General features: G+C 71.1%; 105 protein-coding genes, 3 tRNA genes, 2 pseudogenes and 1 riboswitch (1 of these 111 running past the window's edge). Of the genes and pseudogenes, 62 read left to right on the forward strand and 48 right to left on the reverse strand.

Translation table 11 applies throughout. The annotated features are described in order from the left end of the window. Both xylB and ACMCNO_RS08680 read left to right on the forward strand, forming a co-directional pair. Nucleotides 1-587, forward strand: the end of a protein-coding gene (gene xylB / locus ACMCNO_RS08675) for a xylulokinase (protein WP_412748888.1). 829 nt of this gene lie to the left of the window's left edge; 587 of the gene's 1,416 nt are visible here — the last part of the coding sequence; its start codon lies off the left edge, out of view; its stop codon occupies nt 585-587. Between the two features lie 9 nt (nt 588-596). After that, the gene (locus tag ACMCNO_RS08680) at nt 597-2,003 is read left to right on the forward strand and encodes an MFS transporter (protein WP_412748889.1); all 1,407 of its coding nucleotides are present in this window, start codon (nt 597-599) and stop codon (nt 2,001-2,003) included. 140 nt (nt 2,004-2,143) lie between these two features. Here ACMCNO_RS08680 and ACMCNO_RS08685 read toward each other — a convergent pair whose 3' ends face one another. From ACMCNO_RS08685 to ACMCNO_RS08695, 3 genes are all read right to left on the reverse strand, one after another. Then, nucleotides 2,144-3,781, reverse strand: a complete 1,638-nt coding sequence (locus tag ACMCNO_RS08685; RefSeq protein WP_412748890.1) for a glycoside hydrolase family 13 protein — start codon at nt 3,779-3,781, stop codon at nt 2,144-2,146. A 52-nt stretch (nt 3,782-3,833) separates the two neighbouring features. Beyond that, nucleotides 3,834-4,763: an MHYT domain-containing protein gene (locus ACMCNO_RS08690; RefSeq protein ID WP_412748891.1), complete on the reverse strand. Its 930-nt coding sequence runs from the start codon at nt 4,761-4,763 to the stop codon at nt 3,834-3,836. 191 nt (nt 4,764-4,954) lie between these two features. Next, on the reverse strand, nt 4,955-5,098 hold the full coding sequence (locus ACMCNO_RS08695) for a GPGG-motif small membrane protein (RefSeq protein ID WP_412742707.1): 144 nt from the start codon (nt 5,096-5,098) through the stop codon (nt 4,955-4,957). Between the two features lie 97 nt (nt 5,099-5,195). Here ACMCNO_RS08695 and ACMCNO_RS08700 point away from each other — a divergent pair, with 97 nt between their 5' ends. Beyond that, a complete protein-coding gene (locus tag ACMCNO_RS08700; protein WP_412748892.1) occupies nt 5,196-5,954 on the forward strand; it encodes a dTMP kinase in 759 nt (252 codons plus the stop codon). Between the two features lie 75 nt (nt 5,955-6,029). On the opposite strand, the gene ACMCNO_RS08705 is transcribed toward ACMCNO_RS08700, so the two are convergent. Further along, nucleotides 6,030-6,755, reverse strand: a complete 726-nt coding sequence (locus tag ACMCNO_RS08705; RefSeq protein ID WP_412748893.1) for an SDR family NAD(P)-dependent oxidoreductase — start codon at nt 6,753-6,755, stop codon at nt 6,030-6,032. Between the two features lie 556 nt (nt 6,756-7,311). On the opposite strand from ACMCNO_RS08705, the gene ACMCNO_RS08710 reads away from it, so the two are divergent. Continuing rightward, on the forward strand, nt 7,312-8,313 hold the full coding sequence (locus tag ACMCNO_RS08710; protein WP_130511056.1) for an RNA polymerase sigma factor RpoD/SigA: 1,002 nt from the start codon (nt 7,312-7,314) through the stop codon (nt 8,311-8,313). Nucleotides 8,314-8,409: 96 nt separating this feature from the next. Here the strand turns inward: ACMCNO_RS08710 and ACMCNO_RS08715 are convergent, their stop codons facing one another. The 3 genes from ACMCNO_RS08715 to ACMCNO_RS08725 form a co-directional block, all read right to left on the reverse strand. After that, nucleotides 8,410-9,399, reverse strand: coding sequence for an NlpC/P60 family protein (locus ACMCNO_RS08715; RefSeq protein ID WP_412748894.1), 990 nt, complete (start codon nt 9,397-9,399; stop codon nt 8,410-8,412). Beyond that, a riboswitch (cyclic di-AMP (ydaO/yuaA leader) is annotated at nt 9,388-9,533 on the reverse strand. (Overlaps the previous gene by 12 nt.) 241 nt (nt 9,534-9,774) lie before the next feature. Beyond that, entirely contained in the window at nt 9,775-10,083 is a 309-nt protein-coding gene (locus ACMCNO_RS08720; RefSeq protein ID WP_412748895.1) for a DUF3817 domain-containing protein, read from the reverse strand. Nucleotides 10,084-10,108: 25 nt separating this feature from the next. After that, the gene (locus tag ACMCNO_RS08725; RefSeq protein ID WP_412748896.1) at nt 10,109-10,552 is read right to left on the reverse strand and encodes a hypothetical protein; all 444 of its coding nucleotides are present in this window, start codon (nt 10,550-10,552) and stop codon (nt 10,109-10,111) included. 86 nt (nt 10,553-10,638) lie between these two features. On the opposite strand from ACMCNO_RS08725, the gene ACMCNO_RS08730 reads away from it, so the two are divergent. Both ACMCNO_RS08730 and ACMCNO_RS08735 read left to right on the forward strand, forming a co-directional pair. After that, on the forward strand, nt 10,639-10,890 hold the full coding sequence (locus ACMCNO_RS08730) for a DUF6158 family protein (protein WP_412748897.1): 252 nt from the start codon (nt 10,639-10,641) through the stop codon (nt 10,888-10,890). A 12-nt stretch (nt 10,891-10,902) separates the two neighbouring features. Continuing rightward, entirely contained in the window at nt 10,903-11,472 is a 570-nt protein-coding gene (locus ACMCNO_RS08735) for a DUF1360 domain-containing protein (RefSeq protein ID WP_412748898.1), read from the forward strand. An 83-nt stretch (nt 11,473-11,555) separates the two neighbouring features. Here the strand turns inward: ACMCNO_RS08735 and ACMCNO_RS08740 are convergent, their stop codons facing one another. Next, nucleotides 11,556-11,738: a hypothetical protein gene (locus ACMCNO_RS08740; protein WP_412748899.1), complete on the reverse strand. Its 183-nt coding sequence runs from the start codon at nt 11,736-11,738 to the stop codon at nt 11,556-11,558. Between the two features lie 489 nt (nt 11,739-12,227). Between ACMCNO_RS08740 and ACMCNO_RS08745 the strand changes: the two genes are divergently transcribed. Beyond that, a complete protein-coding gene (locus ACMCNO_RS08745) occupies nt 12,228-13,043 on the forward strand; it encodes an ANTAR domain-containing protein (RefSeq protein WP_412748900.1) in 816 nt (271 codons plus the stop codon). 76 nt (nt 13,044-13,119) lie between these two features. Here the strand turns inward: ACMCNO_RS08745 and ACMCNO_RS08750 are convergent, their stop codons facing one another. The 4 genes from ACMCNO_RS08750 to ACMCNO_RS08765 all read right to left on the reverse strand — a co-directional run bounded on the left by ACMCNO_RS08750 (nt 13,120) and on the right by ACMCNO_RS08765 (nt 16,745). Beyond that, nucleotides 13,120-13,419, reverse strand: coding sequence for an antibiotic biosynthesis monooxygenase family protein (locus ACMCNO_RS08750; RefSeq protein ID WP_412748901.1), 300 nt, complete (start codon nt 13,417-13,419; stop codon nt 13,120-13,122). 78 nt (nt 13,420-13,497) lie between these two features. Next, on the reverse strand, nt 13,498-15,231 hold the full coding sequence (locus ACMCNO_RS08755; protein ID WP_412748902.1) for an MDR family MFS transporter: 1,734 nt from the start codon (nt 15,229-15,231) through the stop codon (nt 13,498-13,500). After that, nucleotides 15,228-15,713, reverse strand: coding sequence for a MarR family winged helix-turn-helix transcriptional regulator (locus tag ACMCNO_RS08760; RefSeq protein ID WP_412748903.1), 486 nt, complete (start codon nt 15,711-15,713; stop codon nt 15,228-15,230). The genes ACMCNO_RS08755 and ACMCNO_RS08760 overlap by 4 nt, the downstream gene beginning before the upstream one ends. 288 nt (nt 15,714-16,001) lie before the next feature. Then, on the reverse strand, nt 16,002-16,745 hold the full coding sequence (locus tag ACMCNO_RS08765; RefSeq protein WP_412748904.1) for a class I SAM-dependent methyltransferase: 744 nt from the start codon (nt 16,743-16,745) through the stop codon (nt 16,002-16,004). A gap of 448 nt (nt 16,746-17,193) precedes the next feature. Between ACMCNO_RS08765 and ACMCNO_RS08770 the strand changes: the two genes are divergently transcribed. Both ACMCNO_RS08770 and ACMCNO_RS08775 read left to right on the forward strand, forming a co-directional pair. After that, nucleotides 17,194-17,856, forward strand: coding sequence for a response regulator (locus tag ACMCNO_RS08770; protein WP_412748905.1), 663 nt, complete (start codon nt 17,194-17,196; stop codon nt 17,854-17,856). A gap of 1,274 nt (nt 17,857-19,130) precedes the next feature. Continuing rightward, entirely contained in the window at nt 19,131-20,153 is a 1,023-nt protein-coding gene (locus ACMCNO_RS08775; protein ID WP_412748906.1) for a hypothetical protein, read from the forward strand. On the opposite strand, the gene ACMCNO_RS08780 is transcribed toward ACMCNO_RS08775, so the two are convergent. From ACMCNO_RS08780 to ACMCNO_RS08795, 4 genes are all read right to left on the reverse strand, one after another. Further along, complete coding sequence (locus ACMCNO_RS08780) at nt 20,150-21,508, reverse strand: FAD-binding oxidoreductase (RefSeq protein ID WP_412748907.1); 1,359 nt, start codon at nt 21,506-21,508, stop codon at nt 20,150-20,152. The genes ACMCNO_RS08775 and ACMCNO_RS08780 overlap by 4 nt on opposite strands. Continuing rightward, a complete protein-coding gene (gene serA / locus ACMCNO_RS08785) occupies nt 21,505-22,719 on the reverse strand; it encodes a phosphoglycerate dehydrogenase (RefSeq protein WP_412748908.1) in 1,215 nt (404 codons plus the stop codon). Before serA ends, ACMCNO_RS08780 begins: the two co-directional genes overlap by 4 nt. A 123-nt stretch (nt 22,720-22,842) precedes the next feature. Further along, nucleotides 22,843-23,760, reverse strand: coding sequence for an aminoglycoside phosphotransferase family protein (locus tag ACMCNO_RS08790; RefSeq protein ID WP_412748909.1), 918 nt, complete (start codon nt 23,758-23,760; stop codon nt 22,843-22,845). 93 nt (nt 23,761-23,853) lie between these two features. Next, nucleotides 23,854-24,300 (reverse strand): MarR family winged helix-turn-helix transcriptional regulator, encoded by a 447-nt coding sequence (locus tag ACMCNO_RS08795; protein ID WP_412748910.1) that lies wholly within the window; start codon nt 24,298-24,300, stop codon nt 23,854-23,856. An 80-nt stretch (nt 24,301-24,380) separates the two neighbouring features. Between ACMCNO_RS08795 and ACMCNO_RS08800 the strand changes: the two genes are divergently transcribed. Beyond that, nucleotides 24,381-25,649 (forward strand): FAD-dependent oxidoreductase, encoded by a 1,269-nt coding sequence (locus tag ACMCNO_RS08800; RefSeq protein ID WP_412748911.1) that lies wholly within the window; start codon nt 24,381-24,383, stop codon nt 25,647-25,649. Here the strand turns inward: ACMCNO_RS08800 and ACMCNO_RS08805 are convergent. The 8 genes from ACMCNO_RS08805 to ACMCNO_RS08840 all read right to left on the reverse strand — a co-directional run bounded on the left by ACMCNO_RS08805 (nt 25,619) and on the right by ACMCNO_RS08840 (nt 32,825). Further along, nucleotides 25,619-26,266, reverse strand: a complete 648-nt coding sequence (locus ACMCNO_RS08805; RefSeq protein ID WP_412748912.1) for a dihydrofolate reductase family protein — start codon at nt 26,264-26,266, stop codon at nt 25,619-25,621. The two genes, ACMCNO_RS08800 and ACMCNO_RS08805, sit on opposite strands and share 31 nt — an antisense overlap. A 76-nt stretch (nt 26,267-26,342) precedes the next feature. Next, complete coding sequence (locus ACMCNO_RS08810) at nt 26,343-26,567, reverse strand: helix-turn-helix transcriptional regulator (protein WP_412748913.1); 225 nt, start codon at nt 26,565-26,567, stop codon at nt 26,343-26,345. Between the two features lie 20 nt (nt 26,568-26,587). Then, a complete protein-coding gene (locus ACMCNO_RS08815) occupies nt 26,588-27,106 on the reverse strand; it encodes a hypothetical protein (protein WP_412748914.1) in 519 nt (172 codons plus the stop codon). Between the two features lie 76 nt (nt 27,107-27,182). Then, on the reverse strand, nt 27,183-28,775 hold the full coding sequence (gene mdlC / locus ACMCNO_RS08820; protein ID WP_412748915.1) for a benzoylformate decarboxylase: 1,593 nt from the start codon (nt 28,773-28,775) through the stop codon (nt 27,183-27,185). A gap of 204 nt (nt 28,776-28,979) precedes the next feature. After that, complete coding sequence (locus ACMCNO_RS08825) at nt 28,980-29,684, reverse strand: HAD family hydrolase (RefSeq protein ID WP_412748916.1); 705 nt, start codon at nt 29,682-29,684, stop codon at nt 28,980-28,982. A 95-nt stretch (nt 29,685-29,779) separates the two neighbouring features. After that, nucleotides 29,780-30,352 carry a hypothetical protein gene (locus ACMCNO_RS08830; RefSeq protein ID WP_412748917.1) on the reverse strand — a complete coding sequence of 191 codons (573 nt, stop codon included), beginning with the start codon at nt 30,350-30,352 and terminating at the stop codon, nt 29,780-29,782. 336 nt (nt 30,353-30,688) lie between these two features. Next, a complete protein-coding gene (locus ACMCNO_RS08835) occupies nt 30,689-31,615 on the reverse strand; it encodes an inositol monophosphatase family protein (protein ID WP_412748918.1) in 927 nt (308 codons plus the stop codon). Between the two features lie 19 nt (nt 31,616-31,634). Then, nucleotides 31,635-32,825 (reverse strand): hypothetical protein, encoded by a 1,191-nt coding sequence (locus ACMCNO_RS08840; protein WP_412748919.1) that lies wholly within the window; start codon nt 32,823-32,825, stop codon nt 31,635-31,637. 239 nt (nt 32,826-33,064) lie between these two features. Between ACMCNO_RS08840 and ACMCNO_RS08845 the strand changes: the two genes are divergently transcribed. The 3 genes from ACMCNO_RS08845 (at nt 33,065) to ACMCNO_RS08855 (ending at nt 35,189) form a co-directional block, all read left to right on the forward strand. Further along, complete coding sequence (locus ACMCNO_RS08845; protein ID WP_412748920.1) at nt 33,065-33,331, forward strand: hypothetical protein; 267 nt, start codon at nt 33,065-33,067, stop codon at nt 33,329-33,331. After that, the gene (locus tag ACMCNO_RS08850; protein ID WP_412748921.1) at nt 33,328-33,651 is read left to right on the forward strand and encodes a hypothetical protein; all 324 of its coding nucleotides are present in this window, start codon (nt 33,328-33,330) and stop codon (nt 33,649-33,651) included. The genes ACMCNO_RS08845 and ACMCNO_RS08850 overlap by 4 nt, the downstream gene beginning before the upstream one ends. A gap of 272 nt (nt 33,652-33,923) precedes the next feature. Beyond that, the gene (locus ACMCNO_RS08855; protein ID WP_412748922.1) at nt 33,924-35,189 is read left to right on the forward strand and encodes a hypothetical protein; all 1,266 of its coding nucleotides are present in this window, start codon (nt 33,924-33,926) and stop codon (nt 35,187-35,189) included. An 87-nt stretch (nt 35,190-35,276) separates the two neighbouring features. Here the strand turns inward: ACMCNO_RS08855 and ACMCNO_RS08860 are convergent. Next, nucleotides 35,277-36,103: pseudogene (locus ACMCNO_RS08860) on the reverse strand (IS5 family transposase); the annotation flags it as partial. 29 nt (nt 36,104-36,132) lie between these two features. Next, on the reverse strand, nt 36,133-36,681 hold the full coding sequence (locus tag ACMCNO_RS08865; protein WP_412748923.1) for a flavoprotein: 549 nt from the start codon (nt 36,679-36,681) through the stop codon (nt 36,133-36,135). A gap of 626 nt (nt 36,682-37,307) precedes the next feature. Between ACMCNO_RS08865 and ACMCNO_RS08870 the strand changes: the two genes are divergently transcribed. The 5 genes from ACMCNO_RS08870 (at nt 37,308) to ACMCNO_RS08890 (ending at nt 39,070) form a co-directional block, all read left to right on the forward strand. Beyond that, entirely contained in the window at nt 37,308-37,625 is a 318-nt protein-coding gene (locus ACMCNO_RS08870) for a hypothetical protein (protein ID WP_412748924.1), read from the forward strand. 64 nt (nt 37,626-37,689) lie between these two features. Continuing rightward, nucleotides 37,690-37,839, forward strand: a complete 150-nt coding sequence (locus ACMCNO_RS08875) for a hypothetical protein (RefSeq protein WP_412748925.1) — start codon at nt 37,690-37,692, stop codon at nt 37,837-37,839. Nucleotides 37,840-37,977: 138 nt separating this feature from the next. Further along, the gene (locus tag ACMCNO_RS08880) at nt 37,978-38,340 is read left to right on the forward strand and encodes an antibiotic biosynthesis monooxygenase (protein WP_412748926.1); all 363 of its coding nucleotides are present in this window, start codon (nt 37,978-37,980) and stop codon (nt 38,338-38,340) included. Between the two features lie 57 nt (nt 38,341-38,397). Further along, nucleotides 38,398-38,631, forward strand: a complete 234-nt coding sequence (locus ACMCNO_RS08885) for a DsbA family protein (protein WP_412748927.1) — start codon at nt 38,398-38,400, stop codon at nt 38,629-38,631. A 40-nt stretch (nt 38,632-38,671) separates the two neighbouring features. Then, a complete protein-coding gene (locus ACMCNO_RS08890; RefSeq protein ID WP_412748928.1) occupies nt 38,672-39,070 on the forward strand; it encodes a DsbA family protein in 399 nt (132 codons plus the stop codon). Here ACMCNO_RS08890 and ACMCNO_RS08895 read toward each other — a convergent pair. Both ACMCNO_RS08895 and ACMCNO_RS08900 read right to left on the reverse strand, forming a co-directional pair. Further along, on the reverse strand, nt 38,997-39,671 hold the full coding sequence (locus ACMCNO_RS08895; protein ID WP_412748929.1) for a hypothetical protein: 675 nt from the start codon (nt 39,669-39,671) through the stop codon (nt 38,997-38,999). The two genes, ACMCNO_RS08890 and ACMCNO_RS08895, sit on opposite strands and share 74 nt — an antisense overlap. 275 nt (nt 39,672-39,946) lie before the next feature. Next, nucleotides 39,947-40,084 (reverse strand): hypothetical protein, encoded by a 138-nt coding sequence (locus tag ACMCNO_RS08900; RefSeq protein WP_412748930.1) that lies wholly within the window; start codon nt 40,082-40,084, stop codon nt 39,947-39,949. A gap of 237 nt (nt 40,085-40,321) precedes the next feature. Here ACMCNO_RS08900 and ACMCNO_RS08905 point away from each other — a divergent pair, with 237 nt between their 5' ends. Beyond that, nucleotides 40,322-40,702: a hypothetical protein gene (locus ACMCNO_RS08905; protein WP_412748931.1), complete on the forward strand. Its 381-nt coding sequence runs from the start codon at nt 40,322-40,324 to the stop codon at nt 40,700-40,702. Between the two features lie 532 nt (nt 40,703-41,234). Here ACMCNO_RS08905 and ACMCNO_RS08910 read toward each other — a convergent pair. The 3 genes from ACMCNO_RS08910 to ACMCNO_RS08920 form a co-directional block, all read right to left on the reverse strand. After that, the gene (locus ACMCNO_RS08910) at nt 41,235-41,780 is read right to left on the reverse strand and encodes a class I SAM-dependent methyltransferase (protein WP_412748932.1); all 546 of its coding nucleotides are present in this window, start codon (nt 41,778-41,780) and stop codon (nt 41,235-41,237) included. A gap of 82 nt (nt 41,781-41,862) precedes the next feature. Beyond that, nucleotides 41,863-41,935 (reverse strand) — tRNA-Arg (locus tag ACMCNO_RS08915). A 47-nt stretch (nt 41,936-41,982) separates the two neighbouring features. After that, nucleotides 41,983-43,005, reverse strand: a complete 1,023-nt coding sequence (locus ACMCNO_RS08920; protein ID WP_412748933.1) for an alpha/beta hydrolase — start codon at nt 43,003-43,005, stop codon at nt 41,983-41,985. Between the two features lie 179 nt (nt 43,006-43,184). Here ACMCNO_RS08920 and ssb point away from each other — a divergent pair, with 179 nt between their 5' ends. The 9 genes from ssb to ACMCNO_RS08965 all read left to right on the forward strand — a co-directional run bounded on the left by ssb (nt 43,185) and on the right by ACMCNO_RS08965 (nt 53,364). Then, nucleotides 43,185-43,916, forward strand: coding sequence for a single-stranded DNA-binding protein (ssb, locus tag ACMCNO_RS08925; protein WP_412748934.1), 732 nt, complete (start codon nt 43,185-43,187; stop codon nt 43,914-43,916). 164 nt (nt 43,917-44,080) lie between these two features. After that, complete coding sequence (locus ACMCNO_RS08930) at nt 44,081-45,085, forward strand: cobalamin biosynthesis protein (RefSeq protein ID WP_412753653.1); 1,005 nt, start codon at nt 44,081-44,083, stop codon at nt 45,083-45,085. Continuing rightward, complete coding sequence (locus ACMCNO_RS08935; protein ID WP_412748935.1) at nt 45,082-46,620, forward strand: cobyric acid synthase; 1,539 nt, start codon at nt 45,082-45,084, stop codon at nt 46,618-46,620. The genes ACMCNO_RS08930 and ACMCNO_RS08935 overlap by 4 nt, the downstream gene beginning before the upstream one ends. Before the next feature lie 118 nt (nt 46,621-46,738). Next, nucleotides 46,739-47,308: a uridine kinase gene (locus ACMCNO_RS08940; RefSeq protein WP_412753654.1), complete on the forward strand. Its 570-nt coding sequence runs from the start codon at nt 46,739-46,741 to the stop codon at nt 47,306-47,308. Between the two features lie 57 nt (nt 47,309-47,365). Then, nucleotides 47,366-48,442 (forward strand): M48 family metallopeptidase, encoded by a 1,077-nt coding sequence (locus ACMCNO_RS08945; RefSeq protein ID WP_412748936.1) that lies wholly within the window; start codon nt 47,366-47,368, stop codon nt 48,440-48,442. Between the two features lie 120 nt (nt 48,443-48,562). Further along, the gene (locus tag ACMCNO_RS08950; protein WP_412748937.1) at nt 48,563-49,912 is read left to right on the forward strand and encodes a dipeptidase; all 1,350 of its coding nucleotides are present in this window, start codon (nt 48,563-48,565) and stop codon (nt 49,910-49,912) included. Nucleotide 49,913: 1 nt separating this feature from the next. Then, nucleotides 49,914-51,431: an FAD-dependent monooxygenase gene (locus ACMCNO_RS08955; RefSeq protein WP_412748938.1), complete on the forward strand. Its 1,518-nt coding sequence runs from the start codon at nt 49,914-49,916 to the stop codon at nt 51,429-51,431. A 12-nt stretch (nt 51,432-51,443) separates the two neighbouring features. Further along, nucleotides 51,444-51,650: a hypothetical protein gene (locus ACMCNO_RS08960; RefSeq protein WP_412748939.1), complete on the forward strand. Its 207-nt coding sequence runs from the start codon at nt 51,444-51,446 to the stop codon at nt 51,648-51,650. 160 nt (nt 51,651-51,810) lie between these two features. Further along, entirely contained in the window at nt 51,811-53,364 is a 1,554-nt protein-coding gene (locus tag ACMCNO_RS08965; protein ID WP_412748940.1) for an ATP-dependent DNA ligase, read from the forward strand. Here ACMCNO_RS08965 and ACMCNO_RS08970 read toward each other — a convergent pair. Then, nucleotides 53,337-53,795: a hypothetical protein gene (locus ACMCNO_RS08970; protein WP_412748941.1), complete on the reverse strand. Its 459-nt coding sequence runs from the start codon at nt 53,793-53,795 to the stop codon at nt 53,337-53,339. The two genes, ACMCNO_RS08965 and ACMCNO_RS08970, sit on opposite strands and share 28 nt — an antisense overlap. Before the next feature lie 19 nt (nt 53,796-53,814). Beyond that, entirely contained in the window at nt 53,815-54,714 is a 900-nt protein-coding gene (locus ACMCNO_RS08975; RefSeq protein ID WP_412748942.1) for an SURF1 family protein, read from the reverse strand. 209 nt (nt 54,715-54,923) lie between these two features. Between ACMCNO_RS08975 and ACMCNO_RS08980 the strand changes: the two genes are divergently transcribed. Further along, on the forward strand, nt 54,924-56,537 hold the full coding sequence (locus tag ACMCNO_RS08980; protein WP_412748943.1) for a cobyrinate a,c-diamide synthase: 1,614 nt from the start codon (nt 54,924-54,926) through the stop codon (nt 56,535-56,537). Between the two features lie 75 nt (nt 56,538-56,612). After that, entirely contained in the window at nt 56,613-57,221 is a 609-nt protein-coding gene (locus tag ACMCNO_RS08985) for a TIGR03086 family metal-binding protein (RefSeq protein ID WP_412748944.1), read from the forward strand. A 53-nt stretch (nt 57,222-57,274) separates the two neighbouring features. Here the strand turns inward: ACMCNO_RS08985 and ACMCNO_RS08990 are convergent, their stop codons facing one another. Next, nucleotides 57,275-59,455, reverse strand: coding sequence for a transglycosylase domain-containing protein (locus tag ACMCNO_RS08990; RefSeq protein ID WP_412748945.1), 2,181 nt, complete (start codon nt 59,453-59,455; stop codon nt 57,275-57,277). 84 nt (nt 59,456-59,539) lie between these two features. Between ACMCNO_RS08990 and cobC the strand changes: the two genes are divergently transcribed. From cobC to cobA, 3 genes are read left to right on the forward strand one after another with little or no spacing between them, the layout of a single operon-like run. Continuing rightward, the gene (cobC, locus tag ACMCNO_RS08995) at nt 59,540-60,604 is read left to right on the forward strand and encodes an Rv2231c family pyridoxal phosphate-dependent protein CobC (RefSeq protein WP_412748946.1); all 1,065 of its coding nucleotides are present in this window, start codon (nt 59,540-59,542) and stop codon (nt 60,602-60,604) included. Then, a complete protein-coding gene (cobT, locus tag ACMCNO_RS09000) occupies nt 60,601-61,656 on the forward strand; it encodes a nicotinate-nucleotide--dimethylbenzimidazole phosphoribosyltransferase (RefSeq protein WP_412748947.1) in 1,056 nt (351 codons plus the stop codon). Before cobC ends, cobT begins: the two co-directional genes overlap by 4 nt. Further along, complete coding sequence (cobA, locus tag ACMCNO_RS09005; RefSeq protein WP_412748948.1) at nt 61,653-62,891, forward strand: uroporphyrinogen-III C-methyltransferase; 1,239 nt, start codon at nt 61,653-61,655, stop codon at nt 62,889-62,891. The genes cobT and cobA overlap by 4 nt, the downstream gene beginning before the upstream one ends. 6 nt (nt 62,892-62,897) lie before the next feature. Here the strand turns inward: cobA and ACMCNO_RS09010 are convergent, their stop codons facing one another. Next, nucleotides 62,898-64,307, reverse strand: a complete 1,410-nt coding sequence (locus tag ACMCNO_RS09010; RefSeq protein WP_412748949.1) for an alpha,alpha-trehalose-phosphate synthase (UDP-forming) — start codon at nt 64,305-64,307, stop codon at nt 62,898-62,900. A 102-nt stretch (nt 64,308-64,409) separates the two neighbouring features. On the opposite strand from ACMCNO_RS09010, the gene ACMCNO_RS09015 reads away from it, so the two are divergent. From ACMCNO_RS09015 to ACMCNO_RS09035, 5 genes are all read left to right on the forward strand, one after another. Continuing rightward, complete coding sequence (locus tag ACMCNO_RS09015; RefSeq protein WP_412748950.1) at nt 64,410-64,922, forward strand: hypothetical protein; 513 nt, start codon at nt 64,410-64,412, stop codon at nt 64,920-64,922. A 163-nt stretch (nt 64,923-65,085) separates the two neighbouring features. Then, nucleotides 65,086-66,762 (forward strand): energy-dependent translational throttle protein EttA, encoded by a 1,677-nt coding sequence (gene ettA, locus ACMCNO_RS09020; protein WP_412748951.1) that lies wholly within the window; start codon nt 65,086-65,088, stop codon nt 66,760-66,762. Beyond that, nucleotides 66,755-67,168: an acyl-CoA thioesterase gene (locus ACMCNO_RS09025; RefSeq protein WP_412748952.1), complete on the forward strand. Its 414-nt coding sequence runs from the start codon at nt 66,755-66,757 to the stop codon at nt 67,166-67,168. The genes ettA and ACMCNO_RS09025 overlap by 8 nt, the downstream gene beginning before the upstream one ends. Beyond that, complete coding sequence (locus ACMCNO_RS09030; RefSeq protein ID WP_412748953.1) at nt 67,165-67,806, forward strand: hypothetical protein; 642 nt, start codon at nt 67,165-67,167, stop codon at nt 67,804-67,806. Before ACMCNO_RS09025 ends, ACMCNO_RS09030 begins: the two co-directional genes overlap by 4 nt. A 146-nt stretch (nt 67,807-67,952) precedes the next feature. Next, on the forward strand, nt 67,953-68,534 hold the full coding sequence (locus ACMCNO_RS09035) for a YbjN domain-containing protein (RefSeq protein ID WP_412748954.1): 582 nt from the start codon (nt 67,953-67,955) through the stop codon (nt 68,532-68,534). Nucleotides 68,535-68,621: 87 nt separating this feature from the next. Here ACMCNO_RS09035 and ACMCNO_RS09040 read toward each other — a convergent pair whose 3' ends face one another. From ACMCNO_RS09040 to ACMCNO_RS09055, 4 genes are all read right to left on the reverse strand, one after another. After that, a complete protein-coding gene (locus ACMCNO_RS09040) occupies nt 68,622-69,896 on the reverse strand; it encodes a delta-60 repeat domain-containing protein (protein WP_412748955.1) in 1,275 nt (424 codons plus the stop codon). A 93-nt stretch (nt 69,897-69,989) separates the two neighbouring features. Next, nucleotides 69,990-70,427, reverse strand: a complete 438-nt coding sequence (locus ACMCNO_RS09045) for a globin (RefSeq protein WP_412753655.1) — start codon at nt 70,425-70,427, stop codon at nt 69,990-69,992. Between the two features lie 32 nt (nt 70,428-70,459). Then, complete coding sequence (locus tag ACMCNO_RS09050) at nt 70,460-71,908, reverse strand: MFS transporter (protein ID WP_412748956.1); 1,449 nt, start codon at nt 71,906-71,908, stop codon at nt 70,460-70,462. Between the two features lie 225 nt (nt 71,909-72,133). Beyond that, complete coding sequence (locus ACMCNO_RS09055; RefSeq protein WP_412753656.1) at nt 72,134-73,189, reverse strand: mechanosensitive ion channel family protein; 1,056 nt, start codon at nt 73,187-73,189, stop codon at nt 72,134-72,136. 244 nt (nt 73,190-73,433) lie between these two features. On the opposite strand from ACMCNO_RS09055, the gene ACMCNO_RS09060 reads away from it, so the two are divergent. Continuing rightward, complete coding sequence (locus tag ACMCNO_RS09060; RefSeq protein ID WP_412748957.1) at nt 73,434-73,979, forward strand: HNH endonuclease; 546 nt, start codon at nt 73,434-73,436, stop codon at nt 73,977-73,979. Nucleotides 73,980-74,053: 74 nt separating this feature from the next. Here ACMCNO_RS09060 and ACMCNO_RS09065 read toward each other — a convergent pair whose 3' ends face one another. Together ACMCNO_RS09065 and ACMCNO_RS09070 are read right to left on the reverse strand one after the other, a co-directional pair. Then, nucleotides 74,054-74,860: a class F sortase gene (locus tag ACMCNO_RS09065; protein WP_412748958.1), complete on the reverse strand. Its 807-nt coding sequence runs from the start codon at nt 74,858-74,860 to the stop codon at nt 74,054-74,056. An 8-nt stretch (nt 74,861-74,868) separates the two neighbouring features. Further along, nucleotides 74,869-75,360, reverse strand: a complete 492-nt coding sequence (locus tag ACMCNO_RS09070) for a hypothetical protein (protein ID WP_412748959.1) — start codon at nt 75,358-75,360, stop codon at nt 74,869-74,871. A gap of 190 nt (nt 75,361-75,550) precedes the next feature. Here ACMCNO_RS09070 and ACMCNO_RS09075 point away from each other — a divergent pair, with 190 nt between their 5' ends. Then, nucleotides 75,551-75,841, forward strand: coding sequence for a hypothetical protein (locus tag ACMCNO_RS09075; RefSeq protein ID WP_412748960.1), 291 nt, complete (start codon nt 75,551-75,553; stop codon nt 75,839-75,841). Next, a complete protein-coding gene (locus ACMCNO_RS09080) occupies nt 75,828-76,274 on the forward strand; it encodes a DUF5130 family protein (RefSeq protein ID WP_412748961.1) in 447 nt (148 codons plus the stop codon). The genes ACMCNO_RS09075 and ACMCNO_RS09080 overlap by 14 nt, the downstream gene beginning before the upstream one ends. Before the next feature lie 10 nt (nt 76,275-76,284). Here ACMCNO_RS09080 and ACMCNO_RS09085 read toward each other — a convergent pair whose 3' ends face one another. Next, the gene (locus ACMCNO_RS09085; RefSeq protein ID WP_412748962.1) at nt 76,285-76,866 is read right to left on the reverse strand and encodes a Uma2 family endonuclease; all 582 of its coding nucleotides are present in this window, start codon (nt 76,864-76,866) and stop codon (nt 76,285-76,287) included. 92 nt (nt 76,867-76,958) lie between these two features. After that, nucleotides 76,959-79,517: an aminopeptidase N gene (gene pepN / locus ACMCNO_RS09090; protein WP_412748963.1), complete on the reverse strand. Its 2,559-nt coding sequence runs from the start codon at nt 79,515-79,517 to the stop codon at nt 76,959-76,961. 186 nt (nt 79,518-79,703) lie between these two features. On the opposite strand from pepN, the gene ACMCNO_RS09095 reads away from it, so the two are divergent. The 5 genes from ACMCNO_RS09095 to ACMCNO_RS09115 all read left to right on the forward strand — a co-directional run bounded on the left by ACMCNO_RS09095 (nt 79,704) and on the right by ACMCNO_RS09115 (nt 83,320). Beyond that, nucleotides 79,704-80,330 (forward strand): disulfide bond formation protein DsbA, encoded by a 627-nt coding sequence (locus ACMCNO_RS09095; RefSeq protein ID WP_412748964.1) that lies wholly within the window; start codon nt 79,704-79,706, stop codon nt 80,328-80,330. Nucleotides 80,331-80,393: 63 nt separating this feature from the next. Then, on the forward strand, nt 80,394-80,660 hold the full coding sequence (locus ACMCNO_RS09100) for a hypothetical protein (RefSeq protein ID WP_412748965.1): 267 nt from the start codon (nt 80,394-80,396) through the stop codon (nt 80,658-80,660). A 29-nt stretch (nt 80,661-80,689) separates the two neighbouring features. After that, on the forward strand, nt 80,690-81,880 hold the full coding sequence (locus ACMCNO_RS09105; RefSeq protein ID WP_412748966.1) for a DUF1015 family protein: 1,191 nt from the start codon (nt 80,690-80,692) through the stop codon (nt 81,878-81,880). Nucleotides 81,881-81,895: 15 nt separating this feature from the next. Next, entirely contained in the window at nt 81,896-82,816 is a 921-nt protein-coding gene (locus ACMCNO_RS09110) for an alpha/beta hydrolase (protein WP_412748967.1), read from the forward strand. A gap of 24 nt (nt 82,817-82,840) precedes the next feature. Next, nucleotides 82,841-83,320, forward strand: a complete 480-nt coding sequence (locus ACMCNO_RS09115; protein ID WP_412748968.1) for a ribose-5-phosphate isomerase — start codon at nt 82,841-82,843, stop codon at nt 83,318-83,320. Between the two features lie 41 nt (nt 83,321-83,361). Here the strand turns inward: ACMCNO_RS09115 and ACMCNO_RS09120 are convergent, their stop codons facing one another. Both ACMCNO_RS09120 and ACMCNO_RS09125 read right to left on the reverse strand, forming a co-directional pair. After that, nucleotides 83,362-83,934 (reverse strand): hypothetical protein, encoded by a 573-nt coding sequence (locus ACMCNO_RS09120; RefSeq protein ID WP_412748969.1) that lies wholly within the window; start codon nt 83,932-83,934, stop codon nt 83,362-83,364. 29 nt (nt 83,935-83,963) lie between these two features. Further along, nucleotides 83,964-85,195: pseudogene (locus ACMCNO_RS09125) on the reverse strand (GNAT family N-acetyltransferase). A 103-nt stretch (nt 85,196-85,298) separates the two neighbouring features. On the opposite strand from ACMCNO_RS09125, the gene ACMCNO_RS09130 reads away from it, so the two are divergent. The 7 genes from ACMCNO_RS09130 to ACMCNO_RS09160 all read left to right on the forward strand — a co-directional run bounded on the left by ACMCNO_RS09130 (nt 85,299) and on the right by ACMCNO_RS09160 (nt 90,876). Further along, nucleotides 85,299-85,937 (forward strand): DNA-directed RNA polymerase II, encoded by a 639-nt coding sequence (locus ACMCNO_RS09130; protein WP_412748970.1) that lies wholly within the window; start codon nt 85,299-85,301, stop codon nt 85,935-85,937. A 93-nt stretch (nt 85,938-86,030) separates the two neighbouring features. After that, a complete protein-coding gene (locus tag ACMCNO_RS09135; RefSeq protein ID WP_412748971.1) occupies nt 86,031-86,351 on the forward strand; it encodes an ArsR/SmtB family transcription factor in 321 nt (106 codons plus the stop codon). After that, nucleotides 86,348-86,866: an SRPBCC domain-containing protein gene (locus ACMCNO_RS09140; RefSeq protein ID WP_412748972.1), complete on the forward strand. Its 519-nt coding sequence runs from the start codon at nt 86,348-86,350 to the stop codon at nt 86,864-86,866. Before ACMCNO_RS09135 ends, ACMCNO_RS09140 begins: the two co-directional genes overlap by 4 nt. 343 nt (nt 86,867-87,209) lie before the next feature. After that, nucleotides 87,210-88,982 carry an adenylyl cyclase gene (locus ACMCNO_RS09145; RefSeq protein ID WP_412753657.1) on the forward strand — a complete coding sequence of 591 codons (1,773 nt, stop codon included), beginning with the start codon at nt 87,210-87,212 and terminating at the stop codon, nt 88,980-88,982. A 104-nt stretch (nt 88,983-89,086) separates the two neighbouring features. Then, on the forward strand, nt 89,087-89,479 hold the full coding sequence (locus ACMCNO_RS09150) for an ArsR/SmtB family transcription factor (RefSeq protein ID WP_412748973.1): 393 nt from the start codon (nt 89,087-89,089) through the stop codon (nt 89,477-89,479). Then, complete coding sequence (locus tag ACMCNO_RS09155) at nt 89,476-89,970, forward strand: SRPBCC family protein (RefSeq protein ID WP_412748974.1); 495 nt, start codon at nt 89,476-89,478, stop codon at nt 89,968-89,970. Before ACMCNO_RS09150 ends, ACMCNO_RS09155 begins: the two co-directional genes overlap by 4 nt. A gap of 33 nt (nt 89,971-90,003) precedes the next feature. Continuing rightward, nucleotides 90,004-90,876 (forward strand): alpha/beta fold hydrolase, encoded by an 873-nt coding sequence (locus ACMCNO_RS09160; RefSeq protein ID WP_412748975.1) that lies wholly within the window; start codon nt 90,004-90,006, stop codon nt 90,874-90,876. A gap of 135 nt (nt 90,877-91,011) precedes the next feature. On the opposite strand, the gene ACMCNO_RS09165 is transcribed toward ACMCNO_RS09160, so the two are convergent. After that, entirely contained in the window at nt 91,012-91,770 is a 759-nt protein-coding gene (locus tag ACMCNO_RS09165; protein ID WP_412748976.1) for an MBL fold metallo-hydrolase, read from the reverse strand. A gap of 89 nt (nt 91,771-91,859) precedes the next feature. On the opposite strand from ACMCNO_RS09165, the gene ACMCNO_RS09170 reads away from it, so the two are divergent. Both ACMCNO_RS09170 and ACMCNO_RS09175 read left to right on the forward strand, forming a co-directional pair. Then, nucleotides 91,860-92,525, forward strand: a complete 666-nt coding sequence (locus tag ACMCNO_RS09170) for a YdcF family protein (RefSeq protein ID WP_412748977.1) — start codon at nt 91,860-91,862, stop codon at nt 92,523-92,525. 761 nt (nt 92,526-93,286) lie between these two features. Then, nucleotides 93,287-93,856 carry a hypothetical protein gene (locus tag ACMCNO_RS09175; RefSeq protein WP_412748978.1) on the forward strand — a complete coding sequence of 190 codons (570 nt, stop codon included), beginning with the start codon at nt 93,287-93,289 and terminating at the stop codon, nt 93,854-93,856. Nucleotides 93,857-94,390: 534 nt separating this feature from the next. On the opposite strand, the gene ACMCNO_RS09180 is transcribed toward ACMCNO_RS09175, so the two are convergent. Next, nucleotides 94,391-94,464 (reverse strand) — tRNA-Gly (locus ACMCNO_RS09180). A 128-nt stretch (nt 94,465-94,592) separates the two neighbouring features. On the opposite strand from ACMCNO_RS09180, the gene ACMCNO_RS09185 reads away from it, so the two are divergent. The 7 genes from ACMCNO_RS09185 to ACMCNO_RS09215 all read left to right on the forward strand — a co-directional run bounded on the left by ACMCNO_RS09185 (nt 94,593) and on the right by ACMCNO_RS09215 (nt 100,671). Further along, a tRNA-Pro gene (locus tag ACMCNO_RS09185) sits at nt 94,593-94,666 on the forward strand. 36 nt (nt 94,667-94,702) lie between these two features. Beyond that, complete coding sequence (tig, locus tag ACMCNO_RS09190; protein ID WP_412748979.1) at nt 94,703-96,052, forward strand: trigger factor; 1,350 nt, start codon at nt 94,703-94,705, stop codon at nt 96,050-96,052. 189 nt (nt 96,053-96,241) lie between these two features. Then, entirely contained in the window at nt 96,242-96,874 is a 633-nt protein-coding gene (locus tag ACMCNO_RS09195) for an ATP-dependent Clp protease proteolytic subunit (protein WP_130511138.1), read from the forward strand. Between the two features lie 11 nt (nt 96,875-96,885). After that, on the forward strand, nt 96,886-97,548 hold the full coding sequence (locus ACMCNO_RS09200) for an ATP-dependent Clp protease proteolytic subunit (protein WP_412748980.1): 663 nt from the start codon (nt 96,886-96,888) through the stop codon (nt 97,546-97,548). Nucleotides 97,549-97,758: 210 nt separating this feature from the next. Beyond that, nucleotides 97,759-99,048, forward strand: coding sequence for an ATP-dependent Clp protease ATP-binding subunit ClpX (clpX, locus tag ACMCNO_RS09205; protein ID WP_130511140.1), 1,290 nt, complete (start codon nt 97,759-97,761; stop codon nt 99,046-99,048). Between the two features lie 8 nt (nt 99,049-99,056). Then, nucleotides 99,057-99,698, forward strand: a complete 642-nt coding sequence (locus tag ACMCNO_RS09210) for a GNAT family N-acetyltransferase (protein WP_412748981.1) — start codon at nt 99,057-99,059, stop codon at nt 99,696-99,698. A gap of 175 nt (nt 99,699-99,873) precedes the next feature. Then, on the forward strand, nt 99,874-100,671 hold the full coding sequence (locus ACMCNO_RS09215) for a carbon-nitrogen hydrolase family protein (protein ID WP_412748982.1): 798 nt from the start codon (nt 99,874-99,876) through the stop codon (nt 100,669-100,671). Nucleotides 100,672-100,947: 276 nt separating this feature from the next. Here the strand turns inward: ACMCNO_RS09215 and ACMCNO_RS09220 are convergent, their stop codons facing one another. Continuing rightward, nucleotides 100,948-101,163, reverse strand: coding sequence for a hypothetical protein (locus ACMCNO_RS09220; RefSeq protein WP_412748983.1), 216 nt, complete (start codon nt 101,161-101,163; stop codon nt 100,948-100,950). Between the last annotated feature and the right edge of the window lie 133 nt (nt 101,164-101,296).

Here is a 101,296-nt window from a genome sequence, read left to right on the forward strand (position 1 = left end):
CCGGCCGGTTCCTGCCGCTCGTGGCCACCCTGAACGCCGCCCGGGTCCTCGACGCGGCCGCGAAGCTGCTCGGCGTCGACCACGAGCAGCTGTCCCGGCTCGCGCTGAGCGCACCCGCGGGTGCCGGCGGGCTGGTCCTCGTCCCGTACCTGGAGGGAGAGCGCACCCCGGACCGCCCCCATGCCACCGGCGCGGTGCACGGCCTCACGCTGCGCACCTCGACCCCGGCTCACCTGGCCCGGGCCGCGGTCGAGGGCCTGCTGTGCGCCCTCGCCGAGGGCCTGGACGCGCTGGTGGGACAGGGCGCGCGGGCCAACCGGGTCGTGCTGGTCGGCGGTGGAGCGCGCAGCGAGGCCGTACGCACGATCGCCCCCTCGGTGTTCGGCCTGCCCGTCCTGGTGCCCCCGCCCGGCGAGTACGTCGCCGATGGCGCCGCCCGCCAGGCCGCCTGGGTGCTGACTGGCGGGGACGAGCCACCGTCCTGGTCGGGCGCAACCCCGCAGGTGTACGAGGCCGACCCCGTGCCGCAGATCAGGGACCGGTACGCGGGCGCCCGCGACGCCGTGATGGACCGCGAATCCCGGTAACCTGCCACGGTGACGATCTGGGGCGGTGCGGCGCATCGCGGCTACAGCGTGGTCGTCTTCGTCATCCTCGCCTCCCTGGACAACGTCGCGATCGGCCTGGTCCCCCCGCTGTACGGCAGCATCGCCGCCGACTTCGGCGTCGGTGAGGCCAAGGTCGCCCTGGCCACCACGGCGATGTTCCTGATCAGTGCGGTCGCCTCGGTCGGCTGGGCGTACGCGGGCGACCGCACCAACCGCAAACCTGTGCTGCTGGCCGGCACCGCCATCTGGGTCATCGGCACCGCCTGGTCCGGCCTGGCCGGTGGATACCCGGTGTTCCTGCTGGCCCAGGTCGTCGCCGCGATCGGGCTCGGCGGCGTGGCCTCGGTCAGCTTCTCCGTGGTCAGCGACCTGATCACGCCGCGCCGCCGGGGCCTGGCCATGAGCTTCTGGGGACTCTCGCAGGGGGTCGGCACCCTGGCCGGGACGATGCTCGGCGGTCTGCTCGGCCACGACGACTGGCGGCGCCCGTTCCTGGCGGTCTCGGCCGCGGGCGTGGTCGCCGCCGCGGCGTACCTGCTGACGTACGACGTGCCGCGCGGCGACAGCCAGCCCGAGCTGGCCGGAATCGAGTACGACGAGCGGATCCACCGTGACGACCTGCCCAGGATTCTGGGCCGCCGGACCAATGTGTGGCTGATCCTGCAGGGCTTCCCGGCGCAGATCGCGCTCGGCTCCCTGGTCTGGCTGCCGGTGCTGTTCCGCTCCCGGGCCGAGGCGCAGGGCTATTCCGCCGGTACGGCGGTGCTCGTCGGCAGCGTGTTCGCCACGTTGTTCCAGGTGGGCGGGGCACTGTCCATTCTGGGTGGTCTGGTCGGTGACCGCCTGCAACGGCGTACCCCGCGGGGCCGTGCCCTGGTCGCAGCCGTCGGGGTGCTGGCGGCCGTGCCGTTCTATGTCGTGCTGTTCTTCGTGCCGATGCGCATCGCCGTGCCCGACGGCGCCGGGGCGGGCACGGTGCTGCGGGCCGTGCTGACCGAGGTGGTCACCGAGCCGACCGTGGGCGCGTGCCTGGCCACCGCGGTGTTCGCGCTCGCCCTGACCTCGGCCAACTCGCCGAACTGGTTCGCGATGATCGCGGACGTCAACCCGCCCGAGCACCGCGGCACGGTGTACAGCCTCGGCAACCTGGTCAACGGCGTCGGCCGGGCCGGCGGCAACGCGCTCGTCGGTGCGGCGTTCCGGGGCCTGGCGGGCGGGTTCCCCCCGCCGCTGAACTACGCGATCGGGCTCGCCGGGTTCCAGCTGTTCTTCATCCCCACCGGGATCATGTACTGGCTGGCGTCGCGCACCGTGGCGTCGGACATGGCCGACACTCACGCCGCCCTGCTGGCCGCCCGCGCGTCGGCCGTGGAGGCCACCCCACGCAAACCGTGAGCCTCTGCGTACGCGGTAATGCCAGCGCACCGGGACGACGGATCCTCCCGGCGCGCCCCGAGCTCGGCGTGCCCGCACTCATGCTTGCCGGACCGCCCCGAGTTCAGCGTGCCCGCACCACGCTCCCGGGCGGCCGAGGTTCAGCGGGCCCAGACCGTGACGTCCTGCGGGACCCGGCCGTCGGCGGTGAGCGGCTCGCTGCTCAACAGCACGCGCGCACCGGCGGGCAGCTCGGCCGGGGCCGGACCGAAGTTGGTCACCACCAGCACCTCTGCGTTGCGGAACGCCAGCACGTCGGCCGGCGAGTCGACCCAGGTCAGCGTCCCGGTGCCCAGCCCGAGGTCGCGGCGCAGCCGCAGCGCCGACCGGTACAGCTCGTACGTCGAGCCGGGCACGTCACGCTGGCGGTCCAACGCGAACTCCGCCCACACTCCCGGCTGCGGCAGCCAGCTGGCGTCCGAGGGCCCGAACCCGTACGACGGGGCGTCGGCCTCCCACGGGATCGGCACCCGGCAGCCGTCGCGGCCCTTCTCGGTGTGCCCCGACCGGGCCCAGGCCGGATCCTGCCGGACGTCGTCGGGCATCCGGGTGTCCTCGGGCAGACCCAGCTCCTCGCCCTGGTACAGGTACGCCGAGCCGGGCAGCGCCAGCATCTGCAGCGTCGCGGCCCGCCCCCGGCGCAGCCCCAGTCCCGCGTCGGGTTGCGGGTCCTCCGCGCCGATCCCGTGTCGCCGGGGCTCGCCCACGGGATAGCCCAGCCGGGTCACGTGCCGCACCACGTCGTGGTTGGACAGCACCCACGTCGTGGGGGCGCCGACCGCGCCGTTGGCGGCGAGGCTGCCCGCGATGACCGTACGCAGCGCTTCCGCCGCCCAGGGCGCCTCCAGATACTCGAAGTTGAACGCCTGGTGCATCTCGTCCGGGCGCACGTAGCGGGCGAGCCGTCCGGGGGGCTGCACCCACGCCTCGGCCACCAGGATCCGGTCGCCGGGGTATTCGTCGAGCACGGCGCGCCACTCGCGGTAGATCTCGTGCACCCCCTCCTGATCCCACATGGGCGGTGGCGGGCCCTCGTGACTGAGCCCGCCGAGGATGGCGTTCGGGTAGTGCCAGTCCGCGAGGTCGGCCTGCTTGATGAGCCCGTGCGCCACGTCCACCCGGAACCCGTCGACCCCGCGGTCGAGCCAGAACCGCAGCACGTCGACGAACTCGTCCCGGACGGCCGGTTCCGCCCAGTTGAGGTCCGGCTGGCTCACGTCGAACAGGTGCAGATACCACTGTTCGGGCTTGCCGTCCGGGTCGGTGATCCGTTCCCACGCGGGCCCGCCGAAGACGCTGGGCCACGAGTTCGGTGGCTCGTCGCCGCCCGGGCCCCGGCCGTCGCGGAACAGGTAGCGCTGGCGCGCCGGACTGCCCGGCGCTGCGGCGAGCGCCTCCCGGAACCAGGCGTGGGCGCTGGACGTGTGGTTCGGCACCAGGTCGACGAGCACCCGCAGGCCGAGCCCGTGTGCCGCGGCGATCAGTTTGTCCGCGTCGGCCAGGCTGCCGAACAGCGGGTCGACGCCGCGGTAGTCCGCGACGTCGTACCCGGCGTCAGCCTGGGGTGACGGGTAGAACGGCGACAGCCACACCGCGTCGACCCCGAGGTCGCGCAGGCTGCCCAGCCGGGCCGTGATGCCCGGCAGGTCGCCCATGCCGTCGCCGTCACTGTCGGCGAACGAGCGCGGATAGATCTGGTAGATGACGGCACTGCGCCACCAGTCGTCCGAGGGCTGCATACGGCCAGGCTATCGGCCGTGGACCGGGTGCCGCGTCGGCTCTCCGGGCCGGTCAGGAACTTGCGGTAGATGCTTCCTCCATGACCGGCTCCGTGACCGTTTCCTGGGTGGGAAAGCGCGGCGCGACCGGACGGGGCGACGGCCGGGTGCCCGGTGCCCGGCGCATGGCCGACAGCGACGCCTGCTTGAGTGACCAGCCGGCGCTGTCCGCATGGACGCCGCGTCGCGGGGTGCCGGCCCCGTCGGTGAACTCCTCCTCGGTGAGGGCCTGCAGTGCGCTCAAGGCGAGGCCGAGGATCGTTGCCGCGCTGAGCAGCGTGATCGGTACGATCATCAGCATCGGCCGGAGCCCCGTGACCTGGGTGCCCACCGCCTCGCTCAGCTCGACGCGCATAGCCGCCATGCCGGTGTAGTGCATGCCGCACACCGCGATTCCCATGATCGCCGCGGCCGCGGTGACCCGCCCCCAGCCCTGGACCGAGACCGTGAACCACAGCGCGACGGTGGCGGCCACGACCGCGATCACGGCGGACGCCGCGGCCAGGCTGGGCTTGTAGTGGATGGCCCCGGACACATGCATGGCCGCCATCCCGGTGTAGTGCATGGCCAGCACCCCGACGCCGGTGAGGATGCCCGCCACCACGGTCTTCGGGAAGCTGCGCCGCCCGTGCCCCACCACCATCAGTCCGAAGCCGACCGTGAGCACGGACAGGCCGAGGCTCACCACGGTCAGGCGGGGGTCGTACCGGACCGGGCTGGCCGGGACCTCGAAGCCGAGCATGGCCACGAAGTGCATGAGCCAGATGGCGCCGCCACCGATCGCGAACGCGGCGATGATGAGCCAGCGGTTACGCCGCCCCCGGGTCCTGGCGCTGCGCGCCCGGCCTGTGCTGAGCAGGCCGAGGAACGATCCGAGAAACGCCAACAGGTACGCGGCGACCGGATTGAAGGCGCCGTAGGTGAAGTGATGGACGTGGGCCACTGCGCCGTACCTCGCGTACGTATCGGATCCGTTTTTCGGATCGTGCGCACGGATTCAGTCACATGTCCGAAGTGCCGGGTCGCACGGCGTGTGCGCCTCTTGACGCTTCGCAACCATCGGGTGACCGTCCACAGCGGAGCCGGGGCCGCCATGCGGCGACCCCGGCTCCGTCGACTTACCGGGGGTGGGGGTTAGGTGAAGAGGCTGACGCCGCCGGGGCCGACGAGCAGGCCCACGATGATCAGCACGATGCCCCAGAGGAGCTGCCGCCGGAACAGCGCGAGAATGCCGGCGACCACAAGGATGACTGCGATAATCCAGAGCACTAGGTCCATGTCTGCGCGATACCCGATCGACGTGGCTCGAAAACCCGTGTGACCTGGCGCTCGGGCTGCGATGACCTCGTGACTGGTCCGGGTACCGTTGATGGGCATGGTCACCGACCTCGTCCTCACCCGCCGCCGACGGCTGCGCACCGTCGCGCTCGTCGGCATCGACGGTTCCGGCAAGACCACTCAGGCCCGTCTGCTGGCGCAGGCCCTGCGTGCGCAGGGTCTGCCCGCCACGTACCGGCGCAACGCCGGCGGCCGGCGCTGGTTCGGCCGGCTGGCCGCGGCGTTCGGCAGGCGCGATGCCGAGGCGCTGCTGGGGCGCCGGCTGATGCTCGCCGTCGAATCGCTGCTGCGCTGGCTCGCGATCCTCGACACCCGGCTGCGCCGCCGGGTCACCGGCGACATCTCGGTCATGGACCGGTACGCGGTCTGCCAGTACGCCAGCCTGCGGGCCCGGGGCGCCTCCCCCCGCGCGGAACGCCGCGCCCGCCTGGCGTACCGGGTCTTCCCGAGGCCGGATGTCACCTTCCTGCTGACCGTGGATCCGGCGGTCGCGTACGAGCGCATCGAGGCACGTGGATACGACCACGAGGAGATGGCGTTCCTGCGGGCGGCGGCGGACGCCTACCGGTCGCTGCCGGAGCACGACGACTTCGTGGTGATCGACGCGAACCGCAGCCCTGATGAGGTGGCGGCGGCGTTGTCGGCCGCGCTCGACGCATGGCAGAACCGCCCCGGCCCCGCCCCGGCCCCGCGGCTGCCCGCGGTGGTGGCCGGCACCCGGGCGGTGGTCCTGGCCGCGGGGCCGTTGGCCGCGGGCGCCGCGGCGGTGGGCCACCAGCTGACGGACGTCCTTTGAGCGCGGGTCGTGCGGCGATGCGGGTGAGCCCGGCCCGGCTCAGCGGATGGCGGAGTCGCCCGGGCGCAAAGGGCCTTAGGCCCGGCCGTAGACCGGGATGCTCGCGCCGCTGGTGGGGGCCGAGGCATCGTCCGCCAGGAACAGGATCACGCGGGCGATCTCGGCCGGGGTGACCCAGCGGGAGGCATCCGCCCCGGGCATCGCGGCCCGGTTGGCGGCGGTGTCGATGACACTGGGCAGGACGGTGTTGCACCGCACACCCCGCCCCTTGTATTCGGCCGCCACGGCGTTGGCGAACGCCAGCACGGCGGCCTTGGCGGTCACATACCCGGCCGCGCCGGGGAACGGCGCCAACGCCGCCCGCGACGAGACGCACACCACCGAGCCTGCGCCGGCGGCCACGAGATGCGGCAGGGCCGCGGCGGTCACGAGGTACGTCGGCCGCAGGTTGACCCGCAGCATCGCCTCGAAGTCCTCGATCGGGGTCTCGTGCACCAGCCCGGCGGCCGCATATCCGCCGACGAGGTTGATCACCGCCCGCAGCGGGGCATCCGCGACGGCGGATGCCGTGGCGACCACGGCGGCGACCTCGTCCGCCGCGGCGAGGTCCGCCTCCACCGCCTCGACGGCGCCCGGTGCAGGGTCCGTGGGTGTCGCGTCGCCGGGTGGCGGGGCGGGCAGCCGGGCGGCGGTGCCCGGGCGCACCGGCGCGACCACCCGCCAGCCCGCGCCCGCGAAGGCGGTCACGACGGCGGCGCCGAGCCCGCCCGTGCCACCGGTGATCAGCACGGTGCGATCCATGTGGACACCGTAGACCGCGCCGATGCCGGTGTGCTTTTCATCACGTCCGGGCCGGGGAAATCGGCCCAGCTGGGGGGAAATCTGAGGTCACCCGAGCGTGGGTCACCCGGTCGGTCGACTGAATAGCGGCGTGGCGTGCCGCATTGTGGCAGGTGGTCCCGTTTCCGCTGTGCGGCGGGATCTTTCTCGTGTGTTTTTTGGTTCAAGACGATCAGCACCCGGTCGATGCTGCGTGTGAACCCATTCGGCTACCGGGCCGTACTGGGTAGTGACGAGTGTCGCACCGCCGGTCGTGATGCCCGTCGCTGTGACGGATGGGGAGTCGATGGTGTCATGAGGTGAGCATCGGGTATGCGTGTGTCCACGCATCGACCCGCCGGGTGCAAGCTCCGAATGTCTGGTGCAGGCGTTCCTCAGCAAGTATGCACGCGGCTCTCAGCTATCGCTCAGACATTCGTGACACTTTCGACCCACCAGCCGGAATCACTGCAGGGTGAGATCTGTTGTGTTGTTGCAGCACCGCAATGCACGAACTGCGGACGTTACGGGAGGGCTGATGGACGCAGGTATTGCCCGTAACAGGCTTAGTGAAGGCAATGAGGGGACCGTGGGCAACGTGGAGAAGAACACCGTGATGCGGACCGACGAGGTCGCCGAGGAGCGCGACCTGGTTGGCGTCTACCTGCACGAGATCTCCAGGACGCCACTGCTGGATGCCGCCAGAGAGGTCGACCTCTCCAAGGCCATCGAGGCCGGCCTGTACGCCGAGCATCTGCTGGAGACCGGTGACGTCCGCCGAGGCGTGAGCCGGGAGGAACTGGAGCGGCTGGTCGTCGAGGGTGCGCGGGCCAAGGACCTGTTCATCCGCGCGAACCTGCGCCTGGTCGTGTCGATCGCCCGCCGGTACGTGCGGTCCGGCATGCCGATGCTGGATCTCATCCAGGAGGGCAACACGGGCCTCGTGCGCGCCGTCGAGAAGTTCGACTACGAGCGCGGTTACAAGTTCTCCACGTACGCCACCTGGTGGATCCGCCAGGCCATCAGCCGGGCCATCGCCCAGCAGGAGCGCACCGTGCGGCTGCCGGTGCACCTGGTCGAGGACGTCAACCGGATGCGCAACGTCACCCGCCAGCTCGTTCGCGAGCTCGGTGCCGACCCGGAGCCGGAGCAGGTCGCGGCGGCGCTGGGCGTGACCGTGGAGCGCGTCCACGAGCTGACCCGCTGGGCCCAGGACACCGTGTCGCTGGACACCCCGGTCGGCGACGACGGCGACACCAACCTCGGCGACCTGGTCGCGGACAGCGACGCACCCTCGCCCGAGGAGATCGTGCTGACCGCGCTCGAGCGGCAGCGCATCGAGGGACTGCTCAACCACCTCGACGACCGTTCGGCGGGCATCATGCGCGCCCGGTACGGCCTGGAGGACGGCCGGGAGCACTCGCTCACCGAGGTGGCGTCCCGCTTCTCGCTGTCCCGCGAGCGCATCCGCCAGCTGGAGATCCAGGCGCTGGGCCGGCTGCGTGAGCTGGCCCGGGCCGAGGGCCTGCAGGCCGCCTGACCGAGTACACCTGAGAAAGGCCGGTGTCCCCGCTCGGGGGACACCGGCCTTTTCTTGTGGCTCTGGCGGTGAGCCGGTCGCCCGGCTCACCGGACGCTAGCGAACCCGGCCGTAGCCGTACGGGGTCATGATGTCGATCGAGCGCTTCCGGACCGGCTCGCCGGCGTGCGAGGCGTCGATGATCTGGTTGTTGCCGACGTAGATGCCGACGTGACCGAGGCTGCGGTAGAAGACGAGGTCGCCGGCCTTGAGTTCGCCGCGGCTGATCCGGGCGGTGGCGCTGTACTGTGCCGCGGCGTTGTGCGGCAATGACTTGCCCGCCGAGCGCCAGGCCGCGGACGTGAGCCCGGAGCAGTCGTAGCCGACGTCGTACGGGCCGTCCTCGCCGTAGTGGTACATCGCGCCGATGGCGTTGAAGGCGTACTTCACCGCCGTGCCGGCCGAGCCGGGCAGGTCCGGGATGGCGCCGGTGTACTTGCTGCCGCTGGAGGTGTCGCTGCCGAAGGCGGAGCGCCGCATCGCGTACAGATTCTTGAGATCGCCTTCGATCTTGCTCTTGCGGGCGGCGAGCTCCTTGACCTCGGCGTTCTGCTTGTCCTGGGTGCTCTTGAGCGCGGCCTGCCGCTGGGCGTAGTTCTGGGTGGTCGCGGTGAAGGTCGCGATGTCGCGCTGGCGGCTGCGGGAGAGCTGGTCGAGGATGTTCATCCGGTCCATCAGGCCGTCCGGGTCCTCGAGCAGCACGTTCACCGTGCCGACCGTGCCGGCCATGTACGCCGACGACGCGATGGTCTGCACCTGGGCACTGGCGCTCTTGAGCGCCGCCCGGGCGGGCCCGAGCGAGGCGGCGAGGTTCTTCTCGTCCGACACCGTCTTCGCCAGGCTGATCTTCATCTTGTTGTACGACTCGACGACGTCCTCGAGCTGGTTGGACGCCGCTTCGATCTTCTTGTTGATGTCACTCGTGGAGGGTGCCGCATGGGCGGTCGTCGCGCCGGAGCCGGTGAGGGCGACGGCGAGGACGGCGACCACCAGGGCCCGAAGCCTCGTGCGGGCGTGTGACAACGGAACGTGGCCTTTCTTCCGCATGGCCGCCTACCGGGTTAGCTGACGCCTGGGGTTCCGGCGGATCTGGGGCGGGAAGAAGGCCCTACCGCTGGCGCGGATTCACCCCAGGTGCTGCTCGGCGGTTCCCCGGCTCGGTGCGACGGCCGACGGAGCCTCCCGGGGGTGGTGGGCGCGCCTGGCTGCCGCTGCGATTCGGCGGCGTCGACCCAGCGCCACCGGAGGGATGTGGCTGCGGACCGGATCAACCGCACCAACTTATCGATGCGCCGAGCAAAATCAAGGTGCGGTGGAATGATTCACGCCAATAGTCGCGGATTTACCGATGATCCCGATAACCCATTGCCATCAGGTCGAATCGCTGCGTGACAATGGCCCGGCAATTGGCGCGAAACGGTCCTATGCGGCGGCCAGCTCCGGCTCGATCCAATCGCGGCTCACCTTGCGCTCGGCCCAGAACGACAGGAACGGGATCGTGCCCGCCAGCATCACCAGTGCCATCCGCCCCAGCGGCCACCGGGCCCGGCGGCCGAGGTCGAAGGTGAACACGAGGTACACCATGAACAGGAAGCCGTGCACCGGGCCCACCGTGGCCACCACGATGTCGTTGTCACCCAGGTACTTCAACGGCATGCCCAGCACGAGCACGATCAGGACCACGCCGACGATCCAGGCGATGATCCGGTAGCGGGTGAGGGCTCCCTGCACGTTGCACGTCCTTCGTCGTTCGTTGTCAGTTGCGGTGTGCCGGACCGGGGTAGTCCGTCGGGCGGGCCCCCGGATGCGCCGCCAGCCAGGCCAGATAGTCGTTGTAGGCGGCCAGGTCGGCGTCACCGCCGTCGTCGGGTGCGACCGATGTCACCGGCACCCGGACCGGACGCCGGACGCTCACCGCGCCCGCCGGGGAGGACTCGGGGCCGGGCTCGGGGGTGTCCACCCGCGTGGTCGCGCCGTCCCGCGCCGACGCCCCCCGCCGGCGTTCATGCTGCACCTCGCGGACCCAGAGGAACGCGACGAAGCCGGCGAAGACCGGCCACTCGAACGTGTAGCCCCAGCTCAGGGCGTTCCCCCCGGCTGCGCGGGTGAACTGCCACCAGCCCAGCCCGCAGAATCCGGCGACCAGGACGACCGCGACCACGTGGCGCACGATCCACGCCGGCGTCCACAGCCCCTTCATGCTCCGAGCGTACCGGCGGGGTTTCGGAGGTCGGCCGGACGGGCAAGCGGGAGGCACGCGAAGGGATCTGCGAAGGGGGAAGGCTCATGGCCGACGCGACGCGCCCCGGCGCGGCGGGAGGCGTAGCCGAGATCGGCATCGACCCGGCCGCGCTGGCGGACAACGATCTGCTGCGCGAACTCACCAGCCTCTACCGCACCCGGCTGGACGCCCTGCGGCACGGCCCCGACGCCGCGCTCAGCAACCACCTGCGCCGGACCGCCGAGCTCGAGACCGAGTACCTGACCCGGCACCCCGGACGCGAAATCGATCCGGCCCGACTCACCCAAGACTTCTGAGGGGCGGTACCGATGACGGTGCGCGACCGGCTCGCCCGACTCCGCGAGGCGTATGCGCCGCAGGAGCGGCGGCCCCTGGACGGTTACGTGGCCGCGCTGAGCGCGTTCGGCGCGCTCGCCGCGAGTCTTGCCGCCGCCGCCAAGGTGACCGGGTGTCCCGTTCCGGAACGTCCGGCGGCCGCCGACGTGGTGCTGATCTCCATCGCCACCCACAAGCTGAGCCGTCTGCTGGCCAAGGACGCCGTGACCAGCCCGTTGCGCGCCCCGTTCACCCGGTACACCGAGCCTGGCGGGAGTGCCGAGGTCAACGAAGAGGTCCGCGGCGAGGTCGGCACCGTTCGGCATGCCATCGGTGAGCTGGTGAGCTGCCCGTTCTGCCTGGCGATGTGGGCGGCGACGGCCCTCACCGGAGGGCTGGTGCTGGCACCACGGCTGACGCGGTTCGCCGCGGCCGCGCTCACCGCCACGGCCGTCTCGGACTTCCTGCAGATGGGGTACTCGATCGCCAAGGAAGCCGCGGAGGGTGGGCCGCGGCGCTCCCCGGAGCGTGCGGGCACGGAACGTCCCGACCGCGCCCCGTGAGCGCCGCCTCCGCCGTTGGTTGATCCTCCGTTGCCGTGCGGGGCTCGGATGCCGTGCGGGTCCGGGTTGCCGGGCGGGGCCGGTCAGGGCGGTCCCTCGGATTCCAACCCGGCCCAGCCGCGCGGGCTCTCCGTCTCGCCCGGCTGGTCGCCGGTGGCGATGTCCCGGTCCACCACGGTGTCCGTGTGCTCCTCGGCGAAGTCGTCGTCCGGGATCTCCACGTCCGGGTCTCCGATCGCGGCTGAACGCTCGTCGTGGGTGGTCATGTCGCCCCCTGTGGTCTCCGGAGCCTGGTGGTCACCTGCCGTCTACCCGGGCCCACGAGCACGAAACGTCCTGGGTGTGGTCTGGGTCACAACGGCTGCCGGAATCGGGCGCCTCCGCCGACGGTTGGGGACAGATGTCGGTGTGTTCAGTGTCCCCGGGCCTCAACCCACCTGCCTTCGCGGAATACCGTTCGGCTGGAGCCGCGTTGCGCCTTTCGCCGCGAGGCGACCAGCACACCGGCATCTGTGACGCCCCCGGGTCTCCCGGGGGCGTCACACTGTCTCCCGGGGCGTCACACTTTGCACCGGGCTGGTTGACGGGCACCGGATCCGGGTACTCGGTCGCCGTGACTGAAGATCGCTGTGACCTGCACCCCGCGAACCCGCGCGCTGCGGAGGCAGGGACGCCCGCCGTGCCCGGATCCGGAGATGCCACCCGTTAGGGGTACGGCTACCGTGTCCGTCGATTCGCATGGCAATATCGGGCAAATGTCTGCCCCGCATCGGAGTTCCGGGGGACTGGTGACGCGCCGGTCCGCGACCATGGCCGGCGCACCGGCCCAGGGACGCCTCAGCACCCGTGCCCGGACACTGGCCGCGGCAGCGCTGCCGCAGATCGCGTCCACGGGTCCGCACCCGGTCGAACTGGCCGGGCTCCTGCAGGAGCTGTCCGTACGGCTGCTGGACGCCGCCGACGTGCCCCAGGCGCTGGAGCGGCTGGCGGATTTCACGGTGCAGGCCGTACCCGGCGTGCTGCGCTGCTCGGCGGCGCTGATCGGCGACGGCACCCCGCTGACCCGGGCCACCGCGGGGCCGCGGGCGCAGGCCCTCGACGACCTCCAGTACGCGGTCGGGGACGGGCCGGGCCTGGACGCCACCCGCACCCGCACGCTCGTGACCGCCCAGGACCTGCCCGCCGACCCGCGGTGGCCGCAGCTGGCCGACTGCGCCCGGGCCGAGGGGGTGCACGCGGTCGTGGCCATCCCGCTCGACGTGCAGCGCACGTCGGTCGGCGCGCTGAGTCTGTTCGTGGCGCATCCGCAGGGTGTCCAGCCGGAGCTGCTGCTGACCGCGATGGCGATCGTCGGTCAGGCCGAGGTGCTGATCGGGGAGGTGCAGCGGCGCAGCGGACTGCACGAGGGCGCGACGGTCGACCGTGCGGTCGGGGTGATCATCGCCCAGCGCGGATGCAGCGTCCGCGAGGCGTACGACGTGCTGCACGACACCGCGCGGCGGCTCGGCCTGGACCGCCGAACGGTCGCCGAGCGGCTCATCGCGGCCGCGGCCCGCAACGCGGAGCCGTGACGCCTCGGTTGATCCGTGGCATCGCGGGCGTCGGTCGGTGCGTCACGCCGGCGGTGACCGGCCGATCCGGGAGCGGTCAGCCCACCCGCTGAACGACCTCGAACTCCAGCAGGCTGGCGCCCGAGGCGACCGGCTTGGACCGTTCGCCCGCGTGCGCCTGCCGACCGGATCCGGTCGACCACGCCTGGAAGTCCTCCTCGGTCTCCCAGCGCGTGTAGACGAAGTACCGGCTCTCCCCGGCCACCGGTCGCAGCAGCTCGAAGCCGAGGAAGCCCGGGGCGTTCTCGACGGCTCCCAGCCGCGCCGCGAAGCGCTTCTCGAGTTCCGGTCCGGCGCCTTCCGGCACCTCGATCGCGTTGATCTTCACGACTGCCATGGGCTCCAGGCTAATGCGCACAGACGTCGGGGGCACGGGCGGCCGTGGCCACCCGTACCCCCGATGTGGTGCTGTTCGTCAGCCGCGGCCCGTGGACGGGCTGTCCGGGTCGTCCGCGTCGGCCGGCGCGGCGTTCTGCTCGGCGGCCTCCGCGTCGGCGGCGCGCTGGGCCTGTGCCGAGCGCTGCGCCAGCGGGATCTCGGGCAGGAAGAACACCACGATGAGACCGATGATCATCACGCCGAGGGCCATCAGGTACACGATGTGGATGCTGTCCGAGAAGCCCACCTTGAACGGGTGCGCGATCGCGTCCGCCAGCCGGCCGAGGAACGACGTGTCGCTGAGCGCCCCGCCGCTCTGGGTCTGCTGCAGCAGCTCACCCTGTTTCGGGTTCGCTGCGATCGCCTGCTGGAAGCCCGGGGTCGAGGCGGCCGTGTGGTAGGCGTCCCGGATCTTGTCCGGCAGGACGTTGAACAGCACCGACAGGAAGATCGCCGTGCCCAGCGTGCCGCCCATCGACCGGAAGAACGTCACCGAGCTGGTCGCCACGCCGATCTCGCGCGGTGACACCGCATTCTGCACCGCCGTGATCATTGGCTGCATGTTGCCGCCCAGGCCGAGACCCATCAGCACCATGACCAGCATCGTCTTCCACAGCGGGGTGTCCGCTCCCACCAGCGCGAACAGACCGAGAGACGCGGCCATGAGCACACTGCCGATGATCGGGAAGATGCGGTACCGGCCGGTGCGGGAGATGAGCTGACCCGCGGTGATCGAGCCCGCCATGATGCCGACGACGAACGGGATCATCTGCAGGCCCGCGATCGTGGGGGAGGAGCCCTTCACGATCTGCAGGTACAGCGGGACGGTCATCAGGCCACCGAACATCGCCATGCCGATGATCGTGCTGGAGGTCGCGCCGACCGCGACTGTCCGGTTGCGGAACAGGCGCAGCGGCAGCAGTGCCTCGTCCCCGTACGCCCGCTCGGCGAAGATGAAGGCGACCAGGCCGAGCGCGCCGATGACGAAGCAGGCGATGGCGCGCGGCGAGTCCCAGCCCCAGTCGCGGCCCTGCTCGGCGACCGTGAGCAGCGGCACCAGGCCGACGATCAGGGCCAGCGCGCCGGGCCAGTCGATGCGGTGGTCGGTGCGGTGATGCGGCAGGTGCAGGACCTTCGCCACGACGGCCATGGCCGCGATGCCGATCGGCACGTTCAGGTAGAACACCCAGCGCCAGCCGTCGACCCCCAGGATCGTTTCCTGTCCGGCGAAGAAGCCGCCCAGGATCGGGCCGATGACGCTGGCGGTGCCGAAGACCGCGAGGAAGAAGCCCTGGTAGCGGGCGCGCTCGCGCGGCGGCACGATGTCGCCGATGATCGCCAGCGCGAGCGACATGAGACCGCCCGCGCCGATGCCCTGGATGGCACGGAACGCGGCCAGCTCGTACATGTTCTGGGCGAGGCCGCAGAGGACCGAGCCGACGATGAACACACCGATCGCGAACAGGAAGAAGCCGCGGCGGCCGTAGATGTCGGACAGCTTGCCGTACAGCGGGGTGGAGATCGTCGAGGTGATCAAGAAGGCGGTGGTCGCCCACGCCTGCATGTCGAAGCCGTGGAGGTCGTCGGCGATGGTCCGGGTCGCCGTGGCCATGATCGTCTGGTCCAGGGCGGCCAGGAACATGCCCATCATCAGGCCCGCGAGGATCGTGAGGATCTGGCGGTGGGTGAAGTCCGCGGACATTCCCGCCTTTGCGGGCGCGCCGCCGGGTGGACCGGCCGGCGCCGTCGCGGTGGTACTCGCGTTACTCACGAAATCTCCCGTGGGGTTGGTGCTGAGTCGCGGCGCATCAGTGCCTCGACGGAGCTGTTGAATTCCTCGAAAAGGGCGGTGAACGCCGCGACCCGCTCCGCAGGCCAGGCACCCAGCGCCTCACTGAGCAGCGCGTGACGCGCCTCGTGCATCCGCTGGCATGCGGCCTGGCCGGCTTCCGTGGCGGCCAGCCGTGACGACCTGCCGTCGGTCGGGTCGGCCTCGCGCCTGGCCAGGCCCGCCTTCACCAACTGGGCGGCCTGCCGGCTGATCGTCGAGGGGTCCGCCTGCTTGACCTCGGCGAGGTCGGTGACGCGCAGCGGGCCCTGGTGGCACAGCGGGAAGAGCAGCATGAGCGCCGAGAATTCGGCTCCGAAATCCCCAACGTTGAGCATGCTCTTGGCGCGGGCGCCCAGTCGGGCGAACCGCACAATCTCGCCGGCGAGCCGGCTCACGCCGTCCTCGGCGTCCCGTTCCACCACGTCATGCCGTCCCATCGCACTCGGCGCGCGGCCACGCCTTGCAGGGGGTGGCCACGCTGTGATCACTGCGTTGTCGAACCGGTTCCGGCGGTCATCCGCCGCGCGGTGCCGGGCACCCTGCGGATTCGGGCAGCCCGGTCATCGTGCTTCCGGTGCCGTTCGCGGAACGCGATCCCGGCCCGGTCTCGGGTCGCACACTGCGCCCGTACGTTTGCCTGCGCCCGGCAGCTCATCCTGACCCCGGCGCTGATCTGTGTAGCGTACAACTTGTTGTTTGGGGAAAGCACCTCATGTGGTGCGGATCTCCCATATGCCCGTGACCAGCAGTTCTGTCTCCTCTAGTGATTCTGGAACGGGCACGGCATACTCCGCGATCCGAGTGAAGAGATGTTTCGGGAGGAATCCTCGGCCCGGATCACCCACCAGCACCCGGACCCCGGAGCGGGCCGCCCGATGCAGGGCCCGGGCCATCGGCGGGCCCACCGCCGGGCTGTAGAACGCGTCGCCCGCCAGAACCACCTCGGGACCGCCGGCGTCTGCCGGTCCCGCGCCCGCTCCGCTGCCACGGTGGCCCGCTCCGCTGCCACGGTGGGACGTGCCCGCGCCCGGGTCGGCCGCGTCGTGGGTGCTGTCTCCGTGCACCCCTGAGCCGAGGGACTCGGCGGCATCACCGAGGATCGCCCGGACGTGGACGCCGTTCGCGGCGGCGTTGCGGGCCACCGCCGCCCGGGCCGCCGGGTCGACGTCCACCGCGCGGACCTCGGCGGCGCCCGCCCGGGCCGCCGCGATGGCCACCAGGCCCGATCCGGACGCGAGGTCCAGCACCCGGCGGCCACGCACGATCTCGGGATGATCCAGTACGTGGCGCGCGAGCGCCTGGCCGCCCGCCCAGGCGAACGCCCAGAACGGGGGCGGTTCCTCGCTGCGGAACTCTCCGCCGGTCAGGTCGAAGAGCCCGACGTCGGCGGCCACCAGGAACAGCGAGATCTCCGGTACGAAGGGCAACGGCTGTAGGACAGGCTCGATCGGCACCGGATGATTGTCCGGGCCGCCCGGCCGGCCGTCGGGGAGCACCGGCCCGAAATGATCGGGATGGTCACGGTGAGCCCCACCCGCCGTCGCGGGTCGTGACGGGGACGTCGCCCGCCGTACCGCCCCGGATCCGTACGGTGCGGCGGTGAGCCGTACCCTCCATCGTGGTCACCGGGTGGCTGTCATCCTCCGGCAGTCGGCACGGTCCGACGTGGCCAACCGGCCGTGGATGCGCCAGACTCCTCGCGGGTGGCGTCCGGGCGACAACACCACATCGAGGGGGTGCCTCGGCCGAAAGACCTGTTATCGCAGCCGGTCGGACTCATCCGGGCGGCGGCAGTACCGGGCGGTAGGCTCCGGCGCGCTCGTGCGGTCCGGCTGTTAATACGGCGAGCCCGCGGGCGCCGCGATTTTAGACTTCGACGACGGTTATCGACGGGAGGCTGGCATGGGCGACGAGGTGATCTCCGTGCTCGTCGTCGACGGCCACCAGACCTTCGCCGAGCGACTGGGTGTGGCGCTGCGGGGCCAGCCCGACCTGCGCTACGTGGGCCACGCCCGCAGCGGGGAGCAGGCGATCCGCCTCGCCGCGGAGCTGAAGCCCGACGTGATCCTGCTCGATCCCGAGCTGCCCGACGCGGACGGCATCGCGATCGCGGAAATGTTGCGGCACCGTCAGCCGGAGACCCGGGTGGTCATCCTGACGGCCAGCAGCGAGGCGACCCTGGTGGGCCGGGCGACGGAGGCGGGTGCCGCGGGATTCCTCAATAAGAACGGTGCCATCGGCGACGTGCTCAACGCGGTGCACACCGCGCACGGTGGCGGCATGACGGTCTCCACCGACATCCTTGCCCGGCTGCTGCGCAGCACCACTCCGGTGGTCGGCCCGCGGGCCGGCGGTCTCACCGCGCGGGAGCACGAGGTGCTGGCGCTCATGGGTGCCGGTCTCGACCCACGCGCGATCGCCCGCCGGCTCGGCATCAGCGTGCACACCTGCCGCGGGTACGTGAAGGCGGTGCTGGCGAAGCTCGACGCGCACAGCCAGCTGGAGGCGGTCGCGGTGGCCACCCGGCGCGGGCTGATTCAGCCGGATCGCCAGTACGGACGGTAATTCCCGCGGTGACTCAACCGCGACCGGCCGAAATCCGTACCACTGGGCAGAGCGCCACCGGTGATCGACGGCGCCAGCGCGGGTGGAGGAATCGCGTGGAACGTACAGTTTCCGGCGATGTGACGGGCAGCGGCGGCGTGTCCGATGCGTCCGTTGCGGTCGCAGACCTGCCGTCGGCCTCCGGCGCGCACTGGGCCAACAGGGACTCCGAGGGAGACCGTCGTCGTCCTGGCGGCGCCGACGAGTCGTTCGGCCGCACGCCCTCGTCGAGCTCCCTGCCGGGCGAGTCGCCGGCACCCCGCGGCCCGCGCACGGGCTCCCCATCCACCGAGGACAGTTCCTCCTGGGCGTTCAGCGTGTCCCGGCCCGACGCGGAGCGTGACGGTGACCGCACGACCGGCGGATCCGGGCCGAACCGTGGCCCGCAGCCGGGCGGGGCCCGTGCCGGTCGCGGGTCGGATTCGGGCGAGTCCGCCCGGGGGCGCGGTCCGCAGGCCGATGGTGACCCTTCCCGGCGCGCGGCGGGACCGGGCGCACTGCCCCGCCGGGTGGCGGGGGCCACGACCGGTGAGTTGCCCCGGCGGGTGCCTGGATCAGCGACTGGCGACACCCTGCCGGGCGCCCCCGGTGCGCGCGAGGGCCAACCGCCGCGGGCCGACCGTCCCGCCGGATCCGCCGCGGACCGCCGTGGCGGGAACGGGCCCGCCGACAAGCTTCCCCGCCGGACCGCCGAGGGGGCCCTGGACGCGCGCCGGTCGGCTGAGGCGGCGTCGCCGGAGGGCACCGCCGACGCACCCTGGCGGGACGAGGCCGGGTACCCCGCGCGTCGCGAGGCGCCCGAACCGCCGTACGGGCCGGCGCCGCCCGGCACCGGTGGTCGCGTCTCCTTCGGCTTCACCGCGGGCCCGATCAGCGGTGCGCACGCCCGCCCCGGCACCCAGGCAGCCCCGGGCCCGTCTCTGGAACGCCCGGTCCCCGTCACCACGCCGCCCGGCCCGCCCACCGCGGCCCCGGGACGAGGGCCGTCCCCCGCCAGTCCGGGGCGAGGGCCGTCCCCCGCCCATGGGGGGCGAGGACCTTCCCCGGCTGATCAAGGGCGAGGACCTTCCCCGGCTGATCAAGGGCGGGGGCCGTCTGCTGCCGCCCAGGGGGCCGGGCCGGTACCGACCTCCCCGCGCCCGGCGCCGGCTCCGCCGCGCGGGCCGGTCGGCACTGTCGCGCAGCACGACGCGGCTTCGGGCCGGTCCGGCGGGCGCGCCCCGACACCGGCGCCGGTGTCTCCCGTGGTGGACCTCGGCGATGCACCGGACCCGCCGGCCATCGGGGACATCGTCAACGGCCCGGGGCGCGAGATACGCCCACACCGCGCATCCCGCCGCGACACGGCCAGCCGCAAGGGGGAGGGCCGCAAAGCGGACGGGCACCACCCCGACGGGCACCACACGGACGGCCAAAAAGCGGACGGGCGCAAAGCGGACGGACACAAAGCGGACGGGCGCAAAGCGGACGGTCGGCCGCAGCCCGGCGCTGGAGCCCCGCCGGCCCGGCGGCGATCCCGCGCCGCCACGGCCGTCGCGGTCGGGCTCACCGGCGTCATCCTGCTGGCCGGTACGGTCGCGGGCGTCGTCTTCTTCTCCGGCGCCAACGGCGACATCACGTCCGTCCTGCAGCTGGGGGCGGGCTCGGCGGACCGGCGTACCGCGACCGCGCCGCTCAACGGGCGGACCGCCGCCAGCCTTGAGGTGTTCGGCGGGATCGGGAAGCTGACCGTGACCAGCGAGGACCTCGGCGACCAGCTGTACCGGATCACCGCGGCGGACGGGTCGGACAGCGTGCCCGCCCCGGTGATCACGGACGACCAGGTACGGCTGTCCGTCACCCCGGCCGGCGACGGCGCGCCCGACGCGGTAGAGGTCGTCCTGTCTGCCAAGGTCCGCTGGTCGCTGCGGTTCACCGGCGGTGCGGACGAGCAGCTCATCGACCTCAGCCGGGGCCAGGTCGGCGACGTGGCGCTGACCGGGGGAGCGCGCCGGGTCGTGCTGACCCTGCCCAAGCCGGTGGGCACCGTCGCGGTACGTGTCGACGGTGCCCTCGACGAGCTGTCCGTGAAGTCACCCACGGACGCGCCGGTCCGGGTCAAGGTGCAGAGCGGCGCGAAGACCGTCACCGCGGGTACCCGGACGCTGCGCGACGTCGCTCCCGGCTCGACCCTGACCCCGAAGAACTGGCAGGTGCCGGACCGCTACGACCTCGAAGCGGCGGCCCGGATCACCTTGCTGCGGGTGGAGACGAGCTAGTCCTCCAGCAGGACGCCCGGGTTCAGGGTGCCGGCCGGGTCCAGCGCGGCCTTGATCCGGCGCATCGCGGCCACCTCGGCGTCCGAACGCGACAGTGACAGCCACCGGGCCTTGGCCCGGCCCACGCCGTGTTCCGAGCTGATGCTGCCGCGCCGCCGCGCCACCAGGTGCAGCACCGCGTCGGTGACCTGCTCGGCGTGCGGGCCCGCGTCCAGCACGTTGACGTGCAGGTTGCCCTCGCCCAGGTGGCCGAAGAGGATCGGCCGCGCCGCGGGTGCGACCGCCGCCACGGTGGCGGGCAGGTCGGCGACCAGCCCGGCCAGCTCGCGCAGCGGGACGCTCACGTCCAGCTTCACCGGTACCCCGGCGGCGCTGATCGCCTCCGTGTGGGTCTCCCGGTACGCCCACAGCTTCGCCACGCCCGCCGCGTCGGAGGCCACGGTCGCGTCGCGTACCGCTTCGCTGACTCCGAGCACCTCGAGCAGCTCGTCGGTGGGGTCGGTGCGCGCCGCGCACTCCAGCACGACGTACGCCGGGTGCTCGTCGGCGAACGGCGCGGCCAGCCGCCCGTGTCCGCGTACCAGCTCCAGGCCCTCGGCCAGGAACAGCTCGGCCGCGGACAGCGACGGCAGCCCGGCGCGGGCCGCCGCCAGCAGCTCCAGGGCCCCGGGCACCCCGTCGACCGCCACCAGGGCCACCGCGCGGGCGGGCAGCAGCGGCACCAGCCGCAGCCGTACCTTGGTGATCACCGCGAGGGTGCCTTCGCTGCCCGCCAGCAGCTGGGTGAGGTCGTACCCGGTGTTGTCCTTGGCCAGGCCGACCAGGCGACTGACCACCGTACCGTCGGCCAGGACGGCCTCGATGCCGGTCAGCTGCTCGCGCATGCTGCCGTAGCGGACGACCCGGATCCCGCCCGCGTTCGTCGCGACCAGACCGCCGATGGTGGCCGCCGAGCGGGCGGCCAGGTCCACCCCCACGTCGAGCCCGTGCGGGCGGGCATGCTGCTGAAGCTTCTCCAGCGTGACCCCGGCACCGACGGTGACCTGCGCCTCCACCGTGTCGACCGGCTCGGTGTCGGTGAGCCGGCCGAGGCTGAGCAGCACCTCGCCGCCCGCGGGCACGCCCGCGCCGACCAGGCCGGTGTTGCCGCCCTGCACGGTGATGGCCACGCCCGCGTCGGCGCAGGCGCGCACCACCGCGGCGACCTCGGCGGTGTCCGCGGGACGCACCACGCAGCACGCCTCGCCGGTGAACCGGCGGGTCCAGTCCGTCTCGTACGGTGCCTTCAGGTCGGCGTCGACGAGGACGTGGCTCGGCCCGACGATCCCGGTGAGCCGGTCGGTGAGGTCGCTCATGCCAGGACGCGCAGCCGTACGGTCTGGTCCATGGCCCGCAGCTGCTCCAGGACGTCCTCGGCGTAGTCCCCGCTGATGTCCGTGACCAGGTATCCGTACTCGCCGCGGGTGGTCAGCAGTTGACCCTCCACATTGACCTTGTGATCGGCGAGGATGCTGTTGACCTGGGCCAGCACGCCCGGAGTGTTGAGGTGCACGTGCCCGATGCGGCTCATGCCCTCCTGCACCGGCAGGGCGACGCTGGGCAGGTTGACGCTCAGCGTGGTGTTGCCCTCCTGCACGAAGCTGGCGAGCTTGGTCGCCACGAAGTTGCCGATGTCGGACTGCGCCTCCTCGGTGGACCCGCCGATGTGCGGGGTGAGGATGACGTTGGGCAGTCCGCGCAGCTCGGAGACGAACTCGTCGCCGCGGCCCTTCGGCTCCTTGGGGAACACGTCCACCGCGGCGCCGGAGAGGTGCCCGCTGGTGAGGGCCTCCCGCAGGGCGACGTGGTCGACCACGATGCCGCGGGAGAGGTTCAGGAAGATCGCCCCCTTGGTCATCCGGGCGAACTGCTCCGCGCCGAAGAAGCCCGCGTTGCCCGGTCGGCCGTCGACGTGCAGCGTGATGATGTCGGAGGATTCGAGCAGCTCGTCCAGGCTGTCGCAGCGCCGGGCGTTGCCCAGGGCCAGCTTGTCGGCGGTGTCGTAGAACGACACCTGCATGCCGATGCTCTCGGCCAGCACGGACAGCTGGGTGCCGATGTTGCCGTACCCGACGATGCCGATGCGCCGCCCGCGGATCTCGTGGCTGCCCTCGGCCGCCTTGTCCCAGACGCCGCTGTGCATGCCGCTGTTCTTCTCGGTGAGCCGGCGGGTCAGCGCGATGATCTCGGCCAGGGCCAGCTCGACCACGGAACGGGTGTTGGAGAACGGCGCGTTGAAGACCGCGATCCCCGCCCGCGAGGCGGCCGGCAGGTCGATCTGGTCGGTGCCGATGCAGAACGCGCCGATCGCGACGAGGCTGTTCGCCGCCTCCAGCACCTTGGCGCTCACCCGGGTCTTGGAGCGGATGCCCAGCAGGTGTACGCCGTCGATCCGTTCGATCAGCTCGGCCTCGTCGAGGGCGTTGCGGACGGATTCGACCTCGTAACCGTTGGCCTCGAGCCGGGTCACGGCGTCCGGATGAATGCTCTCCAGCAGGAGGACTCGTACCTTGGCTTGGTCGATCATCAGTTTCCGTTTCGTGTGCGGTTGCGCCGTCCGGGCCGCCACGCCGAAGCCCAGCTCACGGCACCCCAGCGTAGTGCCCTCCCCGGCCGCCCCCACCAGGGTGTGCCGGATGTCCCACGCCGCTCAATACGTGAGACGAGCGCGCACCCAGGGCAGCAGGGCCTCGCCCTGGGCGCGCTGGAACGCCCGTACCGTGGGGATGCCCGGCGGCGGAGGCTGCCGGGCCCGGTCCACGAAGTAGCCCGCGAGCCCCGCCATGATCGCGGTGACGGTCCGCGGGTCGATGCCGGTGAGCACCGGCGCCGGGTCGCCGCCGTGCACGATGACGTTCTCCGCCAGCAGTACGGTGTCCAGCCAGTCCGGGCCGACGCAGCCCCACGGCCAGTCGACGACGACCACCGTGCCCTCCGGGCGCAGCAGCATGTTGTCCGCGCGGACGTCGCAGTGGCACAGGGTGTCGCCGTCGAGCGTCGTCAGCGCCCACCGGGCGGCGGCGCGCAGCTCGTCCAGGTGGTCGCGGGCCCACGGGTCCAGGTCCGGCGGTGGATCCGCGGCCAGCCGGTCCCAGCCGGCGAAGTTGTCCGCCAGCCGGTCGGCGGCCATGGGCAGGTCGGCCATGGGGGAGGGGGTCAGCGCGGTGGCCAGCAGCCGCAGTCCGCGTACGGCGGCGGCCAGCTCGTCCGGCCGCCACGGGGTGTACGGGTGCCGCCCCTCGATGTCCTCCAGGACGAGCGCCACCCAGTCGCCGTCGTCGTAGCTGCCGACGAACCGTGGCACGGGCGCGTGCACCGGCAGGGCCGCGCTGATCCGGGCCTCCTGCCGGGCCAGCTCGGTCGAGCGTTCGTTGAGCGCCGGGCTGACCGCCTTGACGAACGCGGCCCCGCCCGCCGCGGTGCGGACCCGGTCCGCGGTGCCCGGGGAGAACCCGCCCGGCTGGGACTCGGCCGCGACGACGGGCGAACCGAGGATCTCCTCGATCGCGTCACGGACGTGGGCGGGCACGTCGGCCCACCTGATCCGGACTCCCACGGCAGCGACCATGCCGGGATCGTGGCAGGTCAGCGGGCTGTGGGCCACGGACTTTCTGTCCGGGTGCGCCGGGGCTCGTGCTCTCCTGTCGGCGGCCGGCCCGGCTCAGTGCTCCGCGTCGCCTGTGGCGGCGTGGAGGAAGTCGGCGATCAGCGCGAGCTGATCCGCGTCGTAGCGCCGCAGCAGCCGGACCATCGCTTCCGCGTGCCCGGCGTAGTGCGGCTCGACGCGTTCCCGGATCTGCTCGTCCACCCGCGAGACGATGACCTTGCGCCGGTCGGTCGCATCGCGCTCGCGCCGCACGAACCCGGCCCGTTCCAGCCGGTCCAGCACGCCGGTGACCGTGCCGGTGCGCAGCCCCGTCAGCTCGGCCAACCGGCCCGGGGTGAGTGGCCCGTGCACCTCCAGCAGCGTCATGAACTGGGCGTCGCTCGGCCCGAGGCGCAGCCGCTCGGCGACCTGGTGGCTGTAGAGCACGGCCGACGCGATCATGCGCCGGACGGCGTCGACGATCTCGGTCTCCTGAACCTCGCGCGGTTTGTTCGTGGACACAAGTATCTCGCTATCGCTAGTATCTCGTTGTGGCGAGATAATCGGCGGTACGAGATAGTTTCCCATGACAGGAGAGGGCCATGACGGACGTCAGGACCGCGATGATCATCGGTGGTGGCATCGCCGGGCCGGTCACGGCGATCGCGCTGCGGCGCGCCGGCATCGACGCGACCGTGTACGAGGCGCACCACTCCCGCGCGGACGGCATCGGCGGCGCGCTCATGCTGGCCCCCAACGGGCTGGCCGCACTGCGGGCCATCGGCGCCGCCGCGACCGTCGAGCGGGTCGGCCTGCCCACCCCCCGGATGGTGATGGAGACCGGGGCGGGCAAGCGACTCGGCACGTTCGAGGACCTGCCCGGCGTGCCCACCAGCCGCACCTTCGCCCGTCCGGACCTCTACGCCGCCCTGCTCGAGGTCGCGACCGCCGCCGGGGTGCGGGTCGAGTACGGCAAGCGCCTCGCCGGATTCGACTCCACCGCGGACGGGGTGCTCGCCCGGTTCGCCGACGGCACCACGGCCGCGGCGGACGTGCTCGTCGGGGCCGACGGCATCCGGTCCACCGTGCGGGCGCTGCTGGACCCGGGTGCGCCGCAGCCGCGGTCGGTCCGGCTGCTCGGGCTCGGCGGGTGGGTCGACGGGTCCGGGCTGCGGGGCACCGGCGGCGCGATGCATTTCGCGTTCGGGCGGCGCGCGTTCTTCGGATACCAGATCGAGGACGACGGCCGGGCCGGATGGTTCGCCAACCTGCCCTCGCCGGAGCCGGTGACTGCGGCCCAGGCCAGGCTGACCCCCGAGGCCGAATGGCTGCGACGGCTGCGCGCCGTGTACGCCGACGACACCCTGCCCGCGCTGGCCCTGCTGGACCGCGTGCCCGAGGGTGGCCTGGTCAACGTCGGTACGATGCAGGACATGCCGCCCGTACCGGTCTGGCACCGCGGCCGGGCCGTGCTGGTCGGCGACGCCGCGCACGCGACCTCGCCCAGTTCCGGGCAGGGTGCGTCGCTGGCCATCGAGAGCGCGGTCGAGCTGGCCCGGTGCCTGCGCGACCTGCCGCTGCCCCAGGCGTTCGCCGCCTACGAGGCGCTGCGCCGCCACCGCGTCGAGAAGATCATCAAGCGAACCGCGCGGGTGAACAGCGACAAGGCTCCCGGCCCGGTCGGCCGTCTCGTTCGCGACCTGACCTTCCCCATCGCCATGCGCACCTTCTACCGCCAGGAGCGGATGATGGGCTGGGTGCACCGGCACGCCATCGACTGGGACGCTGTCGTCGCGTCACCCGGTCATTCTCCGGTGGCCGGTCATTCTCCGGTGGCCGGTCATTCTCCGGTGGAGCGTGCGAACCGGTAGTGCGCGACTGCGTCCGTGGGCACGAACCCGGTCACCTCGTAGCCCTCGGTCGCGTCGCCGCCGAGCAGGCGTTCCCCGGCGCCGAGCAGGACCGGGACGACCGCCACGTGCATCTCGTCGACGAGCCCGGCGCGCAGGCACTGCCGGATCGTGGCGACGCCCCCGCCGAGGCGGACGTCCCGGCCGCCCGCCGCCGCGAACGCCCGCTCCAACGCCGCGGCGATGCCGTCGGTGACGAAGTGGAACGTCGTGCCGCCCCGCATCGGCACGTCTGCGCGCGGATGGTGGGTGAGCACGAAGACGTCGTGGTGATACGGCGGCTCCTCGCCCCACCAGCCGCGCCACGACTCGTCCGGCCAGGGCCCCCGCACCGGGCCGAACATGTTGCGCCCCATCACCGTGGCGCCGATGTTCTCGTCGCCGGCGCGGAGGAAGTCGTCGTCCACCCCCTCGTCGCCGCCTTCCTCGCCGATCATCGCCCGCCCCGTCCGGGTGCGGAACACCCAGGTGTGCAGGGCCTCGCCGCCGGCCCCGAGCGGATCCTCCAGATCCTGCGCGGGACCGGCCGCGAACCCGTCGAGGGACATCGAGATGTTGTGTACGCGCAGCTTGGGCACTGTCTCCTCCTTGCGTCGCCGGTGACCCTATCCGCTACCACCGACGACATTGGCCGCCCACGCTCGGCGGCCGGCCCTACGGGCTCGGCTCGCCCCACAATGTTTCGACCGTCACGTCGAGCGCTGCGGCGACCTTGAGCGCGAGATACACCGAAGGCGCGTAGTCACCCCGCTCCATGGCGATGATCGTCTGCCGGCTGACCTGGATGGTGGCGGCGAGACTCTGCTGGGTGAGACCGGCCGCCGCGCGCGCGGCGCGGATGCGTTGACCCGCCATGCCGTCGGCGGTGGAGGCCCGCACCGGGCCTCCGGCGGCGGCCATCACTCCGCGTCCGGCTGGACCGTGGCTTCCCGGCGGCGGCGTCGGATCGTCATCACCGCGAGCCAGGCCACGGCCACGGCCGCGCCGATGATCCCTCCCACCACCGTGGCACGCAGCGGGCGGGCGTGAGTCGCGAAGGGGGCCATCGCCCCGACCGTGAACACCACGTACGGCAGGGCGTACGCCACCGTCCACAGGATGCGCTTCGCCGACCAGGTCCGCGGTGCGATGGTGACCTGCCGCCGGTGCACGTACGCGGTGCACAGGATGAGCGGGAGGTACAGCGCCAGGAGCACCACCACGAGCGGCACGACCGTGGGCCGCCCGCCGATCCACACCATCACGGCACACGCCGACGGCACGGTCAGCCACTGGACGCCGGCGGCGGTGGCGATGCCCTCATACCAGTGCAGGCGCTCGCGTTCGTCGCCGTACATGTCGCCGTGATGGTCGAGCATCGACTCCGCGATGCGGTCCGTGATGCTCCTGCGCTCGTCCGTCGGGGTTGTCATTGTCATGCACTCATCATGGAGTCAAGTTCTCTTTACGTCAAGAGCACTTAACATCCGCAGTTCGGGTGGCGACGCCGCGGAACTACCAGTGTTTCGCGCTGGTGCGGTCGATCGGCACCTCCAGCAGTCGCGGACCGGTCACCGGTCGGCGCAGTTCCTCGCGCAGCTCCTCCAGCGACTCCGCCCGTGAAGCGGGCAGGCCGTAGCCGCGGGCCAGCTGCACCGTGTCGATGCCCGGCACCTGAAGGCCGGGAACCCCGTTGGTGCCGAGCAACCGGCAGTAGTCCTCGAGCACCGCGTAGCGGTCGTTGCGCAGCACGACCACGGTGACCGGTACGCGGTAGCGGGCGGCGCTCCACAGCGCCGGAACCGTGTACTGCAACGCCCCGTCACCGACCACCGCCAGGACGGGCCGGTCCGGCCGGGCCAGCTGCACCCCGATCGCCGCCGGAAGGCCGAAGCCGAGGCTGGCGCCGCCCGGGCTGTAGAAGCTGCCCGGAGCCTGGAACCGGATCTGATCCTGGCAGTCACGCATGTTGGACACCGACTCGCAGACCACGACGCGCTCCGGCGGTGTCGTCTGGGCGATCGCCGCGTACACGGCTGCCGCGGTCGGCGTGGGATCGGTTGAGCCGGTCGGCTGCGGTCGCGGACCGGTGGGCGGATGCCGACGCTCGGACGTCGCCGCGGCGGCGGCCAGCCACCGCAGAGCCGTGGCGAGATCGCCGACGATCGCCTCGCCCAGCGCCGCCCGCGCGGCCTCCTGCGGATCGTCGGTCAGCATGACCAGCGTGGCGTCGTCGGCCAGGACCTGGCCCGGCTCGTGCGGGTAATACCGGAACACCGAGGCGCCGGCCACCAGGACCAGGTCGTGTTCCTGCAGCGCCTTGCCGACACCGGCTTCGGTGGCCGGCAGGACGCCCTGGAAGGCGGGATGCGCGGTGGGGAAGCCGCACCGGGGCTCCAGCGGCGCCCAGTACACCGGCAGCCGGTACCGTTCCGCCAGTTCCACGGCAGGCTGCCACGCCTCGCGGGTGTCCAACCCGGCTCCGACCAGCAGCACGGGGGAGCGCGCCGCGGCCAGCCGCCCGGCCAGCGACCCCAGCGCCGCCTGGTCGGGGCCCGCGTTCGCGTGCACCGTACGTTGCGTCAGCTGGTTGACCCGACCGGCGTCGACCTCGGCGCCCCAGTCGTCCATCGGCAGCGAAACGAAGACCGGCCCCTTCGGGGGGAGCGTGGCGAGATGGACCGCGCGGGCCAGGGCGGCCGGGACGTCCTGCGGCCGGGGTGGCTCGAAGCTCCACTTGACCAGCGGCCGGGGCAGGCTGCGCGGATCCGGGTTGGTCAGCAGCGCCTCGGCCGTCAGCAGGGCGCGAACCTGCTGGCCGGCCGTGATGACCAGGGGAGTCCGCGCGCCGGCGGCGTTCACCAGGGCGCCCATGGCGGTGGCCACGCCGGGGGCGCTGTGCAGGTTGACGAGCGCGGGTCGGCCGGTCGCCTGCGCGTAGCCGTCGGCCATGCCGACCACCACGCCCTCCTGCAGGCCCAGCACGTAGCGGAAGTCAGCCGGGAAGTCGGCCAGCATCGGCAGCTCCGTGGAACCGGGGTTGCCGAAGATCGTGGTGAGCCCGTGGGCCCGGAACACGTCGAACGCTGCCTGCCGTACCGAGATCATGCGGCAAACGTGGCTCAGCAGAACCGGGCCCGCCAAGGTCGAAGGTCCCGTCAGGCGGTGTGGGGTGCTTGTGGCGCTGCCGTTTCAACGAATCCACCCCCAGCCGCGTTGCCGCCGCGTATCGGGGCGGAAACCACCTGGCCGAGCAATTCCGGGGGATTTGTGACCACGCGCACGGGTCGGCGGCGGCTCAATGGAGCCAGTTCAGTGCCGGGCCGGGCCGGCGAGAATCGTGGCCACCGCCTGCTCAAGTCCCAGGGTCGTACCATGTGGCGATTTCGTGTGGACCAGCAGCGCCGGGATGCCGACCGCCTCGGCGCCCGCAATGTCGGCGACCGGATTGTCGCCGATCATCCACCTGCGCGGCGGCTCACCCATCGCGCGCAAGGCGCGCCGAAAGAACTCCGGATGGGGCTTCTCCCAGCCCACGACACTCGAGCTGAAGACGGTATCCACGTCGCTGGCAAGGCCGAGCTGGGTCACGAGTCGGTCCAGCTCGGGAACATGGTTGCTCAGGATGGCGTTTCGCCAGCCCGCGCGGGCCGTAGCTCGCAGACAGGCTCGAGCACCGGGAAAGACCACCCACTTGTCCGCTTCGGTGAATCGGAGCCGAACCAGCTGAGCGGCTTCGCGGGCACGCGCCGTGGCCACTCCGGCGCCGCGCAGGGCGGTCGCGAGCAGGGGCTCGAGCTCAGCCCACCACGCGTCCGCGTCCACCAGGTGTTCATGACCTCGGTCATGGTGGTGCCAGCGAAATCCCGTCTGGAGGAAGGGCCGGATCTCGTCGCGCCCGATGACCAGCTCCGGGCCACTGGTCTCCGCGAGGCACTCGAGCAGGCAAGCGCTCCACATGCCAGGTCGCTGGGCCAGAGTGCCGTCGAAATCCCAGAAGACAACCGGAGCGGACACGCGTTTGATCTTACGCGTCGATGGGAGTCATGCCGTCGATGGGAGTCATGCCAGAGTCAAGACGCCCCGAGGCGGAACGCCGGCCTCAGGCGGAGTCAGCCCACACTGGCACATCCCCCATGCCTGCTCTCGATCCACGGCGTACCGTCGAGGGCTACCGGCGAGATTTTCCGGACGTGCTCGTCCACCGTCTCCACGCTGACGGAAGCAGCGAGAGCCGTGGGCTGATCCGCGACGCAGTTCCACTCGACCACCACGTCGACGGGCACCGTCATACCCGGCTCGACCGGGCGTACCTTCTCGGGGCTGCGTACGGTGACGCCCGGCTGGTCGACGCGGACGGCAAGGACGTTGATCGACCTTGGCCCGGCATTGACGACCGTCGCCTGGGCTTCGATGCGTACCCGCCGCTGCTCCTTGTGCACCATCATCAGGTCGGCCTTTGCGAAGAGCAGCACCGAGACCGCGGACTCTGCCCGCTCCACCGACGCTGCCAAGGGCTGATACCGCCAGATGTACGTCGCGACGCCGCCCAGTACCGCGCCGGCCAGAAACAACACCACCGCGGCCAGGACCAGCGCCCGCGCGGTGGCGCGTCTGCGCCATCGCCCTTCCGGCGTCCCGTTCGGTGGTGTCCGGTACTGAGCCGGCTGGTCCAGATCGATCACCGCCTACCCCTTCCTGCCAAGCCCGCCGTAGCTTTCGGGCCAAGAGCCGGCACTCGCGGGCATCGAGTACGGGCGCAGCGTACCCATTGACAGCCACCGCCTACCTCCACAATGGCCGATGGGGATCGCATGTCGCCGTGGTGGCCAGGCGCGAGACGGTTCCATTCGCAGAGTCGGATCGTGATTTCCCAGTCGACATCGATGCCCGCCGGTGCCTGGTCGGTCGGCAAGTAACGACGGCCTGGCCTGCTGCGCTGCGCCATTTTTGGGAAACCAGGGTCGCGGACCCGGGATGAAGTTCGCAGGGTCGCTCATCCAGAATCCACAGCGCCGCGCCTACCGGAGGCTCTCCACGATCTCTTGGGCGAGGTCGAGGCTCCCCGCCGCCACGAACCGCTGACGGCGATCCATTGCCTTGGCTATCTCGGCGATCGAATCGAAGTGGTAGTCGAGCGGTACGGGCTTCCCGTCGAGGTCAAGTACGGTGCCGCCGGAGGCGTAGAGGATGTAGTGCCCGGGAGCGAGGTCCCAGACGGCGAAGCCCTTGGCGAACTCAAGGACGGCTTCGGTCATGCCAGCGGCAACGTGACACAGGCTGACCGAGCCGAAGTCCACGCCAATCCGACCCCGGCTCTTGCCGTCGCTGCCGGGTGTGTCGAGAGCTTCGAGAAGCTGTGACTTCTGGGCAAGCGGGACGAATCTTTCGCCGGGTCGCATCAGGAAGTTGGTGACGAGCGACTCGGACAGCGCCTTCTTGGTGTGCTGTCGCATCTCGTACGCCTGCGAGTCGGCCGTGATGACGAAGGCACGGTCGGCGCCGTGTTCGTCGCGCGCGCCGATGTAGAGCTGGAGGTGGTGGAAGATGTCGCCGACCACCGCGATCACAGGCCGGGTAGCGGCACGGGAGTAGACCATGACGTGCGTGTAGCCGAGCAGGCCACGCACGGCCAGTTCGCTGGTGTCCAACGGGTCGACCAGCACGCAGAGGTCCGGGTCGGGGTTGTCGCCGATGACCTCGGGTTCGGCTTCCTCGGAGGCGTAGACGAACGAGCCGAGGATCGGGGTGAGCAGTTCGCGGTAGCGGCGGTGCATCCACAGGTCGTGCTCTGACAGGAAGTTGTCCTCGTGGCGGAGGTTCTCGCTCTCGCCCCGCCGTCCGGTGAGTGCTGCCTCGACGAGTCGGGGACGCAGGTCCAGCATCACGCCGCGTACCGTCTCGGCGATCCTGGCTGCGAGATCGGGGATGTCGTTGGTCGTCTCCATCGCTGTCGCTCCTGTCTACTCAGCGAAGCTCCAACGGCGGTTCGATGCCCGGAGGGCTCATCGTCGCGGCTATGAAGACCGCCTGGAACTTCGCCGCCTGCATGATTGGGCCGCCGGTGAGGTCGTCGAAGCTATCGACCTTCAAGGATTCACCCTTGGTCATGGCTCCGAACACGGCGAAGTACAGCTCTGCGCCGGGGTATCGCTGGCGTAGCTCGCGGGCGACGAGCCCCACGACGTCGGCGTGTTTGACCTCGAAGTCGAAAATCACGATGACTGGGGCCTCCCCCGACTCGGGGTAGTGCGACTCTGCCCCGAAGGTGATCTCGTTCCGGACGCGGTTGCATCTGAGGTACCCGATGGGGCAGCGATTGAACTGGGCGGACGCCAGAAAGGTCGCCATTACCAAGCCCGCTTCGTTGATTCCGAAGCAGATGTCGGCGTCGAGTCGTCGGCCGAGGCTCTTGATCTGCCTCATCAGCCGTTGGACGCCGAACCCGAATGTGTTCCAGGTCAGGTCGAGCAGTTGGCCGGGGTTGGGGTTAGGCAGTGAGAACGCGCAGATGGCTGGGGTTCCATTGTCGATCGTGGGCACGGCGAGGGTGAAGTCAGGTCCGATGATGTTGTCGCGGTCGGATGATCCGCCGACAACGGCGTTACGCACCTGGAGAGAGTCGCTTGTCGCCGCGACGGACGAGCGGGCGGCGGTGGTCTTCAGCGCCAGTTGGTCTTCCGGGGCGAGCTTCTCGTACGCCTCCTGGATCAGGTCGCCGGGGAAGATGACCTCGTCAGCCGCGCCGTGTGGTCCGCGTCCGTACGCGGTGGCCAGGATGAGCAGGCTCGCGAAGGACGGCGGAGAGCCGACCCCAGCGCTGCCGCGTGCCCGCGCCCAGCTCTCCCAGGCGTTGATCGTGGTTCCACCGAGGGTGGTCTGATTGCCGGTGACCTCGTTGTAGCGGGTGGCCGCCTGGTCCTGCGACAGTCCTGCCGCGTAACGGAACGCCTGGATGCTGGGCAGGCCCTGATGGTGATTCATCAGCTCGTGCGCTGCCGCTTTGACCGATCCACAGGAGAAATACAGGGCCTTGCCCTGTTTCGCAAGCTCACGCCCGCGTGCTTGGGGAGATTGGCTCTGCACCCCATCCGTGCCCATGCTGACCTCTTCCCCCGTACGGTCGCGACTTCGTTGCTCATCCGTCGTGACGGTCACCCTACTGTTGCCCATCGTGATGGGCAACGACCCTGACAGCCACGAAACCCCAGTTCAGACCCACACAGAGATCCGAGGGGGAACGGACCGGTTCGCAGGTGTGCGGAAGCCTCTGACAATGCGATCGTTTTCCCAGCTCGATCAACGAGTCGAGCCCATGGGAGCCCCGCCCGTCGTCCCAGCGATCGAGCGAAGGCGGCGGGCGGCAGCCATGAGGTGTTCAGTGCGGGGAGGTGAAAGTGGAGCGCCGCGTACCGCCCGCGAAGCGCGAGGTCTTTCCGGGCGTCACCCTGACAGTGAGCGTCGTCGGCGGCTACTCCATCGTGCGAGACGGCGACTACATCGGCTGGATTCACGCCAGCCTCGGTGACCGCTGGAACGCATACGTGAGACGGCCGGGAACCGGCGGTGACCTCGTTGGCCGATTCGCTCAGGAGGAAGCCGTGAAAGCCATCGTGACCGCCTGGGACATGCAGGCGGTCCTCCCGAGCGGACGGCGGTCGTGACAGCGCCGAGAGAGTATCCACCGGCCGTGCTGGTGCATTCCGAGTCCTGCCCCGACGTGGCAAGCCTGCGCGCGCACGGGGCGGTCTTGATCCCGATGGTTACTCCGGCTATTGCTCGCGCGTACCCGAACGGGCGGATGCACAACTGCTACCACTTCACTCTGCAAGCGCGCGGCGTCGTGGAGACGGTGCAGTACCCGCAGCATGAGTACGAGGAATCCACGGTGGTGTACGAGGATGCAGCCAGGCCGCTGTGCGTGGTCTGCATGGGCACCCATGGCGCACTCGACCGTCTGATCCTGCCGCCGGGCGTGCGCTAGGTCCGCTACGCCGCGAACCCTTCTATGTCGTTGCGCGCGCTCTGCCTTTCGAGACAAGGAGGATCGGATGCTTGAGGCAGCCAATACCGGGAGTGACGTCATGTCTTGTGCGGCGGTACACGCCAAGCTGGTCTATTTATGGTGGAGCTGCCGAGTCATGACGCTGCCGATCTGTGTGCCTGATGTGCGGCCCGACACCTGATCTGTGATAGATATCCGCCAGGTGATGCGCGGCCGCGGCCTGCCTGGGATGCGGGTGATCTCGCACGGCTGTGGCCGCCAGCTCATCCGGGGGCAGGCATGATCGAATAGACAGTACGGCTGCGAGAACTGGAGATCCGGGGGGCACGCTGATGTCGGCCTTGCGATTGATCTCGTTCTGGCCCCCGACCGGGTTTCCCGACCATCCCTGGCTGGAACATCCTGACGAGGACGCGTTCGTGCGCAGCGCCCGTAGCGTGTGCGAGCTGTACAGCGAGGCAATCTGCCGGACCCGTGTTCCGGCACGGCACTCCGAACTGCGACTGGCCTGCCACCACGACAGCGACCGCACGAATATCCTGGTGACGGTGCATCCGGAGATCACCGAGGGGTTCGAGCTCGCGGTGGCACTGCTGCCGCCCGGCATCGCCGAACTGCCGGCACCGGTCCGGGGCGGGCTGGTGCTTGAGGTGGTCCATGCGGCGGTGACCCGGTTGGGCCAGGATCGCGGCTGGGAGGAGGCGGCGTTGTTGGCCGCCCGAGACCACGTCCTGGCCGCCGGGCTGCGCTACCGGTGGACGGGCCCGGCAAAGGTCAGCCCAGACCGACGGCACATCGCCCATCCCGTGTACGTGCTCCAGGACGACGGCTACGGTCGTGTCACGGTGCAGGTGCGCCGTCGAGACGACGGCCAGCTCGTGGCCGAATCCCCGCCCGCGTTAGCGTTCAGCACCTCAGCGGGCTTTGCCCGCAGCGCCCGTACCCTGCACTGGCGGAGCAAGCGAGTCGTCGAGATGGTGCCCTACGCCGGACTGTCCGCGGGCCTCGGGCGTACCGTCTTGTGGCGCAACGACCAGGGTCTGATAACGATCGACCTCGACGACCTGGCAACGCTCGCACTGCCCCCCGACCACCCGCTCGACGAGGGTCCTGACACGGTCGCCGTTCAGGCTCGGGTACCCGCTGTCGTAGTGCAAACACCCGCCGAATTGGGACCGCACATCAGAGTCGTTGGCGGCGGGCCGACCAACGACGTACCCGACGTCTACCTGGTCACCCTGAACGGGCTGCTTGAGCAGCTTCGTGAACCCCGTTGGCGGCGCTGGTGGTCGGCCGGCGAGCACAAGGTGCTGGAGGTCCGCTACGACTTCGCCGCAGACTCCACCGGCATCGCCGCCCGCCGCAGCGGCGACAACCTCCGTGTGACGATCCGCCGACCCGCTTCCACCTTCGCGACCGGGAGAGATCCCGCCACGCTGGCGCGAGATGACGTAGACGCGGTGCTCACCACGATCCGTCGCCGCGCCGGCCTCGGACCGCATCCGCCCCTGAACTGACGAACCTCGCCAGGCGAATCCCACCAACCGCCTACACGCCGACCGCGCGACACCGTGGCGATCAGCAGCAGACTTGACCGGTAGAGGGCGGCGCGTTTTGGCGTAGCGGGTGGCCAGCGCTCGCCATTGCTTCAACCGGTTGAAGCGGCGTTCCACGACGCTTCGCTGCCGGTAGACCTGCTTTATCGAAGGATGGTGGGCGTCCGCCGTGGCTGCCTTTCGCGGCCCGGCGGGCGAGCTGATCGACACGTTCCGGGATGGTGTGGGCGATCCCGCGTCGCCGCAACTCGCGGGTCGGGTCGTGCGCGTAGGCCTTATCGGCGATCAACATGTCCGGCTTCTTCCGCGGCCGGCCCGGCCCGCCCTCGTGCACCCGGATCGCGTCCAGCAACGCGAACAGCTGCGGATTGTCACCGGCCTGCCCCGCGGTCAGCAACACCGCCAACGGCCTGCCCCGCCCATCGACGGCAAGATGGATTTTGGTGCTCAGGCCGCCTCAGGAGCGGCCCAACGCTTCACCATCCGCCGCTGGTATCGCGATACCGCCGGCAGATCCCCCTTTTTGCGTGCCCCAGCGGCGTGCTGGTGGGCCCGCACGACGCTGGAGTCCACGCTGATGACCCACTCGACCGGCTGACCATCGTCGTAGACCTGCGCCCGGGAGAGAATCGCGTCCCAGGTGCCGTCATCGGTCCACCGCCGCAACCGTTCATGGCAGGTCTTCCACGGCCCGTATCGTTCCGGCAGATCCCGCCACGGCGCCCCGGTCCGCAACTTCCACAAGATCCCTTGATCACCTGCCGGTGATCCCGCCACCGCCCCGACCTACGACCAGGTTCCGGCAGCAACGGCTCGATCACCGCCCACGCCTTGTCCGTTAGCTCACCACGCCCAACACCCGACACATCAACCAGAACTGATCAACAGATCGGCAGGACACGGCCTAGCCGACACCAACATCGATCGTTCCACGGAGCTCACTGACAGCAAGCATCAAGTCCGTCCACGGGAAGAGCGCGGCGGCTGGCGGCCCCATGTTCGGAGTCGGCAGGGGATAGCGGTCTGGATCGAAGAGGAGATCGACGCCCCATGACCGGAGTGCTTGCACGCTGGCGCGGAACGCCGGGTGGCGGGCGAGTGCCACGTTCGGCGTGGGGACCGCGATGATGGGCAGCGGGAGGCCGATGGCCTCGTTCAGCATTCCGAGGGCAAGCGTGTCACTCGCCCCCGATGCCATCTTGTTGATCGTGTTGAACGTCGCCGGAGCGACCACGTACGCATCGGGAAAGGGAAGCACATCAGGTTCGGCCGGCTGTTTGTAGTCGTAGCGGACCTGATGGCCGGTGATAGCCACGAGTGCGTCCAGGTCCATGAACTTCACGGCGGACGGCGTGGCGATGACGCAGACGTGCCACCCGTCGGCCTGCGCCTGCGTCACGAAGCTGGGTAGGTCGGCCGCGGGGCGACCGCCGCACGCCACCACGTAGAGCACAGGTTGACCTGAGATTGGCACAGCCACTCCATCGCTCGGCCGTTGGCTTGGTAGTCCAAGCTCAAGTGCTGACGTATCGTCGTGCCATGGTTGCGGACCGGCGGGAATCCGGCACCGCGCTGGACCACATCGGAGTGCGGGTCCGCCGTTGGCGGCTCAAGCGTAATCTCAGCCAGCGCGTGCTTGCGGACCTGGCCCGGATACAGCCAGGGGTATGTCGCCCAGATCGAGGCCGGGACGGCCCCGCTCGACAAGCGCAGCACACAGCTCGCGCTTGCCAAGGCGCTGCAAGTCTCGTTGGCCGACTTGACCGGGCAGCCGTACGACCCGACGACCAAGGCTGGCCGCGGGCCATCGTGTCAGCGACGCGCAGCAGCCTTGACGCCGGGCGGGTGGTGTAGAGGATCAGGCACCCGGGGATGGCCCACGCCCTGGTCCTCGTGCTCGGCCACGAGGGAACGCGACCAGTGGCTCCGAGGGCAGGCCGCGAAGCGGCGCGGCAGCTATCGCCCCGACCTCGACGGCGCCGAGTTGCCCGGGCGATCGTCACGGCCCTTCTCCCGACTGCACCCCGATGGCAGCTCACCTACACCGCGCACACTCGCGACTCGTTCTACCTTTGCGCCATGGAACACGCCAGAGTGCGCCCGGCCGATGGCCGCTTGTGGGTCGGCGCATCAGTGGCAGCGGCACCGCACGCCCTGATCTTGGCGCTGATGACTGTGGGCATCCTCTATGCAGAGGGCATCGATCGGGCGTACGTCGGCTATCTCGGCCTCCTTGAGATCTATATCGTGCCGTTGGCGTTGCTGGCAGCCGCGGGTGTCACGTTCGTCCCTCGGCTCAGGAGATGGGCGGCCGGGATCGTCGGCAGCACGCTCGCGGGTGCGGTTGTCGTGACGCTTGCGACGCTGGTCATCGGCAACGCCGCGACCTGGTCGTAAAGCCTGCATCCAGCCTGACCGCCAGGGAAAGGCTCCCATCTGGTGCGGCGCGCCGCGGCGCGCGATGCCGGCCACAGGCCGCCAGCAGCGGGCCGCGAGCGCGCACAGTCACCTCCGAGACAACCCAGCGGCGATGGCGGAGACCCTGCTCGCCGACAGCCTTCTGATCGGCGACGACAACGACGCCGCCGCCGTACTCGTCCGGGTGGACTGAATCAGACCAAGCGCGACAACGGGCCGAGACGCAGAGCGCACCATCAGCGGCAGACTGCGCCCTCTTGACCTCAAGTCCGATTGAAGTTGCAAGGTCGAGGCCGGCAACGACTTCTGCTGAACATCGCTTGGAGAACGCATGACTACTGACACCGGGTTCTACTCCATCATCGACTACACAGTCGACGGAACTGACACGCAGCGTGAACTCGTCGCTGCCTTCGCCGAGATTCAGGAGCGGTGGGTTCGCTTCTATCCTGGCTACCGTTCGGCCCGGTTCCACGTCAGCACCGACGGCACCCGCGTCTACAACATCGTGCACTGGGCAAGCGAGGCGGATTACCGCACTTTTGTGGCGACCTCCGACACCGAAGGCCGGATGACAGCCATCGGCAAGGCCCTGGACGGATTGTCCGGCAAGGCCGAGGCCCGCATGAGCGGCAATCCGACCTACGTCGTCGTCCGTGAAGTCGGTCCCGGTCCGCAGCAGACCGATGCCTGATCCCGAATCACCCGAACATCTGCGGCAATCCATCGCCCCCGGTCGAATGAGGAACCCATGAACGTGGAGATATACGCGGACATCCTGTGCCCGTGGTGCTACATCGGCAAGAGGCGTCTCGCCGCCGCCTTGGCCGAGATCACCGACCGCGATCGGATCCAGATCGTCTGGCGTAGCTACGAACTCGCTCCGGGGGCAGGCAGAGTCCGCGGCCCGACGGCCGCCGAGGCGATGGCCGGCTGGTGGGGAGAGCAGGCCTCCGCCCGGATCACTCGCATCCGCGCTCGGTGAGTCGGAAGGCCTGCAACTCAACCTGCACCGTGCGCGACCGGTGAACACGTTCGACGCCCACCGGCTGTGTCAGCTCGCCGCCGACCATAGTGTCGCCGACAAGATGATGGAGCGCCTTTTCCAGGCGTATCACACCGAAGGTCTCAACGTCGCAGAGCCGCAGACCCTCGAACGGCTGGGCGACGAGGTCGGGCTTGACCCGGCCGACGTACGCAAGCTGCTCGGCGGGAACGACTACGCCAAGCAGGTGCGCGCCGATGAACGCCGGGCCGCGGAATGCGGCGTGACGGGTGAACCATACGTGCCGGCTCGGAAGAACAGGGCGGCGACGGTGACCGCCTCTTCTTCATTCGCGGGAACGCTACCTAAGCCACCCACCACCATCCGCCGCCCACCTCCCGTTGTGGATGCCCGGTGTTGTCGCCCTCGGCGGTGTTGATCATCGTCTGCGCGGTGGGCGGATTGGCGAAATATGCGAAACCGACGCCCGCCTCGTGTCGCCAGTTCTGCCACGTCTGTACGAAGACCTCGGTCCGGCTGACGTAGGCCCATCCGGACGGACACAACGAGTGCAATTCGGGCGGCAGGGTGAGGCCACCTTCCGGCAGGCGGCCGGAACGGTAGTCCTCGGCCAGCTCGGCGAGCGCGGTGCGATGGTAGCGGTATTGGTAGTCGATGAAGTCGAACGGCGAATTCAACCGGGTGATGGCCACGACGCCGGTGGTGGCCAGAACCAAACTCGCCAAGGCGACTCCCCACGACCGTCTCAGGCAGGCGTTCAGGATTACCATCATCGAAACCATCGCGGCAAAGAAGCAGGCCGCCATCCAGATCAGCTGGGCGAAGAACCCCCAGAAAAGAGAAGGCAACGGGCTGAGCTTGAGGAGCGGAATCACCAGCAGCCAGCCGGAACAGCTGAGGGCTGTCCAAAGTAGGCCTCGACGGCTCCACAGCGCCGTGCGGAGTTTGACGCGCGCCGCTGGAGATACTTCTTCACGCTGTTCATCCTGCTGGTCGGCCGGGTCCCACAAGAACGTCATCCGGTTTCTCCGCGATCGACTGCCGACATGTCACGGAGTTCGCCAGCGGGACGACTGACGATGAGTCTGTCCGGCACGACGACGGGCGCCACAGAGGACACGAGGTACCGCCAGAGATCCATGGCGAAGATCTTGCGCCCATGGTCGCCAGCTGCGAAAGGCCTCACACAAAACCTTCACACGACTTACCGGGCGCCTACACCGGGGAGTTCGACCTAGCCGCCGTCGTCTTCGCCACGGTTCGAGCGCACTTTCTCCGCACGGTCGTGCGTCGGCTACGTGCCGGACGCCATGTACGCGGCGAGGATGTAGTTCGGGTGACGGTCGAGGTTCTTGCGGGCCCGGTCGTAACACATCGTGGTGCGTGGGTCGGCGTGGCGGGCGGCGATCTGGACCATCGCGGAGGCTGACACCAGCGTCGAACATGGTGGTTGTTCCGCAGGATCGATCCCTCACTGCGGCCGTCGACGGCACGGTCGACGGCTCCGGCCACCGCGGGTGGTCAGGGGACGAGGGCGATTTGCCGCCCTTGCCGCGTACCCGCAGGACTCGGTGGACGTGTTGCTCGCCCAGGTCGGTGACGTGGCCCCGCATGGGTGTAGGAAGGATCTTGGGTCCACGCTGAATCGGCCCGGCAGTACGTTGGTGGCATGCCGCCCCGGGATCAGCCTGCCGATGAACCGTACGAGAGCCGAGACCTTGAACTCGGACGTTGCCTGCAGTCCTGGGCCGAAGCAAATGCGGCGTCGCCGCTGGACCTCGAACTCGTAGGCCCGCTTGACGCGCCGGGCATGGACCCCACCTGGATCCTGCGGATGTCCGGATCACTGCTCGAAGCCGAGGTGCACCTGTTCTACGGACCACGCGTAGACATTTCCGCATTTTCGACCCAAGACCCTCAAGGCGTGATGTTCGTTGCCGGTGAGGACGCCATCACGGAGCAACGGCTCATCGCAATGCTCAACGCACTCGAACGGATGAATCGAGGAGATGCCGTGCCGACTTGGCTGCGACATCCGTCAGGCCCGTAGCCGACGAGCCTGCGCACGATCCGCGGTTGAGTAGCGCACTCGGTCTGTATCGCTATGCCGAAGAAGGGTCGTCGCTAACCTGGCGCCATGAGCGACTACGAGCGTTCACGCGATCAAGCGGTGTGTGCGGCGAAAGGCCGCTTCAAGCCTGCCCTACGCATGATGCGACTCGAGATCCCCAGGCAGTCGAGGATGGGTTTGCTCTTCTACGGGGCCCAGGAGCACGTTTGAGGAGCTGCTGGCTGAGTTCGACCAAGAGGCGGACTACCGTACGCGGTTCCTGCTGCTGGAGCTGATCGGCGAAGCGCGGTCGGACTTGGCGGTCGAGCTGCTTGCCGCGGAGCTGTTGAACGAGGATGAGGTGTTCAGCTCACGAGCCGGGCGCGGGCTACGCCTGCTGGACAGTAAGAAGGCACGGCAGCTGCTATGGCAGCACGAGAGCAACCGATCGTGACCATGACGCGGAAAGCCCGTTCAAGGTTTGCGCGGGACCCTGAACGCGAAGGTCTCCGCCCGCCGCGCGGCGAATGAGTCATGCCGATTGGTAGTAGGAATGGACGGCAGGTTGGCCGGTGTAGTTGGCTCCGGCACGGTCGTCGGCGCCGAGATAGGCATAGGGCAGGCTGAGGTCACGAGGGCCGGTACAACTGATCCTGCGGCGGCGGGCGTCGTAGACGACGCCCGCCGCGCGTAGCTGGGAGGCCAGGCGGCGGCCGGCACGTCGGCCATCGGCGAGCCGGACGCTGGACAGATCGAGATCGGCGACGAATCGGCCGGTCGGTGTCAGCCACTGCACGATGCGGGTGAGTACGGCGAGCTTGTCTCCGACGTAGTGCAGCCCATGCACGCAGGTGATCAAGTCGAACGCCCGCGGCGGCGTCCACGTCTCGATCGGCGCCGCGATGAGGGCCAGCCCGGGGACTGCCGGAACGGGCATAAACGCGTCGACCAGATCGATGCCGACCAGCGCGGCTTGTCCGCCGTGAGCGCCCTGTCGCAGCTGTTTGGCGGCCTGAATGAGCGCGCGACCGCTGCCGCAGCCGCGGTTTCGACGGCGCGCCTTGGGTGCGGTCGGCATGGAGCCACGCTGGCGCGGTCTGGCTCCACGTATGGCTCCACGCCAGAGGCGGTGGAGGTGGGTAGATAGGGGCTGACCTGGGCGCGCCCGGCAGGATTCGAACCTGCGACCGACGGATTAGAAGTCCGTTGCTCTATCCGCTGAGCTACGAGCGCTGGCCTGCACATAGTAAGGGCCCCCGGCGCCGCTGACGAGCCGGATGTCACGCCGTGGGGGCTTCGACCTCCGGCTCCGCCGTGTCTTCGGGGGCTGGGGGCACGCTGATCTCCGGCGCGCCCGGCGGCGGCAGGAACGCGTCCACCCAGCGGCCCAGCTCGCGGAAGACCTCCGCCCGCACGTCCTTGCCGGAGAGGGTGAGGTCGTGCAGACCGCCGTCGACGCGGGCGATCGTGACCCGGGGTCCCAGCTGCGGGGCCCAGCGGGCGATGTGCTCCACGTCCAGCACCGAGTCGGTCACCCGGGCGTCCTCACTCCAGACGCGGCCGCGGAACGTCCGGGTGGAGCAGGCGACGAGTACGGGCGCGTCGATGGCCAGGCCGGAGCGCAGCTTGCGCTGGCCACGACGGATGGCGTCGAGCCACCCGTAGCGTACGGGGAAGCCGAGCAGCGGCTTCCAGGCCAGGTCGTACGTCCACTCGCCACGATGGTCGCTGTGAATGCTCTGGCCGTACAGACCGAGCCCGGCGACCGGCATCACCCCGTACGGTCGGCGCTTGTTCGCGCCGACGGCGACGCTCATGAGCGGGCGGCGCAGCAGCCAGGGCACGTTGAAGTCGAAGAACGGGCTGTTGAGGAACAGGCCGTCGACGATGCCCCGGCCTTGGCGGGAGTGGGCCCACAGGGAGGTGGTCAGGCCGCCGGTGGAGTGGCCGATGACCAGCATCTGGTCATGCCCGTCGACCTCGCGGATGATCCGGGCGGATTCGTCCAGCTCGGGGTAGTACTCCGTGAGGCTACGGCAGAAGTTCGGGGTCTGATGCTCGAGCAGGCTCCGACCGTACTTGCGCAGGTCGAGGGCGTAGAAGTCCCAGCCGCGCTCGACGAAGAAGTCCGCCAGATGGGTCTGGAAGAAGTAGTCCACGAAGCCGTGGACGTACAGGATGGCACGCCGCGAGGGCGTGTCCGCGCGTCGGCGGACGAGCGTGGCCACCACGGGGCCTTCGTCGTCGCTGCCCAGGTCGATGGTGTGCCGCTCGTACGGCTGGCCGAGCACGTCCGTTTCCACCTCGCCAGGTTACCCGCCGGTACCCCCTGCCGGTCCATACCAGATCGGCTGGGATTCCGGTGCCGCTCCACACAGCGCGCCCGTCCACAGCCCGGCGCCGCCTCCCGAGCGGGCACCGCCCGACCCGCGAGACGCTCCTGACACATCCGAGCGGTACGGACGAGCGGTAAGGAGAGGCAGTGTTCGACACAAACATCGTCGTGGTGGGCAACGTGCTCACCGCCCCCGAGTGGCGCCGCACCAGCAACACCAATTCCCTGGTCGCCAACTTTCGGGTGGCCTCGACGGCGCGCCGTCTCGATCGGGACAGCGGGCGCTGGGTCGACGGCAACCACCTGCGGGTACGCGTCACCTGCTGGCGGCGGCTCGCCGAGGGCGTGGCCGCGTCGATCGCCGTGGGCGACCCGGTGATCGTCGCGGGCCGGCTCTACACCCGTGACTGGACCGACAACGAGGGCAACCAGCGGACCACGTACGAGATGGAAGCCGTCGCCGTGGGCCATGACCTGGCACGCGGCCGCGGCCGGTTCCAGCGCAACCGGCCGGTGCCGGGGACCTCTGCGCTGGCCGGCCCGGAGGAGGACGGCCAGGTTCGCGGCGAGGCCGCGGAACTGGTGCCGGAGGAGGAGGCCCCGGTGCACTACGGCGACGGCCTCCTCGGCGACGACGCGGCGTTCCTCGAACTCACCGGGTCAGCGCCCGCGGGGTTCGATCCACTGGCTGAGGTGCCCGACACCCTGGAGCCGGCCAACACGGCGCTCGACAGGCTGGACCCGGGACCGCCACTCGACGCGGCCGCTCCCGAGCTCGACGAGATCGAGATCTCGGTAGAGGCCCTTCCGGCCCGTGATGAGGGTGCCGGGGCGGCCGGTGGCCGGCGCTCCCGGCGGCGTCAGCCGGTCTCTGCCTGATCCACATCCCGCCCCCACTGCCGCCGTTCCGGGGCCGGCTTCCCCCCACGGGCTCCGGAACGGCGGCGCCACACCGGTGCATCCCGATCGGCTCGTTACAGTTCCCGCGGAGGTGAGCGACGGTGCGGCTGGGGGCAACGTCGGCCGACGCGGTCGGCCTGCTGATGGGGTATGCGCTGGATGCGGCGCTCGGTGATCCACGGCGACTGCACCCGGTCGCCGGTTTCGGGCAGGCCGCCGCTGGACTGGAGCGGCGTCTCTACGCGCCGCGCAGGCGGGCGGGGGCCGCGTTCGTAGTGGCTGCGGTGGGCGTGCCGGTGCTCGCGGGTGCGGGCGCGGCCGCGCTGACCCGCCGTCACCCGGTGGCTCGTGCGGCGCTGGTGGCGACCGCCACCTGGGCCGTGCTGGGCGGGCGCACACTGCGGCAGGAGGCGGCCACCATGGCCGGACACCTTGAACATGCGGACCTCGCGGCTGCCCGGGGCCGGCTCAACCACCTGTGCGGGCGCGACCCGTCGGCCCTCGACGCCCCGGAACTCGCCCGCGCCACGGTCGAGTCGGTCGCGGAGAACACCTCGGACGCGGTGGTGGCGCCGTTGTTCTGGGGGGCCCTGGCAGGGCTGCCAGGGCTACTCGGCTACCGAGCCGCCAACACCCTGGACGCGATGGTCGGACACCGTTCCACGCGGTACGCCCGGTTCGGCACCGCGGCCGCGCGACTCGACGACGGGCTCAATCTGCTGCCGTCCCGGCTCACCGGCGCGCTCACCGTGGTGGCTGCACCGCTGGTGGGTGGCCGGGTGGGCGAGGCGTGGCGGGCGTGGCGCCGGGACCGCAACGACCACCCGAGCCCGAACGCCGGGCAGTGCGAAGCGGCGACGGCGGGCGCGCTGGGGGTGCGCCTCGGCGGGCGCAACGTGTACTTCGGGCGTACCGAGTCGCGGCCCTTCCTCGGCGACGGTCCCCGCCCGTCCGCCACCCACGTGCGGGGGGCGGCGCGGCTCTCCGGGGCGGTCGGCACGGCGGCCGCGCTGCTGGCGGCTGGAGTGGCGCTGGCCCGCTCCCGCGCCGCCGGGCGGTTCGCAGTCCGTTCGGGCGAAGGTGTGTCCAGGCAACAGCCCCGAGCCGGCCTGCTCGGGGCGCGGTGCCGTGGCGGGAGTGCGCGATGAGCGGAGGTCTGCTGGTCGCCGGGACGACGTCGGACGCGGGCAAGAGCGTGCTGACCGCCGGTATCTGCCGGTGGCTGCACCGCCAGGGCGTGAAGGTGGCGCCGTTCAAGGCACAGAACATGTCGAACAACTCGGTGGTGGTGGTCGGGCCGGACGGCCGCGGCGGCGAGATCGGGCGCGCGCAGGCCATGCAGGCCGCCGCGTGCGGGCTGGCGCCGGACATCCGGTTCAACCCGGTGCTGCTCAAACCAGGTAGTGACATGTCGAGCCAGGTGGTGCTGCTCGGCGAGGCGATCGACACCGTCAGCGCTTCCAACTACCGCCGGTTGCGGCCCCGGCTGGCGGAGACGGCCCACGCCACCTTGGCTGAGCTGCGGTCCGAGTTCGATGCGGTGGTCTGCGAGGGCGCGGGCAGCCCGGCCGAGATCAACCTGCGCGGCGGCGACTTCGTGAACATGGGACTGGCCCGTCGGGCGGGTCTGCCCACGATCGTCGTGGGCGACATCGACCGCGGTGGCGTGTTCGCGGCGTTGTTCGGCACCGTGGCGCTGCTGGACCCGCAGGACCAGGCATTGATCAGCGGCTTCGTCATCAACAAGTTCCGCGGGGACCTCGGACTGCTCCGGCCCGGGCTCGACATGATCACCCGGGCCACCGGCCGCCCGGTGCACGGGGTCCTGCCCTTCAACATCGACATCTGGCTCGACGCCGAGGATTCGCTGGCCTACGGGCGGGTGCTCGGCCGTCCCGGGCCGCCGCGCGGCACCCAATGGCTGCGCGTCGCCGTCATCCGGCTGCCCCGCATCTCCAACGCCACCGACGCCGAGGCGCTCGCGGCCGAGCCGGGGGTACAGGTACGCCTGACGGTCGAGCCCGCCGAGATCGCCGACGCGGACCTCGTGGTGATCCCGGGTTCGAAGGCGACCGTCAGCGACCTCGCCTGGCTGCGCGAGAACGGTCTTGCCGACGCCGTCCGCGCGCACGCCGCGGCGGGCAAGCCCGTGGTCGGCATCTGCGGCGGCTTCCAGATGCTGGCCGACACGATCCACGACGACGTCGAGAGCCGGCAGGGCACGGTCGACGGCCTCGGGCTGCTGCCGGTGGGCATCACGTTCGGCCCGCGCAAGACCCTGGTCCGCTCCCATGGCACCGCGTTCGGTGGCGTACCCGTCCACGGGTACGAGATCCATCACGGTGTCGTCTCCTCCGGCTCCCCTGAGCCGCTGCTGCGCTACGCCGACGGGACCCCGGAGGGCGCGGTCGCCGGGACGGTCTGCGGGACCCACTGGCACGGCGCGTTCGAGTCCGACGACTTCCGCCGCCGTTTTCTCAGCGAGGCAGCTCGGCAGGCAGGGCGGCACGGTTTCGCCGTAGCCCCCGACACCCGGTACGGCGCGATTCGCGAGCGGGCCCTCGACCTGCTCGGTGACCTGGTGGAGGAGCACCTGGACACGGCCGCCCTGTGGCGGCTGATCGAGGACGGCCCCCCGGCAGACCTGCCGTTCATCCCGCCGGGGGCGCCAGGTGGTGCCTGAACCGGTGCCCCAGGAGCAGCGCTGGCCGGACCGGCCGCCAGGGGAGCAGCGCTGGCCGGACGGTGCGCCGGGGGAGCCGCCCGGCACCGCGCACCGCTTCAGCGCGCTCGCCGCTCGGATTCTGGCCACGCCACCGCGGCTGGGGGCGGTACGGCTCGTGGCGGTCGACGGGCCGAGTGGGGCCGGCAAGACCCGGTTCGCCCAGCGGTTGGCGAAAACCCTGGGCGCTCCGGTCGTCCACACCGACGACCTGCTCGACGGCTGGGCGGACCAGTTCACCTTCTGGGACCGGCTGGAACGGCTCGTGCTGGCGCCGCTGCGCGCGGGGAAGGCGGCGACCTACGAGTGCTACCAGTGGGAACGCGGTGCGTTCGGCGGCGCGCCGGTCACGGTGGAGCCGGGCCCGGCCGTACTTCTGGAAGGCGTGTCGTCGGCGCGGCGGGCCGTGCGGCCGCAGCTGAGCCTGGCGGTGTTCGTGACGGCACCGGACGACCTGCGGCGGTCCCGGGTGCTCACCCGCGACGGCGACGACGTTGCCTTCCGGTCGTACCTTGAGCAGTGGCGCGCCGCCGAGCGGCAGCACTTCGCCGCCGAGGGCACCGCGGCGTACGCCGATGTCGTGGTGGACGGCGCCGCCGAGGGCACGGACGAGGAGTTCCAACAGATCTGGCGGCCTGCGCCGGGCTGAGCCACCCTGGTGGTCACGGGCAATGGTTTGTCTCCAGCGGCGAGAGCGGGGTTGACGATGACGACCGAGGACGAGAGCCGTCCCGTGCGAAGCCGGGTCACCTTGACCGGGATCAGCTCGCGGGCGTGGGAGCACCCGGCAGACCGGGGCGCGCTCACCGCGCTGCGCGAGCTGCGCGGGTTCGACGACCTGGTGAAGACGTTCTTCGGGATGTGGAACGAGCGCGGCTTCCGCCTGTCGTACCTGGCGGGGGCCATCCGCGTCGACCACCGGCAGTACCCGCGGGTCTACCAGCGGTTCGCCGAGGCGGCGAGCGCCCTTGACGTCACCGAGCTGCCCGAGCTGTATGTGCACCAGTCCCCGATCATCAACGGCCAGGCGATCGGCATGGACCGCGCGTTCGTGGTGATCACGACAGCCGCGGTGGAGCGACTCGACGACGACGAGCTGCGCGCCATGCTCGGGCACGAGCTGGGACACGTCCGCAGCGGCCACGCGGTGTATCGGACGATCATGATGATCCTCACGCGCTGGGCGGCCGGCCTGTCCTGGCTGCCGGTCGGCGCGATCGCGCTGCGCGGGATCATGGCCGCGATGTACGAGTGGTGGCGCAAGGCGGAGCTGTCCGCGGACCGGGCGGGGTTGCTGGCCGGTCAGGATCCGGCGGCGTCGCTGCGGCTGCTGATGAAGCTTGCCGGGGGTGGGGACCTGTCGCAGATCGACACGGCGGCGTTCCTGGAGCAGGCGGGGGAGTACGCGGGCGGCGGGGATCTGCGCGACAGCATCCACAAGATCGGTCTGACCGCGTGGAGCACCCATCCGGTGCCCGTGGCGCGGGCCGCGGAGCTGCGCCGGTGGATCGACTCCGGCGCGTACGCGCGGATCCTCGGTGGGGAGTATCCGCGCCGCGCCGACGACGCCGACGCGTCGGTCACCGCGGACGTCAAGGCCGCCGCGGATTCCTACCGGGAGGCATTCAGCAACTCCGAGGATCCGCTGGTCGGGCTGCTGCGCAAGCTGGGTGACGGGGCGGCGGATCTGGCCGGATCGGCGGCCGGCCGGGCCCGCGCATGGGCGGCCGCGGCCGGCCGGGCCCGCGGCGGTGACGACGCCCAGGAACCACCGCAGAACTGACTCCCGGAACCGTCGCAGAACTGACCCCTGGAGCCGTCGCAGAACTCACGCCCGGAACCGCCGCGGACGATGTGGGGTGGGCGTCGCCCCGGCCGCGGGCCCGCGGCATAGCATTCGGGCATGAGCCTTTCTGAGGACGATCTGCGCGCCGCCATCGCGCGGGAGATGCCCGGAGTCCGTGCCGACCTGGAGCGGCTGGTCCGCATCCCCGGCATCGCGTTCGACGGGTTCGACCACAGCCACGTCGAGCGGTCCGCCGAAGCGGTCGCTGAGCTGTTGCGCGGATGCGACCTCGAGGTGCAGATCGTGCGGGGCGCGGGCCAGCCCGCGGTGATCGGCCGCAAGGCCGCCCCGGAGGGCGCCCCGACAGTGCTGCTCTACGCGCACCACGACGTGCAGCCCGTCGGCGACCCGGCGCTGTGGCACAGCGATCCGTTCGAGCCCGTGGAACGCGACGGCCGCCTGTACGGCCGCGGCGCCGCCGACGACAAGGCGGGCGTGATGGCGCACATCGCAGCGCTGCGGGCGTACGGGGACGACCTGCCCGTGGGTGTCGTGGTGTTCGTGGAGGGCGAGGAGGAATACGGCTCCGAAACCCTCGACGAACTGCTCGAAACCCACCGGGACCTGCTGCGTTCCGACGTCATCGTGATCGCCGACTCCGCCAACTGGGACGTCGGTGTCCCGGCGCTCACCACCTCCCTGCGCGGCCTGGTCAACTGCTTCGTCGAGGTGCGGACGCTGGCCAACGCCGTACACAGTGGCATGTTCGGCGGTCCGGTGCCGGACGCCCTGACCGTGCTGGCGCGGCTCATCGCCACCCTGCACGACGACCGGGGTGAGATCGCGGTGGACGGCCTGGTGGGCCGCGAGGGCGCGCCGGTCGACTACCCCGAGGACCGGTTCCGGCACGAGTCCGGCATCCTCGACGGGGTCCGGCTGGTCGGGCACGGCACGATCACGGACCGGATCTGGACCAAACCGGCGATCGCCGTCCTCGGCATCGACGCCCCCGGCACGGCGGTCGCGGCGAACGCGCTCGTCCCGTCGGCGAAGGCGAAGCTGAGCATCCGGCTGGCACCCGGCGACGACCCTCAGTCCGCCTATGCGGCGGTCCGCGCCCACCTGGAGAAGTTCGTGCCGTGGGGAGCCCAGGTCGAGGTGACGCTGGAGAGCGACGGCGCGCCATGCGTGATCGACGCGTCCGGCCCCCGGTACGACGCGGCCCGTGCCGCCTTCCGTGCCGCGTGGGACGGCGCCGACCCGGTCGACATGGGGATGGGCGGGTCGATCCCGTTCATCGCCACGTTCCAGGAGCTGTTCCCCGGCGCCGCGATCCTGGTCACCGGCGTCGAGGATCCGCACTCGGCGGCGCACGGCCCCAACGAGAGCCTGCATCTGGGCGAGTTCGCCCGGGTGTGTCTCGCCGAGGCGCTGCTGCTGCGCAACGTGGCGGCCCTGGGGCGCTGACATGGCCGAGCTGAGCTGCGACGTGCTCGTGGTCGGCGCCGGTCCCACCGGCCTGATGCTGGCGAACTGGCTGGTCAAGCTCGGCGTGCGGGTCGTCGTGGTGGACGGCAAGCCCGGGCCTACCCGCGAGTCCCGGGCGCTGGTCGTGCAGGCGCGCAGTCTCGAGGTGTACGACCAGCTCGGCCTCGGCGAGACCGTACTCGCGGCGGCCCAGCGGGCGGCGGCGCTCGCGCCCGGCTTCGGCGACCGGGTGTTCGGCCGCATCCCGCTCGGGGCGCTTGGCGAGGGCCTGACCCCGCATCCGTACCTGGAGATCCTGGAGCAGAGCCGCAACGAGCAGATCCTGTACGCCAACCTGCGCGAGCTCGGCGGCGACGTGCGCTGGGGCGAGCGGCTCACCACATTGGCCGAACGCGACGGCGGGGTCGAGGCGAGCACCGGGGACACCACGATCCGGGCCCGGTTCTGCGTCGGTGCGGACGGCGCGAACTCGATCGTGCGCCGCGAGCGGGGCATCGAGTTCGAGGGCGTCACCAACCCGCACCGGTTCTACGTCATCGACGCGACCGCCGTCGGCGGGCTGGTCGAGGGCGCGGTCAACGTGCGGCCGGGCGGGGACGAGTTCCTGCTCGGCTTCCCGATGACCGGGCGCGGCAACTGGCGGCTCATCGGCCTGGCCCGCGACACCGACGGCGACGGTGAGGTGACCGAGCAGGACGCCCGGGACCGGATCAAGACCGGCTTCGCCGTCACGTACGGCGATTCGCGCTGGTTCGCCACGTACCGGGTGCACCACCGGGTCGCGGCGACCTTCCGCGACGGGCCGTTCTTCCTGGCCGGCGACGCCGGCCACGTGCATTCACCGGTCGGCGGCCAGGGCATGAACACCGGCCTGCAGGACGCGCACAACCTGGCGTTCAAGCTGGCCGACGTGGTGCACGGCCGGGCCGGAGACGACTGGCTGGACCGGTACGAGGCCGAGCGGCGCCCGGTGGCCCGCGTGCTGGTCCGCACCACGGACCGGCTGTTCGGCGCCATCACCTCCCAGCGGTTCGCGGCTCGCGCGCTGCGCCGGGCCGTGGTGCCGCTGCTGGCGCCGGTCGGGGTGCGCACCCTGCCGCAGGCGTCCGTGGGCTCCCGCCTGTTCGGGTACGTGGGCCAGCTGCGCATCCACTACTGGATGGACCCGGACGCGAAGGACCGTGCCGGTGGCCGCCGTGACCCGGTGGTGGGGCGGCGACTGCCGTGGGCGGGCGGCAACTTCGACGTATTGCGCACTGTGGAGTGGCAGGTGCACGCGTACGGCGGGGTCGACGCGGCCACGCTGCCCGACCTGGGTCTGCCGGTGCACATCTTCCCGGCCGCGCCGCAGACGCTGCTGCGCCCGGGTCGGCTGTATCTCGTCCGCCCGGATGGTTTCGTGGCCGCCGAGGCGACGCCAGAGACCGCGGAAGCGATCTTCGCCGCGGCGCGCCCACCGGATCGGGTGAGGTGGCTGGGTCGCGACCCTGCGTCCTGATAGGATTCGAACATGAGTTCGAATGACGCGATCGCGCGGCTGCGTGCCGCGGTCAGCGCACTGGGAGACGTCGACGTCTCCGCATGGGACGACACCGCCCTCACGAACCACCTGCAGGAACTGTCCGCCGCACTGTGCGAGGTCGACGCCCAGCTGAGCCGCCTCGCCGATGCTGTCCGCGCCCGCGGATTCCGCGTCGCGGAGCCGATGGCCGCCTGAGTCGGCAGGGCACCGGAGCTTGTCGCCGCCTGAGCGGGCGGGCTGCGGATCTGGTCGCCTGATCGGGTGGGCGGAGCGCCGGGCGGGGTGCGGAGGCTTCACGGGGGAGCCGGTCGTGACCTGGCCCGGAATGTCGGAGGTGGCTGCCAGGATGATTTCCGTGCGGTTTTCGGATCTGGCAGCCACCTCGGCAGCCGTCGCTGCCACCTCGGGCCGGAAGGCCAAGATCGACCTGCTGGCTGAGGCCCTGCGCCGCCTCGACCCCGGTGAGCTCGCTCCCGGTTCGGCGTATCTGGCGGGCGAGTTGCGTCAGCGCCAGACCGGCGTGGGATATGCGAGCCTGCGCGACCGTCCGCCGCCGGCGGCCGAGCCCAGCCTCACGGTGGCCCAGGTCGACGCCGCCATCGCGGAGCTAGCGGTGGTCTCCGGCGCCGGATCGCAGGCTCGTCGCCGCGAGTTGCTCGGCGCCCTGTTCGCCGCGGCCACGGCCGACGAGCAACGGTTGCTCGTCGGGCTGTTCGGTGGCGAGCTGCGCCAGGGCGCGCAGGCGGGGCTGCTGGCCGACGCGATCGCCCGGGCCGCCGAGGTGCCGCCGACCGCGGTGCGCCGGGCGCTGCTGCTCTGCGGCGACCTCAAGACGGTCGCGGTCGCCGCGCTCACCGGCGGCGCGCCCGCCCTGACCGATATCCACCTGCGGGTCGGCACCCCGCTGAGCCCGATGCTGGCCAGCAGCGCGCCGGACGTCTCCGCGGCCCTGCTGGCGACCGGGGCACCGGCGACGGTGGACGTGAAGCTCGACGGGATCCGGATCCAGGTCCACCGCTCGGGTGACGAGGTCGCGGTCTTCACCCGCAGCCTCGACGACATCACCCCCCGGCTGCCCGGGGTCGTGGCGGCGGTCCGCGCGCTGCCCCTGCGCGAGGTGGTCCTGGACGGCGAGGCGATGGCGCTCGACGCGCAGGGGCGCCCGCGACCGTTCCAGGAGACCTCGAGCCGGGCCGCGACCCGGGGCGCACGCCGCGCCGCCGGGCCGTCGGCGGAGCCCGCGCTCGCGCCGTACTTCTTCGACGTGCTGCACCTCGACGGTGTGGACCTGCTCGACGAGCCCGGGCGGGAGCGGTGGGCGGCCCTGGCCGACGCTTTGCCCGCCGAGCTGATCGTGGGCCGGCGCACCGTGGAGACCGACGAGCAGGGCCTGGAGGCGTTCGCGGCGTCCCTCGCCGCCGGTCAGGAGGGGATCGTGGTCAAGGCCCCCGACGCGCCGTACGACGTGGGCCGCCGCGGTTCCGCGTGGGTGAAGGTGAAACCGCGGCACACCCTCGATCTGGTCGTGCTCGCGGTGGAGTGGGGCCACGGTCGGCGCCAGGGCTGGCTGTCCAACCTGCACCTGGGCGCCCGGGATCCGCGCACGGGCGGGTTCGTGATGCTCGGCAAGACGTTCAAGGGTCTCACCGACGAGCTGTTGCGCTGGCAGACCGCACGGTTCACCGAGCTGGCTGTGGAGGATTCCGGCTGGGTCGTGACGGTCCGGCCGGAGCAGGTGGTGGAGATCGCGTTCGACGGGGTGCAGGCGTCGCCGCGCTACCCGGGCGGAGTGGCGTTGCGCTTCGCGCGGGTGCTGCGCTACCGCGACGACAAGCGGGCGGAGGAGGCGGACACCATCGACATGGTGCGCCAGATCGGCGGCTACAACGCGGCCAGCGACCGCACGTAGTTGACCTGCTGGTGGATGAAGGAGACCTGATCCTGGTGGGTGACCGGGATGCGGGAGACGTACTGGCGTGGCCCGTTGGTGACTGTCACCTGCACCGTGCCGCGCGGCACCGTCTGCTTGACCAGCAGGAACAGCAGGCTGAACACGGTCAGCACACAGAATCCGACGATGGCCGCGACGATGGCCCAGGTGGGGATCTTCTGCTCGTTGTGCCAGTAGTCGTTGACCTGCCACGTCGAGCCCGCCAACGGGATGTCCCCGGCCGGGGTGTGCACGACGGTCGAGGTGACGGCGAGATCGCCGATCTGCACGACGACCGGCCCTGGGACGGCGGGGGACGCGGGAACCAGCGGCGCGGGCAGTCCGCGCGTGGGGTCCTGACCGGCGCTCCAGGGGTCCTGACCGGGCGGGAAGTCCGGGGTGGAGGTCACGTTCGCACCCTAGCCGGGATCAGGTCGCGGCTTGGCGCCGGTCGTGGTCCTCGACCCGGTCCCCGCTCTCCGCGCCCGGGCGACGGTCGGCCTCCGCGACCCGGTGACGGTCGGCCTCCGCGACCCGGTCCTTCGCGATCCGGTCCTCCGCGCGCGGGGTCCCGTCCGTCTCGCCGCGCGCCTCCTTGCGTGCCTGCCAGCCGAACGCGAACAGCGCCATCACGGCGAACAGCCACCACTGGACCGCGTACCCACCGTTCTGCCACGCGTCCTCGTGCTCGATGGGGATCCGCGCGAAGGCCTTGTCCACCGGCGGCGTCTGCTCCGTCAACAGGACGTACGCGCCGTACACGGGGTAGGGCAGTTGACCCGCCAGCCGGGGCACCGCGATGCGCCGGGTGTCCAGGCGCCCGTCGCGGTGTTCGACCGGGGTGGCGCGGCTCTCCGACCGGTGCACCTGGCCGACGACCGTGACCTGCCCGCCGGGGGCGGGCGGGACGGTCGGCGCGGCGATGGCACCACCGGGGGCGGGCGGGATCCACCCGCGGTCCACCAGCACCGCCGTACCGTCCGCCAGCACCAGCGGGGTGAGGATCTCGAAGCCGACCTCACCGTCGACGGTGCGCCCGCGCGCCTGGATCTCGTGCGCCGGGTCGTAACGGCCGGTGACCGTCACCTTCGTCCAGGCGAGGTCCTCGCCCGGGCCGGGACCCGCGGCGCCGGGGGCGGTGGGCGTGGCCAGTACGGAGGTGAGCGACGTCGGCGCGGCGGAGTCCGCGGCATCGATGCGAGCGTTGATCGCGCTGCGCTCGTGGTACCGGTGCAGCTGCCAGTTACCGAGGAAGACCATCACCACCGCGGCCGCCACGGTCAGCGCCGCGGCGGCCAGCCAGCGGGGCGTCAGCAGGAACCGGTACACACCACGAGGCTACCGGGCGCCCCCGGGCGCCCACCTCGGCGGCGCCGCCACGTGGTGAGCCGGGACTCACGCGTGCGCCCCCGGAGCTCGGGGTGAGCGGCGCGGCGGCCCGCGCAGGCGGCGACCCGTGGCGGGCGGCGGGTAGGGTGCGAACGCCGGCGGTCACTAGCACGTCGACGCCGAAACCGTAATCGTCGGGAGTGCCATTGATGACCGCCCAGCCGCGCCTTGTCGTGAGTGCCCCCTCGTCCGGGCACGGGAAGACGGCGATCGCCGTGGGGCTGCTGGCGGCCGTGGCTGCCCGGGGCCTGCCCGCGGCGGGTTTCAAGGTGGGCCCGGACCACACCGATGCCGCGTACCTCGGTCTGGCCGCCGGGCGGACCGGGCGCAACCTGGACCCGCGCCTGGTCGGCGGGCATCTGATGGCGCCGCTGTTCGGGCACGGCGCGGCCGGTGCGCATCTCGCCGTGGTCGAAGGCGCCATGGGTCTGTTCGACAGTCTCACCGGCCAGCCCGAGATCGACGGTACGGCGGCGGTCGCGGCGGCCCTGCGCGCCCCGGTGGTGCTCGTCGTGGACGTGGCGGCGATGGGCCATTCGATCGCCGCGCTGGTGCACGGCTTCCGGATGTTCGACGAGATGGTGCATCTCGGCGGTGTGATCCTGAACCGCGTCGCCTCGCCGCGCCATGAGCAGATCCTGCGGACCGCTCTCGACGACATCGGCATGCCGGTGCTGGGCGCGTTGCGCCGGGGCGACCTGCCCGCGGTGCTGCCCGCCCGGGGGCAGGGGCCGGTGCCGGTGGCGCACCGGTCGGTCGATGCCGCCCGGGCGGTGCGCCGGCTCGGCGAAGCCGTCAGCGCGGCGCTGGACCTGGACCGCCTCCTCGCCCTCGCCGGTTCGGCGCCCGCCTTGCCGGGCCCGATCTGGTCACCGGGCGAGGCCCTGGCCACCTCGGTTCCTGCGTGGTCATCCGGGGACCCGGCCGCCGCGTGGTCATCGGCGGAGGCGGTCCCGGCGTGGCCATCGGGGGAGGGCGCGGACCCGGCCCCGGCCAGGGACGGCCGCCCGGTGATCGCGCTGGCCGGCGGGCCGGGCGCCCCGTACACGTATGTGGAGAACGCGGAGCTGCTCACGGCCGCGGGTGCGGACGTGGCGGTCTTCGATCCGCTGCGTGACGAGGAACTGCCTGCCGGGGTACGGGGTCTGATGATCGGTGCCGCCCTGCCGGAGGCGTACGCGGAGGAGCTGTCCGCCAATCGCCGGCTGTGCGACCTGGTCGCCCAGTTCGCCTACGACGGATGGCCGGTCGTCGCGGAGGGGGTGGGCCTGCCCTGGCTGGGACGTGACCTGGACGGGCGCCCGATGTGCGGGGTGCTCGACGCCTCGGCGACGACGGCCGAGCAGACCGTCGCCGGGTACCGGGAGGCGACCGCGCCGACGGCGTCGGTGCTGGCCCCGGCGGGCGCCCGGATCACGGGATACAAGCAGCACCGCGCGCTCGTGACCCCCCGGGCGGGCCAGGCCGCGGCCTGGACCTGGGCGGGCGGCAACCCCGAGGGGTTCGTGTGGCGGCAGGTGCACGCGTCGCAGCTGGGCCTGCACTGGGTGGCCGCGCCCGAGATCGCCCGCCGCATGGTGGCGGCGGCTCAGTCCCGGGCGCCCCAGACGGAGGTGCACCCGGTCGTGTCGCCGCCCGCGACGGGGAATGCGGTCCAGCCCCAGATGGCTGTGCCACATGCCGGACGCGCGGTGGTGCCGCTCCCGGCCGCGGCGCCGGACGTCGAAGCTGACACGGTGATCGTGACTGGTGGTACCGCCTGAGGCAGCGGATGTCGGGGGGTTTCCGTAACGTGAGGAGCCTCCAGCAGCGTCCCCGGTGACCGGAGGAGGACGATCGTGACCACGCGTGTGCCGCTCGACTTCGACCCGCCGGTTCGCCAGCTGAGGGCGCTGCTGCTGGGCGTCACCGATGACCATCTCACCGCGCCCACGCCGTGCGATGGCTGGTCGGTGGGTGACCTGCTGGATCACCTCATGACGGTGACCGGCGGGTACGTCCGGGCGGCCCGCAGGCAGTCCGACCCGGCGGACCTGACCCGGGAGCCGTCAGCCGCGCACCTGCCCTCGTACTGGCGCAGCCGGCTGCCGATGCTGCTGGAGGAGCTGGCGACCGCGTGGAAGGACCCGGCGGCCTGGGTGGGCAGCACGCTGTCGGGTGGCGCGAGCGCGCCTGCGCGGGTGGTGGCGATGGCCGCGATGAACGAGCTGATCACCCACGGCTGGGACCTGGCCCGGGCGACCGGGCAGGATTTCGCCGCCGATCCGCGCAGCCTGGTGGCGCTCGTCGGGTTCCTCGCTCCGCGGCGGCCGGACCGCTCGCCGCTGACCGCAGATCTGGAGGACGAGCCGGCGTTGCTGGCGCAGGTGGTCGGGCTGACGGGTCGCGACCCGCAGTGGCATCCGGGCGGCCGGCACCGCGGTCGCCCGACCCGCGACGCGGCCTGACCCGGCGAGGCGTCGCGCCGCGATCAGAAGTGCCCCGATCAGAAGTGCCGCGATCAGAAGTGCCGCAGCCGCTGGGCCATCCGGGGTCCGTACACCAGGCGGTCCGGTGGCGGGTTGAAGGTCAGCTTCGGCTGCCCCTCGAGGGCGTCGCGCAGCGTCTGGGCCACGGTGAACTTCGAGATCGTGCCGCGGCCCGCGCCCACGAAGTGTTTGGGATTGTCGGGATCGGCGACGAAGGCCGCCGCCGCCAGTTGCGGGGTGAACCCGCAGAACCACGCGGTCCGGTTGCTGTCGGTCGTGCCGCTCTTTCCGGCCACCGGCCGGCCCATGGTGGCGTACACCATCGGTGAGGTCTGCCAGCCGCCGCAGCTGCCGCGGGCGGCGCCGTAGCCGGTCACGCAGCGGGCGGCGTCGGTGGCGGCCCGGGCGACCGCCCGGGATATGGCCTGGTGGCAGCGCGGCGCGGCGACCGGCTGGCCCGCGAACACCACGTCGGCACCGTCGCGGTCGTCGATGCTGCGTACGGGGATCGGCTCGCAGTACCTGCCCTCGGCCGCGACCGTGGCGAACACGTTGGCCATCTCGACCGGGGTGACGTCGCTGACGCCGAGGGTGAACGCGCCCCAGCCGTTCGCGTGCGCGGGGCTGGCCAGCGTCCGGTCCACGTCGGTGCGCCACTTGAGGCCGAGCCGTTCGGCCATCCGGACCGCGCTGCGGGCGCCGACCCGCTCCTCGAGCTGGACGAAGTAGGTGTTGACGGACTTACCGAACCCGCTCCACATCGTCTGCTGGCCACTCATCGACTTGCTGGCGTTCTGCGGGCACCAGAACCGCCCGCAGCTGGCGCGGCCGGGGGTGCTGAGGTACCGGGACACGTACTTCTGCGGGGCCTTGATCGATGTGGACAGCGGCATGCCCCGGCTCAGCGCGGCCACCAGGGTGAAGATCTTGAAGGTGGAGCCGGCCTGGTACCCCGCCATGTCTCCGCCGCCCAGCAGCGGGTTGACCGTGTTGGGATAGTTTCCCTTGAGCCCGGCGCGCCGCTTGGCCGGATCGCTGTGTTCGCCGTTGTGGCGCTGGTCCAGCGAGTACTTCCGGTTCACCGCCATCGCGACGATGCGGCCGGTGCCGGGCTCGATCAGCACCTCGCCGTGGGCGTACGGGCTGCGGCGGCGCTCCTTCTGCAGGACGTGCTTGAGGGCCGACGCCTGGATCCGCGGGTCGAGCGTGGTGACGATCCGGTAGCCGCCGCGCCGGAGATTCTCCTCGCGTTCCATCGGGTTCGCGCCGAACGCCGGCTGTTCCTGCCACCACGTACGCAGGTAGTCGCAGAAGAACCCCCAGTTGTTGTGCCCCTTGCCCATGCTCACGCAGTCGTTGGGTGGTGTGGTCAGCCGCAGGTCGATGGGGGACTTCCGGGCCACCGCGGCCTGGTCGGCCGTGATCGTGCCCATCTTCAGCATCTGGTCGATCACGTAGTTGCGCCGGTCGGTGGCGGCCTGCCGGTCCCGGCTCGCCGGGTCGTACGCGCTGGGCGCCTTCACCAGCCCGGCCAGCGTGGCCGCCTGGGTCAGGGTCAGGTTCTTCGGCGTGGTGGAGAAGAAGATCTGCGACGCGGAGAAGATCCCGTACGCGCGATGGCCGAAGTACGCCGAGTTCAGGTAGCGCTCGAGGATCTCCTGCTTGGAGACGCGCTTCTCCAGCTCGATGGCGAGCCGCATCTCGCGCAGCTTGCGGGCGGTGGTCTGTTCGGTGGCGGCCAGCGCCTCCCGCGGGGTCTTCGCGCCGTCGCGCAGCGCCATCCGGACGTACTGCATGGTGAGCGTCGAGGCGCCCTGCGAGACGCCGCCCGCCTGCTGGTTGGCGACGAACGCGCGGACCACGCCCTTGGGGTCGACGCCGTGGTGCTGGTAGAACCGGGTGTCCTCGGCCGCGACGATGGCCTGCACGATGTACGGCGACATGTCCGCGATCTTGGTCGGCTTGCGGTGCTCCTCGTAGAACATCGTGAGCAGGGTCCGGCCGTCGTTGGCGTAGACGTACGAGGTCTGGGCGGGCGGCACGACGGTGAGCTCGTCGGACATGCTCTCCAGGGCGTGGGTGCCCTCCCGGGCCCCGAGGCCCGCGATCGCGGCGATGGGGAACACCAGGCCCGCGACGACGAGACCCGCGATGAGCCCGGCACGGACGAGTGGGGTGACCCGCACGGCGGCGGCGAGACGGCTGCGCAGCACGTTTCCGAAGGTATGGCAAAAACTCTCATGTTTGTACGGAACGGCCGAAGTGAGCGGCTGATCGACATCCGGCATGCTGGGGCGGTGACGAAGCCGATCGAGGACAGCCTCGGGCACCACGGTGACGCCGAGGTGGCACCCGGACTGATCGACCTCGCCGTCAACGTGCGGCGCCAGCCGATGCCCGCCTGGCTGGCCGAGCCGATCACCGAGTCGCTGACCCGGCTGGCCGCGTACCCGGACGCCACCGAGGCCACCGCCGCGGTCGCGGCCCGGCACGGCCGTGACCCGGCCGAGGTGTTGCTGACCGCGGGCGCGGCGCAGGCGTTCGTGCTGCTGGCGCAGGCGCTGCGCGGGGCGCGGCGGCCGGTGGTGGTGCACCCGCAGTTCACCGAGCCGGAGGCGGCGCTGCGCAACGCCGGGCATGCGGTCCAGCGGGTGCTGTTGTCCCCGGCGGACGGCTTCCGGCTCGACCCGGCGCGGGTGCCCGCCGACGCCGACCTGGTCTTCGTGGGCAATCCCACGAACCCGACCTCGGTGCTGCACCCGGCGGCGGACGTGGCGGCGCTGGCCCGGCCCGGCCGGGTCCTCGTCGTCGACGAGGCGTTCGCGGACACCACGTACCGGGCGGGGGTGCCGGGGGAGCCGGAGTCCCTGGCCGGGCGCCGGGATGTGCCCGGCCTGGTGGTGCTGCGCAGCCTCACCAAGACCTGGGGGCTGGCCGGGCTGCGCATCGGCTACCTGCTCGGCCCGGCCGATCTGCTGCCCCGGCTGGCGGCGGCGCAGCCGCTGTGGGCGGTGTCCACCCCGGCCCTGGCCGCCGCCACGGCGTGCGCCTCGGCGGTGGCGGTCGCCGCGGAACGCCGCATCGCCGCGGAGCTGGCCGCCGAGCGCGATCACCTGGTCGCGGGGCTGGGGAACGTGCCGCAGGTCACTGTTGCTGGCCACCCGGCGAGCGCGTTCGTCGCCGTACACCTGCCCGGCGCCGCCGAGGTGCGTCTTGAGCTGCGCAGACGCGGTTACGCGGTGCGGCGTGGCGACACGTTTCCGGGGCTGGGTGCCGATTGGCTGCGGGTGGCCGTGCGCGACACTGCGACCACGGACGCGTTCATCGCGACCCTGAACGACGTGCTGAAGGAGCGACAGTGACCTTGGAGACGACGCTGGCGGCCATCGCGCCCGCGGACCCCGCGGCCATGGCCGCGGCCCGCGACCTGCAGGCCCGCCTGACGAAGCCGGCGGGTTCGCTGGGCGCGTTGGAGGATCTTTCGGTACGGCTGGCCGGGCTGGCCGCCGGCTGCCCGCCCCCGCTGCCGCACCCGGCGAGTGTCGCGGTGTTCGCCGGGGACCACGGCGTGCACGCTCAGGGGGTCACGCCGTGGCCGCAGGAGGTCACCGCGCAGATGGTGGCGAACTTCCTCGCGGGCGGGGCCGTGGTCAACGCGTTCGCCCGGCAAGCCGGAGCGGACGTGCTCGTGGTCGACGTCGGCGTGCAGGCTCCGGTGCCGGGTGACGCCCCGAATCTGCTGGACGCCAACGTGCGCCGGGGCACCCGCGACCTCGCGGTGGAGCCGGCCCTGACCCGCGACGAGGCGCGCGCCGCCGTGGAGGTCGGCATCCGGGTCGCTACCGCGCTGGTCGACGGCGGTGCGGCCTGCCTGATCGGCGGGGACATGGGCATCGCCAACACCACCCCGGCCGCCGCGCTGATCGCGGCGTTCACCGGCACGGACGCGGCGGCGGTGACCGGTCGCGGCACCGGAGTGGACGATCCCACGTACGCGCGGAAGGTCGCGGTGGTCGCCGCCGCGCTGGCCCGGCACGACCCCGACCCGGCGGACCCGCTCGGGGTGCTGGCCGCGGTCGGCGGGCTGGAGCACGCCGCGCTGGCCGGGTTCATGCTGGGCGCTGCGGCCCGCCGGGTGCCGGTCATCGTCGACGGCGTCATCGCCGCGTCGGCGGCGCTGGCCGCGGCGGCGTTCGCGCCGGACGCGGTGGCCGCCATGGTCGCGGGGCACCGCTCCGCCGAGCCGGGCGCCACGGTGGCCCTCGCCCACCTGGGCCTGTCGCCCCTGCTGGATCTGGGCCTGCGCCTCGGCGAGGGCACCGGCGCGGTGCTGGCGCTGCCGGTCGTGGCCGCCGCGGTGCGGGTGCTGCACGACGTGGCCACCTTCGATTCGGCGGGGGTTTCGGAGAAGTGAACCTCTATCCGCTCGCGCTGCGCCTGACCGACCGCCGGGTGCTGGTCGTCGGCGGCGGCGCGGTCGCCACCCGGCGGGTGCCCGCCCTGCTGGCGGCGGGCGCCCGGGTGGAGGTCGTCGCCCCCGAGCTGACCCCGGCGCTGCGCGCCCACGCCGACGCGGGACGGGTGACCTGGCACGCGCGCCGGTTCGCCGCGGCCGATGTGGACGGCGCCTGGCTGATCCAGGTGGCGGTGGACGATCCCGTGGCCGCCGCGCAGGTCAGTGAGGCCGCGGAGCGGGCCCGGGTGTTCTGTGTGCGGGCCGACGACCGGACCGCCGCGACCGCCTGGACCCCCGCGGTGACCCGGCACGGCGCGGTGACGGTCGCGGTCACGGACGACGGTGACCGCCGCCGCGCCCTGGCCGTACGGGACATCGTGGCGGCCGCGCTGGAGGACGGCCCACTGGCCGCGGCGGCCGGTGCGGCGCCCGGGCCGGTCACCGCGGCCGGGGACGGGCCGGTGACCGTCGGCGGGCACGTCGCGTTGGTCGGCGCCGGACCGGGGGACCCGGAGCTGATCACGGTCAAGGGTCGCCGCCTGCTGGCCGCGGCGGACGTGGTGGTCGCCGATCGGCTCGTGCCCGGCATGCTGCTGGGCGAGTTGCGTGCCGAGGTCGAGTTCGTGGACGCCGCCAAGATCCCGTACGGCCCGGCCGCCGCGCAGGAGGAGATCAACCGGATCCTCGTGGAGCGGGCTCAGGCGGGCAGGTTCGTGGTACGGCTCAAGGGCGGCGACCCGTTCGTGTTCGGGCGCGGCGGCGAGGAGGTCGTCGCGTGCGCCAAGGCCGGCGTGCCGGTGACCGTGGTGCCCGGCGTGACCAGTTCGATCGCCGCCCCGGCGCTGGGCGGCATCCCGGTCACCCACCGCGGTGTCGCGCACGAGTTCACCGTGGTCTCGGGGCATGTGCCGCCGGATGATCCCAGCTCACTGGTCGACTGGGCGGCGCTGGCCCGGCTGCGCGGCACCCTCGTCGTGCTCATGGGCCTGAAGAACCTGCCCCGGATCGCGGCCCGGCTGCTGGCCGAGGGCCGCGCGGGGGACACCCCGGCCGCGGTCGTCCAGGAAGGATCCACGGACGCCCAGCGGGTGCTGCGCAGCACGCTCCGCGAGGTCGCGGACGCCGTCACCGAGGCGGGCATCCGGCCCCCGGCGGTGGTGGTGATCGGCGACGTGGTCACCGCGCTCGCCTGAGCGTGCCTACTGCTCGGTGGCCGACTCGTCGGTGGCGCCGAGTTCGGTGAGGAACGAGCGGGCCCACGACGCCACGTCGTGGGTGCGCAGGTGCCGTTGCATGACCCGCATGCGCCGCTTCTGCTCGGCGGGCTCCGCACCCACGGCGCGCAGCAGCGCGTCCTTGACCCCGTCGGGGTCGTGCGGATTGCACAGGAATGCCTGCCGCAGCTCCGTGGCCGCCCCGGCGAACTCGCTGAGCACCAGCGCCCCGCCCGCATCGGCGCGACAGGCCACGTACTCCTTGGCGACGAGGTTCATGCCGTCGCGCAGCGGGGTGACCATCATGACGTCCGCGGCGACGTACAGCGCCGCGAGTTCCTGCCGGCTGTACGACTGGTGCAGGTAGTGCACCGCGGGCACGCCGACCTTGCCGAACTCGCCGTTGATCCGGCCGACCTCGCGCTCCACCCGGACCCGCAGGGTCTGGTAGTGCTCGACACGCTCCCGGCTGGGCGTCGCCACCTGGACCATGATCGCTTTGCCGACCGTCAGTCTGCCGTCGGCCAGCAGCTCGCGGAACGCCTTGAGGCGTAGCTCGATGCCCTTGGTGTAGTCGAGCCGGTCCACCCCCAGGATGATCGTCTCGGGGTCGCCCAGCTCGGCCCGGATCTGCTTGGCCCGGGCCTGCACGGACGGGTCGGCCGCCATCCGTTCCATCTCGCGGGTGTCGATGCTGATCGGGAACGCCCCGGCCTTGACCTTCCGTCCGTCCACCTGAATGGACTGGCCCTCGTAGCGCAGCCCGAGCAGGTGCCGGGCGAGCCGGACGAAGTTCTGCGCGGCCAGCCGCTGCTGGAAGCCGACCAGGTCCGCGCCGAGCAGCCCGCGCAGCACCTCGGCCCGGAACGGCATCTGCATGAACAGCTCGATGGGCGGGAACGGGATGTGCAGGAAGAAGCCGATCCGCAGGTCGGGCCGCATGTCGCGGAGCATCGCGGGCACGAGCTGGAGCTGGTAGTCCTGCACCCACACGGTGGCGCCCTCGGCGGCCACTTCGGCGGCGGCCCGCGCGAAGCGCTGGTTGACCACCCGGTACGCCTCGCGCCAGCGCCGCTTGTAGACCGGCGTCTCGACGGCATCGTGGTACAGGGGCCAGATGGTCGCGTTCGACTGGCCCTCGTAGTAGCGCTCCAGTTCGTCGGCGCTCAACGGCACCGGGTGGATCCGGATGCCTTCGAGTTCGAACGGCTCCGGCGCGTCGCCGTCCCCGCCGGCCCATCCGATCCAGGTGCCGCGGCGCTGGACGAGCACCGGGTGCAAGGCGGTGACCAGACCGCCTGGGCTGGGACGCCACTGCCGTTCGCCGTCGGTGGTGGTGACCTCGTCGACGGGCAGGCGGTTGGCGACTACGACGAAGGAACTGCGTTCGGCCACGCTGAGTGCACCTCCGGGTCGTTTCTTCCCCTATGCCGAGCCTACTGTGCGTAGCGGGGTGGGGCTTGCCGTGGGATGGCGGTCGGGTGCCATCCTTGTCCGGTGGAGCTGTCCGACGATCTTTCCCCAGCGCGCAGGCCGTTGTTCATCCCTGTGGCCATTGCCACCGTTTTTCTGATCATCATCGGTGTGTCGGCGGGACTGGCGCTGGCCTCCTGGCGCGGGCAGGGCGAAACCGGCAAGCAATCACAGAACCAGACAATTCCGGCGGGTGTTCAGCGCGAGCCGGCCTGCCGGCCGGAAACCCAGAACATGGGCGCCAAATTCGCCGCGTCCGGCACCCTGCGCATCGCCCTGCTGGTGCGTACGCGTACCTCCGCGATCTGGATCTGCCGTGACGATGCGGGACAGCTGTACTACCACGCCAACCGGGGCGGCGAGTCCGCGCCGTGGATCGAACGCCAGACCGCCCTGTTCATGCCCAAGGTGCGCCAGCACGGCGACGAATTCGAGGTCACGGCCGACGACGGCACGGTGTTCCAGGTGACCGCGGAGCGGCTGCGGATCATCTACAAGGACGGGCGCGAGGAGATCCAGAACGCCGTTCCCCAGTGATCACCGGGCGGACCGCGGCGGCCTGCCCGGGGGAATCCAGGCGGTCTCGACGGGGTTGACGTGGGGGCAGGTTCAGCGGGGTGGAAAGATTGTGCCCCGACCTCGGCCGGTCCGCGTAGCTGCATCCGGCTCCGCAATCACGATCACGGAGGTAGGGCGCACCGTGGCCCAGTTCATCTACGTCCTGGAAAAGGCGCGCAAGGCGCACGGCGACAAGGTCGTGCTCGACAACGTGACGCTGAACTTCCTGCCGGGCGCCAAGATCGGTGTGGTCGGCCCGAACGGTGCCGGTAAGTCCAGCCTGCTGAAGATCATGGCGGGCCTGGACACCCCGAGCAACGGCGAGGCCCGGCTCATGCCCGGCTTCACGGTCGGCATGCTCGCCCAGGAGCCGAAGCTCAACGACGCCAAGACCGTCCTCGGCAACATCGAGGAGGCGGTGGCGGAGACCAAGGCCAAGCTGGAGCGGTTCAACAAGATCGCCGAGCAGATGGCCACCGACTACTCCGACGAGCTGATGGAGGAGATGGGCAAGCTCCAGGAGGAGCTGGACCACGCCGACGCGTGGGACGTCGACTCCCAGCTCGAGCTGGCCATGGACGCGCTGCGCTGCCCGCCGCCGGACGCCGACGTCAGCCAGCTCTCCGGTGGTGAGCGCCGCCGGGTCGCGCTGTGCAAGCTGCTGCTGGAGGCCCCCGACCTGCTGCTGCTCGACGAGCCCACCAACCACCTGGACGCCGAGAGCGTGCAGTGGCTGGAGCAGCACCTCGCCAAGTACGCGGGCACGGTCATCGCGATCACCCACGACCGGTACTTCCTGGACAACGTGGCCAACTGGATCCTGGAGCTGGACCGCGGCCGGACGTACCCGTACGAGGGCAACTACTCGACGTACCTGGACAAGAAGGCCGCCCGCCTGGCGGTCGAGGGCCGCAAGGACGCCAAGCTCAAGCGGCGCCTGTCCGAGGAACTGGAGTGGGTGCGCAGCAACGCCAAGGCGCGCCAGACCAAGAGCAAGGCCCGCCTGGACCGCTACGAGGAGATGGCCACCGAGGCGGAGAAGACCCGCAAGCTGGACTTCGAGGAGATCCAGATCCCGCCGGGTCCCCGCCTGGGCAACACCGTCATCGAGGCCAAGGACCTGGTCAAGGGCTTCGACGAGCGGGTCCTCATCGACAACCTGTCGTTCTCGCTGCCGCGGAACGGCATCGTCGGCATCATCGGCCCCAACGGCGTCGGCAAGACCACGCTGTTCAAGACCATCGTCGGGCTTGAGCAGCCGGACTCCGGCACGGTCCGGGTCGGCGAGACCGTCCAGCTTTCGTACGTGGACCAGAACCGCGCCGGGCTCGGCGGCGACCAGACCGTGTGGGAGGTCGTCTCCGACGGCCTCGACCACCTCATGGTGGGCAAGGTCGAGATGCCCTCTCGGGCGTACGTGGCCGCGTTCGGCTTCAAGGGCCCGGACCAGCAGAAGCCGATCAAGGTGCTCTCCGGCGGTGAGCGCAACCGGCTGAACCTCGCGCTGACGCTGAAGATCGGCGGCAACGTGATCCTGCTCGACGAGCCGACCAACGACCTGGACGTGGAGACGCTGTCCAGCCTGGAGAACGCCCTGCTGGAGTTCCCCGGCTGCGCCGTGGTCATCTCCCACGACCGGATGTTCCTGGACCGGGTGGCCACCCACATGCTGGCGTGGGAGGGCACCGAGGAGGACCCGGACAAGTGGTTCTGGTTCGAGGGCAACTTCGAGGCGTACGAGAAGAACAAGATCGACCGTCTGGGCGCCGAGGCGGCCCGCCCGCACCGGGTCACGTACCGCAAGCTGACGCGTGACTGATTCGAAACGCTTCGTCTACGACGCGGCCGTGCGCTGGTCCGATCTGGACGCGTACGGCCACGTCAACAACGCGCGCTTCCTCACGCTGTACGAGGAGGCGCGCGTCGCCATGTTCTTCACCGCCGCCCGCTCGCGCGGATTCACCTCCTTCGAGGAGGGCATCGTCATCGCCCGGCACGAGATCGACTACCTGCGCCCGGTGGACTACGGCGAGCCGGTCCGCGTCGAGATGTGGGTCTCCCAGTTGCGGGCGGCCGCGTTCACGGTCTCGTACGAGCTGTTCGACGCGGACGTGCTGGCCAGCCGGGCGAAGTCCGTCTGCGTCCCGTACGACCTGAAGAACGGGCATCCGCGCCGGCTCACCTCGCAGGAGCGGGAGTTTCTCGCCCCGTACGTGGCGCCGTGAGGGAACACGGGCTCGCCGGGGTGGCGGACGCGGGGGCGTACCTGGCCCGGCTGACGCGGCTCGATCCCGCAGCCCCGGTCCGCCTGCGCGCGTCCGGGGACCGCACCGCCCTCTGGGCCGTCCTGCCCTGGGGGGTGCTGGTCACCCGGGAGGTGGCCGGGACGGGCCCGGACGATGCCACGGTGTCGGCGGCCGAACTGCTGGACGCGCTGTCGCGCGGTGACACCGGGCTGCCGTCCCGCCGGGACTCGGCGTGGCGCTGGCCGCTGCCCCCGGCGGGGGTCCGCCCGGTCGAGTCGGTGTCGACGGCCGAGCTGGCCCGGTTGGCGGCGGCCGCCGCCGGTACGCTGCGCGCGGTCACGGCCGGTGCGCTGGGTGACCGGTCGGTCGGCCAGCGGGCGGTGCGCGACGCGCTGCTGGACCATGTGGCGCTGGTGGTCACCCCGGCGGACGGGGGCCGGGTGGAGGTGCCGCAGCGGCTCGTGCAGGCGGTGTCCCGGATGGGCTTCCTCGGACCGGCCGATGTGGACGGCCCGGACACACGAGTGTGCGTGGCGGGACGCTGGGTGGGTCTTTCCGCACCATATGGAGTCGCGTGGCTACAGCGAGTTCCTGAGCTGACCGTTAGGCCCATATAGACTCACCCGTTCGGGTGATGGAGAGTCGGCCATCCGGTTTCGCCCTCTCGTTGGGGGGATGACCTCCGGGACCTGTACGGGTACCGTCTGCCTCCGGGTCCACCGCTACGTCCGGCGAGGGCCTCTGGGGAGTGAGGTGCACAACGATGCCGTGGTGGTCATGGCGTCCCGGATCGACCGGAGGCAGCCGGCCGCAGACCGGCGGCGAAGTGGCGTTGCAGAGCAGCGTCCGCGTCGGAGTCCCCGCCCAGCGGGAGCCCGAAAAGTCCGGTCCCGCGGCCGATCTGTCCACGATCGACCAACCCGATCATGTCGCGCCGGTCACGCTGGAGCGGATCGGCAAGTCCCTCGACCTGCTCGACATCCGGTTCCTCGCCGATGGTGGCGGGAGCCTGCTGGCGATGTGGGAGCGGCACGCCGTGCTGTTCACCCTCGAGGGGCCCGACGACGAGATCCTCGTGATGCGTGCCCGTCCGCACGCCACAGTCCCGCCCGACTGGGCGGACCGGGCGTATCGCGTGGTCAACGAATGGAACCACACCCGGCGCTTCTGCAAGGCGTACGTCGGCGACCCGACCGAGCGGGGCCAGCTGCCGATATACGCCGAGCTGCAGGTGCCGCTCAACTCCGGTGCGCACGACGCGCTGCTGGTCGAGATGCTCGACTGCGGTGCCGCGGTGGCGACCTCCTTCGTCGACTGGCTCCATGACGAGGGTGCGCTGCTGTAGGCGCTCCAGACGTGACAAGGGGCCCCGGCCGGGGCCCCTTTCTCGTGTCCGGAACTCCCTCGGGCCGGTCGAGGGCGCCGGCACGCGTCACGCCATCGGGAACATGCCGATCCGGCCGTGGTACTCCTTGCCGAGCGAGGTCGTGTCCGAGCCGACGATCAGACCGCCCGGAAGGGCCACGAACACCCGCACGCCGACCCCGCGCGTGCGGGTCGGATTCCACGGCAGCGCCGCACCCGTGGCCGGGTCCAGGGCGCCGATGCCGGGCCGGGACACCGCCCCTGGCCCCGGGCCACCGGTGTCCGTCCCGTACGGATTGTCCAGATAGCGCTGGTGCCCGCCGACGTACACCGCGGGGCCGGTGACCGCCACCGCGTACAGCGAGTCCCCGCCGGTACGCTGCACCCACGTCGGGGTGTGCGCGCCGTCGCCGGTCGCCTCGAACCGGGCCGCGGAGTCGCACATGCTGGTGGGCGAGGCCGCCCGCCCCGTGGCCACCACCACGAAGTACTGGCCGTCCGGCGAGAACTTCACCTGGCGCAGGTAGGTCTCGAAGCCGGCCATGCACTGCTGCTTGTACACGTCGGTGTACCAGCCCGTCACCACGGCGCCCGCGCCGGACACGTCGTACATGGCGATCTGCGCACGGTCCAGGCCGTTCGCCCGCAGCAGTGCGCCCACGGCGACGAGCTTGCGGCCGTCCGGGGAGATGTCGAAGTGCTCGACGCGGGCACGGGGTAGGCCGGGGGCGGACAGCTTCGGGTCGAAGCCCAGATCCGGCGCCCCGTTGGCCATGCTGAGCCGGGCCAGGCCCACCCGGGCCTTGCCGCTGATCGCGGAGAAGGTGCCGCCGACGTAGAGGCGGGCGCCGGAGACCGACATGGCCCGTACGTCACCCCAGTTGATCTTGGCGGTGAACGTGGTGATGCGGGCCCCGGTGGCCACCGACAACCGGGCCAGGCCGCGCTGGGCGACCCGGTTCACCGTCTTGAACACGCCGCCGACGTAGACCGTGTTCGTCGGGCCCGCCGCGAGTGCGTACACCGCGCCGTCGACCTGCGGAGCGAACGACCGGATCGCGCCGTCACGCAGCCCGTACGCGAAGATGTTCTTCCGCGCGTACGTCACTTTGCGGGCGCTGTCCTGCACCCGGGTGAACGCACCGCCGACCACGACGGTGTCGCCCACGACCGCGATGGTCCATACCGTCCCGTCCAGCACGTGTGGGGTGAAGTCGACCGGGTTGGTGGACACGATCGCCGGCTGGGCCAGGTCGGCCAGCGCGGGAGTGCCGGCACCGAACAGGACGAGCTGCGGCAGGACGAGCAGGGGCAGGACGGCGGCTAGCAGGCGGCGGCGCATGGGCGGCTCCTGGGCTCGGGTCCGCGAGCGCCGGATTGCGGCGCGACACGGTCGGACACATGCTCAACGAGCCAGGGCCGTGCCGGGATGCGCTTAGTGCGGCATTTCTTCCGAATCCATGGTGTTCACCATGAAATACGCCGCTCGTTCCAGGTAGTCCCACAGCGCCGAGTGGTGAGGCTCCGGCAGCCCCAGCGAGTCGACCGCCACCCGCATGTGCCGTAGCCAGGCATCACGCTCCGCAGGCCCGACCCGGAACGGCGCATGACGCATCCGCAGCCGCGGATGGCCCCGCTGGGCCGAGTACGTGTTCGGGCCACCCCAGTACTGCATGAGGAACAGCGCCAGCCGGTCGGCGGCCGGACCGAGATCCTCCTCCGGATACATCGGGCGCAGCAGGGGATCCTCGGCCACCCCGGCGTAGAACCTGTCGACCAGCCGGCGGAACGTCCGCTCACCACCGACGGCGGCGAAGAAGCTCGCCTCCTCGGGTACGGCGGCGGCCGGATCCGTCCCGGCCGCCGGGGTCACCGACAGGGTGCTCGGCTGATCATTCGCTGCACTCACCCGTCCAGTGTGCCAGCCGCTCCCGTGCCGGACGCGACGCCGGTCGAGCGCGGGCGCCTACCCGCGGTGCGCTCTCTCGGCGGGGAGACGGGCGGGATGGGGGTGGACGGCGTAGCGGCACCCTCCGTGGGGGAGGCCGCGGCGGCAGCCGCGATCGCCGCCTCGAAGCGGCCCGGCCGCGGCCACCTGGCGGCCAGCGCGGCCATCAGCAGGACGCCGCCGACACTCCACCAACCCACGACCTTGGGCACCGGAGCGCGCTCGGCCAGCAGCCCGGTGGCCAGCACGGCCCCGCCCTGGGCGAGCTGCATGCTGCCCTGGATGACCGCGAACGCGCGGGCCCGGAAGCCGTGCGGCAGGGCCAGCACGAACATGGCGTTGAGGGTCGGCAGGAGGCCACCCTGGGCGACGCCGGACAGCAGCGTCAGCAACGCGACGATCTGGGTCGGAGGGGAGGTGAGCGCCGGGACCAGGGCCAGCGGCGCCGCGACCGCCAGCGGCCGGATCAGCCGCTGCCGAACGCTGGGCCGGACGAACCGGCTGATCAGCACGCCGCCGATGACCCACCCCACCGGCCCGGCCGCCATGATCATGCCCTGGTGCAGACCGCGCGTTGCCGGGTCCGGGTTACCTTGCGTGGCCCACGCCGCGGCCAGCCCCTCCGGCACGATCGCGAACACGGTCAGCGTCACCGCCAGCCCGCCGATCGCGGCCAGCACCGGATCGCCGAACACCTTCTTGAAGCCCTGGCCGGTCTCGCGCAGCAGGTGGTTGCGCTGCGCCGGACTGGTCGCGGCAGGGCGGGGCCGGACCCCGCTCAGCAGCAGCAGTGCCGAAAGGCCGAAGGCCACGCTGGCCAGCGCGATGGCCAGCCGCGGGTTGACCGCGGCGGCGATGGTCGCGCCGGCGAAGTAGCCGAACACCTGCGCCGCCTGCGCGGTCGTGGTGTTGACCGCCAGGGCCACCACCAGCCGGTCGCGGCCCAGAATCAGCGGCAGCATCGCCGAACGGGCCGCCTGGGACGGCGGGGCGGCCAGCATCGCGAGGAAGACCACGACGAGCAGCGCCGAGACCGGCAGATGCGGCACCGCCACGAGCGCCATCAGTCCCATCCGGGACACGTCGCAGATCACCATCACCCGCCGGTACGGATACCGCTCCGCGAGCGCCGCCAGCAGCGGACCCCCGGCGATCCACGGCAGATAGCCGATCGCGAACGACGCGGCGGACAGCATGACCGACTCCGTGCGCTGATACACCAGCACCGTGATCGCGGCCCGGGCCAGGTAGTCGCCGACCCAGTTCACCAGCAGCGCCAGATACATGGCGCGGTACTCCCGGACGGCGAAGACGTCCCGGAAGGTGACCGGACGCTCCGGTGTCCGCCCGTCGGGGGGGTCTCCCGAAGGCGCGGCGGGTGTGTCGTCGGACACCAGGCCCTCCATCGTTCGCGGACGGCCGTCGGATGCGACGGCTGCCGGGCAGGTCCGCGGAGAGCCCCTGCGCCTGGTGTGCCCCTGCGCCCGGTGAGCCCTGCGCGGAACGTGACGGTGCATGTGCAGATGCTCCTGCGGATTCTGCCCGATCGTCCGACTCGTGGCTAGGGCGTACGGGTGGACCGCCGACCTTTCGGCTGATCAAGGCATCCCCCGATGGGTGATCCGGGCAGCTCAGGTGGCTCCGCCGGGCCGAGTGTCGGATTCCGGCGCGGCACCCGCCCGCGGCGGTACGGCCGACCGCGGCGCCAGCCGGGACGCGGCGATCTGCTGCGCGAGCCCCGACTCCTCCAAGGCGTCCACCAACCGGCGGCGCAGCTCCCGCTGGACGACCGCCTGGCCGTCCGCGGTCGTCTTCGCGATCGTCCGGATGACCGCGCCGTCCACGGTGAGCTGCTCCACGCCGACCACCTCCGGCGGCTCCAGGAACTCCGTGGCGTGCTGCGGGTCGTCGGCCAAGGCCACCGCCGCCTCGCGCAGCACCGATTCGGCCTGTTCGGAGCTGACGAAGCCGATCGGGAGGTCGATGACCACCATCGCCCAGCCCTGGCTCTTGTTGCCGACCCGGACGATCTCGCCGTTGCGCACGTACCAGAGCACGCCGCGGGCGTCGCGGACCGTGGTCACGCGCAGCCCGACCGTCTCGACCACCCCGGTGGCGTCGCCCAGATCGACCGAGTCGCCCACGCCGTACTGGTCCTCCAGCAGCATGAACAGGCCCGCGATGAGGTCCTTGACCAGGCTCTGCGCCCCGAAACCAAGGGCCACGCCGAGGATCCCGGCGCCGGTCAGCAGAGGGGCCAGGTCGAACCCGAGTTCGCTGATGACCAGCAGGGCGGCGGTGCCGAAGACGACCGCCGTGACGAGGCTGCTCAGTACCGACCCGATGGCCTCGGCGCGCTGCCGGCGCCGTTCCGGGACGAACTGCCCGTCGGGGGTGTCCTTCACCCGCTCCCGCAACGGCTTGAGCAGCGCGGGAACCGCGGCCCGCGAGCCGGTGAGGGTGAGGCGCCGGATCGTCCGATGCAGCAACCAGCGGATGAGGAACGCGACCAGGATGATCGCGAGGATCCGAACCGGCTTGACGATGACCACGTAGCTACTGAGGGCCAGGTTCGGGTTGTTGGTCAGATCGAGAACCTTGTGGCACAACCAGTCGGTCTTGCAGTCGTCGACCGTCGGCGCGGTGAATTCCGCCGTGGGGGCAGGGGAGGAGGGAGGCGCTAGCAGCAACACGGGTCTGTACCGTACCCGCCCCGGGCGGGGGAGCTGGAACCGGACATCTTTCACCCCGGTGGTCGGACGTTCATGAGCCAGCCACAGATTGTGCTCGCAATTCCGTCATTCATCAGGGACTATTGGCGCACGGACACCGGAGATCCGGCGCTGTGTCTCCGCCGGTGACCAGCCGACCACGCACGCACGTCAAGCCATGGGAGCCGTGACAGCACCTACTCCGGAAGGGTGAATCGCGATGCCTGACATACGACCCGCAGTGGGCTCTTCCGCGTTGGTGTTGAACGCAACCTACGAGCCGCTGTGCGTCGTATCGGTGCGTCGAGCGACCATCCTGGTGCTGACCGCCAAGGCTGAGTGCGTTTCCGACGGTGACGGCCTGCTGCACAGCGCCCACCGGACGCTGCCGGTCCCGTCGGTGGTCCGCCTCACCCGGTACGTGAAGGTGCCGTACCGCACGCACGTCGGGCTGTCCCGCCGGGCCATCTTCGCCCGCGACGGCGGGCGCTGCGCGTACTGCCGTGGCTCCGCCGAGACGATCGACCATGTCTTCCCGCGCAGCCGTGGCGGCCTGCACGCCTGGGAGAACGTCGTGGCCGCGTGCGCCAAGTGCAACCACAGCAAGGGCGACAAGACCCCGGCCGAGCTGGGCTGGCGGCTGCACGCGGCGCCCGCGGCGCCGCGTGGGGTGGCCTGGCGCGTCCTGGGCCACCGCACCCCGGACCCGCGCTGGGCCGACTGGCTCGACCTGCCCGCCGCCCCCATGGATGCCGAGGCGGCCTGACCCTGCCGTTCAGCCCGACCCTGCCGTTCAGCCCGACCCTGCCGTTCAGCGGGCCCGGGTCGGCGGTGCCCGGCTCAGCTCCCGCGCGTGGCGACCAGGGACGCGAACACGATCACGTTGTCGGAGTAGCCCCGGGCGCCGCCCAGCCACCTGCCCCCGCACGTCACCAGCCGCAGCTGCGGGCGGCGGTAGTCGCCGTACACCCGGTCGACGGGCAGGCGGGACTTGGCGAAGCGCTCGACCGAGTTGACCTCGAAGACCGCCACCTTGCGGTCGCGGCGCAACACCTCGATCTGCTGACCCGGCCGCATCCGGCCGAGATCATGGAACACCGACGGCCCGGTACGGGTGTCCGCATGCCCGACGATCAGCGCGGGCCCGAACTGGCCCGGGGTGGGCCCCTCCCGGAACCAGCCCGCCTCGCGGTGCCGCTGCACCGGCGGCACGTCCACGGACCCGTCCGCCGCGAGACCGACGTCCAGGATCGGTGCCCGTACCTTGATCGCCGGAATGGTCAGCCGTACCGGCGGGCTCGGCTCCAACACCGGGAACGCCCGTGGCGGCGGCTTGTCCGGCCCGCGGAACAGATCGCGCAGGTCGAACCCCGTCGTCGTGCCGAGCCCGGCGCTGAGGCAGAACAGGCCGACGAAGACCAGCGCGGCCGCGAGTATCCCCAGCGGGAACGGGCGGCGCCCCCGTACCCGGGGCGGTGGCGGCAGGGGCCGCCGCCGTTGGGGCGGCACCACGATCCCGGCCGGTGGCCCGGCGATCGCCGGGCGGGGGCGGGCCGTGGCGAACGTCCCCGCGATCGCCGTGCGGGGGCGCGCCGTGGCGAATCTCCCCGCGATCGCCGCGCGGGGGCGGGACGTGCCCGGTGGCACGGCGCGCCTCAGCCGGCCCGGCGGCGGCGCCAGGCCACCGCGGCGACGAGCAGCCCGGCCAGCACGGCGGCCGTCCCGCCACCGACGAGTGCCGGTGCCACGCGGTCGGGAGCGGTGCCGCCCCCACCGGTGGCCGGCCCGTGACTCGGTTCGACCTTCGTCACCACGTGCAGGGTGCTCGCCGCCTTCTTGCCGTCCGGGCAGGCCAGCCGCACCTCGTACGCGCCGGGCGGGGTCGCTGGCGGCACCCGGGTCGTCGCGGTGAGAAAGCCGTAGTTCGGCGCCGCCGTGACGGTCGCGAACGCGTCGGAACTCACCGCGGCCGCCTGGAGGTTGTCCGTGCAACTGGCCCGGACGGAGATCTCGTCACCCGCGCGGGCGGTACTGGGGTTCGTTTCGACGAACACGCCCTGGGCGAGGGCGGGAGCGACGCCCAGCGCCAGGACGACGAGGATGCCGAGGCTCAACGGGAGCGCCGCGGCGGCGACGAATTTTCGCATGACTCCCCCTCACCGCCGTCGCAGGCAGGAACGGCGCGCGAGGGTGATTTTCGCACCCGAGGGGCCATTTCGCCGAGATCCCTACGGCGTGAGACACCGGGTCGAGACCCGACCGTCTGGGACGACCTGCGCTCCGCTACCGTGATGGCGTTCGGATCATTGGGCACATGGGCGCCTGGGGGCGTTGAGGTTGTCGATTACTAGCACCGTTCTGGTCTTCGTGGCCATCCCGGCCGCGATCATCGGGGTCGTCTTCGGGCTGACGTTCGCGGGCAGCGACCGGGGTCGCCGGGACCGGCGGTACCGCCCGGGCCGGCCGTACGATTTCCAGCCGATCTGGTTTCTCGCCGCGCCGGAGCAGGTGAGCCCGGCGCTCCCCAATGCGGGCACCCGGCCCGCGCTGGAGTCCGGCGTACTGGAGAACTCCCAGGGTGAGCGCGTGCTGCCCGGTCCCGTAGGAGGCGCAAGTGACGGTTGGTGAGGCGCAGCTGTTGGCCACCGAGCACGAGCCCAGCAGCGAGATCGCCAAGACGGTGGCCGAGAGCGCCGCGGCGCTCGACGGTCCCTTCACGACGCGGCAGCTGCTGCGCCTCGACGAGGCGCTGCGCGTGGCCGACCAGCAGACCGGGCTGACCTTCAGCGTCTACATCGGGGAGCTGGACGAGCCGGTGCGCCAGGCCGCGGAGAAGCTGCACGCCCAGCTGGAGCGCAGCACCACCGCCGTGCTGGTCGCCCTGTCGCCGAACCAGCGGGTGCTGGAGATCGTCACGGGCCCGGAGGCGCGCAAGCGAATCTCCGACCGGGACGCCAAGCTGGCGGCGCTGTCGATGGCGGCGTCCTTCGCGGGCGGCGACCTGGCGGGCGGCATCATCTCCGGCCTCGACCAACTCGCCTCGCACGCCGGACGGCACTGACCCGACCGGGTCAGACCCAGGACGAAGGCGCCAACCGCACCGGGTACGGCGCGTCGAGCATGGTCAGCTCGACACCCCGCACGGTGCGCTCGTGCGTGTAGCCGGCGCTGGACTGCAGCACGTACACGTGCAGGGCGGGCTCGTCCTCGTCCAGTTCCAGCCGCCAGTACCGCGGGATCCCCGCGTCGGCGTACAGCGCCGGCTTGAGCAGGCGGTCGTAGCGGCGTGAGGGCGCCGACTCCACCTCCACCACGAGTGCGGCATCGGCCGGGCTGGTCCAGGTCGCCCCCGAGGACTGCGGGCGGAGCACGGTGACGTCGGGGATGAGGTTGCTCTCGCCGACCTGGATGCCCTGCCGGGCGCATACCCACCAGCCGGGCGGTGCCGCGCCCCGCAGCGTCGTGACCAGGGCCCGGACGGCCGCCTCGTGCGCCCCGTCCAGCGGCGGCGTCACGTGCAGGCTGCCGTCCACGATCTCGTAGCGGTGCCCGTCCTGCGGGAACATGTGCAGGTCGGGTTTGGTCCATAGACCGCCGGGCGCGGTCCACCGTGCCAGTGAGCCCTGACCCATGATCACGCCGACCACCTCCATATCGCGGAGTGTCAGCGTACTCACGCAGGGTGGTCAACAGGCAGGGTCGACACGAAGGCGGCCCCGGTAGGGGCCGCCTTCGTCAGGTCGGGTCAGGCAGTTCCGGTGTCCCGGAGGCGGGCTTTGTAAGCTCGCAGCACCCCGTCGCGGCCCTCGGCCACGAGACGGCGCAGCGACTGCGGATGCCCGCCGCGGGCCAGCCAGGCGTCGGTCAACGCGACCGTCTCCTCGCTGACCTGGTACACCGGGTACGCCAGCTCCACGAACTCCTGGGCCGGCTCGCTGTCCGAGTGGGCCCACACGTCGCCCACCACGTCGAAGAACTTCGCCGCGTACGGGGCGGTCAGCGCCACCTGGCTGGACGTCTGGAAGCCCTGCAGCAGCGAGCGGTGCAGCCAGTTCGGCAGCTTCTCCGGCCCGGTCAGCCGCGCCCACACCTGCGCCTTGTTCTCGGCGGTCGGGATCAACGCCCGGGCCAGCGCGGCCTCCCGCTCGCCGCTGGCCGTACGGTCGCCGTTCAGCTCGTCCTCGATCTGCTGGTCGGTGGCCGCACCGAGCGCGGCCAGCGCGTGCAGCAGCGACCAGCGCAGCTCCGTGTCCACGGTCAGCCCCGCGGGCACGCCGGCGCCGTCGAGCCAGCCGCGCAGCGTGGCCTTGTCCGCGTCGCTGCGCGCCGCCCCGATGAACGCCCGGGCCCAGGCCAGCTGGAAGCCGCTGCCCGGTTCGGCCGCGGCGACGGCCTCCTTCGCCAGCTGGGCCAGCGTCGCCCAGCCGGTCGGTGCCCACGCCGGGTCGGCGTACAGGGCCACCGCGCCGGCCGCCTGCCGCAGCGTCACCGTGACCAGGTTGATGTCCTGCTCGGCGGGCAGGCCGCTGGTCACCAGCGCCACATAGTCGCGGGCGGCCAGCTCGGCGTCGCGGACCATGTCCCAGGCGGCCGCCCAGCACAGCGCCCGGGCCAGAGAGGAGTCGAAGCCGCCGATGTGCCGCACGACCGTGGCCATGGAACGCTCGTCCAGGCGCAGCTTCGCGTACGTGAGGTCCTCGTCGTTGAGCAGCAGCACGTCGGCCGCGCGCTTGCCGGTCAGCCCGGTCAGCTCGGTGCGTTCCCCGCTGACGTCGACCTCGACCAGTTCGCGGCGCACCAGCCGGTCGCCGTCGAGGTCGTACAGGCCGACGCCGATGCGGTGGGTGCGCAGCGTCGGGTAGGCGGTCGGGGCCTCCTGGTGCACCGCGACCCGCGCGTACGTGCCGTCGTCGGCGATCTCCACCACCGGGCGCAGCGTGTTGACCTGGGCGGTCTCCAGCCACTGCGCGGCGAACTTGCGCAACTCCCGGCCCGAGGCGGCCTCCAGCTCGGTCAGCAGGTCGTCGAAGGTGGCGTTGCCCCACTGGTGCCGCTGGAAGTAGGTGCGCAGCCCGGCCAGGAACGGATCCAGCCCGACGTACGCGACGAGCTGCTTGATGACGCTGGCGCCCTTCGCGTACGTGATGCCGTCGAAGTTGACCTCCACGGCCTCCAGGTCGGGCATCTCGCAGTAGACCGGGTGGGTCGAGGAGAGCTGGTCCTGGCGGTAGCCCCAGTTCTTGCGCATCGACATGAACGTCGTCCACGCGTCCGTGAACCGGGTCGCCTGGGTGTTGCACCAGTGGCTGGCCCACTCCGCGAACGACTCGTTGAGCCACAGGTCGTTCCACCAGCGCATCGTGACCAGGTCACCGAACCACATGTGGGCCAGCTCGTGCAGGATCGTGTTGGCGCGCTGCTCGTACTCGTAGTCGGTGACCTGGGAACGGAAGATGTAGTGCGCCTCGGCGTGGGTGACGCAGCCGAAGTTCTCCATCGCGCCGGCGTTGAAGTCGGGCACCCACAGCTGGTCGTACTTGGGCAGTGGGTAGCGGACCCCGAAGTGCTGGTGGAAGAAGTCGAAGCCCTGCTTGGTGATCAGGAAGATGTCGTCGGCGTCCAGGTGCTGCGCCATCGACGCCCGGCAGTACACGCCCAGGTCGATGCCGTCGTGCGAATCGCGCACCTCGTGGTACGGCCCCGCGCACAGCGCGGTGATGTACGAGCTCATCCGCACCGACGGCGGGAAGTGGACCGTCTTGGCGCCGGGCCCGGCGGGCTCGGTGCGCTCCGCCGGCATGTTCGACATGACCTTCCAGTGCGCCGGCACGGTCGCGTGCCAGGTGAAGGAGCTCTTCAGGTCGGGCTGGTCGAAGCAGGCGTACACCCGCTGGGCGTCCGCGGTCTCGAACTGGGAGTAGAGGTAGATCTCCTTGTCCACCGGGTCGAGGCTGCGCTGCATGCCCTGCCCGCTGGCCGAGTACGCGAAGTCCGCCTCGACCCTCAGCGTGTTCTCCGCGGCCAGCCCGGTCAGGGTCAGCCCCTTCTCGGCCGACCACCCGGAGGTGTCGACCGGGGCCCCGTTGAGCAGCGCCGAGTGCAGGCCGACCGCCGCGACCTCGATGAACGTGGCCGCCCGGGGTTCCGAGCAGCGGAACGTGACCGTGGTGACCGACCGGAACGTGTTCTCACCCGGATTGCCGGAACCGTCGGTGAGGTCCAAAGAGATGTCGTACCCGGTGATCTCGAGCAGGCGGGCCCGCTCCGCCGCCTCCACCTGGGTCAGGTTCCGAACTCCGGCCACGTTGCCTTCTCCTCATGCTGAATCTCCGCACCCTGCGCTGGCTTGTCGCGGCTGCGGCGAGTGGGAGCGGCGCGCCCCCACCCGAGTTTTCCACGACACCCTATGCGGTCCCTGGGTGGCGCACTTCACCGAGCGCGGGGGAGATCTTCCTCCACGCCACCAACGCGGAGGGTGGAGGATCGGTTCATGACTGAACGTGCCACCGTCGACATGTGGTTCGACCCCCTATGTCCGTGGGCGTGGATGACGTCCCGTTGGCTGCTGGAGGTCGAGAAGGTCCGCCCGCTCGATGTCCGATTCAACGTGATGAGCCTGTCCGTCCTCAACGCCGGCCGTGATCTTCCCGAGCAGTACCAGGAGCTGATGGCGAAGGGGTGGGGACCCGTACGGGTCTGCATCGCCGCCGCCGAGGCCGCCGGCCCCGAGGTGCTGCGCGATCTCTACACCGCCCTGGGTACCCGGATCCACCTGCAGAAATACGAGCTTGACGAGAAACTGCTCACCGAGGCCCTGGCGGAGGTGGGCCTCGACCCGGCGCTGGCCGCCGCGGCGAGCACGGACGCCCACGACGAGGCGTTGCGGGCCAGCCACGACGCGGGCATGAAGCCGGTGGGCACCGACGTGGGCACGCCGGTGATCCACGCGCCGGGCCCGGTGCCGGGCGAGAAGGTCGCGTTCTTCGGCCCGGTCGTCACCCCGGCGCCCAAGGGCGAGGCGGCGGGCCGGCTGTGGGACGGGGTCCTGCTGGTCGCCGCGACGCCCGGCTTCTTCGAGTTGAAACGTTCCCGCGACATCGGTCCGATCTTCGACTGATTCACCACCGGAGGCCTCCGGTCGGCGTTGAGTGGTGGTATCACCACCCGACCGGAGGCTCCGATGTCTGAAACCGACAGCGTCGCCAGCACCGCGGTCGCCGTGCAGCGCGGCGCCTGGGCGAGCGTGTGCCCGGCCCTGCCGCCCGAACTCGCGGAGATGGTGGCCCCGCCCGTGGTGGTCACGCTCGGGCCGGTGGGCACCGACGCGGTTCCCCCGGGCGATCCCGGAGACGGCGCGGGGCCTGACGGCCCCCGGCACGCCGCGCCGGGACAGCCACGGCCCAGCTCCGCCCCGGGACGGCACCGCCGCGCAGCCCGCGCGCACTGACCGTACGGCCCGCCGGTAGGTTGCGTGCCATGACGGTCGTGCACCCGATCAGCCGGGCCTGGATCACCACTGGCGGCACCGGCGCGCAGAACTACGACGAGTTCGCCGACGACGCCGAGATCACGGAGATCATCGCCGCGAACCCGCACAGCGCGCTCGCGGTCGAGATGCCGCACCGCGCGCCCGAGTCGCTCGGCAGGTCGTTCCTCGACGCGCTGCCCGACGCGGCCGCCCGGCTCGCCGCCGAGCAGGCCCGCGGCGGGTACACCGCCGCCGAGCAGGTCGTCGTCCTGTACCGGATCGCCGCCCCGGGCGAGCCCACCGGCTACGGCCTGTGGGCCATGGTCGACACCGACCAGATCTCCACCGCGGCCGACGAGCCCGGCCTGGTGATCCGCAACGAGGACGTCTTCATCGCCAAGGTGCGCGAGCGGGTGGCCCTGGCCGAGACGCTGCGGACCCTGCTCTCGCCGGTTCTGCTGCTGCAGACCGGCCGGGGCGCGGAACTGCACGCCGCGCTCGCGGCCGCCGCCGCGACGGCCGGTGAGCCCGCCGCGACCGACACCGACCAGTCCGGCCGTACCCACAGCATCTGGGTGATCCCCGCGGGCCCGTTGCAGGACGAGCTGACCGCGCTGGCCGGGGGCGGCGAACTGGTCGTCGCGGACGGCAACCACCGCAGTCTCGCGGCCCAGACCGGTGGCCTGCCCCGCTTCCTCGCGGTGGTCACCACCCCGGAGTCGGTCGCCATCCAGCCGTACAACCGCCTGGTGGCCGAGCTGCCGGTCGGCGACTTCCTGCCCGCGTTGCGCGCGGCGGGCGCGCAGGTCGAGGAGCTGCCGCGCCCCGCGGCCGTGCCCGCCAAGGGCGCCGTCGAGCTGTACGTCCAGGGCCGCTCGTACTCGGTGCTGCTGCCGCAGGCGGCGGGTGCGCCCGCGGTCGACAACCTGGATCACGCGCTGGTCGAGCGGGTCCTGCTGCGCGACGTGCTGGGGCTCGACCCGGGCGACAAGCGGATCTCGTACGTGGGTGGCGACTATTCGGCCGACTGGCTGCGCGGCGAGGTCGACGCGGGCCGCGCGGAGCTGGCCGTGCTGATCGCCCCGGTGACGGTTGACGACTTCGTGGCGGTCAACCTGGCCCGGCAGAAGCTGCCGCGTAAGAGCACCTGGTTCACCCCGAAGGCGCGGGCGGGCCTGGTCCTGGCCGAGCTGGGCTGACGGGCGGGCCGGGCCGTGGGGCTGCACCCGCAGGTCGAGCAGTCGCTGCGGATCCGGCGGCGGCCACCGGCGGACCTGCTCGACGCCGACCCGCACGCGCTGCTGCGGTTCGTGCGGCTGGCGATGGAGGAGACCAACGAGGCCGAGTGCGGTCCCGCCGTCCCGTTGCCGGTCGTGGCCGACGTGGACGCGGGCGGGGTCCCGTGCCGCCTGTACGCGGCCCGGCACGGCGCGCCGGTCTTCGTCTACCTGCACGGCGGCGGGTGGACGTACGGCAGTGTGGAGACCGTCGACCGGCTGTGCCGCCGCATCGCCGACCGGTCCGGTTGCGCGGTGCTGTCCGTGGGCTACCGGCTGGCGCCGGAGCACGTCTTCCCGGCCGCCCTGCGCGACGTGGAGACGGTGCTGGGCTTCGTCCGCGCCGAGGGCGCCGACCTGGGCGTCGATGCGTCCCGGCTGGCGATCGGCGGGGACAGCGCCGGGGGCCAGCTGGCCACCGTGGCCGCCCGCCGCCAGCGCGACGCGGGCACCCCGCTGGACTACCAGGTGCTCGTCTATCCCGCGATCGACCCGATGACCGCCGCGGAGTCGTACGACGAGGTCGGCGGCTACGGCCTGGACCGCGCCTCGATGCGGCTGGCGTGGGAGACGTTCGCCCCCGACCCCACGGACCGGTACGGCCCCGACGTCGCGCCGCTGGCGGCACCGGACCTGTCCGGCATGCCGCCCACCCTGCTGATCACCGCCGAGTTCGACGTCCTGCGCGACGAGGGGGCGGAGTACGCGGACGCCCTGCTGGCCGCCGGTGTCCCCGTGGTGCACGTCCGGTACGCGGGGGTCAACCACGGCTTCGCCCGCAAACTCGCGGTCTTCGATGCGGCCCGGTGCGCCGCGGATCACATCGCCGTCACCCTGCGGGCCGCGCTGACGTTCTGATCGCGGTTTGACAGACTGCGGGTCATGCGCGTCTACCTGGGTTCGGATCATGCCGGCTACGAGCTGAAGAACCACCTCGTCAACCACCTGTCCAAGCAGGGACACGAGGTGGTCGACGTCGGCCCGCACGGCTACGACGCCGAGGACGACTACCCGCCGTTCTGCCTGAAGACGGGTGCCTCGGTGGTGGCCGACCCGGGCAGTCTCGGAATCGTCATCGGCGGATCGGGCAACGGCGAGCAGATCGCCGCCAACAAGATCGAGGGGGTGCGCTCGGCGCTGGCGTGGAAGGTGGAGATCGCCCAGCTCGCCCGCCAGCACAACGACGCGAACGTGCTGGCGATCGGCGCCCGCCAGCACACCCTGGACGAGGCGGCCACGTTCGCGGACGCGTTCCTCAGCACGCCGTTCTCGGGCGATCAGCGGCATGTGCGGCGCATCGCCCAGCTTGCCGACTACGAGCGCACCCGCGAGCTGCCGCCCCTGCCGTCGTCGGGGTCCTGAGCCTCCGCGCCGGGCGTTCCCCGGGGCCGGGTAGGGCGGAGTCAGCGGCGCGGCTGGTCCTCGCGGGGCGTCCAGTGGCGGCGGACGATCGTCAGGGTGGCATCCGCCTCGGCCAGCTGCTCTGCCGTGGGGCGGGCCGCGTCCCGAGCCCGCAGTGCGGCGCTGAGGCTGACCTGCGACGACCCTGAGCCGACCAACCCGCGAAGCCCCCTTTCGGACTCGCGGTCGTCCGCCCCGCCCGCACCCGCGCCCGAGGTGGGCCGGGGGCCACCGCCGGGCACCGGCCGCGATCCACTCCCGGGTGCGGTGCGCGGGGTGCCGCCGCGCGGCACACGCCCGCCGGGACCGCGCCGGACGGCCGTGGGTGCCGTGCTCCCACGGTCGTCGCCGGGGTCCCCGATCGCCGTCGTCGCCGCCGCGGCTTCGGGGCTCACCGGCGCCTCCGTGGTCGCCGGGAAGGCGGCGCGCCCGGCCACGTCGGCCGGAGTGACGGTGTCGGCCGGGCCGGCGGTGTCGGCCGGGCCGGCGTCAGCGCCGGTGGTGGCGGCGCCTGTGGTGGTGGCGGCGGACGAGGATGGTCGCACGCGTCGGCGCCGACGTTCGGTTTCGCCCATGCCGCCGAACCTACCGCCGCGGACGGCCGTCAGAACACCTCGGTGGGATGCGGCTGCCGGTGCCAGCCGAACGCGGTCGACGCGGCCGCCAACGCGCCCGGGGTCAGTTCCCGCACCCGCCCCGCCGCCTCCAGGGCGGTCAGCGACGTCCCGCCCAGGTACGCGGCGCCCAGCTCCAGCACGGTGCAGGACAGGTCGGCCGGGTCGGTGGTGGGGGTGCAGGTGGCGCCGGCGGGACCCGCGGTGAGGCGCCAGCGGCCGGTGTTGGTCGCCAGCAGGGCGTCGGTCACCTCGATCACACGTCGACGTCCGTGGCGTACCGGCGGGCCGCCAGGGCGCGGGGCAGGTCGACCAGGCGGATCCAGAGTCCGTCCGAGATCCGGGTGCCGAGGCGGCGGGGCTCGTCGACGAGGTGCTGCAGCGGCTCGTCGAGAGGGCGGAATTCGGCCGTCGCATTGCGGGTGAGGTCGATGGAGAGCAGGAAACGCCACAGCGTCGCGTAGGTGGCGGCCACCTCACGGATCCGCACCTCGCCGTCCGGGCCGTGCCTGTCCCAGTGGGGCACTCCGCGCCACAGGGCGTACCCGGTGGGGCCGCCGGGGGTGTCGTGCACCACCCCGTGCAGCGCGGTCGCGCCACGGCGCAGGGATTCCGCGTCGGCGAGGACGTACTGCCACCAGCGGTCGTCGCGGCTGGACCAGCCGGGGCGTTCGGGGCGCAGCTGCTCGTACACCTTGGCCAGGTCGGCGACGGCCTCTCCCGGCTGGACGAGTCGCAGCCGGGTGGCCTCGCCGGGAGGAGCCGGTGCCGGGTCGGTGAGGCGGATCTCGCGGGTCATGACGTCGAGGTGCAGGTGCTGCGACGCCAGGCCGTACCCGAATCTGGGGTAGATCTTGCCTTCGCTGGCCCACAGCACCGCGACGGCCTCGCGCCCGGCGGCGGCGATCTCGCCGAGCTGGCGGCGCATCATGCGGGTGAGCAGGCCGCGGCGCCGGTGGGTCGGTGCCACGCCGACCTGGGTGACGTGCGCGGCCGGGATGACCGCGCCGGGCACGGTCAGCTCACGGGTGTACGCGGCCGCGTGCCCCACGACGACCCCCGCGTCGTCGGCGACCAGCGCGCGTTCCGGCTCGAACACCGCACCTTCGATGTCGCGCATCGCCTGGTCGTGAGGTTGGTGGAAGGCCTGGCCGACCATGTCCGCGATGGCGGCCCAGTCGTCGGCGCCGCCGGTCCTGAGCTGAATCTCCGAGGAGTCCATGGGGTTCTGTGTAGCCGACGGGGCGCGTGGCGGCGAGCTGTTTGCGGGCTCGTTACTCTCGATGGCAGCACTGACGATCCGCTTGACCCGGGGGAGGAGCACGATGCCGGACCAGCCACGGTGGTCGGAACGGACGCTCGACATGCCGCCGCAGGACCCTTGGGCGGAGCCGCCCACGGTGCCGCAGCCGCCTCCGCCCGCCGCGCCGGGTGAACCGACGGCCGTGCAGGGCCAGGCCGGCGCGTCGCCGGGACAGTTCCCGGTGCACGCCGAGGCGCAGCCCTTCTCGCGGGGCCGTGCGCAGGTGAACCCGAATCCGCGGACCCGGCAGTTCGCCGACCATGAGGCCACCGGCACGGGCTGGCCGGGTGCCGCGGCGCCGCGCGAGCGGCACTCCCTCGGCTGGCATGTCCAGCAACTGCGCCGGGGCAGCGAGTGGAGCACCGCGGCCCTGCTGTGGGCGTTCGTGTGCTGGGGGATCTGGGCGATCTCGACCAGCGGCACGCTGACCGGGCCGATCATCATCTTCCTGCTCTGCGTGGTGGTGGCGGCGGGCCTGTTCGCGCTGTCGCGCTTCGTCGGCCGCCTGGTGCTGGAACGGCAGTTCGGCCGGGTGCGGCGGACCGCGAAGGGGTCGCACCTGGTGGCGGGCCTGTTCCTGGTCGGGGTGGGCTTCGCGCATCTGCAGCAGACGGCCTGGGTGATGCGCAGCTACCACTGGGTCGTGGGTCTCTTCGGCTGACCCCGCTCCACCAAGCTCGAAACCCCTCGGGACGACTCCCGAGGGGTTTTCTCCGGCTTGACATGTGACCATTTGGTCACATAACTTTGCGTCATGACGGACGACGACCGGGTATTCAAAGCCTTGGCCGACTCCACCCGTCGTTTCCTGCTCGACCTGCTGTTCGCACGCGAGGGCCGCACGCTCACCGAGCTGGAGTCCGAGCTGGAGATGACGCGATTCGGCGTGGCCAAGCACCTCAAGGTGCTGGAAGAGGCCGGTCTCGTCGTCGTGCGCCGCTCCGGCCGGGAAAAGCTGCACTACCTCAACCCCGTGCCCATCCGGCTGATCCACGACCGGTGGATCGACAAGTACACCGAGCGTCACGTGGCGGCGCTCGTCGATCTCAAGAACGCGCTGGAGGAAGAATCATGACGACCGAAACCGTCACCACCACCCAGGTCTACCGGGTCTGGATCAAGGCGACCCCCGAGCGGATCTGGGCCGCCATCACCGATCCGGACTGGAACGGCCGGTACGCCTACCAGGCGCAGAGCTTCTTCGACCTGAAGCCGGGCGGCTCCTTCCATGCGGCCGCCAGCAAGGACATGAAGGAGTACGCCGCCGCGCAGGGCTTCGACCTGCCCGACACGATCATCGACGGCGAGGTGATCGAGTGCGACCCGCCCCGGCGGCTCGTGCAGACCTGGCGGATGCTCATGGACCCGACCACCGCCGCCGAGCCGTTCACCCGTCTCACATACGAGATCGAGGAGACCAAGACCCAGCCCGGGGTCTGCCGGCTCACGCTGACCCACGAGCTGCCCGGGGCCCCGGCGACGGCCACGATGGTCGCGAGCACCGAGGACGGTGCCGCCGGCGGCGGCTGGGCCTGGATCCTCAGCGACCTCAAGACGCTGCTGGAGACGGGTTCCCCCTTCGCCGGCTGAGCCCGGCCGGGGTGCGCGGCCAGGGGCGGCGGCGGCGGAGTCCTCGTCGTCGCCCCCGGTCCCGGAACCGCTTCCGTAGTTCGGAGAGCGTTTTCCCGGAACCGGTTGCACCAGTGGCTTCTCTCGATTGGCCGACCGTCTGCTATCCATGCCCATCTCTTGACGGCCCGGGCCGTCCAGCTGCTTTGCTGTGATGCAACTCATTACGGGCTTGTTACCGAGGGGATTGCATCGCATGACGACCCACCGCCATGGGCACGCAGATCTCGAGGCGGGGCGGCCCGGCGGCCGACACCCCGGCCGCTGGCTGGCCCTGAGCCTCATTCTCACCGTCACCGCCGTGATGACCGGCCCCGCCGCCGCCGGGGCGGCACCCGCGGGCCCGCCCGGGCTCGGCCCCAACGTCACCGTCTTCGACCCCGCCATGCCGGTCGCCGACATCCAGGCCGCCCTCGACGCCGCCTCCACCAAGCAGGTCGACAACGAGATGGGTACGGCCCGGTACGCGTTCCTCTTCAAGCCCGGCACGTACGGCACCGCGGAGCACCCGCTGCAGGTCAAGGTCGGGTACTACACCGAGATCGCCGGTCTGGGCGCGGCACCCACGGACGTGGTGATCAACGGCAAGGTCGAGGTCTACAACCGGTGCCTCGAGAACGGCACGAGCAACTGCCTCGCCCTGAACAACTTCTGGCGCACCCTGTCGAACCTGACGATCAATGTGCACACTGCCGGTCAGGACGGCTGCCGCGGGTCGGCGAACTTCTGGGCCGTGTCCCAGGCGGTGTCGCTGCGCCGCCTCAACATCACCGGCGCGAACCTGTCGCTGATGGACTACTGCACCGCCGGCCCGCAGTACGCCAGCGGCGGCTTCATCGCCGACTCCCGGCTGCCGTTCGTGGTCAGCGGCTCCCAGCAGCAGTGGATCACCCGGAACAGCGAGGTGGGCGGCTGGTCCAACGGGGTCTGGAACCAGGTCTTCTCCGGCGTGGTCGGTGCGCCCGCGGAGGCGGGGTTCCCGAACCCGCCGTACACGGCGCTCGAGGCCACCCCGGTCAGCCGGGAGAAGCCGTACCTGTTCGTCGACGGCAAGGGCCGGTACCAGGTCCGGGTGCCGTCGGCCCGGCGCAACACGTCGGGGGTCTCCTGGGCCACCGGTCAGACCGCCGGGTACACGCTGCCGCTCAGCGACTTCTTCGTGGCCCGGCCGTCCGACTCCGTGCAGCGGATCAACCGTGAGCTCGCCCGGGGCAAGCACCTGCTGCTGACGCCGGGGATCTACGACGTCGCCCGCAGCATCGAGGTCAAGCGTCCCGACACGGTCGTCCTGGGGCTGGGCCACGCCACCCTCACCGCGGTCGGCGGCGCGGTGCCGCTGACGGTCGCGGACGTGCCCGGCGCGATCGTCGCCGGGGTCACGATCGACGCGGGCACCCAGGAGTCGCCCCTGCTGCTGCGGGTCGGGCGCCGCGGCGGGCACGGCTGGAGCAGCGTGGCCGATCCGACGACCCTGTCCGACGTGTACTTCCGGGTCGGCGGGCCGCACATCGGCAGGGTGGACACCGCGCTGGAGATCAACAGCGACAACGTGCTCATCGACCACACCTGGGTGTGGCGGGCCGACCACGGGGTCGAGGGCCTCACCGACACCCAGCGCTGGCACACCAACATCGGGCGTACCGGTGTCGTGGTCAACGGCGCCGACGTGACCGCGACCGGCCTGTTCGTCGAGCATTTCCAGCAGTACAACACGGTGTGGAACGGCGAGCAGGGCACCACGGTGCTGTACCAGAACGAGCTGCCGTACGACCCGCCGACGCAGGCGGACTGGATGAACGGCACCGTCGAGGGGTACGCCGGATACAAGGTCGGCAAGCGGGTGAAGACCCACCGGCTCTACGGCGCCGGGGTGTACGTCTTCAACCAGAACAACCCGTCGATCCACACCGAGAACGGCTTCGAGGTACCCGACCGCCCGGGCGTGAAGTTGCACCATGTCATGACGGTCAATCTCAGTGCGGGCACGATCGACCACGTGGTCAACGGCGTCGGCGGCCCGGCCGACACCACGAAGATCGGGCAGCCGGTGTACGTCGCGGACTACCCGGCCCCATAACCGGACCTGAGAACGAAGGGCCGGAGCTGCGACAGCTCCGGCCCTTCGGCGTTGCTCCGTCCGGTGCTTGTGTGTGGCTGTGGAGGGGGCTAACCTGCAACCATATGGTTGTAGATGGGGTGGCGGTGTCGATGGGCGGCGGTGTCGATCAGGGCCAGGCCGACCGCATCTTCCACGCCCTGGCCGACACCACCCGGCGCGACATCCTCGCCCGGGTGATCCGCGCGGAACAGTCCGTCTCCGCGCTGGCCCGGCACTACCCGATGAGTCTCGCGGCCGTACAGAAGCACGTGGTGGTGTTGGAACGGGCCGCCCTCGTGGTCAAGCAGAGGCGAGGAAGGGAGCAGGTCGTGCACGTCGACATGGCCGCGCTTCGCCGGGCCGCCCAACTCCTCGACCGTTTCGAGGAGCTGTGGCGGCACCGCGCCCACGGCATCGAGAAGATCCTGGCCGAAGACCGAGCAGTGCCGAAGATCGAGAAGGGAACCAACCCGTGACCGTGATCAGCACACACAAGAATGTCGAGGCCTTGACGCTCACCTTCGTCGCCGAGTTCGACGCGGGCGTCGACCGGGTGTGGCAGGTATGGCAGGACCCGCGCCAGCTGGAGCGGTGGTGGGGGCCGCCGACCTGGCCGGCCACCTTCGACCGGCACGAGTTCGTAGCCGGTGGACAGTCCCGCTACTACATGACCGGCCCCGAGGGGCAGAAGGCGCGGGGCTGGTGGAGCATCACCGCCATCGAGGCACCGCACCGGCTGGAGTTCGACGACGGCTTCGCGGGCGACGACGGCGAACCCGTGGACCTCTCCGACGCCACGCACACCGTCGTGACGATCGAGACCGCAGGTCAAGGCACACGCATGACAACGGTCACCACCTTCGTCAGCTCGGAGCAGTTGGAGAAGATGTTGGCCATGGGCATGGAAGAAGGCATGCGCCTGGCCATGGGCCAGATCGACGACGTACTGGGGCGGGCGACGCGCTGAGAGCGGCGCCGCCCCCGGAAGGAGCAGACCCCGTTGAGCGAGCCGAAGAGCCACACCCTCGACGCTCCCGGCGCCGTGTTGCACTACGACGTCCGGGAGGCCGGGGCCGAACCGGGCCCGGCCCTGCTGATGGTCGGATCGCCGCTGACCGCCAGCGGGTTCGCCAGCCTCGCCGAGCACTTCGGAGACCGTACGGTGATCACCTACGACCCTCGGGGTGCCGGGCGCAGCGAGCGCGCTGAGGCCGGGGGCGAGGTAACGCCCGAGCAGCATGCCGACGACCTGCACCGGCTGATCGCCGCGCTCGGCGGCGGTCCGGTGGACGTCTTCGGCAGCAGCGGCGGCGCGGTCAACGCGCTCGCGCTGGTGGCGCGGCATCCCGGCGAAGTGCGCACGCTGGTGGCGCACGAGCCGCCCACGGCGGTGGTCCTGCCCGATCGCGAGCCGGCACTGGCGGCGCTGGTGGACATCCGCCGGACGTACGAGCGGGACGGCTTCGGCCCCGGGATGGCGAAGTTCATCGCGTTCACCAGGATCCACGGCGAGGTGCCGGCGGAGTTCGCCGAGCAGCCCGCCCCGGACCCGGCGGAGTTCGGACTGCCGAGTGACGACGACGGGACCCGCGACGACCCGCTGCTCGGCCAGAATCTGCTGACCTGTACGGGGTTCGTGCCCGATGTCGCCGCCCTGCGCGCCGCCCCGACCCGCATCGTGGTCGGTGTCGGCGCGGAAACGGAGGGCGAAATGGCGCACCGGGGCGGGCTGGCCGTCGCGGACCTGCTCGGCACGACGGCGGTCACGTTCCCCAGCCATCACGGCGGGTTCCTCGGTCCCGATTCCCCGGTGCCGGGCGACCCGGAGGCGTTCGCCGTCACCCTGCGCCGGGCCCTCACCGGGCCGGGCTGAGCCGGGCGACCGCGCGTTCGCCGGTAGCGGCCGTGCCGTGTCGCCGGGATCGTCACCGCGGTGGTCGCGGCTCTGCTGTTGATCGCGGCCACCGCCGTCGCGGTGTCGCTGTCCATGAACGGGTGAGCCCGAAGCTCATCCGGATGTGTGTCGGGCCTGCTCCAGGTTCGACTGGTGGGGGCCGGAGAGCCAGTCCTGATCGAGACGCGCGTCGACCGGTTCCACTCCTCGCCGCAGCGCGTCGAGGTAGGCATGATCGGCGGCCAGGCGGGCCGCCACCTCGGGCCCCTCGGCTACGGCCCCATGGCCGGGGACCAGGACGTCGATGTGCCGGGCAGCCTCGCCCAGCCGCTCCAGCGCCCTCTCATAGGCGGCCACCTGATCGGGGCGGCGTGGGTCGAGGAGCGGGATCAGGACGTCGGAGAGCATGTCGCCGGCGAGCAGGACGCCGCGGTCCGCGAGCAGGACCGCGGCGTGGCCGACGGCGTGCGCCTGATGCTCGAGGATCTCGCCCGGCACAGGCTCGCCGTCCACGGGCAGCGGGGTGAGGAGCCCGATCAGCTCGGAAGGGATGCCCGAGGCGCTCTCTGCCGCCATCTTCTGCGCGCGCTCCCGGGCTTCACCAGCAGCCTGGGCGGCGGCGGGGGTGGCATAGCGCGGGACGTCGCCGAACCGGGAATGCCAGAGCAGGTGGTCCCAGTGGGGATGGGTCGAAAACCCGGCGACCACCGGAATGCCCAGCCGTTCCACGTCATCGGCGAGTTGGTTCAGATCGGAACCGTCGATGCCGGGATCGACCAGGATCAGCCCGTCCTCCCCGCGCACCACGATGGCATTGCTCCAGACCCATTCGCTCTGCCGGACCCATACGCCGTCGGCCACCTGATTCAGCACCGATTCAATCTGTCAGGTATCGCCGTACGGCGCGAGCAACTGCCCGGTGGGACGGCGACAAATTGTCGCCGATCGGTACCGTGCCCGACATGACCGCGACCGTTGCGCAGATCACGGACCTTGTCGATGCGACCGCGCCGGGGCTGGCGAGGGCCGACGTGGCAATCCTCTTCGGCTCAACGTTGCCCGAGCCCGTGGCGCCTACCGCCGCCCTGTTGCGAAACGGGTTGGCGCCGGTGGTGGTGCTCACCGGCGGTCCCAACCGGCGCATTCCCGAGCATGTCGAGAGCGAGGTCCACGCCCGGCTGCTACAGGAGGCAGGTATCGCCCCCGAGCGGATGCTGATCGAACGAGAGTCGAGGACCACGGTCGAAAATGTGGCCTTCGCTCGGCCACTCATCGAGGACCGTCTGGGACAGGTGCGCACGGTCGTCGCGATCGTGAAATGGTGGCACCGCCGCGCGTTGCACGTGCTTGCCGCGGGCCTGCCCAGCGTCGAGCGCATCTACTCCCTAACCTGGGATCCGCCCGCCCGGGCCGACGGCGGGCGCTACAGCCGGGCAACCTGGGCGTCCAGTACGGACCACGGCCGCATCGAACGCGAGTACCGGCACCTTAAGGATCTCCTCGATCGTGGAGACCTTCCCGCACTACGGCGAGACGGAAATGGCTGGACACGGCTGGCAACTGAGTGTGACGACGAATCCGGTTCGCGCCGCGGGTTGGTGTCGTCGCTGCCCTTGCAGAATCCCTGATCCGGCCCGGTTCTGTCGCGGCCGGCTCCAGTGGTGGCGCATCGAGTGAGCGTCACCAGAGGGCGTGCGCTGATCCAACGATGGGATCTCAGGGTGGGTACTTCGCGTACCGCCGCGCCGGCAGCCCAACCTGATCAGGCGGGTTCGATTCCCGTCGCCCGGTCCACAGCGGAACGGCCCAGGTCACCGGCGGTATCCCGGACCCGGCCTGCGGGCGGTCCGCGAGTGCCGGTGCCGCCATCCCAGAGGTCCGGCGTCGGCGGCCCGGTTCGAGCGCATCTAGGACGCACAGAAAGTTCTCACGGGGATTTGCGATATGCGAGATGCGCGCGAATTGCCTGAAGAGCGCAACTGTTCTCGGCAGCATCTCTCCAGCACGTGAGCTCCGCGCGACTTGACACGTGGTGTTCAATTGACCTCGCCCCTGTTCGGTTCCCGCCGCTGAGGCAAATTAATGATCGGAAGCTGCGCCTTCGGTGTCATTTCATCAGCAATTTGTTTGCGTACCCGAACTCTAGGAGTAATGCGCCATGGCTAAACAGGGCGGGAGCCGCCAAGGCCGGAAGCACGGTTCCAATGGGCGAGGCCGTGTGGACAATCCTTCGAATACGCGAGCGACGTCCTCGAAGGCTCGGACGGACCTGGCGTCGGCCGCAGGAAACTCTAATCACTCTAGGTCCTCCACCGAGGATCGCCTCACCGACACCCAGGTTTTCGACCGCATTATTGAGAGGGCGACCCACCCGGGGAAACTAACGTACGTGCTGGCATTCGCCGTTATGTCGATGGCCTTGCCTTGGCCTCGAGCCATTGTGGATCCAACTTCCGTGGGTGGTCCTGCGCGGCAAGCGATCCCATGGCTACTGGCAGGCTTCACCTTCCTGTCTTACGGCACTCTGACCGTGTTCGCCTATTGCTTGCTCATCGGTGGCGCGAGCGAGGCGAATAAGAAGTTCGTGGCCGCCGTCCTGAACCGCGCAGGCATCGGGGCGGCGCTTGGCGCCCTGGTCGGTTTGCGCGTCGCTCCGGTATTGCTCCAGGCGCCTGGAGGGAATGCAGGTCAGGCGGACTTCACGGATTGCCTGAGCGACGTAGGCAACATCGTCACGATGCTCACGCTCATGTTCGTCGGGACGGCATGGAAGTATTCTTTCGCCCCCGTAAACGAGGCGGCCGCCACACTTGCACGGCACGTAGAGTGGCTCAAGCGCTATTCCGATGGTGCGGTAGTTCGCAAGCTAATTCCCTTCATCCTCTTGTGGGGCATCAATCTTGTTGCATTTCAATTTGCGAGAACGATCTTCTTTGAGGTTTCAGCAATCATGAAATAGCACTGATCCGGGTACGGCCACGGGAGCGCCCGGCACCGCGGCATTGCGGGGTGACGGTCCCTGCCTGGGTTCTGACACCCACCGCAGACCGAACGTCGGTCACATCTTTACGGCGGGCCCGAGGAGTTCGAGTGCACGGGCGTCGAACCGTCGTACCTCGTGCGGCGTGGCTGAAGGTCGCGGACGGTGGCGATGCACCAGGGCACCCTCCGAGCACGACCCCATCGGCTGCCCCTTCGGTGGATTCAGCCGCGAAGCGGTCAATCTGACGGACCTGACCCAGGTCGCCGGAAGCAGTGGGCTGCTTCTCCGAACAGGTGCGGTGCGTCGATGAATTCGGCCCACTCTGGCTCATCCTCGGGCATCTACACGCACGCCACCAAGCAGCACGACAAGGCCATCGCCGATGCGCTCAGCGCCCGCCTCGAAGCCGAATTGGATCGGGCACGTACCGGGCACCAACGCGGCGAAGAGCTCAACCAACACGAACGGCCCGGGTCGGAGAACCTGCCTCTGACCTGGGCCGTTACGCTGTGGAGCGGGCGACGGGAATCGAACCCGCGTAATCAGTTTGGAAGACTGAGACTCTACCATTGAGCTACGCCCGCGAGCCCCGGTTGCCCGGGGACCGCGCACCAGGGTACTGAACGCGCGCCCGTCGCGCGAACCGGATCGCCGGGTGGGGGTGACTCCACGGCACACGCCCCTGGAGCGACCGCATACACTGACGGCGCCACGGGGTGTGGCGCAGCTTGGTAGCGCACTCGCTTTGGGAGCGAGGGGCCGTGGGTTCAAATCCCGCCACCCCGACTGCCACCAACCTCGCAAGCAACAAGGAGTACGCCTGTGAAGAGCACCGTCGAGACCCTGAGCCCGACCCGGGTGCGGCTCGCCATCGAGGTGCCGTTCGAGGAGCTCAAGCCGAGCCTGCAGAAGGCGTACCGGGAGATCGGCTCTCAGGTGCAGGTGCCTGGCTTCCGGCGCGGCAAGGTGCCCGCCGCGGTCATCGACCAGCGGGTCGGCCGCGGAGCCGTCCTCAACGAGGCCGTGCAGGAGGCGATCCCACAGCAGATCCTCGCCGCGGTCCAGGAGCACGAGGTCAAGACGCTGGGCCGCCCCGAGGTGGAGATCACCGAGTTCACCGACGGCAACCCGCTGAAGTTCACCGCCGAGGTGGACGTCCGCCCGGAGATCACGGTCCCGGACCTGTCGACCATCACTGTGACCGTGCCGGCCGTCGAGATCGCCGACGCCGATGTCGACGAGCAGATCAAGGGCCTGCGGGAGCGCTTCGCCACGCTCAAGACCGTGGAGCGCGCCGCCGCCGAGGGCGACTACGTCCAGCTCGACCTGGCGGCGACCGTGGACGGCGAAGAGGTCCCGGGCGGCAGCGCGACGAACATCTCGCACGAGGTGGGCAGCAAGCAGCTGCTGCCGGGCCTGGACGAGGTGCTGGTCGGCATGTCGGCTGAGGAGGAGAACACCTTCACCACCCAGCTCGTGGGTGGCGACTACGCCGGGCGCGACGCCGAGGTGCGCGTCACCGTCCGTACGGTGAAGGACAAGCAGCTGCCCGAGATCGACGACGAGTTCGCCCAGCTGGCCAGCGAGTTCGACACGCTGGAGGAGCTGCGAAACGACCTGCAGACGCGGCTCGCCAAGGTCAAGAAGGTCGAGCAGATCTACGCCGCCCGCGACGAGGCGCTCAAGCAGCTCGTCGAGGCCGCCGCCATCCCGGCGCCCGAGGGCATCGTGAAGGAGGAGGTCGAGGGCCGCAAGCAGGCCATGACCGACCAGCTCGAGCGGATCGGCGCCAGCCTGGCGGACTACCTGGCCTCGGAGGAGAAGACCGAGGAGCAGATCGACGAGGAGCTGACCGAGGCCGCCACCGAGGGTGTCAAGATCCAGCTCCTGCTGGACACCATCGCGGACGCCGAGGACGTGCAGGTCTCCGACGACGAGTTCGGCCACGAGATCGTGCACCGCGCGCAGCGCGCCCAGATGCAGCCGCAGCAGTACTACGACCAGCTCGTGCAGTCGGGCGCTGCGGCGGCCGTCTTCGGCGATGTGCGTCGCGGAAAGGCCCTCGCGTCGGTCATGGAGCGGGTCACGATGAAGGACAGCGAGGGCAACACCCTCACGCTCGACGACCTGCGCGCGGAGGGCGAGGACGAGCACGCCGGTCACGACCACTGACGGTGCGGAAGCGGGCCGGGCCGTCGGGGCCGGCCCGCTTCTGTCCGTACGGGCCGGAGCCGTGCGCTGTCAGCGAACACCTGCCCGAGCGGGAAGCCCCCGCGCGGGGGACCGGTTAGGTTGGTCGTACGACGGACAACCTGCCGGCTGCGAAGTCCGGGCCGGCACAGTCAGCTGCGAAGGGCTGCCATGAGCGATCTGCACTTCCCGGCGAGTCCCCTCCTGCGGGGAGGCGACTCCATCAGTGGCAACCTCGACGACTCGGTCTACAACCGTCTGCTCCGCGAGCGGATCATCTTCCTCGGTAGCGAGGTGACCGACCAGGTCGCCAACCGCATCTGCGCGCAGCTGCTGCTGCTCTCCGCGGAGGATCCCGAGCGGGACATCAACCTGTGGATCAACTCGCCCGGCGGCTCGGTCTACTCCGGTATGGCGATCTACGACACGATGCAGTTCATCGACAACGACGTCGCCACCGTGGCCATGGGCATGGCCGCGTCGATGGGCCAGCTGCTGCTCTGCGCCGGCGCCAAGGGCAAGCGGTACGCGCTGCCGCACGCCCGCATCATGATGCACCAGCCGTCCGGCGGCATGGGCGGCACCGCCGCCGACATCGCCATCCAGGCGGAGCAGATGTTGTACACCAAGCGCATGTTCCAGGAGCGGGTGGCGTTCCACACCGGCCAGGACCAGGCGACGATCGAGGCCGACTCCGACCGGGACCGCTGGTTCACGGCGCAGGAGGCCCAGGATTACGGCTTCATCGACAAGGTGATCACCGGGGCCACCCAGGTCCCCGAGGGCGCCGGAACGCTGAACTGAGGAGCTGAGCAATGACGGACCTGACCATGCCTCCCGGGTTCGCTCCGGTGCACAACCGCTACGTGCTGCCCTCGTTCGTCGAGCGCACCTCGTACGGCGTCAAGGAGTCGAACCCGTACAACAAGATGTTCGAGGACCGGATCATCTTCCTCGGCGTACAGGTGGACGACGCGTCGGCCAACGACGTGATGGCCCAGCTGCTCACGCTGGAGAGCACGGACCCGGACCGCGACATCACCATGTACATCAATTCTCCCGGCGGCTCGTTCACGGCCATGACGGCCATCTACGACACGATGCAGTACGTCCGCCCGGACATCATCACGGTCTGCCTCGGTCAGGCGGCCAGCGCCGCGGCCGTGCTGCTGGCCGCCGGCACCCCCGGCAAGCGGATGGCGCTGCCCCACTCGCGGATCATCATCCACCAGCCGGCCACCGAGGGCGGCTACGGGCAGGGCTCGGACATCGAGATCCAGGCCCGGGAGATCATGCGCATGCGGACGCAGCTGGAAGAAATGATCTCCCGGCACTCTGGCCAGACGATCGACAAGGTCCGCAAGGACATCGACCGCGACAAGATCATGACGGCCGACGAGACCAAGGAATACGGCCTGGTCGACACGGTCCTGGTCAGCCGCAAGAAGAGCCTGCAGACGGCCGGCGTCGGCAGCTGAGCACGGCAAGTCGGGGGCCGGTGAGAGGCGCTACACTGGCTGGCCCCTGACACGCCCGTTTTGGGGGTCGGAGAACCGCCCCTCAACGGGTAACGTCGAGCCTGCAACCTCAGTAACGCGGGTCGGCAGTCGATGAGTTAGTACCGAGGCAGTTTTGTCCTCAGGCCAGGGGCCGGCGCGGGCCGGCCGATGAGCGCAGGGAGAACGTAGGTGGCACGGATCGGTGACGGTGGCGACCTACTCAAGTGCTCGTTCTGTGGAAAATCGCAGAAGCAGGTTAAAAAGCTCATCGCAGGGCCTGGTGTCTACATCTGCGATGAATGCATCGATCTCTGCAACGAGATCATCGAGGAGGAACTGGCCGAAACCGGCGAGGTGAAGTGGGAAGAGCTTCCCAAGCCGATGGAGATCTGCCAGTTCCTGGACAACTACGTCGTCGGGCAGGAACAGGCCAAGAAGGCCCTGTCAGTGGCGGTGTACAACCACTACAAGCGGATTCAGGCCGAGTCCTCCGGAGCGCCCGGCGCGGGCAGCGACGTCGAGGTGGCCAAGTCCAACATCATGCTCATCGGCCCCACCGGGTGCGGCAAGACCCACTTGGCGCAGACGCTCGCCCGGATGCTCAACGTGCCGTTCGCGATCGCGGACGCCACCGCGCTGACGGAGGCCGGATACGTCGGCGAGGACGTCGAGAACATCCTGCTCAAGCTCATCCAGGCCGCCGACTACGACGTCAAGCGCGCCGAGCAGGGGATCATCTACATCGACGAGGTCGACAAGATCGCCCGCAAGAGCGAGAACCCGTCGATCACCCGCGACGTCTCCGGCGAGGGCGTCCAGCAAGCACTGCTCAAGATCCTTGAGGGTACGGTCGCGAACGTTCCGCCTCAGGGCGGCCGCAAGCATCCGCACCAGGAGTTCATCCAGATCGACACCACCAACGTGCTGTTCATTGTCGGCGGTGCGTTCGCGGGCCTGGACCGGATCATCGAGTCCCGCATCGGCCAGGGCGGGGTCGGCTTCGGCGCCCACCTGCGCTCGATCTCCGAGCGGAACACGGACGACATCTTCAGCAAGGTCATGCCCGAGGACATGCTGAAGTTCGGCCTGATCCCGGAGTTCATCGGCCGCCTTCCGGTCATCACCACGGTGCGCAACCTGGACCGGACCGCCCTGATCAAGATCCTCACCGAGCCGCGCAATGCCTATGTCAAGCAGTACCAGCGTCTCTTCGAGCTCGACGGCGTCGAGCTGGAATTCGACGAGGGTGCCCTCGAGGCGATCGCGGACCAGGCGATGCTCCGCGGCACCGGCGCCCGTGGCCTGCGCGCGATCATGGAAGAGGTTCTGCTCTCCGTGATGTACGAGGTGCCCAGCAACCCCGATGCCGCCCGCGTGGTGATCACCCGCGAGGTCGTGCTGGAGAACGTCAACCCGACGATCGTTCCGCGCGAGTTCGTCGGCCGGCGCCGTCGCGAGCGCGAGGAGAAGTCGGCCTGACCCTCGCCGTGTACGACCTTGCGGAAGTCATCGCCCGGATCGAGCGCGACGAACGCCTCCCGGCCGACCCCTGGTTCGATGTCGTCCCGGCACCGGCCCCGAACATCGCGGCCGTGGCCTCGTTCCCTGGGCACGTCGTTGTCGCCGCGGATGTCGACCGTCCGTTCGTGGAATCCTTCACCGACGGCCACGACCTGGCGGCCCCGCTCGGACCGCAGTTCCTCGGCGCCCTCGAGGAACGCCTCCGGCTCGTCGCGGGCAGCACCGATCTGGTTCTGATGGCCCCGCCCGGCGGCGGCGATCGGCCCACCGACCTGAAGCCCGCACCTGACAGCACCCACCCCCGGGCGGTTCGGGCCCGTCTGCACCGTTCCGATGTCCAGGTCTGGCGCACTGGCCCCGGCGTCGTCGTCGGCCGCGGCGTGGCGGGCCGGTGGGAGGTCTCCGTCGAGGTGGACGAGGACGCGCGCAACGGCGGCGTGGGCCGGGCGCTGGCGTCGGCCGCGCGTCACGTCGTGCCCGACGGCCGTCCCGCGTGGGCCCAGGTGGCCTCGGGCAACGTGGCCAGCCTCAGGGCGTTCCTCGCCGCCGGGTACGTCCCGATCGGGGCCGAGGTTCTGCTGACCCCCGTGGCGTCCCAGATCATCTGACCCACGGCCCCTGGTCATCTGACCCCGTCCTCGGGCGGCTCGCTAGGGCCGCCCCGTTCGTGGGCCATACTGGCCGCCGAGCATCCCGGCCGGGAGTCTGAGCTTGGCGCGTCGCGGACACCCTTCGCGGCATGCCTGATCGCCGACGGCCGCCGGGGACCGTACGCTGACATACATGCGCGTCGCCGTCTGTCAGCTGAACGCCCGCGACAACCGTTCCACCAACCTTGCCGTGGCCCGCGATCTCTTGGACCGCGCGGCCGCAGCCGGTGCCGACGTGGCCGTCCTCCCCGAGTACGTCGACTATCTGGGGCCGACAGACGGGGCGCCCAAACCGGAGCCCGTGGACGGCGAGGTCGGATCGTTCTTCGCCGCGGCCGCCAGCGACCTCGGCATGTGGATCCACGCCGGCTCCTTCCACGAGACCGGACCGGACGAACTGCGTACCTACAACACGACGATGGTCTTCGACCCGTCGGGTCGGCTGGCAGCGAGCTATCGGAAGATCCACCTGTATGACGTGGAAATCCCCGGGCGAGTGTCCTATCGGGAATCCAGCTCGGTGGCACCAGGTGACGAGACCGTCGTGGCCGACATCGCCGGTGTTCGCACTGGCCTCTCCATCTGCTACGACCTGCGCTTTCCCGAGCTCTACCGTCGGTTGGCCGTCGATGGCGGTGCGCAGGTGCTCGTGGTGCCCGCCGCATTCATGATGCACACCGGCCGCGACCACTGGGAGGTACTGCTGCGGGCGCGCGCGATCGAGAACCAGTGCTACGTGGTGGCGGCGGGACAGATCGGTGACCACGAGCCTGGCCGTACCTGTTTCGGGCGAAGCATGATCGTCGACCCGTGGGGAACGATCCTGGCGCAGGCCCCGGACGCGGTGGGTATTGTCACCGCCGATCTCGACATGGACCGCCTGCGGATGATCCGCACCGAACTACCCAGCTTGGCGAACCGCCGGCTCTAACCGCCCGGCGCGTTTCCTGGCGGCCGTGGTCGTGCGCCGTGCGAGCCGCTCGGTCCGGTGCGGCTCCGTGGCGGCCAGGTGGAGGCCGCCACGCTCGTCAGGCTGGACGGCTGGCCCACCTGGCTCGTGTGGACCCGCAGCGGTGAAGCGGATCCTGAGGGAGAAGTGGATCCTGACGGTGAGGGACAGCCTGGCGGCAGGGCGGATAACTCCGGCGGAACAGGCGCAGCGGGTTGCACGGCGCCTGGCGAGCGCTCGGCAGCGGCCGGCCTGTCATCACAGGGTTTGGACGAGATAGCTCAGGACTGCGACGCAGACCACTGCGCAGCCGACGAGCACCATTGCCCCGCCCATCCGAGAGGGACCGCGCCGCACCAGCCGATACCCGGCCACGACCACCGTGGCCAGCACGAACAGTCCGATCACCAGCTGCCAGAACGGCAGTAGCAGACCTGTCAACGCTTCGGCGGCGTGCGGCGAGGGAGGGCGCATGCGTGCAACTGTGGCACGGACTGTGGTGCCGGTGGTGCCGATGTGGACGGTGTCGATTTGCGTTGCGCCCCGCGGTCGCGTAACTTTCTCTCTGCCCCGCGGGGAACCGGACGGAACGACGCGAAAGTGACCG

It is taken from the genome of Krasilnikovia sp. M28-CT-15 (assembly GCF_047159595.1).
GTDB lineage: Bacteria > Actinomycetota > Actinomycetes > Mycobacteriales > Micromonosporaceae > Actinoplanes.

Bases quoted from the DNA above. Each gene is read 5' to 3' on its own strand.
- ACMCNO_RS08880 (WP_412748926.1), top strand. From the start codon at position 37,978: ATGACTACTGACACCGGGTTCTACTCCATCATCGACTACACAGTCGAC.
- ACMCNO_RS09070 (WP_412748959.1), bottom strand. From the start codon at position 75,360: ATGCGAAAATTCGTCGCCGCCGCGGCGCTCCCGTTGAGCCTCGGCATC.
- ACMCNO_RS08780 (WP_412748907.1), bottom strand. From the start codon at position 21,508: ATGAGCGACCTCACCGACCGGCTCACCGGGATCGTCGGGCCGAGCCAC.
- ACMCNO_RS08735 (WP_412748898.1), top strand. From the start codon at position 10,903: ATGACGGTGCGCGACCGGCTCGCCCGACTCCGCGAGGCGTATGCGCCG.
- ACMCNO_RS08800 (WP_412748911.1), top strand. From the start codon at position 24,381: ATGACGGACGTCAGGACCGCGATGATCATCGGTGGTGGCATCGCCGGG.
- ACMCNO_RS08945 (WP_412748936.1), top strand. From the start codon at position 47,366: ATGACGACCGAGGACGAGAGCCGTCCCGTGCGAAGCCGGGTCACCTTG.
- ACMCNO_RS08695 (WP_412742707.1), bottom strand. From the start codon at position 5,098: ATGGACCTAGTGCTCTGGATTATCGCAGTCATCCTTGTGGTCGCCGGC.
- ACMCNO_RS09105 (WP_412748966.1), top strand. From the start codon at position 80,690: ATGACGGTCGTGCACCCGATCAGCCGGGCCTGGATCACCACTGGCGGC.
- ACMCNO_RS08710 (WP_130511056.1), top strand. From the start codon at position 7,312: ATGGACGCAGGTATTGCCCGTAACAGGCTTAGTGAAGGCAATGAGGGG.
- ACMCNO_RS08885 (WP_412748927.1), top strand. From the start codon at position 38,398: ATGAACGTGGAGATATACGCGGACATCCTGTGCCCGTGGTGCTACATC.
- ACMCNO_RS09115 (WP_412748968.1), top strand. From the start codon at position 82,841: ATGCGCGTCTACCTGGGTTCGGATCATGCCGGCTACGAGCTGAAGAAC.
- ACMCNO_RS08955 (WP_412748938.1), top strand. From the start codon at position 49,914: ATGGCCGAGCTGAGCTGCGACGTGCTCGTGGTCGGCGCCGGTCCCACC.
- ACMCNO_RS09095 (WP_412748964.1), top strand. From the start codon at position 79,704: ATGACTGAACGTGCCACCGTCGACATGTGGTTCGACCCCCTATGTCCG.
- ACMCNO_RS08930 (WP_412753653.1), top strand. From the start codon at position 44,081: ATGGGGTATGCGCTGGATGCGGCGCTCGGTGATCCACGGCGACTGCAC.
- ACMCNO_RS09195 (WP_130511138.1), top strand. From the start codon at position 96,242: ATGAGCGATCTGCACTTCCCGGCGAGTCCCCTCCTGCGGGGAGGCGAC.
- ACMCNO_RS08750 (WP_412748901.1), bottom strand. From the start codon at position 13,419: ATGGCAGTCGTGAAGATCAACGCGATCGAGGTGCCGGAAGGCGCCGGA.
- ACMCNO_RS09220 (WP_412748983.1), bottom strand. From the start codon at position 101,163: ATGCGCCCTCCCTCGCCGCACGCCGCCGAAGCGTTGACAGGTCTGCTA.
- ACMCNO_RS08815 (WP_412748914.1), bottom strand. From the start codon at position 27,106: ATGACAATGACAACCCCGACGGACGAGCGCAGGAGCATCACGGACCGC.
- ACMCNO_RS08960 (WP_412748939.1), top strand. From the start codon at position 51,444: ATGAGTTCGAATGACGCGATCGCGCGGCTGCGTGCCGCGGTCAGCGCA.
- ACMCNO_RS09145 (WP_412753657.1), top strand. From the start codon at position 87,210: ATGACCGGCCCCGCCGCCGCCGGGGCGGCACCCGCGGGCCCGCCCGGG.
- ACMCNO_RS09200 (WP_412748980.1), top strand. From the start codon at position 96,886: ATGACGGACCTGACCATGCCTCCCGGGTTCGCTCCGGTGCACAACCGC.
- ACMCNO_RS09035 (WP_412748954.1), top strand. From the start codon at position 67,953: ATGCCGTGGTGGTCATGGCGTCCCGGATCGACCGGAGGCAGCCGGCCG.
- ACMCNO_RS08895 (WP_412748929.1), bottom strand. From the start codon at position 39,671: ATGACGTTCTTGTGGGACCCGGCCGACCAGCAGGATGAACAGCGTGAA.
- ACMCNO_RS09215 (WP_412748982.1), top strand. From the start codon at position 99,874: ATGCGCGTCGCCGTCTGTCAGCTGAACGCCCGCGACAACCGTTCCACC.
- ACMCNO_RS08835 (WP_412748918.1), bottom strand. From the start codon at position 31,615: ATGGAGACGACCAACGACATCCCCGATCTCGCAGCCAGGATCGCCGAG.
- ACMCNO_RS09085 (WP_412748962.1), bottom strand. From the start codon at position 76,866: ATGGAGGTGGTCGGCGTGATCATGGGTCAGGGCTCACTGGCACGGTGG.
- ACMCNO_RS08870 (WP_412748924.1), top strand. From the start codon at position 37,308: ATGGAACACGCCAGAGTGCGCCCGGCCGATGGCCGCTTGTGGGTCGGC.
- ACMCNO_RS08745 (WP_412748900.1), top strand. From the start codon at position 12,228: ATGTCTGCCCCGCATCGGAGTTCCGGGGGACTGGTGACGCGCCGGTCC.
- ACMCNO_RS08910 (WP_412748932.1), bottom strand. From the start codon at position 41,780: ATGCCGACCGCACCCAAGGCGCGCCGTCGAAACCGCGGCTGCGGCAGC.
- ACMCNO_RS08875 (WP_412748925.1), top strand. From the start codon at position 37,690: ATGCCGGCCACAGGCCGCCAGCAGCGGGCCGCGAGCGCGCACAGTCAC.
- ACMCNO_RS09060 (WP_412748957.1), top strand. From the start codon at position 73,434: ATGCCTGACATACGACCCGCAGTGGGCTCTTCCGCGTTGGTGTTGAAC.
- mdlC (WP_412748915.1), bottom strand. From the start codon at position 28,775: ATGATCTCGGTACGGCAGGCAGCGTTCGACGTGTTCCGGGCCCACGGG.
- ACMCNO_RS08905 (WP_412748931.1), top strand. From the start codon at position 40,322: ATGCCGCCCCGGGATCAGCCTGCCGATGAACCGTACGAGAGCCGAGAC.
- ACMCNO_RS09170 (WP_412748977.1), top strand. From the start codon at position 91,860: ATGACCGCGACCGTTGCGCAGATCACGGACCTTGTCGATGCGACCGCG.
- ACMCNO_RS08980 (WP_412748943.1), top strand. From the start codon at position 54,924: ATGACCGCCCAGCCGCGCCTTGTCGTGAGTGCCCCCTCGTCCGGGCAC.
- ACMCNO_RS09120 (WP_412748969.1), bottom strand. From the start codon at position 83,934: ATGGGCGAAACCGAACGTCGGCGCCGACGCGTGCGACCATCCTCGTCC.
- ACMCNO_RS09130 (WP_412748970.1), top strand. From the start codon at position 85,299: ATGCCGGACCAGCCACGGTGGTCGGAACGGACGCTCGACATGCCGCCG.
- ACMCNO_RS08715 (WP_412748894.1), bottom strand. From the start codon at position 9,399: ATGCGGAAGAAAGGCCACGTTCCGTTGTCACACGCCCGCACGAGGCTT.
- ACMCNO_RS08700 (WP_412748892.1), top strand. From the start codon at position 5,196: ATGGTCACCGACCTCGTCCTCACCCGCCGCCGACGGCTGCGCACCGTC.
- ACMCNO_RS08950 (WP_412748937.1), top strand. From the start codon at position 48,563: ATGAGCCTTTCTGAGGACGATCTGCGCGCCGCCATCGCGCGGGAGATG.
- ACMCNO_RS09040 (WP_412748955.1), bottom strand. From the start codon at position 69,896: ATGCGCCGCCGCCTGCTAGCCGCCGTCCTGCCCCTGCTCGTCCTGCCG.
- ACMCNO_RS08725 (WP_412748896.1), bottom strand. From the start codon at position 10,552: ATGAAGGGGCTGTGGACGCCGGCGTGGATCGTGCGCCACGTGGTCGCG.
- ACMCNO_RS08790 (WP_412748909.1), bottom strand. From the start codon at position 23,760: ATGGTCGCTGCCGTGGGAGTCCGGATCAGGTGGGCCGACGTGCCCGCC.
- ACMCNO_RS08705 (WP_412748893.1), bottom strand. From the start codon at position 6,755: ATGGATCGCACCGTGCTGATCACCGGTGGCACGGGCGGGCTCGGCGCC.
- ACMCNO_RS09135 (WP_412748971.1), top strand. From the start codon at position 86,031: ATGACGGACGACGACCGGGTATTCAAAGCCTTGGCCGACTCCACCCGT.
- ACMCNO_RS08740 (WP_412748899.1), bottom strand. From the start codon at position 11,738: ATGACCACCCACGACGAGCGTTCAGCCGCGATCGGAGACCCGGACGTG.
- ACMCNO_RS09100 (WP_412748965.1), top strand. From the start codon at position 80,394: ATGTCTGAAACCGACAGCGTCGCCAGCACCGCGGTCGCCGTGCAGCGC.
- ACMCNO_RS08730 (WP_412748897.1), top strand. From the start codon at position 10,639: ATGGCCGACGCGACGCGCCCCGGCGCGGCGGGAGGCGTAGCCGAGATC.
- ACMCNO_RS08935 (WP_412748935.1), top strand. From the start codon at position 45,082: ATGAGCGGAGGTCTGCTGGTCGCCGGGACGACGTCGGACGCGGGCAAG.
- ACMCNO_RS08685 (WP_412748890.1), bottom strand. From the start codon at position 3,781: ATGCAGCCCTCGGACGACTGGTGGCGCAGTGCCGTCATCTACCAGATC.
- ACMCNO_RS09150 (WP_412748973.1), top strand. From the start codon at position 89,087: ATGGTTGTAGATGGGGTGGCGGTGTCGATGGGCGGCGGTGTCGATCAG.
- ACMCNO_RS09050 (WP_412748956.1), bottom strand. From the start codon at position 71,908: ATGGAGGGCCTGGTGTCCGACGACACACCCGCCGCGCCTTCGGGAGAC.
- ACMCNO_RS08770 (WP_412748905.1), top strand. From the start codon at position 17,194: ATGGGCGACGAGGTGATCTCCGTGCTCGTCGTCGACGGCCACCAGACC.
- ACMCNO_RS09140 (WP_412748972.1), top strand. From the start codon at position 86,348: ATGACGACCGAAACCGTCACCACCACCCAGGTCTACCGGGTCTGGATC.
- serA (WP_412748908.1), bottom strand. From the start codon at position 22,719: ATGATCGACCAAGCCAAGGTACGAGTCCTCCTGCTGGAGAGCATTCAT.